General features: G+C 70.1%; 101 protein-coding genes, 3 tRNA genes and 1 riboswitch (1 of these 105 running past the window's edge). Of the genes, 48 read left to right on the forward strand and 56 right to left on the reverse strand.

The window, feature by feature from the left end:
• Positions 1-45: 45 nt before the first annotated feature.
• Positions 46-132: transfer RNA gene (locus AB0C66_RS21270), tRNA-Leu, on the reverse strand.
• Positions 133-456: 324 nt separating this feature from the next.
• On the opposite strand from AB0C66_RS21270, the gene AB0C66_RS21275 reads away from it, so the two are divergent.
• The 6 genes from AB0C66_RS21275 to pknB all read left to right on the forward strand — a co-directional run bounded on the left by AB0C66_RS21275 (position 457) and on the right by pknB (position 8613).
• Entirely contained in the window at positions 457-1320 is an 864-nt protein-coding gene (locus AB0C66_RS21275) for a DUF3662 and FHA domain-containing protein (protein WP_362440612.1), read from the forward strand.
• Positions 1321-1330: 10 nt separating this feature from the next.
• Positions 1331-1849: an FHA domain-containing protein gene (locus AB0C66_RS21280; RefSeq protein ID WP_362440615.1), complete on the forward strand. Its 519-nt coding sequence runs from the start codon at positions 1331-1333 to the stop codon at positions 1847-1849.
• Positions 1850-1924: 75 nt separating this feature from the next.
• Positions 1925-3517 (forward strand): PP2C family serine/threonine-protein phosphatase, encoded by a 1593-nt coding sequence (locus AB0C66_RS21285; protein ID WP_362440618.1) that lies wholly within the window; start codon positions 1925-1927, stop codon positions 3515-3517.
• A gap of 22 nt (positions 3518-3539) precedes the next feature.
• Positions 3540-4949: an FtsW/RodA/SpoVE family cell cycle protein gene (locus AB0C66_RS21290; protein ID WP_362440620.1), complete on the forward strand. Its 1410-nt coding sequence runs from the start codon at positions 3540-3542 to the stop codon at positions 4947-4949.
• Positions 4946-6412, forward strand: a complete 1467-nt coding sequence (locus AB0C66_RS21295; protein WP_362440623.1) for a penicillin-binding protein 2 — start codon at positions 4946-4948, stop codon at positions 6410-6412. Before AB0C66_RS21290 ends, AB0C66_RS21295 begins: the two co-directional genes overlap by 4 nt.
• Positions 6413-6579: 167 nt before the next feature.
• The gene (gene pknB / locus AB0C66_RS21300; protein ID WP_362440625.1) at positions 6580-8613 is read left to right on the forward strand and encodes a Stk1 family PASTA domain-containing Ser/Thr kinase; all 2034 of its coding nucleotides are present in this window, start codon (positions 6580-6582) and stop codon (positions 8611-8613) included.
• Positions 8614-8722: 109 nt separating this feature from the next.
• On the opposite strand, the gene AB0C66_RS21305 is transcribed toward pknB, so the two are convergent.
• From AB0C66_RS21305 to AB0C66_RS21330, 6 genes are all read right to left on the reverse strand, one after another.
• Entirely contained in the window at positions 8723-9463 is a 741-nt protein-coding gene (locus AB0C66_RS21305) for a class E sortase (RefSeq protein WP_362440627.1), read from the reverse strand.
• Between the two features lie 40 nt (positions 9464-9503).
• Complete coding sequence (locus AB0C66_RS21310; RefSeq protein WP_362440630.1) at positions 9504-10961, reverse strand: class E sortase; 1458 nt, start codon at positions 10959-10961, stop codon at positions 9504-9506.
• Positions 10958-11608, reverse strand: a complete 651-nt coding sequence (locus tag AB0C66_RS21315) for an aminodeoxychorismate/anthranilate synthase component II (RefSeq protein WP_362440632.1) — start codon at positions 11606-11608, stop codon at positions 10958-10960. Before AB0C66_RS21315 ends, AB0C66_RS21310 begins: the two co-directional genes overlap by 4 nt.
• The gene (locus AB0C66_RS21320; protein WP_362441119.1) at positions 11605-11796 is read right to left on the reverse strand and encodes a hypothetical protein; all 192 of its coding nucleotides are present in this window, start codon (positions 11794-11796) and stop codon (positions 11605-11607) included. The genes AB0C66_RS21315 and AB0C66_RS21320 overlap by 4 nt, the downstream gene beginning before the upstream one ends.
• 68 nt (positions 11797-11864) lie before the next feature.
• Complete coding sequence (locus AB0C66_RS21325) at positions 11865-12545, reverse strand: class E sortase (RefSeq protein WP_362440635.1); 681 nt, start codon at positions 12543-12545, stop codon at positions 11865-11867.
• Positions 12546-12559: 14 nt separating this feature from the next.
• Entirely contained in the window at positions 12560-13330 is a 771-nt protein-coding gene (locus tag AB0C66_RS21330; protein ID WP_362440637.1) for a DUF881 domain-containing protein, read from the reverse strand.
• 145 nt (positions 13331-13475) lie between these two features.
• Here AB0C66_RS21330 and crgA point away from each other — a divergent pair, with 145 nt between their 5' ends.
• Positions 13476-13733 (forward strand): cell division protein CrgA, encoded by a 258-nt coding sequence (crgA, locus tag AB0C66_RS21335; RefSeq protein WP_362440640.1) that lies wholly within the window; start codon positions 13476-13478, stop codon positions 13731-13733.
• Between the two features lie 362 nt (positions 13734-14095).
• On the opposite strand, the gene AB0C66_RS21340 is transcribed toward crgA, so the two are convergent.
• Together AB0C66_RS21340 and AB0C66_RS21345 are read right to left on the reverse strand one after the other, a co-directional pair.
• A complete protein-coding gene (locus tag AB0C66_RS21340; protein WP_362440643.1) occupies positions 14096-14980 on the reverse strand; it encodes a rhomboid family intramembrane serine protease in 885 nt (294 codons plus the stop codon).
• 95 nt (positions 14981-15075) lie between these two features.
• Complete coding sequence (locus tag AB0C66_RS21345; RefSeq protein ID WP_362440646.1) at positions 15076-15609, reverse strand: peptidylprolyl isomerase; 534 nt, start codon at positions 15607-15609, stop codon at positions 15076-15078.
• 285 nt (positions 15610-15894) lie between these two features.
• Between AB0C66_RS21345 and AB0C66_RS21350 the strand changes: the two genes are divergently transcribed.
• Positions 15895-16620 (forward strand): DUF5324 family protein, encoded by a 726-nt coding sequence (locus AB0C66_RS21350; RefSeq protein WP_362440649.1) that lies wholly within the window; start codon positions 15895-15897, stop codon positions 16618-16620.
• Between the two features lie 169 nt (positions 16621-16789).
• Here AB0C66_RS21350 and AB0C66_RS21355 read toward each other — a convergent pair whose 3' ends face one another.
• Entirely contained in the window at positions 16790-17938 is a 1149-nt protein-coding gene (locus AB0C66_RS21355; protein ID WP_362440652.1) for a response regulator, read from the reverse strand.
• A 195-nt stretch (positions 17939-18133) separates the two neighbouring features.
• Positions 18134-18206 (reverse strand) — tRNA-Ala (locus AB0C66_RS21360).
• 118 nt (positions 18207-18324) lie between these two features.
• Here AB0C66_RS21360 and AB0C66_RS21365 point away from each other — a divergent pair.
• Entirely contained in the window at positions 18325-18870 is a 546-nt protein-coding gene (locus AB0C66_RS21365; RefSeq protein WP_176181801.1) for a DNA-binding protein, read from the forward strand.
• 48 nt (positions 18871-18918) lie between these two features.
• On the forward strand, positions 18919-20508 hold the full coding sequence (locus AB0C66_RS21370) for a serine/threonine-protein kinase (RefSeq protein WP_362440655.1): 1590 nt from the start codon (positions 18919-18921) through the stop codon (positions 20506-20508).
• Between the two features lie 131 nt (positions 20509-20639).
• On the opposite strand, the gene AB0C66_RS21375 is transcribed toward AB0C66_RS21370, so the two are convergent.
• The 11 genes from AB0C66_RS21375 to dnaA form a co-directional block, all read right to left on the reverse strand.
• A complete protein-coding gene (locus AB0C66_RS21375; RefSeq protein WP_362440657.1) occupies positions 20640-22097 on the reverse strand; it encodes a hypothetical protein in 1458 nt (485 codons plus the stop codon).
• A 211-nt stretch (positions 22098-22308) separates the two neighbouring features.
• Positions 22309-22443 (reverse strand): DLW-39 family protein, encoded by a 135-nt coding sequence (locus AB0C66_RS21380; RefSeq protein WP_003958712.1) that lies wholly within the window; start codon positions 22441-22443, stop codon positions 22309-22311.
• Between the two features lie 181 nt (positions 22444-22624).
• Positions 22625-22698 (reverse strand) — tRNA-Ile (locus tag AB0C66_RS21385).
• 61 nt (positions 22699-22759) lie between these two features.
• The gene (locus AB0C66_RS21390; protein ID WP_362440660.1) at positions 22760-23518 is read right to left on the reverse strand and encodes a DUF3566 domain-containing protein; all 759 of its coding nucleotides are present in this window, start codon (positions 23516-23518) and stop codon (positions 22760-22762) included.
• 3 nt (positions 23519-23521) lie between these two features.
• Entirely contained in the window at positions 23522-26134 is a 2613-nt protein-coding gene (gene gyrA / locus AB0C66_RS21395) for a DNA gyrase subunit A (protein ID WP_362440663.1), read from the reverse strand.
• Between the two features lie 41 nt (positions 26135-26175).
• Positions 26176-28203, reverse strand: a complete 2028-nt coding sequence (gene gyrB, locus AB0C66_RS21400; protein WP_362440666.1) for a DNA topoisomerase (ATP-hydrolyzing) subunit B — start codon at positions 28201-28203, stop codon at positions 26176-26178.
• Between the two features lie 299 nt (positions 28204-28502).
• The gene (locus tag AB0C66_RS21405) at positions 28503-29033 is read right to left on the reverse strand and encodes a DciA family protein (RefSeq protein ID WP_201872175.1); all 531 of its coding nucleotides are present in this window, start codon (positions 29031-29033) and stop codon (positions 28503-28505) included.
• Positions 29030-30172: a DNA replication/repair protein RecF gene (recF, locus tag AB0C66_RS21410; protein ID WP_362440669.1), complete on the reverse strand. Its 1143-nt coding sequence runs from the start codon at positions 30170-30172 to the stop codon at positions 29030-29032. Before recF ends, AB0C66_RS21405 begins: the two co-directional genes overlap by 4 nt.
• A gap of 51 nt (positions 30173-30223) precedes the next feature.
• Positions 30224-31102 carry a phosphogluconate dehydrogenase (NAD(+)-dependent, decarboxylating) gene (gene gnd / locus AB0C66_RS21415; RefSeq protein WP_362440672.1) on the reverse strand — a complete coding sequence of 293 codons (879 nt, stop codon included), beginning with the start codon at positions 31100-31102 and terminating at the stop codon, positions 30224-30226.
• Positions 31103-31207: 105 nt separating this feature from the next.
• The gene (dnaN, locus tag AB0C66_RS21420; RefSeq protein WP_362440675.1) at positions 31208-32338 is read right to left on the reverse strand and encodes a DNA polymerase III subunit beta; all 1131 of its coding nucleotides are present in this window, start codon (positions 32336-32338) and stop codon (positions 31208-31210) included.
• 829 nt (positions 32339-33167) lie between these two features.
• Positions 33168-35063: a chromosomal replication initiator protein DnaA gene (gene dnaA / locus AB0C66_RS21425; RefSeq protein ID WP_362440678.1), complete on the reverse strand. Its 1896-nt coding sequence runs from the start codon at positions 35061-35063 to the stop codon at positions 33168-33170.
• Between the two features lie 438 nt (positions 35064-35501).
• On the opposite strand from dnaA, the gene rpmH reads away from it, so the two are divergent.
• The 9 genes from rpmH (at position 35502) to AB0C66_RS21470 (ending at position 42303) form a co-directional block, all read left to right on the forward strand.
• Positions 35502-35639, forward strand: a complete 138-nt coding sequence (gene rpmH, locus AB0C66_RS21430) for a 50S ribosomal protein L34 (RefSeq protein ID WP_009716483.1) — start codon at positions 35502-35504, stop codon at positions 35637-35639.
• Between the two features lie 25 nt (positions 35640-35664).
• Complete coding sequence (gene rnpA / locus AB0C66_RS21435; RefSeq protein WP_362440682.1) at positions 35665-36048, forward strand: ribonuclease P protein component; 384 nt, start codon at positions 35665-35667, stop codon at positions 36046-36048.
• On the forward strand, positions 36045-36362 hold the full coding sequence (yidD, locus tag AB0C66_RS21440; protein ID WP_030827780.1) for a membrane protein insertion efficiency factor YidD: 318 nt from the start codon (positions 36045-36047) through the stop codon (positions 36360-36362). Before rnpA ends, yidD begins: the two co-directional genes overlap by 4 nt.
• Before the next feature lie 3 nt (positions 36363-36365).
• Entirely contained in the window at positions 36366-37499 is a 1134-nt protein-coding gene (gene yidC, locus AB0C66_RS21445; protein ID WP_362440685.1) for a membrane protein insertase YidC, read from the forward strand.
• A 15-nt stretch (positions 37500-37514) separates the two neighbouring features.
• Positions 37515-38024, forward strand: coding sequence for a R3H domain-containing nucleic acid-binding protein (locus AB0C66_RS21450; RefSeq protein WP_362440688.1), 510 nt, complete (start codon positions 37515-37517; stop codon positions 38022-38024).
• 127 nt (positions 38025-38151) lie between these two features.
• The gene (gene rsmG / locus AB0C66_RS21455) at positions 38152-38865 is read left to right on the forward strand and encodes a 16S rRNA (guanine(527)-N(7))-methyltransferase RsmG (RefSeq protein ID WP_362440690.1); all 714 of its coding nucleotides are present in this window, start codon (positions 38152-38154) and stop codon (positions 38863-38865) included.
• A gap of 279 nt (positions 38866-39144) precedes the next feature.
• Positions 39145-40230, forward strand: coding sequence for a ParA family protein (locus tag AB0C66_RS21460; protein ID WP_362440693.1), 1086 nt, complete (start codon positions 39145-39147; stop codon positions 40228-40230).
• Positions 40227-41360: a ParB/RepB/Spo0J family partition protein gene (locus AB0C66_RS21465; RefSeq protein ID WP_362440695.1), complete on the forward strand. Its 1134-nt coding sequence runs from the start codon at positions 40227-40229 to the stop codon at positions 41358-41360. Before AB0C66_RS21460 ends, AB0C66_RS21465 begins: the two co-directional genes overlap by 4 nt.
• A 325-nt stretch (positions 41361-41685) precedes the next feature.
• Positions 41686-42303, forward strand: a complete 618-nt coding sequence (locus tag AB0C66_RS21470) for a GNAT family N-acetyltransferase (protein WP_362440697.1) — start codon at positions 41686-41688, stop codon at positions 42301-42303.
• Between the two features lie 67 nt (positions 42304-42370).
• Here AB0C66_RS21470 and trxA (AB0C66_RS21475) read toward each other — a convergent pair whose 3' ends face one another.
• The 7 genes from trxA (AB0C66_RS21475) to AB0C66_RS21505 all read right to left on the reverse strand — a co-directional run bounded on the left by trxA (AB0C66_RS21475) (position 42371) and on the right by AB0C66_RS21505 (position 52181).
• Positions 42371-42700 carry a thioredoxin gene (trxA, locus tag AB0C66_RS21475; RefSeq protein WP_009716492.1) on the reverse strand — a complete coding sequence of 110 codons (330 nt, stop codon included), beginning with the start codon at positions 42698-42700 and terminating at the stop codon, positions 42371-42373.
• 42 nt (positions 42701-42742) lie between these two features.
• Complete coding sequence (trxB, locus tag AB0C66_RS21480; RefSeq protein ID WP_362440700.1) at positions 42743-43693, reverse strand: thioredoxin-disulfide reductase; 951 nt, start codon at positions 43691-43693, stop codon at positions 42743-42745.
• 152 nt (positions 43694-43845) lie between these two features.
• Positions 43846-44799 carry a hypothetical protein gene (locus tag AB0C66_RS21485; RefSeq protein ID WP_362440702.1) on the reverse strand — a complete coding sequence of 318 codons (954 nt, stop codon included), beginning with the start codon at positions 44797-44799 and terminating at the stop codon, positions 43846-43848.
• Positions 44796-45482, reverse strand: a complete 687-nt coding sequence (gene sigM / locus AB0C66_RS21490; RefSeq protein WP_362440704.1) for an RNA polymerase sigma factor SigM — start codon at positions 45480-45482, stop codon at positions 44796-44798. The genes AB0C66_RS21485 and sigM overlap by 4 nt, the downstream gene beginning before the upstream one ends.
• A gap of 37 nt (positions 45483-45519) precedes the next feature.
• Positions 45520-47223, reverse strand: a complete 1704-nt coding sequence (locus AB0C66_RS21495) for a protein kinase family protein (RefSeq protein ID WP_362440706.1) — start codon at positions 47221-47223, stop codon at positions 45520-45522.
• Positions 47224-47333: 110 nt separating this feature from the next.
• The gene (murJ, locus tag AB0C66_RS21500) at positions 47334-49709 is read right to left on the reverse strand and encodes a murein biosynthesis integral membrane protein MurJ (protein ID WP_362440708.1); all 2376 of its coding nucleotides are present in this window, start codon (positions 49707-49709) and stop codon (positions 47334-47336) included.
• Positions 49710-49757: 48 nt separating this feature from the next.
• Positions 49758-52181, reverse strand: coding sequence for a DUF6049 family protein (locus AB0C66_RS21505; protein ID WP_362440710.1), 2424 nt, complete (start codon positions 52179-52181; stop codon positions 49758-49760).
• 180 nt (positions 52182-52361) lie between these two features.
• On the opposite strand from AB0C66_RS21505, the gene AB0C66_RS21510 reads away from it, so the two are divergent.
• Positions 52362-53852 carry a CCA tRNA nucleotidyltransferase gene (locus AB0C66_RS21510; protein ID WP_362440713.1) on the forward strand — a complete coding sequence of 497 codons (1491 nt, stop codon included), beginning with the start codon at positions 52362-52364 and terminating at the stop codon, positions 53850-53852.
• 14 nt (positions 53853-53866) lie between these two features.
• Here AB0C66_RS21510 and AB0C66_RS21515 read toward each other — a convergent pair whose 3' ends face one another.
• The 3 genes from AB0C66_RS21515 to AB0C66_RS21525 form a co-directional block, all read right to left on the reverse strand.
• Entirely contained in the window at positions 53867-55210 is a 1344-nt protein-coding gene (locus tag AB0C66_RS21515) for an MFS transporter (protein ID WP_362440715.1), read from the reverse strand.
• A gap of 75 nt (positions 55211-55285) precedes the next feature.
• Positions 55286-56368 (reverse strand): inositol-3-phosphate synthase, encoded by a 1083-nt coding sequence (locus AB0C66_RS21520; protein WP_362440718.1) that lies wholly within the window; start codon positions 56366-56368, stop codon positions 55286-55288.
• Between the two features lie 52 nt (positions 56369-56420).
• On the reverse strand, positions 56421-57131 hold the full coding sequence (locus AB0C66_RS21525) for a PadR family transcriptional regulator (RefSeq protein ID WP_362440721.1): 711 nt from the start codon (positions 57129-57131) through the stop codon (positions 56421-56423).
• Positions 57132-57487: 356 nt separating this feature from the next.
• Here AB0C66_RS21525 and AB0C66_RS21530 point away from each other — a divergent pair, with 356 nt between their 5' ends.
• On the forward strand, positions 57488-60139 hold the full coding sequence (locus tag AB0C66_RS21530) for a transglycosylase domain-containing protein (protein WP_362440724.1): 2652 nt from the start codon (positions 57488-57490) through the stop codon (positions 60137-60139).
• A gap of 244 nt (positions 60140-60383) precedes the next feature.
• Positions 60384-61883 carry a glycosyltransferase 87 family protein gene (locus AB0C66_RS21535; protein ID WP_362440727.1) on the forward strand — a complete coding sequence of 500 codons (1500 nt, stop codon included), beginning with the start codon at positions 60384-60386 and terminating at the stop codon, positions 61881-61883.
• Positions 61884-61964: 81 nt separating this feature from the next.
• Here AB0C66_RS21535 and AB0C66_RS21540 read toward each other — a convergent pair whose 3' ends face one another.
• The 3 genes from AB0C66_RS21540 to AB0C66_RS21550 form a co-directional block, all read right to left on the reverse strand.
• Complete coding sequence (locus AB0C66_RS21540; protein WP_362440730.1) at positions 61965-62996, reverse strand: alanine racemase; 1032 nt, start codon at positions 62994-62996, stop codon at positions 61965-61967.
• A 78-nt stretch (positions 62997-63074) separates the two neighbouring features.
• Complete coding sequence (locus AB0C66_RS21545) at positions 63075-64193, reverse strand: peptidoglycan bridge formation glycyltransferase FemA/FemB family protein (RefSeq protein WP_362440733.1); 1119 nt, start codon at positions 64191-64193, stop codon at positions 63075-63077.
• 118 nt (positions 64194-64311) lie between these two features.
• The gene (locus AB0C66_RS21550; RefSeq protein ID WP_362440736.1) at positions 64312-64629 is read right to left on the reverse strand and encodes a hypothetical protein; all 318 of its coding nucleotides are present in this window, start codon (positions 64627-64629) and stop codon (positions 64312-64314) included.
• A gap of 229 nt (positions 64630-64858) precedes the next feature.
• Between AB0C66_RS21550 and rpsF the strand changes: the two genes are divergently transcribed.
• The 4 genes from rpsF (at position 64859) to rplI (ending at position 66617) form a co-directional block, all read left to right on the forward strand.
• Positions 64859-65149: a 30S ribosomal protein S6 gene (rpsF, locus tag AB0C66_RS21555; RefSeq protein ID WP_362440739.1), complete on the forward strand. Its 291-nt coding sequence runs from the start codon at positions 64859-64861 to the stop codon at positions 65147-65149.
• A 79-nt stretch (positions 65150-65228) separates the two neighbouring features.
• Entirely contained in the window at positions 65229-65819 is a 591-nt protein-coding gene (locus AB0C66_RS21560; RefSeq protein ID WP_362440742.1) for a single-stranded DNA-binding protein, read from the forward strand.
• Positions 65820-65915: 96 nt separating this feature from the next.
• Positions 65916-66152 carry a 30S ribosomal protein S18 gene (rpsR, locus tag AB0C66_RS21565; protein WP_003978893.1) on the forward strand — a complete coding sequence of 79 codons (237 nt, stop codon included), beginning with the start codon at positions 65916-65918 and terminating at the stop codon, positions 66150-66152.
• Between the two features lie 18 nt (positions 66153-66170).
• The gene (gene rplI, locus AB0C66_RS21570; protein ID WP_362440746.1) at positions 66171-66617 is read left to right on the forward strand and encodes a 50S ribosomal protein L9; all 447 of its coding nucleotides are present in this window, start codon (positions 66171-66173) and stop codon (positions 66615-66617) included.
• 266 nt (positions 66618-66883) lie between these two features.
• Here the strand turns inward: rplI and AB0C66_RS21575 are convergent, their stop codons facing one another.
• Positions 66884-68236 carry an MATE family efflux transporter gene (locus AB0C66_RS21575; RefSeq protein ID WP_362440749.1) on the reverse strand — a complete coding sequence of 451 codons (1353 nt, stop codon included), beginning with the start codon at positions 68234-68236 and terminating at the stop codon, positions 66884-66886.
• A gap of 458 nt (positions 68237-68694) precedes the next feature.
• Between AB0C66_RS21575 and dnaB the strand changes: the two genes are divergently transcribed.
• On the forward strand, positions 68695-70182 hold the full coding sequence (gene dnaB / locus AB0C66_RS21580) for a replicative DNA helicase (protein ID WP_362440752.1): 1488 nt from the start codon (positions 68695-68697) through the stop codon (positions 70180-70182).
• 47 nt (positions 70183-70229) lie between these two features.
• Here the strand turns inward: dnaB and AB0C66_RS21585 are convergent, their stop codons facing one another.
• From AB0C66_RS21585 to AB0C66_RS21600, 4 genes are all read right to left on the reverse strand, one after another.
• Complete coding sequence (locus AB0C66_RS21585; RefSeq protein WP_362440755.1) at positions 70230-71597, reverse strand: phosphatase PAP2 family protein; 1368 nt, start codon at positions 71595-71597, stop codon at positions 70230-70232.
• 343 nt (positions 71598-71940) lie between these two features.
• A complete protein-coding gene (def, locus tag AB0C66_RS21590; protein ID WP_362440758.1) occupies positions 71941-72603 on the reverse strand; it encodes a peptide deformylase in 663 nt (220 codons plus the stop codon).
• 159 nt (positions 72604-72762) lie between these two features.
• Complete coding sequence (gene trxA / locus AB0C66_RS21595) at positions 72763-73122, reverse strand: thioredoxin (protein ID WP_362440761.1); 360 nt, start codon at positions 73120-73122, stop codon at positions 72763-72765.
• A gap of 1 nt (position 73123) precedes the next feature.
• A complete protein-coding gene (locus tag AB0C66_RS21600; RefSeq protein ID WP_362440764.1) occupies positions 73124-73606 on the reverse strand; it encodes a MerR family transcriptional regulator in 483 nt (160 codons plus the stop codon).
• 79 nt (positions 73607-73685) lie between these two features.
• Between AB0C66_RS21600 and AB0C66_RS21605 the strand changes: the two genes are divergently transcribed.
• Complete coding sequence (locus tag AB0C66_RS21605; RefSeq protein ID WP_362440766.1) at positions 73686-75083, forward strand: serine hydrolase domain-containing protein; 1398 nt, start codon at positions 73686-73688, stop codon at positions 75081-75083.
• A 129-nt stretch (positions 75084-75212) separates the two neighbouring features.
• Here the strand turns inward: AB0C66_RS21605 and AB0C66_RS21610 are convergent, their stop codons facing one another.
• The 3 genes from AB0C66_RS21610 to AB0C66_RS21620 form a co-directional block, all read right to left on the reverse strand.
• A complete protein-coding gene (locus AB0C66_RS21610; RefSeq protein ID WP_362440769.1) occupies positions 75213-75668 on the reverse strand; it encodes a GNAT family N-acetyltransferase in 456 nt (151 codons plus the stop codon).
• Between the two features lie 53 nt (positions 75669-75721).
• The gene (locus tag AB0C66_RS21615) at positions 75722-76222 is read right to left on the reverse strand and encodes a MarR family transcriptional regulator (RefSeq protein ID WP_362440772.1); all 501 of its coding nucleotides are present in this window, start codon (positions 76220-76222) and stop codon (positions 75722-75724) included.
• Between the two features lie 185 nt (positions 76223-76407).
• Positions 76408-76911 (reverse strand): DUF2269 domain-containing protein, encoded by a 504-nt coding sequence (locus tag AB0C66_RS21620; RefSeq protein ID WP_362440775.1) that lies wholly within the window; start codon positions 76909-76911, stop codon positions 76408-76410.
• Between the two features lie 106 nt (positions 76912-77017).
• Between AB0C66_RS21620 and AB0C66_RS21625 the strand changes: the two genes are divergently transcribed.
• The 3 genes from AB0C66_RS21625 to AB0C66_RS21635 all read left to right on the forward strand — a co-directional run bounded on the left by AB0C66_RS21625 (position 77018) and on the right by AB0C66_RS21635 (position 80751).
• Positions 77018-77650: an HAD-IB family phosphatase gene (locus tag AB0C66_RS21625; RefSeq protein ID WP_362440778.1), complete on the forward strand. Its 633-nt coding sequence runs from the start codon at positions 77018-77020 to the stop codon at positions 77648-77650.
• 355 nt (positions 77651-78005) lie between these two features.
• Complete coding sequence (locus AB0C66_RS21630) at positions 78006-79730, forward strand: globin domain-containing protein (RefSeq protein ID WP_362440781.1); 1725 nt, start codon at positions 78006-78008, stop codon at positions 79728-79730.
• 115 nt (positions 79731-79845) lie between these two features.
• Positions 79846-80751, forward strand: coding sequence for a pyridoxamine 5'-phosphate oxidase family protein (locus AB0C66_RS21635; protein WP_362440784.1), 906 nt, complete (start codon positions 79846-79848; stop codon positions 80749-80751).
• Between the two features lie 82 nt (positions 80752-80833).
• Here the strand turns inward: AB0C66_RS21635 and AB0C66_RS21640 are convergent, their stop codons facing one another.
• From AB0C66_RS21640 to AB0C66_RS21660, 5 genes are all read right to left on the reverse strand, one after another.
• Entirely contained in the window at positions 80834-81328 is a 495-nt protein-coding gene (locus tag AB0C66_RS21640; protein WP_362440787.1) for an NUDIX hydrolase, read from the reverse strand.
• Positions 81329-81370: 42 nt separating this feature from the next.
• Positions 81371-82267, reverse strand: coding sequence for a LysR family transcriptional regulator (locus tag AB0C66_RS21645; protein ID WP_362440790.1), 897 nt, complete (start codon positions 82265-82267; stop codon positions 81371-81373).
• Positions 82268-82463: 196 nt separating this feature from the next.
• Entirely contained in the window at positions 82464-83603 is a 1140-nt protein-coding gene (locus AB0C66_RS21650; protein WP_362440793.1) for a cystathionine gamma-lyase, read from the reverse strand.
• Positions 83600-84184, reverse strand: a complete 585-nt coding sequence (locus AB0C66_RS21655; protein ID WP_362440796.1) for a low molecular weight protein-tyrosine-phosphatase — start codon at positions 84182-84184, stop codon at positions 83600-83602. Before AB0C66_RS21655 ends, AB0C66_RS21650 begins: the two co-directional genes overlap by 4 nt.
• A gap of 24 nt (positions 84185-84208) precedes the next feature.
• Positions 84209-84586, reverse strand: coding sequence for a phage holin family protein (locus AB0C66_RS21660; protein WP_362440798.1), 378 nt, complete (start codon positions 84584-84586; stop codon positions 84209-84211).
• Between the two features lie 66 nt (positions 84587-84652).
• Here AB0C66_RS21660 and AB0C66_RS21665 point away from each other — a divergent pair, with 66 nt between their 5' ends.
• The 3 genes from AB0C66_RS21665 (at position 84653) to AB0C66_RS21675 (ending at position 86267) form a co-directional block, all read left to right on the forward strand.
• On the forward strand, positions 84653-84970 hold the full coding sequence (locus AB0C66_RS21665; RefSeq protein ID WP_362440801.1) for a cupin domain-containing protein: 318 nt from the start codon (positions 84653-84655) through the stop codon (positions 84968-84970).
• 139 nt (positions 84971-85109) lie between these two features.
• A complete protein-coding gene (locus AB0C66_RS21670) occupies positions 85110-85349 on the forward strand; it encodes a DUF5326 family protein (RefSeq protein ID WP_362440804.1) in 240 nt (79 codons plus the stop codon).
• Positions 85350-85829: 480 nt separating this feature from the next.
• Positions 85830-86267 carry an SsgA family sporulation/cell division regulator gene (locus AB0C66_RS21675; RefSeq protein WP_362440807.1) on the forward strand — a complete coding sequence of 146 codons (438 nt, stop codon included), beginning with the start codon at positions 85830-85832 and terminating at the stop codon, positions 86265-86267.
• A gap of 79 nt (positions 86268-86346) precedes the next feature.
• Here AB0C66_RS21675 and AB0C66_RS21680 read toward each other — a convergent pair whose 3' ends face one another.
• Positions 86347-87798 carry a YibE/F family protein gene (locus AB0C66_RS21680; RefSeq protein ID WP_362440810.1) on the reverse strand — a complete coding sequence of 484 codons (1452 nt, stop codon included), beginning with the start codon at positions 87796-87798 and terminating at the stop codon, positions 86347-86349.
• Between the two features lie 79 nt (positions 87799-87877).
• A riboswitch (TPP riboswitch) is annotated at positions 87878-87994 on the forward strand.
• Here AB0C66_RS21680 and thiC point away from each other — a divergent pair.
• Positions 87987-89753, forward strand: coding sequence for a phosphomethylpyrimidine synthase ThiC (gene thiC / locus AB0C66_RS21685; RefSeq protein ID WP_362440813.1), 1767 nt, complete (start codon positions 87987-87989; stop codon positions 89751-89753). It overlaps the preceding riboswitch by 8 nt.
• Positions 89754-89840: 87 nt before the next feature.
• Here thiC and AB0C66_RS21690 read toward each other — a convergent pair whose 3' ends face one another.
• Both AB0C66_RS21690 and AB0C66_RS21695 read right to left on the reverse strand, forming a co-directional pair.
• On the reverse strand, positions 89841-90656 hold the full coding sequence (locus AB0C66_RS21690) for a glycosyltransferase family 2 protein (RefSeq protein ID WP_362440816.1): 816 nt from the start codon (positions 90654-90656) through the stop codon (positions 89841-89843).
• A gap of 102 nt (positions 90657-90758) precedes the next feature.
• Positions 90759-90929 carry a hypothetical protein gene (locus tag AB0C66_RS21695; protein WP_362440818.1) on the reverse strand — a complete coding sequence of 57 codons (171 nt, stop codon included), beginning with the start codon at positions 90927-90929 and terminating at the stop codon, positions 90759-90761.
• Positions 90930-91082: 153 nt separating this feature from the next.
• Between AB0C66_RS21695 and AB0C66_RS21700 the strand changes: the two genes are divergently transcribed.
• Positions 91083-91802 carry an SDR family oxidoreductase gene (locus AB0C66_RS21700; protein ID WP_362440820.1) on the forward strand — a complete coding sequence of 240 codons (720 nt, stop codon included), beginning with the start codon at positions 91083-91085 and terminating at the stop codon, positions 91800-91802.
• A 39-nt stretch (positions 91803-91841) separates the two neighbouring features.
• Here the strand turns inward: AB0C66_RS21700 and AB0C66_RS21705 are convergent, their stop codons facing one another.
• The 3 genes from AB0C66_RS21705 to AB0C66_RS21715 form a co-directional block, all read right to left on the reverse strand.
• Positions 91842-92723: a hypothetical protein gene (locus AB0C66_RS21705; protein WP_362440823.1), complete on the reverse strand. Its 882-nt coding sequence runs from the start codon at positions 92721-92723 to the stop codon at positions 91842-91844.
• A 194-nt stretch (positions 92724-92917) separates the two neighbouring features.
• Entirely contained in the window at positions 92918-94222 is a 1305-nt protein-coding gene (locus tag AB0C66_RS21710; RefSeq protein ID WP_362440826.1) for a metallophosphoesterase, read from the reverse strand.
• A 231-nt stretch (positions 94223-94453) separates the two neighbouring features.
• Positions 94454-95554, reverse strand: a complete 1101-nt coding sequence (locus AB0C66_RS21715) for a LacI family DNA-binding transcriptional regulator (RefSeq protein ID WP_362440829.1) — start codon at positions 95552-95554, stop codon at positions 94454-94456.
• 404 nt (positions 95555-95958) lie between these two features.
• Here AB0C66_RS21715 and hisC point away from each other — a divergent pair, with 404 nt between their 5' ends.
• The 6 genes from hisC (at position 95959) to AB0C66_RS21745 (ending at position 106667) form a co-directional block, all read left to right on the forward strand.
• Positions 95959-97038 carry a histidinol-phosphate transaminase gene (hisC, locus tag AB0C66_RS21720; RefSeq protein WP_362440832.1) on the forward strand — a complete coding sequence of 360 codons (1080 nt, stop codon included), beginning with the start codon at positions 95959-95961 and terminating at the stop codon, positions 97036-97038.
• A gap of 205 nt (positions 97039-97243) precedes the next feature.
• Entirely contained in the window at positions 97244-98845 is a 1602-nt protein-coding gene (locus AB0C66_RS21725) for a cytochrome ubiquinol oxidase subunit I (protein ID WP_362440835.1), read from the forward strand.
• 25 nt (positions 98846-98870) lie between these two features.
• Positions 98871-99878, forward strand: coding sequence for a cytochrome d ubiquinol oxidase subunit II (cydB, locus tag AB0C66_RS21730; protein ID WP_362440838.1), 1008 nt, complete (start codon positions 98871-98873; stop codon positions 99876-99878).
• 24 nt (positions 99879-99902) lie between these two features.
• Positions 99903-103721 carry a thiol reductant ABC exporter subunit CydD gene (cydD, locus tag AB0C66_RS21735; protein WP_362440841.1) on the forward strand — a complete coding sequence of 1273 codons (3819 nt, stop codon included), beginning with the start codon at positions 99903-99905 and terminating at the stop codon, positions 103719-103721.
• A gap of 207 nt (positions 103722-103928) precedes the next feature.
• The gene (locus AB0C66_RS21740; RefSeq protein ID WP_362440844.1) at positions 103929-105578 is read left to right on the forward strand and encodes a GAF domain-containing protein; all 1650 of its coding nucleotides are present in this window, start codon (positions 103929-103931) and stop codon (positions 105576-105578) included.
• Positions 105579-105827: 249 nt separating this feature from the next.
• On the forward strand, positions 105828-106667 hold the full coding sequence (locus AB0C66_RS21745) for a hypothetical protein (RefSeq protein WP_362440847.1): 840 nt from the start codon (positions 105828-105830) through the stop codon (positions 106665-106667).
• Between the two features lie 77 nt (positions 106668-106744).
• Here AB0C66_RS21745 and AB0C66_RS21750 read toward each other — a convergent pair whose 3' ends face one another.
• Positions 106745-107617, reverse strand: a complete 873-nt coding sequence (locus tag AB0C66_RS21750; protein WP_362440850.1) for a Cof-type HAD-IIB family hydrolase — start codon at positions 107615-107617, stop codon at positions 106745-106747.
• A gap of 170 nt (positions 107618-107787) precedes the next feature.
• Here AB0C66_RS21750 and AB0C66_RS21755 point away from each other — a divergent pair, with 170 nt between their 5' ends.
• The 3 genes from AB0C66_RS21755 to AB0C66_RS21765 all read left to right on the forward strand — a co-directional run bounded on the left by AB0C66_RS21755 (position 107788) and on the right by AB0C66_RS21765 (position 110329).
• Positions 107788-108702 carry an LLM class flavin-dependent oxidoreductase gene (locus AB0C66_RS21755; protein ID WP_362440853.1) on the forward strand — a complete coding sequence of 305 codons (915 nt, stop codon included), beginning with the start codon at positions 107788-107790 and terminating at the stop codon, positions 108700-108702.
• Positions 108703-108810: 108 nt separating this feature from the next.
• Complete coding sequence (gene htpX / locus AB0C66_RS21760) at positions 108811-109722, forward strand: zinc metalloprotease HtpX (RefSeq protein WP_362440856.1); 912 nt, start codon at positions 108811-108813, stop codon at positions 109720-109722.
• A 4-nt stretch (positions 109723-109726) separates the two neighbouring features.
• Positions 109727-110329 (forward strand): hypothetical protein, encoded by a 603-nt coding sequence (locus AB0C66_RS21765; protein ID WP_362440859.1) that lies wholly within the window; start codon positions 109727-109729, stop codon positions 110327-110329.
• A gap of 39 nt (positions 110330-110368) precedes the next feature.
• Here AB0C66_RS21765 and AB0C66_RS21770 read toward each other — a convergent pair whose 3' ends face one another.
• The gene (locus AB0C66_RS21770; protein ID WP_362440862.1) at positions 110369-112102 is read right to left on the reverse strand and encodes an SDR family oxidoreductase; all 1734 of its coding nucleotides are present in this window, start codon (positions 112100-112102) and stop codon (positions 110369-110371) included.
• A gap of 274 nt (positions 112103-112376) precedes the next feature.
• On the opposite strand from AB0C66_RS21770, the gene AB0C66_RS21775 reads away from it, so the two are divergent.
• The 3 genes in view from AB0C66_RS21775 to AB0C66_RS21785 are tightly spaced (each overlapping or abutting the next) and all read left to right on the forward strand, a layout consistent with a single transcriptional unit that may run on beyond the window.
• On the forward strand, positions 112377-113447 hold the full coding sequence (locus tag AB0C66_RS21775) for an ABC transporter ATP-binding protein (RefSeq protein WP_362440865.1): 1071 nt from the start codon (positions 112377-112379) through the stop codon (positions 113445-113447).
• Complete coding sequence (locus AB0C66_RS21780) at positions 113437-114336, forward strand: ABC transporter permease (RefSeq protein WP_362440868.1); 900 nt, start codon at positions 113437-113439, stop codon at positions 114334-114336. Before AB0C66_RS21775 ends, AB0C66_RS21780 begins: the two co-directional genes overlap by 11 nt.
• Positions 114333-114989, forward strand: partial view of an ABC transporter ATP-binding protein gene (locus tag AB0C66_RS21785; RefSeq protein ID WP_362440871.1) — the 5' portion only. 270 nt of this gene lie beyond the right edge of the window; the window shows 657 of its 927 coding nt (coding positions 1-657); its start codon is at positions 114333-114335; the stop codon falls past the right edge of the window. Before AB0C66_RS21780 ends, AB0C66_RS21785 begins: the two co-directional genes overlap by 4 nt.

Here is a 114989-nt window from a genome sequence, read left to right on the forward strand (position 1 = left end):
CCCCTCCCGAGCGACTTTTGTCACTCTGGAGAGACCCGCTCCGACTGGTGCGCGAGGGGGGAGTTGAACCCCCACGCCCTTTCGGGCACTGGAACCTGAATCCAGCGCGTCTGCCTATTCCGCCACCCGCGCATGGGTGCTGCCGTACGATGCTCCTCCGCTCCCCGGTGGACCCTTTGGAGTCCGTCCGGTTCGGGGCGGCGCGCCTTCCGACATCCAGAACACTAGCACGCTGCACAGGGTGGAATCACACCCGTTTCCGATGGTCCCGCACCCGCCCGCTCTGAGAGCGTCACGGTTGCGGGACACTGTCGTAAGGGCACCTCTACGATCCTGTGAGGGGTGACACTGCTCCACAGGGCCAGGAAGGGGAACCACCCGATTTCCCGACGCGTGGATACGATCAGTAAGCAGTACCAGGACGACACTGAGCACGACTGAGGAAGGAGGTGCCCCGTGGGAGTACTGAAGCGTTTCGAGCAGCGGCTCGAGGGACTCGTGAACGGCACCTTCGCCAAGGTGTTCAAGTCCGAGGTCCAGCCGGTCGAGATCGCGGGCGCGCTCCAGCGCGAATGCGACAACAACGCCACCATCTGGAACCGCGACCGGACCGTCGTCCCCAACGACTTCATCGTCGAGCTGAGCGCGCCCGACTACGACCGCCTCAGCCCGTACTCCGGACAGCTCGGCGACGAGCTGTCCGGGATGGTGCGCGACTACGCCAAGCAGCAGCGCTACACCTTCATGGGCGCCATCAAGGTCCATCTGCAAAAAGCCGAGGACCTCGACACCGGCCTGTACCGGGTGCGCAGCCGGACGCTGGCCTCCAGCGAGTCCCAGAACCCGCAGGCGGCCGCCGCTCCGGCCCGCGGCGGTGCCGGTGCCCCGCACCAGCGCCCCGGTGGTCACGGCTACCCCGCCCAGCCCGCGGGTCCGCCGCCGATGCCTGCCGCGCCCCCCGGTGCCCGCCCGGTGCCCCGCACCGGCGGCACCGGAGCGGGTGCGGCCGGAGCGGGCGTCGGTTCGCAGCCCCAGGGCCAGACCCGGCGCTGGATCGAGATCAACGGCACCCGCCACCAGATCTCCCGGCCCACCCTGGTGATGGGCCGCAGCACCGACGCCGACGTGCGGATCGACGACCCAGGTGTCTCCCGTCGACACTGCGAGATCCGGGTCGGTACCCCGCCGACCGTGCAGGACCTCGGGTCGACGAACGGCATCGTGGTGGACGGACAGCACACCACGCGCGCTACGCTCCGCGACGGCTCGCGGATCGTCGTGGGCAGCACCACCATCGTTTACCGGCAAGCCGAAGGGTGAAGCGGGGGCAATGTCAGAGCTGACCCTCACGGTCATGCGGTTGGGTTTCCTCGCCGTACTGTGGCTGTTCGTCATCGTGGCCGTTCAGGTCATCCGTAGCGACCTGTTCGGGACCCGCGTGACCCAGCGCGGTTCCGCGCGGCGCGGAGCCCCGGACCGGCCCCAAGCGCAGCAGCGCCAGCAGTCGGCACCACCGCCGCAGCGCCAGCAGTCGGGGGGCCGCGGCCGCCGCGGTGCCCCCACCAAGCTGGTGGTCTCCGAGGGGACGCTGACCGGCACCACGGTCGCCCTCCAGGGGCAGACCATCACCCTCGGCCGTGCGCACGATTCAACAATCGTGCTGGACGACGACTACGCCTCCAGCAGGCATGCCAGGATCTACCCCGACCGTGACGGCCAGTGGATCGTCGAGGACCTCGGGTCCACCAATGGCACCTATCTCGACCGGACCCGACTCACCACACCGACACCGATCGCGCTCGGCGCGCCGATCCGCATCGGCAAGACCGTCATCGAGCTGCGGAAGTAGTAGGACCATGACGACCGGAGGGTGGGCAGCGTGGTTGGCAAGGGGCTGTACCCGGAGCCGACAGGCGAGGTGCGCATGAGTCTGTCACTGCGTTTCGCGGCCGGATCGCACAAGGGCATGATCCGGGAGGGCAACGAGGACTCCGGTTACGCCGGGCCCCGGCTGCTCGCCATCGCGGACGGCATGGGCGGCCAGGCCGCCGGTGAGGTCGCCAGCTCCGAGGTGATCTCCACGCTGGTCCAGCTCGACGACGACATCCCGGGCTCGGACATCCTGACCTCCCTGGGCAGCGCCGTGCAGCGGGCCAACGACCAGCTGCGCGTGATGGTCGAGGAGGACGCCCAGCTGGAGGGCATGGGCACCACGCTCACCGCCCTGCTCTGGACCGGCCAGCGGCTGGGCCTGGTGCACGTCGGCGACTCGCGCGCCTATCTGCTGCGCGACGGTGTGCTGACCCAGATCACCCAGGACCACACCTGGGTGCAGCGCCTGGTGGACGAGGGCCGGATCACCGAGGAGGAGGCCGGCACCCATCCGCAGCGCTCCCTGCTGATGCGCGCCCTGGGCAGCGGCGAACACGTCGAGCCGGATCTCTCCATCCGTGAGGTCCGCGCCGGGGACCGCTATCTGATCTGCTCCGACGGGCTGTCCGGAGTGGTCAGCCACCAGACGCTCGAGGACACGCTCGCCAGCTATCAGGGCCCCCACGAGACCGTGCAGGAGCTGATCCAGCTCGCCCTGCGCGGCGGCGGCCCCGACAACATCACCTGCATCGTGGCCGACGTCCTGGATGTGGACGGCGGCGACACCATGACCGGGCAGCTCAACGACACCCCGGTCATCGTGGGCGCGGTCGCCGAGAACCAGATCCCCCTGGGTGACGGCGGCGCCGCGCACACCCCCGCGGGCCGCGCGGCCGAGCTCGGGCGCTCCAGCCGGTCCGTTCCGCAACAGGGCGACGCGCAGGGCGGGTTCGGCCCGCCCGGCAGCGGTCCCGAGGTCGGCGTCGCGCCGGAAGGCAGCTACGGCGACTACGCCAGCGGCGATCTGACCAAGAAGAGCGGCCGCAAGACCTGGCTCAAGCGCTCGCTGTACATCGCGCTCGGCCTGGCCGTGGTCGGCGGCGGGCTCTACGGCGGCTACCGCTGGACCCAGACCCAGTACTACGTGGGCTCCAATGGCGACCATGTCGCCATCTACCAGGGCATCAGCCAGGACCTCGCCTGGATCAAGCTCAACAAGGTCCATGAGGACCACCGCGAGATCGAACTCAAGTACCTCCCGACCGACCAGCGCGGCCGGGTGGAGGACACCATCGCGGTGAGCAACCTCGGCCAGGCCAGGGACAAGACCAAGGATCTCGCCACTCTCGCCGGGGCCTGCCGTAAGGCGGACGCCCAGAAGAAGGCCGAGGACCGGCAGAAGGATCTCACCGGCGGTGAGGACCGGGACCGCGGCGACTCCGGGAACGACAAGGAGTCGCCCAGCGCCAACAAACCCGGGGGCGGGGCCTCGCAGAACGACCGCAACGAGAACGAGGTGGAGACGCGGGCCGCCGAGGCCGCCTCCAAGCCGAAACCGACGACTTCTCCCACCCCGAAGCCCGGCCCCACGCTGTCGGAGGAGGAGAAGAGGTTGGTCCCGCAATGCAGCAGCGCCCAGCAGTGAAGCCGTAAGGGGCCGTCCACGTATGAGCAGCACGTCCAACACCACCACGATCAGCACGGTGGGCCCGCCGAGCCGACGTAACACCGAGCTCGCCATGCTGGTCTTCGCGGTGATCATTCCGGTCTTCGCCTACGCCAACGCGGGCTTGGCCCTCAGCGACGAGATGCCCTCGGGCATGCTCAGCTACGGCATCGGGCTCGGTCTGCTGGCCGGGGTCGGCCACCTCGTGGTGCGGAAGTTCGCGCCGTACGCCGACCCGCTGCTGCTGCCGATCGCCACCCTGCTCAACGGGCTGGGGCTGGTGCTCATCTGGCGGCTGGACCAGTCCAAGCGGCTGGCCGCGCGGGCGGAGAGCATCGGCCAGGTCTACGCGGCCGCGGCCCCCAAGCAGCTGATGTACTCGGCGATGGGTGTCGCCCTCTTCGTGGCCGTGCTGATCCTGCTCAAGGACCACCGGATCCTCCAGCGCTACACCTACATCTCCATGGCCGCGGCGCTGGTGCTGCTGGTCATGCCGGTGTTCTTCCCGGCCAAGTTCGGTGCCCGCATCTGGGTCACCGTGGGCAGCTTCTCCATCCAGCCCGCCGAGTTCGCGAAGATCGTCATCGCGGTCTTCTTCGCCGGCTATCTGATGGTGAAACGGGACGCGCTGGCGCTGGCCAGCCGCCGCTTCATGGGGCTGTACCTGCCGCGCGGCCGTGACCTCGGTCCGATCCTCGTCGTCTGGGGGATGAGCATCCTCATCCTCGTCTTCGAGACCGACCTCGGTACCTCACTGCTGTTCTTCGGCATGTTCGTCGTCATGCTGTACGTGGCGACCGAGCGCACCAGCTGGATCGTCTTCGGTCTGCTGATGTCCGCGGTCGGAGCGGTCAGCGTCGCCACCTTCGAACCGCACGTCCAGCAGCGGGTGGACGCCTGGCTCGACCCCTTCGCGGCCTTCAAGAACGGCACCAGTGACCAGATCGCCCAGGCGCTGATGTCCTTCGGCTCCGGCGGAGTCTTCGGCACCGGTCTGGGCCAGGGCAATTCCGACCTGATCGGCTTCGCCGCCAACTCGGACTTCATCCTCGCCACCGTCGGCGAGGAGCTGGGCCTGGCCGGCACCATGGCGTTCCTGCTGCTGTACGGCCTGATCGTGGAGCGGGGCGTACGGACCGCCCTCGCCGCCCGCGACCCGTTCGGCAAGCTGCTCGCGATCGGTCTCTCCGCGGCCTTCGCCATCCAGATCTTCGTGGTGGCGGGCGGTGTGATGGGGCTCATCCCGCTGACCGGCATGACCATGCCGTTCCTCGCGTACGGCGGTTCCTCGGTCCTCGCGAACTGGGCCCTGGTCGCGATCCTCATCAAGATCAGCGACACCGCGCGCCGCCCCGCCCCGGCCCCCGCTCCGTCCACAGACGCCGAGATGACTCAGGTGGTCCGCCCGTGAACAAGCCCCTGCGCCGCATCGCCATCTTCTGTGGACTGCTGGTCCTCGCCCTGCTGATCCGGGACAACTGGATCCAGTACGTCCAGGCCGATGACCTCAAGGAGAACAAGCACAACCGCCGGGTGCTGATCGCCCGCTACGGCCAGCCGCGCGGCAACATCATCGTGGACGGCCGGCCGATCACCGGTTCCGTCGAGACCAACGGCACCGACTTCAAGTACAAGCGCACGTACAAGAACGGCAAGATGTGGGCCCCGGTCACCGGCTACGCCTCCCAGGTCTTCGACGCCAACCAGATCGAGAAGCTCGAGGACAACATCCTCACCGGCAACGACGACCGCCTGTTCTTCAACCGGACGATCGACATGATCACCGGCAAGGAGCAGCGGGGCGGTGACGTGATCACCACGCTGAACGGCAAGGCCCAGAAGGCCGCGTACGAGGGTCTGGGCAGCAAGAAGGGCGCCGTCGCCGCGCTCGACCCGCGCACCGGCAAGATCCTCGCCCTGGCCAGCACCCCGAGCTATGACCCCTCGAAGATCGCGGGTGGCAACAAGAAGGACGAGAAGGCCTGGAACGCGCTCCAGCCGAAGAACAACACCGACGACCCGATGCTCAACCGGGCGCTGCGGCAGACCTACCCGCCCGGCTCCACCTTCAAGGTCGTCACCGCCGCCGCCGCGCTGGAGAACGAGAAGTACACGGACATCGACGCGCCGACCGACTCGCCGCTGCCCTGGCGGCTCCCGCTGTCCACCAAGAACCTGGACAACGAGGGCAACATCCCCTGCAAGGACGCCACTCTCCGGAAGGCCCTCCAGTACTCCTGCAACACGGTCTTCGGCAAGCTGGGTGACGACCTGCGCAAGGAGAAGATGCTGGAGCAGGCCGAGAAGTTCGGCTTCGGCGAGGAGGTCCTGACGCCGGTCCGCACCAACGCCAGCGTCTACCCCGAGGACATGGACCGGCCGTCCAACGCGCTGTCCGCCATCGGTCAGTACGACACCCGTGCCACCCCGCTCCAGATGGCCATGGTCGCCTCCGCGATCGCCAATGACGGCAAGCTGATGAAGCCGTACATGGTCGACTCGCTGCGGGCCCCCAACCTGAGCACCATCGAGCGGACCGACCCGGAGGAGATGAGCCAGGCGGTCTCCCCGGAGAACGCCCGCAAGCTCCAGGACATGATGAAGACCGTGGTCGACGAGGGCACCGGCCAGAGTGCCCAGATCCCGAACGTCGAGGTCGGCGGCAAGACCGGTACCGCCCAGCACGGTGTCGCGAACAGCAAGAACCCCTACGCGTGGTTCATCTCCTACGCCAAGACCGATGACGGCTCCCCGGTCGCGGTCGCGGTGGTCATCGAGGGTTCCGACACCGTCCGCGACGACATCGCGGGCGGCAAGCTGGCCGCGCCGATCGCCAAGGACGTGATGAAGGCGGTACTGGACAGCGAGAAGTGACGCCGGTCACGCCCGGATACCAATCCCGCACGTCGCCGTACCGGTCCGGTATCAAGTAGCGGCTGTGGCCCGGTCGCGTCGGACGTGCCGGGTACGGTATGCGCGAGCAGCACGTGACCGGCCCCCACAGGTGCGGTCGGGAATGACGGAAGAGGGCTGGAGTAGCTATGGAAGAGCCGCGTCGCCTCGGCGGCCGGTACGAGCTGGGCTCAGTGCTCGGCCGCGGCGGCATGGCGGAGGTCTACCTCGCCCATGACACCCGCCTCGGCCGCACTGTCGCTGTGAAGACGCTCCGGGTGGACCTCGCCCGTGACCCGTCCTTCCAGGCCCGGTTCCGCCGAGAGGCCCAGTCGGCCGCCTCGCTCAACCATCCCGCGATCGTCGCGGTCTACGACACCGGCGAGGACTACGTCGACGGTGTCTCGATCCCGTACATCGTGATGGAGTACGTGGACGGCTCCACCCTGCGTGAGCTGCTGCACTCGGGCAGAAAGCTGCTTCCCGAGCGCTCCATGGAGATGACCGTCGGCATCCTCCAGGCCCTGGAGTACTCGCACCGCAACAACATCGTCCACCGCGACATCAAGCCCGCGAACGTCATGCTGACGCGCACCGGCCAGGTCAAGGTGATGGACTTCGGCATCGCCCGCGCCATGGGCGACGCCGGGATGACCATGACGCAGACGGCCGCCGTGATCGGCACCGCCCAGTACCTCTCCCCCGAGCAGGCCAAGGGCGAGACCGTCGACGCCCGCAGCGACCTCTACTCCACCGGCTGTCTGCTCTACGAGCTGCTGACCGTGCGCCCGCCCTTCGTCGGCGACTCCCCGGTGGCCGTGGCCTACCAGCACGTACGGGAAGAGCCGCAGCCGCCGAGCGCGTACGACGCCGAGATCACCCCGGAGATGGACGCCATCGTCCTGCGGGCGCTGGTCAAGGACCCGGACTACCGCTACCAGTCGGCCGACGAGATGCGCGCCGACATCGAGGCCGCGCTGGAGGGCCAGCCGGTCGCCGCCACCGCGGCGCTCGGCGCGGTCGGCTACGGCGCCGGCGACCAGCCCACGACCATGCTGCGCCCGCAGGACTCGGGGGCGCAGACCTCGATGCTGCCCCCGATGCGCGACGACGACGGCGGCATGGGCTACGACGAGCGGCCCGACCGGGGCCGCGGCCGTGGTGGACCGCCGGAGAAGAAGAGCAATCTCTCGACGATCCTGCTGGTGCTCGCCGGGATACTGGTCCTGGTCGGGGCGATCTTCATCGGGAAGGCGACGTTCAGCGGCGGCAAGAACGACGACATGGCCGAGGTCCCGCGGCTGAAGGGCCTGTCGTACGCGGCCGCCGAGAAGCAGGCAGGCAACGTCGACTTCGACGTCAAGAAGATCGGCTCGAAATTCTGCGACCAGCCCAAGAACACGGTCTGTGAGCAGAGCCTGGAGGGCGGCAGCCAGGCCAAGCAGGGCAGCTTGATCGAGCTCACCATGTCCAAGGGCGCCAAGCCCGCGGCCAAGGTCGAGGTCCCCAGCGTCGTCAACTCCCAGATCGCCGACGCGACCCAGCAGCTGAAGGACAAGGGCCTCAAGGTCAGCCAGCAGCAGAAGGAGTCCCCGCAGCCCGCCGGTACGGTGCTCGCGCAGGATCCGACAGGCGGCACGAAGGCCGCCAAGGGCAGCACGGTCACGCTGACCGTGGCCGCGGCCGAGTCCAAGATCGTCGTCCCGGACGTGACCACCAAGAACGTCGAGGACGCCAAGAAGGCGCTCCAGAAGAAGGGCCTCGCGGCGTCGGTCACCGAGGAGGAGAACGGCGATGTCGAGGCGGGCACGGTGACCAAGCAGGATCCCGCCGGGGGTCAGGAGGTCGATCCCAATTCGGTCATCACCCTGACCGTCGCCAAGGCTCCCGCGCAGCAGGAGAACGTCCAAGTGCCCAACCTGGCCGGCCAGAAGCTCAAGGACGCCAAGGCGGCGCTCCAGCAGCTCGGGCTGAACGTGGGCAACATCGCCGGACCCAAGGACGACAACGCCACCGTGGTCACCAGCCAGCCGGTCGCGGGGACCCAGGTGCCCAAGGGCCAGTCCGTGAACCTCCTGACGACCGGCGGCCAGGGCAACAACGGCGGCGCCGACGGAGGCCAGGACGGCGGCGCCGACGGAGGGATCTTCGGTGGCACGGACGGTGCCACCGCCACCGGATAGCCCGCCGGACAGCCCACCGGGCTCGACCGGGCTCAACGACGGGGAAGCCCCCGGCGCCCTTCCACGAGGGCGCCGGGGGCTTCCCCGTGTCCATGACCTGCCGCGCCGGTCAGCGCAGCTCCACAGGGGGCGTACGGCGCACATCGACCTTCTCGGTGCGCTCCAGCTCGGCCCACACGATGTAGCGGTGGCGCGAGGTGTAGACCGGGGTGCAGGTCGAGAGCGTGATGTAGCGGCCCGGCTTCTTCTTGCCCGACTCCTTGGGGACCGCGTCGAGTACGTCCACGTTGTACTTCGAGGTCTCGGGGAGCGTCGCGTAGACCCGGTAGACGTACCAGCGGTCGCGGGTCTCGAAGACGACCGGATCGCCCTCGTCGACCTTGTCGATGTTGTGGAACTTGGCGCCGTGGCCGTCGCGGTGGGCGGCGAGAGTGAAATTCCCCTTTTTGTTCCAGGGCATCGCGGACTTGACCGGGTCCGTGTAATAGCCCGCGACACCGTCGTTCAGGGTCGCGGTACGGGTGCCCTTCTTGACCAGCACCTCGCCGTTGTGCATGGACGGTACGTGCAGGAAGCCGATGCCGTCCTTGGTGTCGAGACTCCCCGGGCCCTGCTGCGCCCAGTGCCGCCGCACCCGGTCACCCTGCTTCTTCGCCTCGCGGTCGGCGAGCACATTGGTCCACCACAGCGAGTAGACGACGAAGAGGGCGAGGATCAGACCCGCGGTGATCAGCAGTTCGCCCAGGACGCCGATGGCCGCGGCTATCCGGCCGCGTGCGGTACGGGGAGCGGGCTGGGCGGGCGGATCGGGGGCCCGGCCCCGCCGCTGCTCGTGGTCGGTCCGTGCCACCGCGTCGTACCCCTTTTCTGCTCTTCCCGCTCAGACGCGCTCATTCGACCAGCGCGTCCGGCTTCCCTTCGCTGCGCGGGCGCTCGTCGACCATCTTGCCCCACACGATCATCCGGTAAGTGCTGGTGAACTCCGGGGTGCAGGTGGTCAGCGTGATGTAACGGCCCGGCTTGGTGAAGCCCGAACCGGCCGGCACCGGCCCGATGACGCCCGTGTTGGCCGGGGACGTCTGCGGGAGGATGTCGTCCATCTCGTAGGTGTAGTACCGGCGTTGGGTCTCGATGATGATCTCGTCGCCGGGCTTGAGGTGGTTGATGTAGCGGAACGGCTCGCCATGGGTGTTGCGGTGCCCGGCGAGCGCGAAGTTCCCCTTCTTGTCCCAGGGCATCGCGGACTTCAGCTTGCCCTTGGCGTAGTGGCCGACCATGCCGCGGTCCAGGACCGCGTGCTTGTCGATCCCCTCGGCGATCGGGGCCTTCACATCCAGCTTGGGGATGTAGATGATCGCGAACCCCTCACCGGGGGAGAAGGTCCCCGGGTCGCGGTCGCCGCCGCCGTTCTCGTCCCACTGCTTGCGGAGGGTGTTGGCGGCGCCGTTGGCCTGCTGATGGGCCCGGATATTGGTCCACCACAGCTGATAGGTGACGAAGAGCAGCATCACCACGCCGAGCGTGATGAACAGCTCCCCGGCGACCCGGCTCATGACCACCCCGGGGCTGTCCTTACGGGCGCGGGCGGCACGCTTGGCCTCCATACGGGTGCGGGGCGCGGCGCCGGTGGCCGTCCGTGGGCCGCCCGCGCCGCCGTGGGCCGCGCCGCGCCGGCCGCCGCGCCGGGACGCCTCCTGGGCGGCCCTGCGGCGGGCGGCACGGCCGCCGGTCGGCGTCGGCTCGCCATAGCGGCCCGGGGTGCCGGGCGGGGCCGTGGCGCCGTGGCCGACCTTCCGCAGCGGCATGGTCTCGTCGCTGCCGGGGAGCCCGGTCCGGGGCGGCACCGCGCGCAGGGCCACCGTCTCGTCGTCGCCCCGGGGCCGCGCGGCGGGTGCGGGGCGCGCCATGGGAGGCAGGACGGCGGTCTCATCGGCCCTGCGGGGCTCTGGGGGGGCCGCTCGCGCCCTGCGGCGCCCCGTGGGGGGTGCTGGGACGTTCTCCGCCTCGCCGGGCCCTGTGGCGGCCGGATGGCGGCGCCGCCGTCCGGCCGGGGGCGGTACGGCGCCCGGGGCGGTCTCCTCGGGCGGGCGGCGGTGGCGGCTGTGGGGCCCGGGATCCGGTGGCCGCCCGGGGAGCGAGGCGGTGCCCAGGGTGTGGCCCGTGGCTCCGTCCGGGGCCGCTCCCGGCAGCGGACCGCTCAGGGGGTCGTCCGGCCGCTCCCCCGGCGCCGCGAACGCGTCGGAGCCCCCGTGGGCGCCGTACCGCCCCGGTGACCCGTACGGCGTGTACGGGGCTGTTTCCTCGGCGCCGTAGGCCGCGCCCTCGCGCTCGGGGCGCAGTGCGGTCACTCGCCTGCCTTGCCGCCGACCGCCCCGACGACCGGGGCAAGCCCCGCGGACCGCTCCACCGCTCCGCTGTCGCCGCACTCCACCAGCCAGTTGGCGAGCATGCGGTGGCCCCATTCGGTGAGCACCGACTCGGGGTGGAACTGCACGCCCTCGACGCGCAGTGCGCGGTGGCGCAGCCCCATGGCGATGCCGGTCTCGGTCCAGGCCGTGATCTCCAGCTCGTCCGGGACGGTGTCCCGCTCGACGGCCAGCGAGTGGTAGCGGGTGGCGGTGAACGGGGACGGCAGCCCCCGGAAGACGCCCGCTTCCTCGTGGGTGACCAGCGAGGTCTTACCGTGGAGCAACTCCGGGGCGCGGCCCACGACTCCGCCGTAGGCGACGGCCATGGACTGCATCCCCAGGCAGACGCCGAACACCGGGACGCCGGTCGCGGCGCAGTGCCGCACCATGTCGACGCAGACCCCGGCCTCCTCGGGGGTGCCCGGCCCGGGGGAGAGCAGTACGCCGTCGAAGCCGTCCTGGGCGTGCGCGAGGGCTACCTCGTCGTTGCGCACCACCTCGCACTCGGCGCCGAGCTGGTACAGGTACTGGACCAGGTTGAAGACGAAGCTGTCGTAGTTGTCGACGACCAGGACGCGCGCGCTCATCGGGGACCCGCCATTCCCTCGTCGACCGTCACGTCGTTGAACGGCAGCAGCGGCTCCGCCCAGGGGAAGACGTACTGGAAGAGCACGAAGACGATCGTCAGCACCATCACGAGCGAAATGAGCGCCCGCACCCACGCGTTCCCCGGCAGATGCCGCCAGATCCAGCCGTACATGCCGTCCCTACTCACCGATGACGAAGTCGATTGCAGCACCGGAGTGCAGCACCAGAGTAAAGGCCGAGGGCGGCCCGGGAGGGTCAGCCGGACAAAGCGGCGGGCTTGCCTTCGGTGACCGGGCGGGTCGCGTCGAGGTGCGCCCAGGCGATCAGCCGGTGACTGTGCCCCCACTCCGGGTCGCAGGTCGTCAGCGTCAGATAGCGGCCGGGGCGCCGGAAACCGGACGCCCGCGGCACCGGATCGATCACCCCGGTGTCGCTGGGGCGGGTGCGGTAGGGGCGCCGGTCGACGCGGTAGGTGAACCAGGTGGTGCCGTCGGTCAGCACCACCGCGTCGCCGGCGCGCAGGTCGGGGAAGTCCTTGAAGGGGTCGCCGTAGGTGCGGCGGTGCCCGGCGACGGCGAAGTTCCCGGTGGCGCCGAGGCGGGCGGTGCGCGAGTAGTGGCCGAGCCCCTTCTTGAGGGTGTCGGCCTCGGTGCCCTGGAGGACGGGTTTGGCCCAGTCGCCGCCGAAGCGGGGGATGTACATGACCGCGAAGGAGGCGCCCGGCTCGTACCGGGGTGGTGCGGCCGGGGCTCGGGCGCCCCCCACGGTGAGGGAGCCGGTGGACCAGCGGTCCTGGAGGCGGTCGATCTCGCCGTCCATGGCTCGGTCGGCGCGGACGGAGGTCCAGTAGAGGAGGTAGACCACCAGAAGAATGATCAAGGTGCCGATGGTGACGCACAGTTCACTGAGCGTTCTGATGATCACCCGCGTGGTCACCGGACCCCCAAGCGCTACCCGATGGGCTGTGCCTGATGCAGGTCCACTGTGCCGGAGTAGCCGGGAAGAGTCACCGTGTCGTGCTGGTCGACTTTCCAGCCGAGACCGTAGGCGTCGACGTAGCTGCGGTAATTCTGGATGGCGGGGGACGCGGCGAGCGCGGTGCGCAGCTTGCCCCGGTCACCGACGGCGGTGATCTTGTAGGGCGGGGAGTAGACCCGGCCCTGGAGGATCAGGGTGTTGCCGACGCAGCGCACCGCGCTGGTGGCGATCAGTCGCTGGTCCATCACCATGATCCCCTTCGCTCCGCCCTGCCACAGGGCGTTCACCACGGCCTGGAGGTCCTGCTGGTGGATCACGAGGTCGTTGGGCTGCGGCTCGGGCACGCCGGGGATCAGGGCGGTGGCGTTCGGCGGGGCGTCGGTGAGGGTGACGGTGACCCCGGTTCCGGTGAGCTTCTTGGTGCCCGCGGTCTTCTCCAGCCGGGCCAGCTTCCGGCGCTCGGCGCTGGTGCTGCCGTCGTCACGGCGGGCGAGGGCGTCGACCTCGGAGCGCATCCGGGCCGCGCTGTCGTCGAGGGTGTGGTTCTTCCGGCTGCGCTCCTGGATCAGGTCGGACAGCCGCAGCATCGATTCATCACTGCGGATGTTGGTCCCCTGTGCCGTGTTGAAGCTGGTCCAGAAGATGAGCCCGGCCAGCGCGAAACCCGAGGCGGTCAGCAGCCGGGCGGGGCGGAGGGCGGGTCGGCGGGAGCCCGGGGTGGGGGAGTCAGCGGAATTGCTCAACGTACCCTTACTCCTTACGACGCCGCGGAAGGACTACGCTAACTGACGTGTGGGGGAGCGAAGTGGTCCCCATCGCTGTCCCGCCCCGGCGCCGTCCGTTCATATCCCCGCGCGGTCACGCAGCGCATCGACAGGAGAGTTCCTCGTGCCGAAGTCACGGATCCGCAAGAAGGACGATTTCACCCCGCCCCCGGCGAAGCAGGCGGCGAACATCAGCCTGAGCAGCGGCCGCCGCTGGGTGGCACCGCTGATGCTGGCGATGTTCCTGATCGGCCTGGTGTGGATCGTCGTCTTCTACGTGACCACGGGGGACATGCCGATCGAGTCGCTGGGCAACTGGAACATCGTCGTCGGCTTCGGCTTCATCGCCGCGGGGTTCGTCGTCTCCACACAGTGGAAGTAGGACCCTCCGCGGTCCTTTCGGCGTCGCTCGCCGATCTCTGTCCACAGGGTTATCCACAGGCGGGGAAAACTCAGAAGATCTGTGGATAACCTCTGCCGCGTTGACGCCGGTGTGACCGGTTGGGCATCTCCGTTCGATCGTTCACACCTGCACTTTCCTGCGAAAATGCAGGTCAGCAGGGGAACGCACAGATGTTCTCCACAGGTTGCGCGGAATCCGCCGCATGCTGTGGACAACTGACCGAGCCAGACCCGTTCGAAGCTCTCGGTGACGGTGGGGCCGGATGGCCCCGCCGGGCTCGGCCGGTGGGTGCGCCGCGACCTCAGGTGCGCCGCGACCTCAGCCGTGGGACCGCCGTGGCCTCAGCCGGTCAGCTCGGCCGTGCGGATCCAGACCACCGCGATCATCGCGAGCAGAGCCACCGCACAGGTCCCCCACTGCACCAGCGTCCGGCGCTCACGCGGGGCGTGCACCATGCCGTACGCGACCGCCGTGCCGACGACCAGTCCGCCGACATGGGCCTGCCAGGCGATCCCGGACCAGGTGAATGTGAAGAGCAGGTTCAGCGCGAGCAGCGCGATGACCGGCCGCATGTCGTACTGGAGGCGGCGCATCAGCACGGCGGTGGCGCCCAGCAGACCGAAGATCGCTCCGGAGGCTCCCAGCGAGGGCTGGTTCTGCGCGGCGAGCAGATAGGACAGCGCGCTGCCGCCGAGGCCGGAGAGTAGATAGAGGGTGAGATAGCGGGCCCGGCCGAGCGCGGCTTCCAGCGGACCGCCGATCCACCACAGCGAGAGCATGTTGAAGGCGATGTGCATCACCTGCTGGTGGAGGAAGACCGAGGTCACCAGCCGGTACCACTGGCCCTCGGCGACGCCGACGATATGGCCGGCGCCCGGGTCGTAGGCCCGGCCGACCAGGTCGAGGTCGTCCACGAAGCGGTCGCCCGCCCCGAGCACCACCAGCCATATGACGAGGTTGAGGGCGACGAGGATCTTGGTGATCAGCCGCGGGTCGGAGGTGATCACACCGCCCGCGATGGTGCGCGGCTGGGACGCGCGCGGCGAGGGGCCCGGCGCCGCCGAGCCCGACGCGGCGGAGGCACGGCCACCCACACAATCCGGGCACTGGAAGCCCACGGAGGCACTGATCATGCACTCCGGGCAGATCGGGCGCTCACAGCGGGTGCAGGTGATGCCCGTCTCCCGCTGCGGATGCCGGTAACAGCAGACCGCCTGGTCCTCCATGGTGTCCCCTCGCCCCCTGTCCACACGCTCGGTCACGTCCTTCGCCCCGCTTGTTCACACGGACAAGCGGGGCGCGGAGTTCCCGTGCGCGGGGATCAGCCCTCGCGGGTCTCCACGACGACGGACTCGATCACGACGTCCTGGAGCGGACGGTCGGTGCGCGGGTTGGTCGCGGCGGCCGCGATCGTGTCCACGACCTTCTTGCTGCCCTCGTCGACGACCTCGCCGAAGATGCTGTGCTTACCGGTCAGCCACGTGGTGGGGGAGACGGTGATGAAGAACTGCGAGCCGTTGGTGCCCGGCCCGGCGTTGGCCATCGCCAGCAGGTACGGCTTGTTGAACGCCAGGTCCGGGTGGAACTCGTCACCGAACTCGTAGCCCGGACCACCGGTGCCGTTCCCCAGCGGGTCACCGCCCTGGATCATGAAGCCGCTGATGACCCGGTGGAAGACCGTGCCGTCGTAGAGCTTCTCCTTGGCCTTCTTGCCCGTGGCCGGGTGGGTCCACTCGCGGCTGCCCTCAGCGAGCTCCACGAAGTTCTTGACCGTCTTGGGCGCGTGGTTCGGCAGCAGCCGCACCACGATGTCGCCGTTGTTCGTCTTCAGAGTGGCGTAAAGCTGCTCGGCCACGATCTACCTTCCATCGTTTTCACTTCCGTCTCCTGATCCTCGCACGGACCCGAGGGCGAGGGGTATCCGTGAAGGGCACTGACGGCGCGCCGATCCCTGGTCTTTCCGGAAGAATCTCCGCTATGACCCGGATGCCCGGCCTCACATGCTCCAGATGCTGCGAACGGGCATGATCTCCACAAACAGGCATGATCTTTCTTGGGATGGAAACACGAAACTGCGCAAGCTGAGCAGAGAACTCTGAACCCCGGAGCAACGACCAACGCCACCGAGGAGGAGGATCCCGTGACCCGCATTGACAGCGTGCGAGCCGCGACCGGCACCGCCAAGAGCGGCGTCCTGCACGCCGCGGAGGCGGTGGCGCCCTACGCCGGTACGGCCAAGGACACCGCCACCCGCTACGCGCACGAGGCGCGTGTGCGGCTGGCGCCGAAGGTCTCGCACGCCGCACATCAGGCGCGGTGCAGCGCCGGTACGCAGTACCACGCGCACGTCGCGCCCAGGCTCACCCAGGCCAGGGGGAGCCTGCCACCCAAGGTGGACGCGGCCGCCACCCGTGCCGCCAAGCGCACCCGCAAGGCCGCCCAGCAGGCCGCCGAGTACACCGGGCCCCGCGTGGAGAACGCGGTGGCCGGGGTCCGCGCGGCGGCCGGACCCGCCCGTGAGGAGGCGGTGATCCGCACGGCCGCGGCCGTGGCCGCGCTGCGTACCCATGTGACCGCCGCCGACATCGAGAAGCTGGCCAGGAAGCGCGCCCGCCGGGCCCGCGCCGGACGGGTGGCCAAGCGGGCCACCTTCATCGGGCTGATCGGGGCGGGGGTCTTCGCCGCGTGGAAGTGGTGGGACCGGCAGGCCAACCCCGACTGGCTGGTGGAACCCCCGGCCGCGACCGAGGTGGGCGACCGCGATCGGCTGGCCACTGTGGACGGCACCGACCAGAGCACCCTGGACCCGGAGGTGCAGGCCAAGCAGGCCGAGGCCGAGGAGCGCAAGGGCGACGACCAGCGCTGACCGCCACCACCGGCGCCCGGAAGTCCTTGGCGGGGTCCGGTCGACCGGTGGGACGCGGAAGGCCGGCGGGCAGCGCGAGGCTCGCCGAGGGGCGGAAGACCGAGGGTCTTCCGCCCCTCCGTCGTCCCCGGACCCCGTCGTCCCCGGACCCCGTCGGACCCCGTCGCCTTCAGTCCCCGGGCGCGCCCACACCGGCGCGGCGCTGCCGCCGCTCCAGGAAGATCTCGGTGAAGACCGAGACCTTGGCCCGCAGCGCCCAGGGGTCGAACGGCTTGGCCATATAGTCCACCGCCCCCGCCGCGTATCCGCGCGAGGAGTGCTCCGGATCGGCACCCATCGCGGTCAGGAAGATGATCGGGATGTCCCGGTTCCGCGAGCGCCGCTTGATGTGGGCGGCCGTCTCATAGCCGTCCATCTCCGGCATCTGCACATCGAGCAGGATCACGGCGAAGTCATCGTGGTCCAGCAGCGCCTTGAGGGCCTCCTGACCGGAGGCCGCGGTCACCAGCTCCTGGTCGAGGGTGGCCAGCACGGCCTCCATGGCCAGCAGATTGTTGGGCTGGTCGTCCACCACAAGGATCTTGGGGCGGGGCCCGCCGCAGGGCCGGGCCATCGGCCCCACCGGGGCGTCCGGCTCCTCGTCCCGCCGCGGGACCGCGGCCGGGCCCTGGGCCTCCACCATGGCGAGCTGGCGCTCCAGCACCAGACAGCGGTCCTCCGCCAGCCGTCCGCGTCTGCGTACCTCCGCCAGGTCCTCGCTGAGCCGCCGCACCTCCCGCTCCAGCTTGTCCCGCTCCTTCATCAGCTCCTCACGGTCCGGTGCCCCCCGCTCCAGCGCGTCCGCGCGGGCACGCTCCATGGCCCAGGCCGCCTCGGCCTGGTTCAGCCGCACCTCCAGGTCGGCGATGCGGTGCTTGCGGTCGAGCAGTACCTCGCCCAGCGCGTCCTGATGGGCGAGCGAGCAGCGCGCCTCCCGGTCCGCATCGGCCAGCTGCACCTGGAGGATCTCCATGGCATGGGCGGGGGACCGGCTGGTGCGCACCGCGGCCCGGTGCAGCTCACGCATCAGCTCGATGGCGGCCGGGGTGACGGCGGCGCCCCGCCGCGCCGCCAGATCGGTGAACAGATCGAAGACGAACTCCCAGGGCGGGATGCGCGTCCCGCTCAGGAAGCGCGAGACCGTACTGGGATCCCGGTGGCGTCGCACCGCGTATCTGCGCATCGAGACCTCCAGCCCGGCGAAGAGCCGCCTCAGCTCCACGGCGAACGCCCGGCACTCCTCGGGCAGATTGTCCCCGAGCGGATGCAGCTCACCCATCTCGTCCCCCTCTACGGCGACTCACGCCGAACAGACGATTCCCGGGCGGCTTGCCCGAGTTGTGAGCGACAGCCTGGAGGATCACGCGAGTGTTGCGCCGGACAACGCCCGGAGTGGCAACACCGGGGCCGCCGAACACGGCCGCACAACGAACCAGCCGGAACACCGCTGTGGTGTCCCGGCTGGTGACAGAGGTGGAGCCTAGGAGAGTCGAACTCCTGACATCCGCCATGCAAAGACGGCGCTCTACCAACTGAGCTAAGGCCCCGTCGCCCATCAGGATACCCGGTGTCGGCAGCCTTTCCCGACCGGGTATCGCTCGCACGTACCGCTCTCCGTAGGATGCCACGCAAGATTCGCGGCAGCGAAGCGAAGGGGAGACCGAGATGGACGCAACACAGCAGGACGCCACAGCGCGTGCACGGGAGCTGCAGCGCAGCTGGTACGGAGAACCGCTGGGGGCGCTGTTTCGCCGTCTCATCGACGATCTCGGTCTCAACCAGGCCCGTCTCGCGGCTGTACTCGGTCTCTCCGCCCCCATGCTGTCGCAGCTCATGAGCGGCCAGCGAGCGAAGATCGGCAACCCGGCTGTGGTCCAGCGCGTACAGGCCCTCCAGGAGCTCTCCAGCCAGGCCGCGGACGGCAGGGTCAGCGCCGCGGAGGCGGCGGAGCGCATGGAGGAGATCAAGAAGAGCGCGGGCGGCTCCGTCCTCAACTCCACGCAGACCGCGGCCAGCACGGGCGCCCCGACCGTGCGGCGCGTGGTCCGCGAGATCCAGTCGCTGCTGCGCTCCGTGGCAGCCGCGGGGGACATCATCGACGCGGCGGACTCCCTCGCCCCCACCCACCCCGAGCTGGCAGAGTTTCTCCGTGTGTACGGCGCCGGGCGGACCGCCGAGGCGGTCGCGCACTATGAGGCGCACCAGAGCTGACGGGCTGATGGGCTGCTGACGAGTCGATGACGGGGCGGGCACGACGCGATGGGTGAGATCTTCGCGGGCCGGTACGAGCTGGTGGACCCGATCGGGCGCGGGGGTGTGGGCGCCGTCTGGCGGGCCTGGGACCACCGCCGCCGGCGCTATGTGGCGGCGAAGGTGCTTCAGCAACGGGACGCGCATACGCTGCTGCGGTTCGTCCGGGAACAGGCACTGCGGATCGACCACCCCCATGTGCTGGCGCCTGCGAGCTGGGCGGCGGACGACGACAAAGTGCTGTTCACCATGGATCTGGTGGGCGGCGGCTCGTTCGCCCATCTCATCGGTGACTACGGCCCGCTGCCGCCGCGCTATGTCTGCACCCTGCTCGACCAGTTGCTCTCCGGGCTGGCCGCGGTGCACGCCGAGGGCGTGGTGCACCGGGACATCAAACCGGCGAACATCCTGCTCGAGGCCACCGGGACACGACGGCCCCATGTCCGGCTGTCCGACTTCGGCATCGCGCTGACCAAGGGCGAGCCCCGGCTCACCGAGGCCAACTATGTGATGGGCACGCCCGGTTACTTCGCGCCCGAGCAGATGATGGGAGAAGACCCGGACTTCCCGGCGGACCTCTTCGCCGTCGGACTGGTGGCGCTCTATCTGCTCAGCGGGCATAAGCCTGACGCGGAGGCGCTGGTGAAGCGCTTCAGCGAGCACGGGGTGCCGAACCCGCCCGCGGAAGTGCCGGAGCCGCTGTGGCAGGTGGTGGCGGGGCTGCTGCAACCGGACCCGGAGGACCGCTTCCGCACCGCCATCGGGGCGCGCAAGGCACTCGCGACCGCCGTGGAGTCGCTGCCCGAGGTCGACTTCGACGACGAGACGATCGAGATCTTCGATCAGCTCGGCCCGCTGCCCACCGGGTTCGGCTCCTGCGGTCCGACCCACCCGAGGCCCCGCCATGCCAAGGCGGACTCCCCCGCCGAGGCCGCGGAAGCGGCCCGGACCGCGACGACCGCCGAGGCGGCGCACGTCTCCCGGCCCGCCGCCGAACCGGAGGAACCGGCCGAACCCGCCCCACCGCAGCCCTCCATGTCGGACACCGGGAGCTTCACCCTCCCGCCGCCCCGTCCACAGCCGCACACCCCCTCGCAGCCACGGGAGCAGCACGCGGCGCCGGCTCATCCACCGGTGCAGGGGCCGCTGCCCCCGCAGCACCCGCCGACACCGCACCCCCTGACGCCCCATCCCCCGGTCCAGCGGCCCTCGCTCCCTCAGCCACCGGTGTCCCATCCGCCGGTGCCCCATCCGCACATCCCACAGACGCCCTCGACCGTCGCCCCGCGACCGCAGGCCCCCCACACCCCGCAGACCCCGCAGACCCCGCAGCCGCCCGTACAGCCGCCGCTGGCCGGGCACCACCCCGAGCCGCCGGGCTCTCCTCATCCCCATACGCCCACCCCCGTACCGATCGCGACGCCCTCCGCGGCGCCGCTCGCTCACCCTCCTACTCGTCCATACACCGCTCAGCAGCCGCGGGTTCCGCACCGGGCCGCACGGCGTCCCGGACCGTCGCGGAAGGCGACGGTCTCGATCCTGGTCGCCGCGGCCGTGTGCTTCGCCGTCGGCGCGTGGGCACTGCTCCTCGCGGGCTGAGCCCGCCGCGGCCGGTGTGACGCGGCGCCCCACACGTCGGTACGCGCTGCCGCCCGTACGTCAGAACGCCCCGCGGCCCGTACGTCAGAACGCCGCGCCGCCCGACCGCCAGTACGCCCCGCCGCAGCCCGCTACCAGCCCGACGGCGGCCCGTACCGCCGCTGCTGCCCCGTCGACGGCTCCCCCGCCCCGGAAGCCCCCAGACTCGCGTCTGGCGCCGCCTCGCCCGTACCACCGCGCGGGCCTTCGTCCGGCTCCCCCGCCGCCGTACGCCGCCGGGCGGTCAGGGTCCAGGTGCCGAGCCCGGCCAGCAGGACCGTGCCCGCGCCGAGCCCCGTCCAGCCCACCAGCCGGAGCGTGGACGTGGACCCGTCGTCCGCCGGGACGGACATCGTGTCGTCCCCCGCGGACAACGCACTCTGCCGCGCGGCCTCCTTGTCGGCGTCGGTGAGGCCGAAGCCCTGCTTCAGCGCGTCCCCCTGGTAGTCCGGTCCACCGCTCGCGGCTCCGGCGACCCGCACCCGCAGGGTGACCGGCACCGTGCCCTTCACCTGAGGGGCCACCTCGGTGGGGCTGAGCGTGACGGCCAGGAAGTACCCACCCGCCACACTCATCGCACGGACCGAGTAGTCGGCCTTGGCACGGCGGTTGCCGTAGGCGACGGGCGCGGTACTCACCTGCGTCCCCGTCGCGGTCCCCTTCCCGACGCCGACGGTGCCGCGCTTGGCGAGTCCGAGCGCCGGAGTGTACGCACGCAGGGACACCGCCTTGTCGAGGGGCTGGGAGCTCTTGTCCTTGCCGTCCGCGGGCAGTTCGGCGACGGCGGAGAGCTGCTGGCCCCAGTCGACCGGGACCCGGTAGAAGTGCGTCTCACCGGGGCGGAATTCATCTCCCCACACCCCTGTGGACACCGTGGGCGCGTCTCCGAACCGGCGGCCCCCCTCGTGGTGCCGCGGGCTGCCGCTCGGCGGCCGCGGCGGATCCGTCCGCCAACTCCCCTCCGGCGTCGCGCCCGTGGATCCGCCCTTCGCCGGGGGCTCCACCATCAGCCGCAGTTCCAGGGGCCAGCGGGTGGGGTCCTGCGCCCCCGCCTGACGCTCCACCGTGACCAGATAGCGCCCCGCGGTACGGCAGGACGCCAGCGACCCGGCATCGGTCTGCCGGGCGACGTGGTCGGCCAGGGGATAGGCGACACCGTTGCTCTCGAACCGGGGCGAGGCGGTGTCGCAGGTGCCGCCGCCCGGATTCTGGAGGGTGATCCGGAGCCCGTCGCGGAACGACGTCACGTCCGAGCCCGGCCGGGGGGCGGCGACCGCCGAGACATAGGCGGCCGACTTCGCGTCGAGACTGACCGCGTAATACCGCTTCTCACCCGGGCCGACGCTGTCGGTGTAGGTGCGTCCGGAGGCCAGTGCCGGGGCGCCGGTGGCGTCCCCGGCGCCGCGTATCCGGGTGCCCCGGGTCTCGTACCCCCGGGGTCCTCCGCTGCCGTCGGCGGGCTCCGCCAGGGCCTGTCCCTGCGTCGTCACCACCGCACACAGCGCCGCCACCGCGGCGAGGCCCGACCTGACCCTGCTGCGGTCCCTCATCTCGCGTCACTCCTCGTCGTACCGGCCGCGGCCGCGGACTCCGCCCGGTTTTGCGTATGCAAGCAACTCGTTTGCGAGAGTGAACACGACGCCCCCCGTCAGCAGATTCTCGGAGCCCCCGCGACCATCCCTCCCCGCCATGGTCGCCAGTAAAGCGGACAGGGCCCCGACCGCTCCAGCGGTCGGGGCCCTGTACCGGGACTCGTGGGGGTCACACGCCCGAACCCGCGGGCACGGAGTCGGTCGCCTCCGTCCACAGATCCTGCTCAGCGCGATCCGCCTGGATCTGGCGGTACACGAGGAGCCCGCCGATGGCGGCCAGTGCGACCAGGAGGAGCTTCTTCACCGCGCTACCTCGTCTCTTTCTTGACGTAGGGGACCTCTGGCGCCCGATGATACACACCGACCGATACCGTTCGGTGACCTATGCCCGCCATCGACGCGGCAACTATCGGCCATCAACTCCTCGGACGCCCATACGAAATCGGCCCGGCGGAGAAATTCTCCGGCCGGGCCGTTCGCATCGGTGGGGCTAACAGGACTTGAACCTGTGGCCTCTTCCTTATCAGGGAAGCGCTCTAACCGTCTGAGCTATAGCCCCGCGCTGCACCGAAAGATTAGCGCACCACCAGCCCTGTCCCAAAATCGGTATCGCAGGGCCGCTACTCGTCCTCGGCGAGCGTGAGCTCCACGCCACCGACGAAGCCCGCGGACAGGTTGTAGATGAACGCGCCCAGGGTGGCCAGGGCCGTCGCCAACACCACATTGATCACGGCGATGATCGAGGTGAACCCCAGAACACGCGGCAGCGACAGGAAGGACTGGAGGTCGAATCCGGTGCCCTTCTGGGACTCCGTCGCCTCGCTGATCGTCCCGCCCACGGCGCTGAAGACGCCCATGGCGTCCATGACCATCCACAGCACCGCCGTGGCGATCACCGTGCAGATGCCCAGGGCGATCGCGAGCAGGAAGCTGACCTTCATCACCGACCACGGGTCCACCTTGGAGACCCGCAGCCGCGCCTTACGGGTGCGCGGCACCGGACGGGCCCCCGCACCGGTGCGGGGGCGCCGGATGCCCGTGGTGGCCTGACCCCCGGTCTGCGACGAGGCCCCGGGGACCCCGCGGCCCGCCGTACCGCCACCGGACGGCGGCGCGTAGGCCTGCGGCGGGTGGTACGGCTGTGCGGTCGCCCCGCTGGAGCTCCGCTCGCCGGGCAGCGGACTGGCCGAGCGCTGCTCACGCGGCGGCCGCTGGGGCCGGAGCTCACGGGTGTCGGTCACCGTACCCCGCTGGGAGTCGGCGGCCGGGCCACGGGCGCCGTCAGGAGCGGACGCCTTGCCCGCTGAGGGCGCGGCTCCCGGCCCGGGCCGCCTTCCGGCGTCCGCACCGCCGTCCGCGGCACCCGTGGCTCCACTCACGACTTACTCCTCGGTCTCGTCAGCCGGGGGCTCGATGCCCTCGGCCGCCTCAGGCGCGGCCCCCTCGGCTGCCTCGATCCCGGCCGCGGAGATTTCCTCCTCGACCTCTTCAGCCTCACGACCGGCCTCGGCGTTTCGAGCGATGCCCACAACGGCATCGCGCTTGCCCAGGTTGATCAGTTGGACGCCCATGGTGTCACGGCCCGTCTCCCTGACCTCGCTGACCCGCGTACGGATCACACCGCCGCTGAGCGTGATGGCCAGGATCTCGTCGGACTCCTCGACCACCAGCGCACCCACGAGGGAACCACGGTCTTCCACGATCTTGGCGGCCTTGATTCCGAGGCCGCCGCGACCCTGGACGCGGTATTCGTCGACGTTCGACCGCTTCGCGTACCCACCGTCGGTGGCGGTGAATACGAACGTACCGGGCCGAACGACATTCATCGAGAGGAGTTCATCACCCTCGCGGAAGCTCATGCCCTTCACACCGGAGGTCGCCCGGCCCATCGGCCGCAGCGATTCGTCCGTGGCCGTGAACCGGATCGACTGCGCCTTCTTGCTGATGAGCAGCAGGTCGTCGTCGGAGGAGACCAGTTCGGCGCCGATCAGCTCGTCCTCGCGGCCGTCGTCCATCTCCCGGAGGTTGATGGCGATCACACCGCCGGAGCGGGGCGAGTCGTAATCCTTCAGCGGAGTTTTCTTCACCAAACCCGACTTCGTGGCGAGCACCAGATACGGCACCGCCTCGTAGTCCCGGATCGCCAAAATCCGTGCGATCTCCTCGTCCGGCTGGAACGCCAGCAGGTTGGCGACGTGCTGGCCGCGCGCCTCCCGGCCCGCGTCCGGCAGCTCGTACGCCTTGGCCCGGTAGACCCGGCCCTTGTTGGTGAAGAACAGCAGCCAGTGGTGGGTGGTCGAGACGAAGAAGTGGTCGACGATGTCGTCCTGCTTCAGCTTCGTACCGCGCACCCCCTTGCCGCCGCGCTTCTGGGAGCGGTAGTCCTCGGTCTTGGTGCGCTTCACATAGCCGCCACGCGTGATGGTGACGACGATGTCCTCCTCGGCGATCAGGTCCTCGATGGACATGTCGCCGTCGAAGGGGACCAGCTTGGAGCGCCGGTCGTCGCCGAACTTCTCGACGATCGCGGTGAGTTCCTCGCTGATGATCTGCCGCTGCCGCTCGGGCGAGGCCAGGATCGCGTTGTACTCGTTGATCTTCGCCTGGAGCTCGTCGTGCTCCTGGACGATCTTCTGGCGCTCCAGGGCTGCCAGCCGCCGCAGCTGCATCTCCAGGATCGCGTTCGCCTGGATCTCGTCGATCTCCAGCAGCTCCATCAGGCCGCCGCGCGCGATCTCGACCGTGTCACTGCGCCGGATCAGCGCGATGACCTCGTCGATGGCGTCCAGCGCCTTGAGCAGACCACGCAGGATATGCGCCCGCTCCTCGGCCTTGCGCAGCCGGAAGCGGGTCCGGCGGACGATGACCTCGACCTGGTGGATGACCCAGTTGCGGATGAACGCGTCCAGCGAGAGCGTGCGCGGCACCCCGTCGACCAGCGCCAGCATGTTGGCGCCGAAGTTGGTCTGGAGATCGGTGTGCTTGTAGAGGTTGTTGAGGACGACCTTGGCGACCGCGTCCCGCTTGAGCACGATGACCAGCCGCTGGCCGGTGCGCGAGGAGGTCTCGTCGCGGACGTCGGCGATGCCGCCGATCTTGGCGTCCTTCACCAGGTCGGCGATCTTCTGCGCGAGGTTGTCCGGATTGACCTGGTACGGCAGTTCGGTGACGACCAGGCACTGGCGGCCCTGGATCTCCTCGACCTCGACGACCGCGCGCATGGTGATCGAGCCGCGGCCGGTGCGGTACGCCTCCTCGATGCCCTTACGGCCGACGACCAGCGCCCCGGTGGGGAAGTCCGGTCCCTTGATCCGGTCGATCAGGGCCTCGAGCAGCTCCTCCGAGGTCGCCTCCGGGTTCGCCAGGAACCACTGGGCCCCCTCGGCCACCTCGCGCAGATTGTGCGGCGGGATATTGGTGGCCATACCGACCGCGATCCCCGCCGAGCCATTGACCAGCAGGTTGGGGATGCGGGCCGGCAGAACCGTGGGTTCCTGGTTACGGCCGTCGTAGTTGTCCTGGAAGTCGACGGTCTCCTCGTCGATGTCCCGGAGCATCTCCATGGCCAGCGGGGCCATCTTGCACTCGGTGTACCGCATGGCCGCCGCCGGGTCGTTGCCCGGGGAGCCGAAGTTGCCGTTGGAGTCGACCAGCGGCATGCGCATCGACCACGGCTGGGCGAGTCGTACCAGGGCGTCGTAGATGGACGAGTCGCCGTGCGGGTGGTACGTACCCATGACGTCGCCGACGACGCGGGCGCACTTGTAGAAGCCCTTCTCGGGGCGGTACCCGCCGTCGTACATCGCGTAGAGCACGCGCCGGTGCACCGGCTTGAGGCCGTCCCGGACGTCGGGCAGCGCACGGCTCACGATCACGCTCATCGCGTAGTCGAGGTAGGAGCGCTGCATCTCCGTCTCGAGACCCACCGGCTCCACGCGGAGTCCGGCGCCCTCGGCGGGGTCTTCAGGCGTGTTCGGGGTGTTCTCGTCGGCCATTGCTGGTCAAGTCCTTCTGTCGTCTGCGGCTGGGGGCCGACTCAGATGTCGAGGAAGCGGACATCCTTGGCGTTGCGCTGGATGAACGAGCGCCGTGCCTCGACGTCCTCGCCCATCAGGACCGAGAACAGGTCGTCGGCCTGCGCCGCGTCGTCCAGGGTGACCTGGCCGAGTACGCGGTGGTCGATGTCCATGGTGGTCACGCGCAGCTCTTCGGCGTTCATCTCGCCGAGACCCTTGAAGCGCTGGACCGAGTCGTCCCTGATGCGCTTGCCCTGCTCGCGGCCGGCCTGGATGAGCACGTCCCGCTCCCGGTCCGAGTAGGCGTACTCGAAGTCGTCCCGGCCCCACTTGATCTTGTAGAGCGGCGGACGGGACAGGAAGACGTGCCCGGCCTCGACCAGCGGCCGCATGAAGCGGAAGAGGAAGGTCAGCAGCAAGGTGTTGATGTGCTGGCCGTCGACGTCGGCGTCCGCCATCAAGATGATCTTGTGGTAACGGAGCTTGCCGATGTCGAAGTCCTCGTGCACACCGGTGCCGAACGCCGAGATCAGCGCCTGGACCTCGTTGTTGTGCAGGATCTTGTCGACCCGCGCCTTCTCGACGTTGAGGATCTTGCCTCGGATCGGGAGGATCGCCTGGTACTGCGGATCACGGCCGGACTTGGCCGAGCCGCCGGCGGAGTCACCCTCGACGATGAAGATCTCGCACTTCTCGGGGTCGCTGGACTGGCAGTCGCTGAGCTTGCCCGGCAGCGACGCCGTCTCCAGCAGCCCCTTGCGGCGGGTCAGATCGCGGGCCTTGCGGGCCGCGACCCGGGCGGTAGCCGCCTGGATCCCCTTGCGGACGATGTCGGCCGCCTCGTTGGGGTTGCGGTCGAGCCAGTCGGCGAGGTGCTCGTTGACGATCTTCTGGACGAAGGTCTTGGCCTCCGTGTTGCCCAGCTTGGTCTTGGTCTGGCCCTCGAACTGCGGCTCGCCCAGCTTGACCGAGATGATCGCGGTCAGACCCTCGCGGATGTCCTCACCGGTGAGGTTGTCGTCCTTCTCGCGGAGCAGCTTCTTGTCGCGCGCGTACTTGTTGATCAGGTACGTCAGCGCGGCGCGGAAGCCCTCCTCGTGGGTACCGCCCTCATGGGTGTGGATGGTGTTCGCGAAGCTGTAGACACCCTCGGAGTACTGGGTGTTCCACTGCATGGCGATCTCGAGGGAGAGCAACCGCTCCTTGTCCTCCGCCTCGAAGCCGATCACCGTGGGGTGAACCAGCTCGCCCTTGCGGGAGTTGAGGTACGTGACGAAGTCGACGATGCCGCCCTCGTAGTGGTACCGCACGGAGAGCGGGTTGCCCTCCTCGTCCACATGGGCCTCGCGCTCGTCCCTCAGCGAGATCGACAGCCCCTTGTTCAGGAACGCCATCTCCTGGAAGCGCCGGGACAGTGTCTCGAACGAGTACTCGGTGGTCTCGAAGATGTCCCCGTCGGCCCAGAAGGTGACCGTCGTGCCGGTCTCCTCCGTGGCCTCGTTCTTGGCCAGGGGCGCGGTCGGCACACCGGTCTTGTAGTCCTGGGTCCAGCGGTATCCGTCCGTCTTGACCTCGACCGAGACCTTCGACGACAGGGCGTTGACGACGGAGACGCCGACGCCGTGCAGACCACCGGAGACGGCGTAGCCGCCGCCGCCGAACTTGCCGCCCGCGTGCAGGACGGTCAGCACGACCTCCACGGCCGGTTTCCCCTCCGAGGGGACGATGCCCACCGGGATCCCGCGGCCGTTGTCGACGACGCGGACGCCGCCATCGGGGAGGATCGTGACGTCGATGGTGTCCGCGTGACCGGCCATGGCCTCGTCGACGGAGTTGTCGACGACTTCCTGGACCAGGTGGTGCAGGCCGCGCTCACCGGTGGAACCGATGTACATACCGGGTCGCTTGCGGACCGCGTCCAGACCTTCCAGGACGGTGATCGCACTGGCGTCGTACGACGGCGGGGCCAGGCCCTCGCCGTCAGCGGACGGAATGTTTTCGATGGGGTTGCCGGAATCGGCCACGAAGCGCCCTTTCTGGCACAGCACAAGCCGTCTCCGGGGCATGCGGGAGCGGCTGCGTCGTTCAACATGTGTCCGCGAGCGCTTCGGCGCGCAAGCGGCGACGGTGTACTCGCTCAGTCTACCGGTAGCGCCGACAAGAATGGGGGCTTGCTGGCGCCTGAGTCCGCATGTGCCGCCCTGAACCGGTCGCCGCCGACTCCCCATATCTGGGGAAGGGCTCCAAGAGGCTCACACCGCCACTCAGCGCTTCTGGCTGTCAACCACCGGCTACGGTGACCGGGGTCTCATACGTCACCCCGTGCTCATCCGTTCACCAAGCGTGATCAACCGTAGGTATCGCCCGGTCCGGTGGACCCCGGAGAGCGCAGCGGGCCGTAGCGACGGGGTGGACCGCCGGGGCCCAGGACCTTGATCAACTTCACGGTGCCCTGGCCGAGATCCGCGTTGAGCCGGGCGACGAGCTGCGGGGCGAGCAGCCGCAGCTGGGTCGCCCACGCGGTGGAGTCGCAGCGCACGGTCAGCACCCGGGCGTCCTCGTCGTACCGCTGCGGCTCGCAGTGCTGGGCCACCTCCGGGCCGACCATCTGGGGCCAGCGGCCCATCACCCCGCCGACGGCGGCCGGGGCCTCCCAACCGCGCTCGGTGATCAGCCGGTTGATCGCGGCGCCGAGCGGCAGCGGATCGCGGCCGTCAGCGCGCGCGCCGGAGCGCAGGCCCCCGCGGCGCGCCTGCTTCTTCTGCTGGGCCGCGGCACCACGGGCCCTCGCCTGCTCCTTGGCGGCGCGCAGCGCGACCCGGGCCAGATCGACACCCGAGGGCTCGGGCGGTGTCGGTGGCTGCGGGGCGTCCGTCATACGCGCCGTACCTCGCCCTCGGACACCATGAACCGGGCGCCGGTCAGCAGCCGTGGGACGTCGTCCTCCACCGCCGCCGTGACCAGCACCTGCTCACCGGGGGCGACCAGCTCGGCCAGCCGCTCCCGGCGCCGCTCGTCCAGCTCGGCGAAGACGTCGTCGAGCACCAGGACGGGCTCTCCGGCCTCGGTGCGCAGCAGATCGTAGGAGGCCAGGCGCAGCGCGAGCGCGTACGACCAGGACTCACCATGGCTGGCGTAGCCCTTCGCGGGGAGCCGCCCCAGCTTGAGGACCAGGTCGTCGCGGTGCGGGCCGACCAGGGTGACACCGCGCTCGATCTCCTGTTTGCGGGCCTCGGTGAGCGCGGTGATCAGCCGCTGGTAGAGCTCCTCGCGGCCGGTGGCCGCGGCCAGGTCCTCACCCGCCGAGCAGTGGTACTCCAGCAGCACCGGTCCGCCGCCCGGGGCGAGCTGCTCGTACGCCTTGTCGGCGAGCGGCTGGAGTACGGAGATCAGCTCCAGCCGCTGGGCGAGCAGATCGGCACCGGCCCGGGCCAGATGCTGGTCCCAGACGTCCAGGGTCGAGAGCGCCACGTCACCGCCGCCGCCGCGCGAGCCGTGCCGCCGGGCCAGGGCGGCGGTCTTCAGCAGGGTGTTGCGCTGTTTGAGCACCCGGTCGTAGTCGGAGCGGACCCCGGCCATCCGCGGGGCACGGGCCGTGATCAGCTCGTCCAGGAACCGGCGGCGCTCACCCGGGTCGCCCTTGACCAGGGCCAGGTCCTCGGGCGCGAACAGGACCGTGCGCAGGATCCCCAGCACATCACGCGGTCTGACCTGCGAGGAGCGGTTGATCCTGGCGCGGTTGGCCTTGCCGGGGTTGAGCTCGAGCTCGACGAGCTGCTGCCGGTCGCCCTGGACCACAGCGGCCCGGACGACGGCGCGCTCGGCGCCCATCCGCACCAGCGGGGCGTCGGAGGAGACGCGGTGGCTGCCGAGGGTGGCGAGATAGCCGACGGCCTCGACGAGATTGGTCTTGCCCTGGCCATTGGGCCCGACGAAGGCGGTGACACCCGGGCCGAGTTCGACCTCGGCCCGGGTGTACGAGCGGAAGTCGGCGAGCGACAGATGCGTGACGTGCATGGTGAGCTGCGCCGACCTCCCCCGGCAGTGCTGTGCCCCCGTGGGGGCGGGTTACTTGGAGTTCTCGACCGCGTGGCCGCCGAACTGATTGCGCAGCGCGGCGATCATCTTCATCTGTGGGGAGTCGTCCTGGCGGGAGGCGAAGCGGGCGAACAGCGACGCCGTGATCGCGGGAAGCGGCACCGCGTTGTCGATCGCGGCCTCCACCGTCCAGCGGCCCTCGCCGGAGTCCTCCGCGTAGCCCTTCAGCTTGGCCAGGTGCTCGTCGTCGTCGAGGGCGCGGACGGCCAGGTCCAGCAGCCAGGAACGGATGACGGTGCCCTCCTGCCAGGAGCGGAAGACCTCGCGGACATCGGTGACGGAGTCCACGGCCTCCAGCAGCTCCCAGCCCTCGGCGTAGGCCTGCATCATCGCGTACTCGATGCCGTTGTGGACCATCTTGGCGAAGTGGCCCGCGCCGACCTTGCCCGCGTGGACCGCGCCGTACTCACCTTCGGGCTTGAGCGCGTCGAAGACCGGCTGGACCTTGGCGACATGCTCGGCCGCGCCGCCGTACATCAGCGCATAGCCGTTCTCCAGGCCCCAGACGCCGCCGGAGACGCCGCAGTCGACGAAGCCGATGCCCCGCGCGTTGAGCTGCTCGGCGTGCTTCTCGTCGTCGGTCCAGCGGGAGTTTCCGCCGTCGACGACGATGTCGCCGGGCGAGAGGAGCTCGGCCAGCTCGTCGATGGTGATCTGGGTGGGCACGCCCGACGGGACCATGATCCACACCACCCGCGGCCCCTTGAGCTTGCCCACAAGCTCGTCGAGGCTGTGGACATCGGCGACGTCCGGGTTGCGGTCGTATCCGATCACGGTGTGGCCTGCGCGGCGAATGCGCTCGCGCATATTGCCGCCCATCTTGCCGAGGCCGACGAGACCGAGCTCCATCAGTTGATCCTTATGCCGTAGACGTTGCGTTTTCGCACCTGAGGCCGAGCCTACGCCCGAGGGTCGCCGCACAGTTGTGGGCTACACCCGCTCATTCGCTCGGACTCATCCGCTCAGCCGGACCGGCATGATCAGGTACTTGTACGCCTCGTCCGCCTCGGCGTCCACGGCCGGCTTGCCGCTCAGCAGGGCGGGCTTGGTGGACGTGGTGAAGGAGAGCTGGGCGACCGGGGAGTCGATCGCGCTGAGGCCGTCCAGCAGGAAGGTCGGGTTGAAGGCGATCGAGATGTCGTCGCCGTCGAGCTGGGCGTCGACACGTTCCACAGCCTGTGCGTCGTCGCTGGAACCGGCCTCCAGGATCAGCACGCCCTGCTCGAAGCTGAGCCGCACCGGTGTGTTGCGCTCGGCGACCAGGGCCACGCGCTTGACGGCCTCGACGAACGGGGCGGTCTCGATCACCGCGACGGAGTTGAACTCGGTCGGGAACAGGGTGCGGTACTTGGGCAGATCGCCTTCGAGCAGCCGGGTGGTGGTACGGCGCCCGGCGCCCTCGAAGCCGATCAGACCCTCACCGGCGCCGGAGCCGGACAACGCGAGCGCGACGGTGTCACCGCTGGTCAGCGACTTGGCGGTGTCCAGCAGCGTCTTGGCGGGGACCAGGGCGACCGCGGAGATGTCGGGGGTCTCGGGCTTCCACAGGAACTCGCGGACCGCGAAGCGGTAGCGGTCGGTGGAGGCCAGCGTGACGGTGTCGCCCTCGATCTCGATCCGCACGCCGGTGAGCACCGGGAGGGTGTCGTCACGGCCTGCCGCGATGGCGACCTGGGCGGCGGCGGAGGCGAAGACATCACCGGGGACGGTGCCGGTCGCGGTGGGCATCTGCGGCAGCGCCGGGTACTCCTCCACAGGCAGGGTGTGGAGTGTGAATCGCGACGAGCCGCAGACGACGGTGACGCGCACACCGTCGCTGGAGATCTCCACAGGGCGGTTGGGGAGGGCGCGGCAGATGTCGGCGAGCAGGCGGCCGGAGACCAGGACCGTGCCGTCGTCCTCGACGTCGGCCTCCACCGAGACACGGGCCGAGACCTCGTAGTCGAAGCCGGAGAGGCTGAGGGCGCCTTCCTCCGCCTTCAGCAGGATGCCCGCGAGAACGGGCACCGGCGGACGGGCCGGAAGGCTGCGGGCCGTCCAGGCCACTGCCTCCGCGAGTACATCGCGCTCCACCCGGATCTTCACCGGAACCGCCTCCTGCTGTTGCTGGCTCGCCCTGCTGGCCTTCGTCGTCGGCTGAGTCGCCGGAGACCAGTCTGACGTACGCCGCCGACAGTCGGTGCGGCTCGGGGTCAAGTCGGCGCCCGGGGTGTCGGGCGGCTCGGCCCGAGGTTGTGCACAGGCCCCACTTCGAAGCGATTTCCCGGCTACAACTCTGTGGTCGTAGTAGTAGGCCCTGTGGAAACCGTGGATAACTGCGTTGTCCCAGGCCAAGGGCGGTTTTTTATCCACTGCGCCTGTGGGCGGCGCCGGTGGAAAACCGAGGGGATCTGTGGATGCCGAAGAGTTCTGCACATGTGATGCACAGCCAACGCCCGGTTCTCCCCAACGCTGTCCCCAGGTTTACCCAGCTTGCCCACAGCCCAACCCGCCTCCTTGGTGTGACGCCTTTCACTCGACCCGGTGACGGTGGCCGTTTCGTTGCCGAACAGTGGACGACGATGGGGAAAAGCTGTGGGCAACTGCCCTCAGCCTGTGGGCGGGCGGTGGACAACGCGATCCACGCCCTGTGGGCAACTCGTTCGTCCACAGTCTGTGGATTGCGGATAGCCACAATTCCACAGCCACATGACCTCGGACGATGTCATGCTGAAGCCCCAGCCTGTGGATGCGATCGGGACAACTCACATGTCCCCAGGGTGTGGACGGGGATTTTGCCGCACATCTGTGGAGAATCGCTTCGCCCCGACGCGGAATCGAACAGCCCGGAGCACCGAACGACGAAGGGCGCTGCGGGAGTTGTCCTCCCGGAGCGCCCTCGGAGTGGGTCGTGGCAGCCGTGTGGGCCCCGCTGTCAGCCGTTCTTGATGCGGTTGGTCAGCTCGGTCACCTGGTTGTAGATGGAGCGTCGCTCGGCCATCAGTGCCCTGATCTTGCGGTCGGCGTGCATCACGGTCGTGTGGTCGCGGCCGCCGAACTGCGCGCCGATCTTGGGCAGCGACAGATCGGTCAGCTCCCGGCACAGGTACATCGCGATCTGCCGCGCGGTGACCAGCACCCGGCTGCGCGAGGCGCCGCACAGGTCGTCCACCGTGTGTCCGAAGTAGTCGGCGGTCGCGGCCATGATCGCGGTGGCGGTGATCTCCGGGGCCGCGTCCTCGCCGCCGGGGATCAGGTCCTTCAGGACGATCTCGGTGAGCCCGAGGTCCACCGGCTGCCGGTTCAGGCTCGCGAAGGCCGTCACCCGGATCAGCGCGCCCTCCAGCTCACGGATGTTGCGGGAGATCCGCGAGGCGATGAACTCCAGCACCTCCGGCGGCGCGTTGAGCTGCTCCTGCACCGCCTTCTTCCGGAGGATCGCGATACGCGTCTCCAGCTCCGGCGGCTGCACATCCGTGATCAGACCCCACTCGAAGCGGTTGCGGAGCCGGTCCTCCAGGGTCACCAGCTGCTTGGGCGGCCGGTCCGAGGACAGCACGATCTGCTTGTTGGCGTTGTGGAGCGTATTGAAGGTGTGGAAGAACTCCTCCTGCGTCGACTCCTTGCTCGCCAGGAACTGGATGTCGTCGACCAGCAGGATGTCCATGTCGCGGTAGCGCTTGCGGAACGCGTCCGCCTTGCCGTCGCGGATGGAGTTGATGAACTCGTTGGTGAACTCCTCCGAGCTCACGTAGCGCACCCGGGTACCCGGATAGAGGCTGCGCGCGTAGTGCCCGATCGCATGCAGCAGGTGGGTCTTGCCGAGGCCCGACTCCCCGTAGATGAACAGCGGGTTGTACGCCTTGGCCGGTGCCTCGGCGACCGCGACCGCCGCGGCGTGCGCGAAGCGGTTGGAGGCGCCGATGACGAAGGTGTCGAAGAGGTACTTGGGGTTCAGCCGCGCGGTCGGCTCACCGGGGCCGGACGCGGGCGCCGGCTGCGCGGCCAGCGGGCCGGGCGCGCCGGTCTGAGAGGGCAGTACGGGTGGTCCGCCGCGGCCGCGCTCCAGCGGATCGGGAAGATCGTGGCGCTGCTGCTCGTACGGCGGGCGGTCGGGGGCCGACCCGGGGCGGCCGCCAGAACCGCCGGTGCCGCCCGGACCCTCGTCGCCCGGACGGGAACGCTCCGCCGCCGGGCCCCGGTAATCACGGCGCGGCGGCTGCTGGTCGTACGACTGCTGGTCATAGCCGGAGGAAGGCTGTGAGGCGTAGGGGTCGGACTCGGTGAAGCCGCCGAGCCGGGGCTGCTGCCAGCCGTAGTCGTCCCGCTGGCGCGGCCAGGCGCTGGGCTCGGAACGGGGCTGCTGATAACCGGGGTAGGCGGGACGGGCGGTCGGCAGCTCATCGGTGGCCGGCGGGCGGCCGTAGTTCTCCCGGCCGTCGTAGCCGTCGTACGTCTCCCGCTGCTCCCGGGTCTCGTACTGTTCCCGGTTCTCATACGTCTCGCGCTGCTCCCGCTGGATCTGCTGCGGGACGACCGGCTCACCGGCGGAGTCGTCGACGGTGATCGCGATGCGGATGGGGCGGCCGCACTCCCGGCTCAGCGTCTCGCTGACCACCGGGGCGAGCCTGCCTTCGAGTACGCCCTTGGCGAATTCATTGGGGACGGCCAGCAGCGCGGTGTCGGCGACCAGCGCGAGCGGCTGACACCGCTTGATCCAGTGCTCGTCCTTGGCCTCGACGCCCTGTCCGCCCTGTCCCGCTCCCTCTCCCAGAAGCCGCTCGAGTACGCGTGGCCACACTGCGGCAAGATCGGCGGGTACATCAGCCACAGGGCACGCTCTCTCACTCACTGGGTGGGGGACGCCGACAGGTCCCACGAATGTGTGGTTCTCGGGACGGGCGTGAAGGAATCGGAGCCTGGCCACGGTAGTCAGGCCGGGGTGCGCGGTTCAAGTCGTTGTCCACAGGGTGTGTACAAATGTGCCATGTGATGTCGCCGGGCGTTCCCTTGCCCCCAGGTGACGCCGCGGAGAGGGTGGCGTGGGTGCGTCGTCCACCGGTTTGACCGGATGGCGTAACCGCGCGTACCGTAACCAGGTCGAGTTGTCGATGGCTGCTGCCGCCTGCCTCCGATGGGCAATGATCGCGGACACCATGATCCACGATCGTGAAGCGGTGCACTCGGGCGTATTGCGAGCTTCTCGTGGGCGCACGGTGACAGCCAGGCGATCTCCCGCCACCACCCGATTCATTTCTGGAGCCCCCGAGTGAGCAAGCGCACCTTCCAGCCGAACAACCGCCGCCGCGCGAAGACCCACGGCTTCCGGCTGCGTATGCGCACCCGTGCCGGCCGCGCGATTCTCGCGTCCCGCCGCAGCAAGGGTCGCGGACGCCTGTCGGCCTGAGCAGCCTGACCTCAAGGTCCATGACGTGCTGCCTACCGAGAATCGGCTGAGGCGGCGCGAGGACTTTGCGGCCGCGGTACGCCGAGGGCGCAGGGCCGGTCGCCCGCTCCTTGTCGTGCACTTTCGTAGCGGCCTCACCAGCGGTGACAGGGACCCGCACGCATCCGGGGGGAGTGCTCCCCCGGCGCGTGCGGGTTTCGTCGTGAGCAAGGCGGTCGGCGGTGCCGTCGTCCGCAATCTGGTGAAGCGGAGACTGCGCCATCTCATGCGGGATCATCTCGATCGTTTTCCCGCAGGTAGCCTTGTGGTCGTACGGGCGCTGCCCGCTGCGGGTGAGGCGGGTCACGACCAGCTGGCCCGCGATCTCGACACGGCAGTGCAGCGGCTACTGGGAGGGGTGCCGCGATGAAGTACCCGCTGCTGTGGTTGATCAAGCTGTACCAGTGGACCATCAGTCCCATGCTGGGACCGGTCTGCAAGTACTACCCGTCGTGCTCGCACTATGGCTACACGGCCATTGACCGGCACGGCGCGGTGAAAGGAACGGCGCTGACGGCCTGGCGCATCTTGCGCTGCAACCCCTGGTCGCTCGGTGGCGTCGACCACGTACCGCCCCGGAAGCGTCCGGTGTGGCACCAGCGGCTGCGGAACCGCCTCGGCGGCCATCCGGCTGTGGAGCCAGCCGCACAGCCCGAGACCCAGCCCAACGCCCAAGGAGCCTGATTCGTGGACACGATCCTCAGTCCTCTTTATGACGTAGTTTCCTGGATCATCGTCCAGTTCCACTCGTTCTACAGCCTCATCTTTGACGAGGACAGCGGCTGGGCGTGGGGTCTGTCGATCGTTTCCCTGGTGGTCCTGATCCGGATCTGCCTGATCCCGCTCTTCGTGAAGCAGATCAAGGCGACCCGGAACATGCAGGCGCTCCAGCCGAAGATGAAGGCGATCCAGGAGCGCTACAAGAGCGACCGCCAGCGTCAGTCCGAAGAGATGATGAAGCTCTACAAGGAGACGGGTACCAACCCGCTCTCGAGCTGTCTCCCGATCCTGGCGCAGTCACCGTTCTTCATCGCGCTGTACCAGGTGCTCAACCACATCGCGAACAACAAGACGGTCGGCTTCATCGACCAGTCGCTGCTGGACAGCGCCCGTAACGCCCATATCTTCGGCGCTCCGCTCTCCGTGAAGTTCATGTCGTCCGCCTCCCAGGTCGAGCAGCTCGGGGCCTCGCTGACGGACGTCCGGGTCGTGACGATCACCATGATCGTCCTGATGTCGGCCTCGCAGTTCTTCACCCAGCGCCAGCTGATGACCAAGAACGTCGACCTCACGGTGAAGACGCCGTTCATGCAGCAGCAGAAGATGCTGATGTACGTCTTCCCCGTCATGTTCGCCGTCTTCGGCATCAACTTCCCGGTCGGTGTCCTCGTCTACTGGCTCACCACCAACGTCTGGACCATGGGTCAGCAGATGTTCGTCATCCGCCGGAACCCCACCCCGGGCAGCGTCGCCTTCCAGGCCCGCCAGGAGCGGCTGCGTGCCCAGGGCAAGCTGAAGGAGGAGCCGGCCGAGGTCGCCGCCAAGGAGGCCGCCGAGACCGCGCGCGCCAACCGTCAGCAGCCCAAGCGTCAGTCCAAGTCGCAGCGCACCTCGGGCAGCACCCAGGGCCAGGGTCGCGCCAGGGCACAGTCCGGTGACGCCGCCAAGACCTCGCTCGCCAAGGAGTCCGGCAAGGACGAGGCACCGAAGCCGGAGAAGAAGGCGGCACAGGGCGGCAAGCCGGCCGGCGGCTCCTCCCGCACCACGAAGCCCGGGCAGCGCAAGGGCCAGCAGCGCCCCAAGCACCCCTCCAAGAAGTAACGAAGGAGTCCATCCGTGACGGAAGGCACCACCCCGGCCGCCGAGGGTGTCGACACCCTGTCCCGCCTCGAGCAGGAAGGGGAGATCGCGGCCGACTACCTCGAGGGGCTGCTGGACATCGCGGACCTCGACGGCGACATCGACATGGACGTCGAGGCCGATCGTGCAGCGGTGTCGATCATCAGCGACTCGACCAGCCGTGATCTCCAGAAGCTGGTCGGCCGTGAGGGCGAGGTGCTGGAGGCCCTTCAGGAGCTGACCCGGCTCGCTGTCCACCGGGAAACCGGCGACCGCAGTCGGCTGATGCTCGACATCGCCGGATTCCGGGCTCGTAAGCGCACCGAGCTCACCGAGCTCGGCACCAAGGCCGCGGAAGAGGCGAAGGGCACCGGCCAGCCGGTGAAGCTCAAGGCGATGACGCCCTTCGAGCGGAAGGTCGTCCACGACGCGGTGGCCGCGGCGGGGCTGCGCAGTGAGTCCGAGGGCGAGGAGCCCCAGCGCTGCGTGGTCGTGCTCCCGGCCTGATCCGGTCCGGCTTCATCTTGCACACGGCCCCGTCTGCGCGCAGACGGGGCCGAACCTTGTCAGCCTTGCACCAGTGTTCAGCCACAGTGTTCGGTACGGAAGTGTTCGGTACGGAAGGACGGTCCCCGTGACGGAAGCAGCGGAGCTCCCCCCGGCGCCCGACGAGGCGAGGGAGGTATTCGGTGAGCGCTTCCCGGAGGCTGTCCGCTACGGAGAGCTGCTCGCCGATATCGGGGTGACCCGCGGGCTGATCGGCCCACGCGAGGTGCCGCGGCTGTGGGAGCGGCATCTGCTGAACTGCGCCGTCCTCTCCGAGGTGGTCCCCGAGGGAGTCACCGTGTGCGATGTGGGCTCGGGCGCCGGGCTGCCCGGGATTCCGCTCGCCCTGACCCGGCCGGATCTGCGGATCACGCTGCTGGAGCCCCTGCTGCGGCGCACGAACTTCCTCCAGGAAGTGGTGGAACTGCTGGGACTCGACCATGTGACGGTGGTCCGCGGCCGCGCCGAGGAGGTCCTGGGCAAGCTGCCTCCGGTCCATGTGGTGACGGCGCGGGCGGTGGCCCCACTGGATCGGCTGGCCGGCTGGGGGGTTCCGCTGCTGCGGCCCTACGGAGAGATGCTCCTGCTGAAAGGCGATACCGCCGAGGAGGAGCTCAAGCACGCCCGCGCGGCACTGGGCAAGCTGGGTGTGGTGGACACCTCGGTGCTGCATGTCGGGGAGGGCATTGTCGATCCCCTGTCCACCGTGGTGCGGGTCGAGGTCGGGGAGAGCCCCGGAGGGGTGCGGTTCGCCGCCAAGCGGGCCAAGGCGGCGCGACGGACCCCGCGGCGCAGGCCCTGAGCCACCCAGGGCGCGGGCCCTGATCTGTTCGTATGGGAAGTGCCCTCCGTATGGAGGGCGCCAATGCTCCATACAAGCTGGCTAAACTACGCAATCCGGAGTGTCGCGGCGGATCGCCAGGTCGCTCCATGCATCGTGTTTCACGTGAAACGTCGCTCCCTGCTGCATGGAATCATCAGTCGCGGTCGTGCGGCGGCCTTGCCCCGCGACCGCCGACCCCGTAAGGACGTGGATTCATCCACAGGAGAACGGGCCTCGCTGGTTCACGACCCCAAAAGCATGGCAGGCTCTGTTCATCGCGAGCCTGATGTCGAGGAGAGTGAATCCTTGCGGTCCGACGCCAACATCGCGGGGCCGATGACCGACCCGGTCCCCGGCCCCCGTACTGAATCGGCGGGGGAGGATGTTTCACGTGAAACACCGCCTCCGATGGACGACACCCCCATTGGTCGTGCCGCTCAACTGGCGGTAGAAGCCCTGGGCCGGGCCGGCGAGGGGCTGCCGCGACCGGAGCAGACCCGGGTGATCGTGGTGGCCAACCAGAAGGGCGGGGTCGGGAAGACCACGACCACGGTCAATCTGGCTGCCTCGCTCGCTCTGCACGGCGGCCGTGTGCTGGTGGTCGACCTCGATCCGCAGGGCAATGCCTCGACGGCCCTGGGGATCGACCACCATGCCGAGGTTCCGTCGATCTACGACGTCCTGGTCGAGAGTAAGCCCCTGTCCGATGTGGTGCAGCCGGTCCCCGATGTGGAGGGACTGTTCTGCGCTCCGGCCACCATCGATCTCGCGGGTGCCGAGATCGAGTTGGTCTCGCTGGTCGCGCGGGAGAGCCGACTGGAGCGGGCCATCCAGGCCTATGAGCAACCACTGGACTACATCCTCATCGACTGCCCGCCCTCGCTCGGACTGCTGACGGTCAACGCGCTGGTCGCGGGCGCTGAGGTGCTGATCCCGATTCAGTGCGAGTACTACGCACTGGAAGGGCTCGGCCAGCTGCTGCGGAACGTGGATCTGGTCCGCGGCCATCTGAACCCCAAGCTCCATGTCTCGACCATCCTGCTCACGATGTACGACGGCCGCACCCGGCTGGCCTCGCAGGTGGCGGACGAGGTCCGCAGCCACTTCGGCGGTGAGGTCCTCAGAACCAGCATCCCGAGGTCGGTGCGGATTTCCGAGGCCCCCAGTTATGGGCAGACGGTCCTCACCTATGACCCGGGATCCAGCGGGGCGCTCTCCTACCTCGAGGCGGCGAGGGAGATCGCCCTCAGGGGAGTGAACGTGCAGTACGACGCGCAGCACGCTCATGCCCTGCCCGAGCTCAGCCAGCACGACCAGCACAGCATGCAGGAGGGGATTCAGTGAGTGAGCGACGCAGAGGACTGGGCCGTGGGCTCGGTGCTTTGATCCCTCCCGCGCCGAAGGGGGCGGACGACTCCGGGCCCCGGGCGGGGGCGGGAACGGTCACCAGGTCCGGAGGCACCACCTCACCGACCGCGGTCCCGGTGCTCACCCAGGAGCGCGGGGTGGCGGCGGCCAAGGTGGCCGCCCTGACCACCAACGGTGTTTCACAGGAAACCGAACCGACACCACGTGAACCGGAGCCCGAAGCGGCCCCGGTGGCGATGGCGGAGGAGGTGGCCGGAGCCCATTTCGCCGAACTGCCGCTGGACTTCATCACCCCCAACCCTCGCCAGCCGCGTGAGGTCTTCGATGAGGACGCCCTCGCCGAACTGGTCACCTCGATCCAGGAAGTCGGTCTCCTCCAGCCCGTTGTGGTGCGGCAGTTGGCGCCCGAGCGCTATGAGCTCATCATGGGCGAGCGCCGGTGGCGGGCCTGCCGTGAAGCGGGGCTGGAGAAGATTCCGGCGATCGTCCGGGCCACCGAGGACGACAAGCTCCTTCTCGACGCGCTGCTGGAGAACCTGCACCGGGCTCAGCTGAACCCGCTGGAAGAGGCGGCTGCCTACGACCAGTTGCTGAAGGACTTCAGCTGCACCCATGACGAGCTGGCCGACCGCATCGGCCGTTCGCGTCCTCAGGTCTCCAATACGCTGCGGCTGCTGAAGCTCTCCCCCGCCGTCCAGCGCAGGGTGGCGGCCGGGGTGCTCTCCGCCGGACACGCGCGAGCCCTGCTCTCCGTGGATGACGGCGAGGAGCAGGACCGGCTGGCCCATCGGATCGTCGCCGAGGGGCTGTCCGTGCGTGCGGTCGAGGAGATCGTCACCCTGATGGGATCCCGCTCGGGCGGTACGGCGAAGGCCAAGGGCCCGCGGGCCGGTACCCGGGTGTCCCCCGCGCTCACGGATCTGGCAGCGCGGCTCTCCGACCGGTTCGAGACCCGGGTGAAGGTCGACCTGGGTCAGAAGAAGGGCAAGATCGTCGTCGAGTTCGCCTCGATAGAGGATCTGGAGCGCATTCTCGGCAGCCTCGCCCCAGGTGAGGGACCGGTGATGGAGCAGTCGCTCGCAGCGGCGGACGACGAGGACGAGTAAGGCACTGGCCGTACGGCTCCGTCGTACGGACTGGCAGCGCGGGGCGGGTCGTGTTCCGATCATGTCGGAACACGACCCGCTCTTTGCCCGAGGGCGGTATCGGTGCATTCGCCGCGCGGTTACGATGCGACCAGGTTTGGCGGATCCATGTGGAGGCGCCAGATATGGAGGGCAGGGCCATGCGATCGGTGAGTCGCACCGGACTGTTGGCCACAGGATTGGGCCTGGGAGCTGTCGGCGGTTTTGTCGGCAGTCTGCTCAGGGAGCGAAGTGCTCTGTCAGCCGCCCGTGCCGCGGCTGGCCATGGAAGTGAGGGACTGGCTTCATGGGGCGTCGGCTCGTACCGCTCACGCTGGACAACCTCCCGGACATCCCCAAGCGCTGTCGCGCCTGTGTCTTCTGGGAGCTCGACCCCGTCAGCGGCGAAGCCGCGGTAAGGGCCGGACGGCCGGAGCTGGAGAAGGAAGCGTGGATCTCGGCCGTTCTGCTGGAGTGGGGGTCCTGCGGTCGGGTGGTCTATGTCGATGAGGTGCCGGTGGGCTTTGTGCTCTACGCGCCTCCCGCGTATGTCCCGCGGTCCACGGCCTTTCCGACGAGCCCGGTCGCGGCCGATGCGGTGCAGCTGATCACGGCCTGGCTGATGCCCGGCTATCAGGGGCAGGGACTGGGCCGGGTGATGGTGCAGACGGTCGCGAAGGATCTGATCCGCCGGGGGTTCAAGGCGATCGAGGCGTTCGGTGACGCCACCTGGAAGGAACCGGCGTGTGTACTCCCCGCCGACCATCTGCTGGCCGTCGGTTTCAAGACCGTCCGCCCCCATCATCGGTATCCACGGCTGAGACTCGAGCTGAGAACGACGATCTCTTGGAAGGAAGACGTCGAGCTCGCTTTGGACCGGTTGCTCGGTGCGGTCCAGAAGGAGCCGGCACTCCGTCCGCTGTGAGCGTTCCACGTGAAACACGAAGGGGCCGCCCTCTTGGGCGGCCCCTTCGTATGGGTGGCTGTTGGGCTCAGCCGATGAAGTCGGCCAGATCGCGCTCGATCGCGGCCTTCGGCTTGGCGCCGACGATGGTCTTGGCGACCTCGCCGCCCTGGTAGACATTGAGCGTCGGGATGGACATCACGCCGTACTTGGCGGCGGTGGCCGGGTTCTCGTCAATGTTGAGCTTGGCGATGACGATCTTGTCGGCGTGCTCGGCCGCGATCGCCTCGAGGGAGGGGGCGATCTGGCGGCACGGACCGCACCAGGCGGCCCAGAAGTCGACGAGTACCGGCTTGTCGCTCTTGAGGACGGTCTCCTCGAAGTCGGCGTCCGTCACGGTGACCGTGGCACCGGCCATGGCTATCTCCTTAGTGGGTTGGTGCAGGGGTGGGAAGCGGAGTCAGACGGTGGCGTCGCCATCGCCCCGGGCTGCGAGGTACCGCTCGGCGTCGAGAGCGGCGGCACAGCCGGTGCCCGCCGCGGTGATCGCCTGGCGGTAGGTGTGGTCCACGACATCGCCCGCGGCGAAGACACCGGTGAGATTCGTCCGGGTCGAAGGCGCGTCCACCTTGAGGTAGCCCTCGTCGTCCAGGTTCAGCTGGCCCTTGAACAGCTCGGTGCGCGGGTCATGGCCGATCGCGATGAACAGACCGGTCACCGGCAGCTCGGAGCTCTCGCCCGTCTTGACGTCCCGGAGGGTCAGCCCCGAGAGCTTGCCGTCACCGTGGATCTCGGTGATCTCGCTGTCCCAGATGAACGAGATCTTCGGGTCGGCGAAGGCGCGCTCCTGCATCGCCTTGCTGGCGCGGAGGGTGTCCCGGCGGTGGACGACGGTGACCGACTTGGCGAAGCGCGACAGGAAGGTCGCCTCCTCCATCGCGGTGTCGCCGCCGCCGATGACCACGATGTCCTGGTCCTTGAAGAAGAACCCGTCACAGGTGGCGCACCAGGACACACCGCGGCCGGAGAGCTCGTCCTCCCGCGGCAGACCCAGCTTGCGGTGCTGGGAGCCGGTGGTGACGATGATCGTCTTGGCGCGGTGGATCGTGCCCGCCGAATCGGTGACGGTCTTGATGTCCTCGCTGAGGTCGACCGCGACCACGTCGTCCGGGACGAGTTCGGCACCGAAGCGCTCAGCCTGGGCCCGCATGTTGTCCATGAGGTCCGGGCCCATGATCCCGTCCCGGAATCCGGGGAAGTTCTCCACGTCGGTGGTGTTCATCAGAGCACCACCGGCCGTCACGGAGCCTTCGAAGACCAGCGGCTTCAAGGAAGCGCGGGCGGTGTAGAGCGCGGCCGTATAGCCGGCGGGCCCGGATCCGATGATGATCACGTTGCGGACGTCGCTCACGGATGTCTTCCTTGTCTCTACCGACTGCCACTGCTGACTGGGTGGCGGCCCCGGGTTTCCCCCGAAAGACGCTGCCACCCCACCCAACGGATCCTACGGGTCCGGCATTCCCGGGTGACGTCAGGCGGGGCCCGTGTGCGCCGTGCCTCAGCTCAGCCCCGCGGGTAGGTGCGCGTCTCCAGGAGCTTCCCGGCGGAGGACGGGGAGGACGAGACACAGGACGCGTCGATCACAAAGGCGTCCACGCGCTTGCTGTCCGAGGGGTGCGGCAGCACGACGATGTAGGCCGCCTTGCCGTCGTAGGTGTCCTGCTGTGCGGCGAGCGCCGGCTCCGGACGGTCGATGCCCTTCTGGACGCAGGGCGGGACCTTGGGATCCTCCGCACGGAGCGGCACATCGGGAGTGCCCTTGGAGGTGACACCGGGCGATGTGGCGGTCTTACGGTCGGTGAGCATCGCGTGGACCCGGTCCTTGAGGGTCCCGGCCGACACGGTGTCCTGGTGCTCCGTCGCGTTCCGCTTGGCGCTGGGAGCGTCGGCGTCGCCGCCCGAGGTGGCTTCCTGGACGAAGAAGGTGCCCAGACCGATGACGGCCGCGGCGCACGCGGAGCCGAGAAGGACCCTGGGCCAGCGTCGGGCACGGCCGGACCGGATGCCGGGGCGGGAGGAGTCTCGTCCCGGCCCGGTGGCACCCCGCGGCCGTCCGGCGGGCCGGTCCGCGGGCACGGACGGCTTGGGCGCGTCCGCCGCGCGCTCGGTGTCGTCGGTCGTTTCACGTGAAACGCGCTGGGGCGAGGTCTCCGGAGTTTCACGTGAAACGTCCGTGCGGCTCTCGGAGGTCTCGGGTGCGGTCGCGTCCAGGAGCGCTTCGGCGGCGAGAGCGGCGTCGATGCGACCCGCGACATCGGCGGGCATCTGCACCGGCCCCGGGAGGGTGCCGAGCAGTGAGCGGATCTCGTCGAGCGAGGACCGGACGTCGGCACACAGCGCACAGCCCGCGAGGTGAGTGCGCACATCGACGGTCCTGGACGGCGAGAGCAGTCCCTCGGTGAGTGCGGAGATCTCCGCGACGTCCGGGTGCTCGTCCGTGTCCGTCGAGGATGTCACGCTCGCCCACCTCCGCCCTTCACGGCATCTGTGTCATTCGGTCCTGCCGTCGGTGGGACGGACGTCCCCTGCGTCCGGTTCCTTCCCCCGCCCGAAGAGGTACTACCCCTCCCATTGGGGTGGAGATGCGACAGCAGTGGGAGGAGCCGTGCCCGTCCCCGTGCGCAGCGGCTTTTCACCGTACCGGTGGGGACGTCCAGGACCTTCGCCGCCTCCGCGACGGGATATCCCTGCATGTCGACGAGGACGAGTGCGGCGCGCTGCTCGGCGGGAAGGGTGCGCAGTGCCTGGAGGAGCTCACGATGGAGATCGCCCCGTTCGGCGGGGGCGGCGGCCGACTCGTGCGGTTCGAGGAGCTGCTCCAGCCGGTCGGTGTCGGCTACCGGGGAGGTACGGCGGGAGGCGGTCTTACGGGCCCGGTCCAGACAGGCGTTGACCGTGATCCGGTGGAGCCAGGTGGTGACGGCGGACTGCCCGCGGAAGGTGTGGGCGGCACGGTAGGCGGAGACGAGCGCGTCCTGGACCGCGTCGGCGGCTTCCTCACGGTCGCCGAGGGTGCGCAGCGCCACCGCCCAGAGTCTGTCGCGGTGGCGCCGGACTATCTCGCCGAAGGCGTCCGGATCGCCCTTCACATGCCGGGCAAGGAGCTCGGCGTCGCTTGCCTCGCCGATGGTGGCGTCCAACGTCGAGCCTCCTCCCCTCGTGGCCGGCTGACGGGAGTCAGCCCTTGACCTTGATCTCCGAGATGCCGCCACGGTAGCGATCCGGGCTGCTGACCGGTAGCTCGGTGATGTGGACCAGTACGTATCGCGTCCGTACCGGCTTGTCGAGTGAGACGGAGAGCCGACTCCCCTGGTTCTTCAGAGGCGCGATCTTCTGGGAGAAGGCGCTGAGGGCGCTCGGGTCCGCAGTGTCCGCGCCGGCGGCCAGGATCTCGGCCTTGTGGCCGGGACGGTGGAAGTCGACATCGACGTCGGTGACTTTCTTGACGCTGCCGAGGTCGACGATGATGCCGCTTCCGTCCTCGTATTTGGGCAGGTTGCCGAAGTTGGCGTAGCCGTAGAACTCCTTGGTCACCCAGGCGGTGTTGGTATCGCCGTCCGCGGCCTGCGGTGCGTCTTGCGGAGCCATCCGGCCGCCGAGTTCCAAAGCGTTCTGAATCTTGATCGGCTTACCGGCAACCTTCCGCGGCTTGTCGTCGTCCTTCTCACTGGTGGACTTGCCCGGATCCGGCTTGTTCTCGTCCTTCAGGAGGGTGTCGGCGAGCTGCCAGCTGCCCAGGCCGAGGGCCGCGATCAGAAGCGCGGAGACGGCCCACTTGAGCGCCTTGCCGGTGCGGGTCTGCAACGGGGGCGGCGGAGGCACGGGAGCGGGCGAGGGGGTGCGCGAGGAGCCGCCACGCGTCGGCGGCTGGCCGTAGGCGCCCTGCTGGTACGTGGTGCGCTGGTAGGCCGGAGTGGGCCTGAAGGCGGGCTCGGGCGGCCGGATGCGCGGCATCGCCGAGACGGCCTTGGCCAACTCCTCGGGAGTGGTGCACGGCTGGTCCTGGCGGGAGGCGGTGGCACCGTCGTTGACCAGAGCGCGCATCGCGAGCTCGGACAGACCGCGGTGGACTCCGGCGCGGACCTGGTCGGGGGCGATCAGTCCGACGCCCTTGGGCAGCCCGGAGAGCCCGTAGGCGTCCTTCTCGTAGGGCCAGCGCTGGGTGAGCCCGGCATACAGCAGGGCGCCGATCGCCACGGTGTCGGTGCGCTGGGGGTGGTCGGCGCTGATGCCGCGCAGGGCGGCCATCACGGCCAGCCCGCGGATCCGGTACTGACCGGACTCCGTGCGCAGCACCGAACCGGGGTTGAGGCGCAGATGGGCCAGCCCCTCGCGGTGCGCGGCGGCCATCGCCTGGGAGACCTGGCTGACCAACTGGTAGGCGTCGTGCGGCTCCAGTGGCCCGGCGGCCAGCACGGCCGTGAGCTCCGTGGCGTCGGGAAGCCACTCGTGGACGACGTAGACGAGGTCGTTCTCCTCGACCGCGTCGAGGACCTGGACGAAGCGGGGGTCGCCCAGGAGAGCCGCCGAACGGGCGGCGGCGAGGACCGGACGGGCCCTCGGATGGTCGGCCGGGAGGACGTGCACACCGACGGCGCGGCGCAGTTTCTCGTCCACGGCACGCCAACTGCTGAATCCGTCCAGACGGGTGACGCACTCCTCCAGACGGTAGCGTCTGGCGAGTTTATGACCGCTGTGCAATTCGGGCGGGTTCGCGTCGGCCGCGGCTCCCGTCTCCCGGGTGCCCGCGGCCTCCGTGTCCTTGCCGGCCTTCTCTTCCGTCCCCGCCCCGTCGGCCGTGGCCTTGCCCGCCTCGGCGGTCAGCGGCTCCTCATCACCGCTGTCGGCCACGTCGACGGCAGCCGTGCTCCGTTCCGCCACCGTCGTTCCTGCCTCCCCATCCATTGCGCCTGGTCCGAGCCAAGACAATTGTGCCCACAGTCCGCCGCTATGCACGACACGCGATGGCGGCCGATGGTTGTGCTCAATGATCAGCGACCGAGTCGTCCGCGCACCATACCGACCATGGCCGTCAGCTCTTCGATCCGCATCCGTTTCGCAGCAATGTAGAAGACCGCGATAAGAACGAGACCGCCGCCCGCCAAGGACGCTACGGAACCCGTCAGGCCGGAGCCGAGCGACTGGGCGATGGTGTAGGCCGCACCGCCGCCGAGCAGGGCGGCGGGGACGCTGGCGCCCACGAGACGGGTGTAGGTGCGTACGACATGGCGCCCGTCCAGATCGCCGCCCAGACGGACGCGTAGACGCTTCCACGCCACGCCTACGCCGATCGTGTAGGCCAGCCCATAGGAGGCGGCCATTCCGACGACGGCCCAGCGGGCGGGCAGTACCACGAAGCACAGGGCGGAGGCGGCGGCGTTCACCGCGGCGATGATCACCGTGTTGTAGAAGGGGGTGCGGGTGTCCTCGTAGGCGTAGAAGCCGCGGAGGACCACGTACTGCACCGAGAAGGGGATCAGACCGAGGCCGAAGGCCATCAGCATGTACCCCATGGACTGGGCCGCCTCGGTGCCGGAGGCGCCGAACAGCAGCGTGCACATGGGGATGCCGAGCGCGACGAACGCGAACGAGATGGGCACGATGGCGACTGCGGAGGTGCGCAGGCCCTGCGAGATGTCATCGCGGACCGCGCCCGCGTCCCCGTCGGCGGCCGCGCGGGAGATCCGGGGCAGCAGCGCGGCCATCACCGAGACGGTGATGATCGCCTGGGGCATGCCCCAGATGAGCTGTGCGCTGGAGTAGCCGAGGTAGCCGGTGCCGGGGAAGCCCTGGTTGTCGGCCTTGGAACCGGCCCAGGTGGCCAGCTGGGTCACCACCACGACGCCCACCTGGTTGGCGAGGACGAACATGACGGTCCACTTGGCCAGCCGGGCGGCCTTGCCGAGGCCGTGGCCGCGCCAGTCGAACCGCGGCCGGAACCGGAAGCCCGAGGCGCGCAGATAGGGGAACATCGCGAGCGCCTGGACGACCAGCCCGAGGAGGGTGCCCATGCCGAGTAGCTGGATGCCCTCCGGCGTGATGGTCCTGACCTCCATCTTCGAGCTGCTGGCGGTGCCGAACACGTAGATGAACAGGCCGAAGGTGAAGATTATGACGATGTTGTTCAGGACCGGGGTCCACATCATGGCGCCGAAGCGGCCGCGGGCGTTGAGGATCTGCCCGACGACCACATGGACGCCCATGAAGAAGATCGTGGGCAGGCAGTAGCGGGCGAAGGTGACCGCGACCTCGTTGGCCGGGGGATTGTCGGCGATGTCGGCCGACATCATCCGCACCAGCAGCGGGGCCGCGAACACGGCGATGGTGACCAGGACGCCGAGGACCACCATCACCAGGGTGAGCAGGCGGTTGGCGTAGGCGACGCCGCCGTCGTCGTCCTCCTTCATGGCGCGGACGAGCTGCGGGACGAAGACCGAGTTCAGACCGCCGCCAATGGTGAGGATGTAGATCATCGTCGGCAGGGTGTAGGCGACGGCGTAGGTGTCGCCGAGCGTCGCCGCGCCGAGCGCCGCGATGATCACCATCTGCCGGACGAAGCCGGTCAGCCGGGAGACCAGCGTGCCGGCGGCCATCAGCGCGCTGGACTGGAGCAGGCTCGCCGCACGGCCGCCGGAGCGCTTGGGGGCGGGCTCCTCGGCAGGGGGCGCGGTGATCACCGGCGCGGCCATGGTGGGCGCCGCGCCGAAGCCGGGCTCGGCCGGGGCCTCGGGTCGCGCCGGCCCGGGCACCGGAGCCTGGCCCTGGGAGGGCTCGGGCGGATAGCCCTGAGGGCTCTGCGGATGGCCCTGGGAGCGCCGGGGCTCGTACGGCTGCTGATCGCGGTAGAGATGCGCGAAGGCGTCCCGCTGCGGCTGTTCCCCCGCCCCGTAGCCGCCGCCCGCGTCCGTGCCGGGGTATCCGGGGGACGCGGGGTCGGCGTACTGCTGCTGCGGGGAGCCACCGGGCGCCTGTCCCCCCGCGGCCGGCCAGGCTCGCGGGTCGTGACCCGGGGGCGCGGCGGCCTGCTGGGGGTAGGACTGCTGCGGATAGCCGCCCTGGGGTGGCGCGGCGGGCGCGGTCCGGTCGTACAGCGGATCGGTCAGCGGATCATGGCCGTAGGTGTCCTGCGGAGCGGACGCGTAGGGGTAGGGCGTGTAGGTGCCGGTGACGTAGGGATCCTGGAGATACGGGTCCTGCGTGTAGTGCGTCTGGCCGTACGCCTGGCGGGGGTCGGCCCCGGGCGCCTGGGCGTCGCCCAGATACGGATCCCGCTGGTGTGGCTCCGGGCCGTAAGGGTCCTGCGGAGTATGAGGGGACGGCTGTGGCGGTGGCGGCCCTTGGCCATCACCGTCATATGGCGCGTTCATCGCTACCCCACCTCATCGTCCGCTGCGGCCGGCCGGCCCGGGCATTGCTCAATGCTCCACTTTCTCACCCGAGCCGGACGGGCCAGCGCTTTGCGATCCGGTGTCCGGTGCCGGGTCACTCGGCTGCTCGGGCACAAGAGCGTGAGCCGGGTCACAGGGGTCGGTCTCCGCGGATTCGGCTTCGGGGCCTTCGCCACCCTCGCCGTTTTCGGCGTCCGGCTCCGAGTCGCCCTCGTCGTCGCCCTCGTCGTCGCCTTCGGCGGCGGACCGCTTGCGCTGGACGTAGATCCGGATACCGGCGAGGACCAGCAGGAGGACGCCGCCCGCGATCACGAGAATGACGGTTGAGGTGATTTCGGTGACATTCACCTTGAATTCCACCTCTTTGCCATAGCGCTGGCCGTCCGGGGTGTACAGCTGTGCCACGACCCGCACCGGACCGTTCGCGTTTGCCGTGGTGCCGAACTTCACGGACTGGCTGTGGCCGCCCTCGACGGTGACGACCTGAGAGTCGCTGATCTCCAGCCGGTTGCCCTGCTGCGAGCGGAGGACCAGCCGCAGCTCGACCCCCTGCACCAGGTTGTTCTGCACGGTCACCGGGATGGTGGCGCTCCGTCCGGACAGCGTCATGTCCGACTTCGGGACCAGGCGCACCTTTTTGGTGAGCCCGGACAGATAGCTCGCCACGTCATGACGGAATCCGGCCGCGCGCCGGGCCTCACCGCGCCATGAGTTGGACATGTCGCGCGTGATCGCGTTTCCGAACGGGGTGACCACCCGGTACTTCGCGCTGAGGATGCGCTCGAACCTGTCGAGCGTCGCCTGTGTGTCCTGGATCTCCTTGAACGCCGGGGCGGGCAGTTCCTGCTTCCGCAGCGCCCGGGGGTACGCACGGGCGCCGGGCAGCCGCTGGGTGGCGCTCGGGTCGGGCTTGGCCTTCGCGGCCTGCCCCAGGCCGAGGGGTTCGCTCCACCGCCCGGAGAGGCCCTTCAGGGCCGCCGCCATCGCCTGTGCCTGGCTGGTGGTGGGCATCCGCTGCGGCGCGACCACGACACTGCGCTGCTTGTCCGGCGCCTGGAGGTTGATCATCTGGCTCTGGGCCAGGAACCGCTGGATGGCCAGTGTGGAGTTCTGCGCCGTGGACATATCGCCGGTGAAGGCGGTGGACAGCCGTGCGTCGGCGACCACCGCGGTGTTGCCGCCGCCGATCTGCCGGGCCGCGGTCGGGGTGTAGGAGAGGCCGCCGGTCTCCCGGAGGCTGTCGCTGCGGGTGATGACGTTATGGGCGCCCGCGGAGGTGGCGACATCGACGACGGAGGAGTCGATCGCTCCCTCCGCCGGCCAGGCGAAGTCCGTGCGCGGCTTCACCCCGAGAACCGTCTGCACGGTAAGGGAGGCGAGCTCGGTGGCGTCCTGGAGGTGGCCGAGGGCGCCGTAGTTCTTGCCTCGGTGGGCGACGGAGGCGAGATCGGGGTCGGCGAAGGGCAGCGCGACCACCTGCTGGTCCTGTACGGCCTTCTGGAGGTCGTTGAGCCATTGCTTGGCGACGGCCTGCCCGCGACCCGGTGTGGTGTCGCCCTCCCCGCCCTTGGGGTTCTCGACCTCGTAAGCCTTGGTCATCGCGTCGACCGTGGCGAGCAAGTCGGGGTCGATCACCCAGGTGATGGGGAGGCTCTTCCCCAGCGTCACCATCTGCTGCAACCGGCCGCCGGGCGAGAGCTCCTTCACCAGACTGTCGTCACGGAAGATGCGGGTGCGGTCCTCGTCGTTGTCCGTACGAGGGGTCATATGGGTGGTGGAGATGAGCGGCCACAGATAGGTGAGCCGGGACTTCTTCTCGGCCGGGCTGGTCTGCCAAGGGAGGAAGGTGCGCTGGATCCCCAGCACCTGCGGCCAGGGCCGGTCCCGCGTCTGTCCGCTGAGGGAGACACCGATCTGGTAGACGCCGTCCTGGCCGAGGTTCAGCTTGTCGACCGGTATGGAGAGGGAGAAGTCACGGCTGGCGCCGGGCGCCAGCGCGCCGATCTTCTTGGTGTACTTGTCGCCGATCTCGCTGCCGTCCAGAGCCTGGCTGAAGCCGGTGCGCCGGGCGGCGCTGTCGATCGCGTTGCGGCCGCTGAGGGCGGGACCCACATGGATGCCGGTATGGGCGGCGGCGATCGCCGTCTTGGTGCCGTTGGTGACGGTCGCGTTGATCGTGAGGGTGTCGCCCCTCCCCGGCGCGGTGGGCGTCATCGAGGTGATGGCGATGTCCACGGAGCGTGAGCGGGTGACCTTGCTCTCGGGGAGCGCCGCGGAGGCCGTGAGTGCCGTCCGGGCCGCGTGCTCCGCCGGGGCCGCGTGGGCGGTGGGCGCCGCGGGGAGTGTTCCGCCCGCGAGCACCGGTACGGCGGCCAGGAATGCCGCCGTGCGCCGCAGCCATCGACGGGCACGAGCGGAAGTGTTCCCCCGGAGGTCTGCCGCATCGGCCACGCGCTCGCCCGTCCCTCATCGTCAGTGGTCGTCAGTGGTCGTCGCAATGTGCGTCCACGGAATGGTAACGATGCCCGCTGTGGCGAAGTGCTGTGGAGAGCTCCACAAGATCGTTACGGGATCGGTTGCGCCGATCAACGTGGAGGCCCCGGGGCGCGGGGCCACGTACCCTGTGCTGTTGTGCCGAACGCCAACAATGACAGCCGATCCCCGCAGTCGACCAATGAGCTCAGCCAGGTGCAGCGCCGTGCCGTGGCCGAACTGCTGAGGGTTTCTCCCGTCGCCGACGACCTCGCCCGCCGTTTCGAGCAGGCCGGATTCCGGTTGGCTCTCGTCGGCGGCTCGGTCCGGGACGCGCTGCTCGGCCGCCTCGGCAATGACCTGGACTTCACCACGGACGCCCGCCCCGACGACGTACTGAAGATCGTCCGTCCTTGGGCGGACGCGCTCTGGGAGGTCGGCATCGCCTTCGGCACGGTGGGCTGCCGGAAGGACGCTCCCAGCGGAAACGGGGCGCAGCAGAGCTTTCAGATTGAAATCACGACGTATCGGTCAGAAGCCTATGACCGGACATCTCGGAAGCCCGAGGTGTCCTACGGCGACTCGATCGAGGAGGACCTGGTCCGCCGGGACTTCACCGTGAACGCGATGGCGGTGGCACTCCCGCAGAAGGAGTTCATCGACCCGCACAACGGTCTGGAAGACTTGGCCGCACAGGTGCTGCGTACGCCCGGGACGCCCGAGGAGTCCTTCTCGGACGATCCCCTGCGGATGATGCGTGCCGCGCGGTTCGCCGCCCAGCTGGGCTTCGAGGTCGCCCCCGACGTTGTCGCCGCGATGACGTCCATGGCGGGCCGTATCGAGATCGTCTCGGCGGAGCGGGTGCGTGAGGAGCTCAACAAGCTGATCCTCGGTGCCCACCCCCGTCAGGGGCTGCGGCTGCTCGTCGACACCGGGCTTGCCGACTGTGTTCTGCCGGAGATCCCGGCGCTACGGCTGGAGCGTGATGAGCATCACCGGCACAAGGATGTCTACGAGCACTCGCTGACCGTGCTGGAGCAGGCCATCGATCTGGAGGAGAACGGGCCGGATCTGGTGCTGCGGCTGGCGGCCCTGCTGCATGACATCGGCAAGCCGAGGACACGCCGGTTCGAGAAGGACGGCCGGGTCTCCTTCCACCACCACGAGGTGGTGGGCGCCAAGATGACCAAGTCGCGGATGATCAAGCTGAAGTACTCCAACGAGATGGTGAAGGACGTCTCCCATCTGGTGGAACTCCATCTGCGCTTCCACGGCTACGGCACGGGAGAGTGGACCGACTCCGCGGTGCGCCGGTATGTGCGCGACGCGGGGCCGCTGCTGGACCGGCTGCACAAGCTGACCCGTTCGGACTGCACCACACGCAACAAGCGCAAGGCGGCGGCGCTCTCCCGTGCGTATGACGGGCTCGAGGAGCGCATCGCACGGCTCCAGGAGCAGGAGGAGCTGGATTCCATCCGCCCGGACCTGGACGGCAACGAGATCATGAAGGTCCTCGGTATCGCCCCGGGTCCGCAGGTCGGCAAGGCGTACAAGCACCTGCTGGAGCTTCGGCTGGAGAACGGTCCCATGGAGCGGGACCAGGCCGTCGAGGCGCTCAAGGAGTGGTGGGCGGCCCAGCCGCAGGACTGACGCCGACGGCGGGGCTACGTTTCACGTGAAACATCGCGCTGTTTCGCCGCCTCCCCCTGGTCTTGTTTCACGTGAAACAAGACCAGGGCCGCGGTGGCCGCGTAGAGCAGTGCCACACAGACCACCAGAAGAGACGAGACACCGTCAGGCGGCAGCATGACGGCGGCGACTCCCGCGGCGCCCACGAAGGCGACGTTGAACAGGACGTCATAGAGGGAGAAGATCCGGCCGCGGAAGTCATCGTCGATCGATGACTGCACGATGGTGTCGGTGGCGATCTTCGCCCCCTGGGTGGTGAGTCCGAGAACGAACGCGGCGACGAGTATCGGCGCGGGCTCGAAGGGCAGTCCCAGCGCCGGTTCCAGAAGGGCGGCGGCCGCCGCGCACACCATGATCCAGGAGAGCTGACCATCGGCGCGGGAGTGGACGCCGACCACGCTGAGGCGACCCACCGCCCACGGGGTGATCACCGCGGCCATGAAGAACCCCGCGCCGGAGACACCGAGCGCCAGACCGAGCAGGGCGAGCCCGTCGGCCTCGGTGCCGGCCCATTCGTAGCGGCAGAGCATCAGCACCATCACCGTGAGCGCGCCGTAGCAGAAGCGCATCAGTGTCATCGCGGCCAGCGCCAGCGTGGGATCCGCGCGCTTCAGCAGATGCCGCACCCCCGCGGCCAGACCCTGTGCGGTGCTCAACAGCGCGGCGCGCAGCCGGGGCTGGAGCACGGAGGGATCGGGGCCCAGCAGATTGAGCGGCATCACGAGTGCCGAGAGTCCCGCGGCGAGGTAGAGCACGGCGCCCAGCAGGACGACCAGCGCGTCCGAAGAGGAGCCTCCCGGGCCCGACAGACGGACGATAAAGGCCACCATGCCGCCCAATGTGGCCGCCAGCGTTCCGGCGGTCGGCGAAAGGGAGTTGGCCATCACCAGCCGCTCCGGAGTGTCCACCACCCGCGGCAGCGCGGCCGAGAGCCCCGCCAGCACAAAGCGGTTCACGGCCGTGACGGAGAGGGCGGAGACATAGAAGACCGGGTCGGGTACCTGGGCGAGCACCAGCACGGCGGTTCCGGCGGCCAGCCCGGAGCGCAGCAGATTGCCGTAGAGCAGTACCTGCCGACGGCGCCAGCGATCCAGCAGCACACCGGCGAACGGGCCGAGGAGGGAGTAGGGGAGCAGCAGTACCGCCATGGCGGAGGCGATGGCCGCGGCGGAGGTCTCCTTCTCGGGGGAGAAGACCACATAGGTGGCCAGCGAGACCTGGTAGACCCCGTCGGCCGCCTGGGACAGCAGACGGACCGCCAGGAGGCGGCGGAAGTCGCGGAATCGCAGCAGTACGCGGAGATCACGCACAACGGGCATGACGCCACCTTCACACATGACACGGGCCTCCGGGTGTATTACCCGAAGGCCCGTGATCATGCGGCGAGCAGGTGCTTAGCGCTCGACCTCACCCTTGATGAACTTCTCCACGCTCTCCCGGGCCTGGTCGTCGAAGTACTGCACGGGAGGCGACTTCATGAAGTACGAGGAGGCGGAGAGGATCGGACCGCCGATGCCCCGGTCCTTGGCGATCTTCGCAGCGCGCAGCGCGTCGATGATGACACCCGCGGAGTTCGGGGAGTCCCAGACCTCGAGCTTGTACTCCAGGTTCAGCGGGACATCGCCGAACGCGCGGCCCTCGAGGCGGACATAGGCCCACTTGCGGTCGTCCAGCCAGGCCACGTAGTCGGACGGGCCGATGTGGACGTTGTTCTCGCCGAGCTCCCGGTCGGGGATCTGCGAGGTGACGGCCTGCGTCTTGGAGATCTTCTTGGACTCCAGGCGCTCGCGCTCGAGCATGTTCTTGAAGTCCATGTTGCCGCCGACGTTCAGCTGCATGGTGCGGTCCAGGATGACGCCCCGGTCCTCGAACAGCTTGGCCATCACGCGGTGCGTGATGGTCGCGCCGACCTGCGACTTGATGTCGTCACCGACGATCGGCACACCGGCCTCGGTGAACTTGTCCGCCCACTCCTTGGTGCCGGCGATGAACACCGGGAGCGCGTTGACGAAGGCGACCTTGGCGTCGATGGCGCACTGCGCGTAGAACTTCGCGGCGTCCTCGGAGCCCACGGGCAGGTAGCAGACCAGAACGTCGACCTGCTTGTCCTTGAGGACCTGCACCACGTCGACGGGGGTCTCCCCGGACTCGTCGATGGTCTGGCGGTAGTACTTGCCCAGACCGTCGAGCGTGTGGCCGCGCTGGACGGTGACGCCGGTGGACGGCACGTCGCAGATCTTGATGGTGTTGTTCTCACTGGCGCCGATGGCGTCGGCGAGGTCCAGGCCGACCTTCTTCACGTCCACGTCGAACGCGGCCACGAACTCCACGTCACGGACGTGGTAGTCGCCGAACTGCACGTGCATCAGACCCGGCACGCGGGCGGCCGGGTCGGCGTCCTTGTAGTACTCGACGCCCTGCACCAGCGAGGCGGCGCAGTTGCCCACGCCGACGATGGCTACACGAACCGAACCCATTCCGGTTGCTCCCTGTGTGTACTGGACAAAGCCCTGCTCGGATCGCGGGGCTTCATATGGCGGTGTCATCGGACGGATCCGGCCGGGAACCACCCCGGTGCCGGGGCAGGCCGCCCGTATCTCGTGACTCGTTCAGATGTGGCGACCGGTCCGGCTCTTGCTCCGGCATCCGGTCCTGCCCGGCGGTACCGTCGCGCTGCTCGCGCCCGGCCCGCTCGCTCTCGATCAGCTCATTCAGCCAGCGGACCTCGCGCTCCACCGACTCCATCCCATGCCGTTGCAGCTCGAGGGTGTAGTCGTCCAGGCGCTCACGGGTGCGGGAGAGGGAGGCGCGCATCTTCTCGAGACGCTCCTCCAGACGGCTGCGCCGTCCTTCCAGCACCCGCATCCGCACATCACGTGATGTCTGTCCGAAGAAGGCGAAGCGGACGCCGAAGTGCTCGTCCTCCCAGGCGTCCGGCCCGGTGTGGGCGAGCAGCTCCTCGAAGCGCTCCTTGCCGTCCGCCGTCAATCTGTAGACGATCTTCGCCCTGCGTCCCGCGAGGGTCGCCGCGAGAGCTTCCTCGGGGGCGCTGCCGGGCTCCTCGATCAACCAGCCATTGGCGACCAACGTCTTGAGGCAGGGGTAGAGGCTGCCGTAGCTGAACGCACGGAACACCCCGAGCGAGGTGTTGAGGCGTTTCCGCAGCTCATATCCGTGCATCGGGGACTCGCGGAGCAGGCCGAGGACAGCGAACTCAAGTACGCCGGAGCGTCTGCTCATGTCCCGCCTCCCCTGTCTCCTGAGTCGCTATGCCGAGCTGATGTATCGGCTCGATACATCCAGACGATAGAACCACGAGGCTGGTGCGACAAGGGGGACCACGGTGAACGGCGTCACATCATCAATTCGTGGCACTCAATCTGACGGTTATGGAGTGAAGATGGCGGGTGGGTGGGTTTTGACCGTGCGTACTCTGTTCGCCATGCAGACCTACGGGAACCATGCGACGCCGCGATGCGTCCTCGTCCCGGATGCAGTGCGTCCGGTTGCTTGGCGTGGCCGGATCGCACGTCGGGGGGACCGGAAGCCACCTGCCGCTTTCAGGCGATAGAGCCTGCCCGAGGAGTAGTCGTTCCATGAGCGAGCACCGTCGCAAACCGCCGCAGTCCCAGGGCGGCGGACGAGCCGCGGCCCGGCGGGCCGGACAGCAGCCGTCCGGCCGCCGCGCAGCACCCGCGCACAACACCGCGAGCGGGTCGGAGTCCGGCCCGCACGGTGACAAGCGGTCTACCGGTGGCCGGGCCGAGGCCCGGCGAGCCGCCCAGCGCGGCGGTGGCCGCAGACGAGCACCCGATCCGGGCGCGGGGGGCCGCGCGGGCCGTGGCCGCGACAACGGTCAGCCCCCCAAGAAGCGCTTTATCGACTACCCCCGGGCGGGCAAGTCGGGTGCCGGGCGCTGGGTCCCGTCCTGGAAGCTGGTGACGGGCACCTTCATCTTCTTCTTCGCCGTGCTCATCGGCGCGGTGGGCATAGGGCTGTGGCTGGTGGAAGTGCCCACCGCGCAGGCCGCGTCCAAGACCCAGAAGAACGTCTACTACTGGGCGGACGGCAAGCAGATGGTGGTCTCGGGCGGCGGTGACCTCAACCGCCAGATCGTGCCCCTGGACCAGATCCCCAAGGAAATGCAGGACGCGGTGATCTCCGCGGAGAACGCCAGCTTCTACCAGGACTCCGGTGTCGACCCGATGGGCATCGCGCGCGCCGTCGTCAACATGGCACGCGGCGGAGAGACCCAGAGCGGTTCGACCATCACCCAGCAGTTCGTCAAGAACACCTACCTGGACCAGTCGCAGACGCTGACGCGCAAGGTCAAGGAGCTGTTCATCTCCATAAAGGTGGGCACCACCGAGGACAAGGACACCATCCTCGCGGGGTACCTCAACACCGCGTACTACGGACGCGGTGCCTATGGCTGCCAGGCCGCGGCCCGCGCGTACTACGACAAGGACTGCGTAGAACTCACGCCCAGTGAGTCGGCCTTCCTCGCCGCGACGCTGAACGGCCCCAACCTCTACGACCCGAACGGCGGCTACGGTCCCAACGCGGGCAAGGACGCCAACCGCAAGCGGGCCGAAGCGCGCTGGAAGTGGATCCTCAGGCGTGAGGCCCAGGTCGGCAGGATGACCAAGGCCAAGGCCGAGGGCTGGATCGCCAAGAAATTCCCGACCCCGCGGGAACCGCAGATCGCGACGAACAAGCAGGGCCAGATCGGCTATCTGACCGAACTCGCCGACAACTACATCGTCGCCAACACCGATATCAGCAGCGCCAAGTTGCACCAGGGCGGCTACCAGATCCACACCACCTTCGACCGCAAGAAGATGGGCCAGCTCAACAAGGCCGTCCAGAAGGTCTCCAAGGAGAACATCAAGCCGAAGCAGCGCGATGTCGACAAGCATGTGCAGTTCGGCGGTGCTTCGGTGGAGCCCAAGTCGGGCAAGATCAAGGCCATCTACGGCGGCAAGGACGCGCTTCAGCACTATCGCAACAACGCCGACTACACCGGCGTCCAGGTCGGATCGACCTTCAAGCCCTTCGTCCTGGCCGCCGCGATGACCGACGGAAAGCGTGATCCGGAGGGCGGGAGAGAGCAGCCCGCCACCGAGCGCACCCAGGTCTCACCGAGCAGTATCTACAACGGTGACAACAAACTGACCCTGCGTGACTACAACGGGGAGATCTGGCGCGACAAGCACAACAAGGAGTGGCACCAGAGAAACGACGGTGACGAGGACAAGGGGCCCATCTCCCTGCGCACCGCGATGCAGTACTCGGTGAACACCCCCTACATCCAGCTGGGCATGGACGTCGGCACCGACAAGGTGCGGGACGCGGCGCTGAAGGCGGGGCTCAGCAAGGAGCAGCTGGCCGAGATCACGCCGAGCTTCTCGCTGGGTACCTCGGCACCCAGCGCCATCCGGCTCGCCGGGTCGTACGCGACCTTCGCCGCCAGTGGCAAGCAGGCCGATCCGTACTCGGTCGAGACGATCAACGACAAGCACGGCGAGGTCTACAACCACAAGGAGCACGTCAAGGTCACACAGGCCTTCGACGCGGACGTGGCGAACAACGTCACGGACGTCCTGGAGAACGTCGTTCAGAAGGGCACCGGCACCTCGGCGCAGATCGATCGTCCTGTCGCGGGCAAGACCGGTACCACCGACGAGAACAAGTCGGCGTGGTTCTCCGGCTACACCCCGCAGCTGTCCACGTCGATCGGCATGTGGCGGGTGGACGACAAGGCCAAGAAGCAGAAGTTCCTCTCCATGCGCGGTGTGGGCGGCCAGAAGACGATCCACGGAGCGTCCTACCCGGCCGAGATCTGGGCCGACTACATGCGCGAGGCGATGAGGGGCAAGACGCCCGAGAAATTCCCGGTGGCCGGGCCGATCGGCCAGAAGGTCTACGGCAATGACGCGAGCCCGAGCGCGACGCCCTCGCAGACCCCGTCGGAGACGCCCTCGGAGTCCCCGTCCGAGTCGCCCTCGGAGTCCCCGTCGGAGTCGCCTTCCGAAAGCCCGTCGGCCACGGAGAGCTGTGATCCGCTGGACGTCAGGTGCAACGAGAACGGCGGGGGCAACGGCAACGGTGGCAACAACGGCGGTCCGGGCGGAGGCCCGGGCGGCGGTCCCGGGGGCGATCCCACGTCCTCGCCGAGTACGGAGCCACCGGGTGGTGACAACGGAGGCATCTTCGGTGGCCCGACCGGCTACCGACGGGAGGAATAGCTCCTCCCGGGCCCTCACCCGAAACCGGCGGCCGCGCCGGAGCGCACTCCGCTCCGGCGCGGCCGCCGCCGTTTCGCGGGCCCTCAGCGGCCCGCTCCGGCGCCTTCCGGCCCCCTTGGTCGTGGATGGGTGCCGACGCGGCTCCTGAGCCCTCCGTGGGGGCTTCCGTGGCTTCCTGGAGCCGCTCAGCGTCGCCCTTGCGGTCCTGACACCACCCCCGAGGCCCGTACGGCAGGATGGCCCCATGAGCGTGCGCGAGGACCCACAGGCCCAGCCCGTACGGCCGACCGCCGAGGACTCGGTCGCCGCGGCGGCCAGCGAGGTGATCGGCGGTCCGGCAGGGCGGCGGGCGCTGCTCGGCACCAGCTGGTGGACCCCGGTGCGGATCATCGCGCTCGTCGCCATCGGGATGTTCGCCCTGGGCATGGCGCAGAAGATCCCGTGTTACGACGGCGGCTGGTTCATCGGCAACACCTCCCAGTACACCCACGCCTGCTACTCCGACATCCCGCACCTCTACAGCGGACGCGGCTTCGCGGACGGCCTCGTCCCGTACTTCCGCAGCCTGCCGCGCGAGGTCTCGGGTGGCATGGAGTACCTGGAGTACCCGGTGCTCACCGGGCTCTTCATGGAGGTCGCCTCCTGGCTCACACCGCGCCACGGCACAAGCCCGGGCGCCATGCAGCACCGCGAGCAGATCTACTGGATGGTCAACGCGGGCATGCTGATGGTCTGCGCCGCGGTCATGGCGGTGTGTGTGACCCGTACGCACCGGCGTCGCCCCTGGGACGGCCTGTTCGTCGCCCTGGCCCCCGCCTTCGCGTTGACCGCCACCATCAACTGGGACCTGTTCGCGGTCGCCCTTACGGCCGCGGCCCTGCTCATGTGGTCGCGTGGCCGCCCGGTGGCGGCCGGGGTCCTGCTCGGCCTGGCGACCGCCGCGAAGTTCTATCCGCTGCTGTTGCTCGGGCCGCTGTTCGTGCTGTGCCTGCGAGCGGGGCGATGGCGGGCCTTCTGGTCGGCGACCGGCGGTGCCGTGGCGGCCTGGCTCGTGGTGAACGTGCCCGTGATGATCAGTTGGCGGGACGGTGGGCCGCGTCTGCGCGACGGCTGGACGATGTTCTACACCTTCAGCCAGCAGCGGCCCGTGGACTTCGGTTCGCTGTGGCTGATCATCTCGCAGCGCACCGGCAACCCCATGGACGACGTCAACACCTATGCCACCGCGCTGATGGTGCTGGCCTGCGCCGGCGTGGCGGCTCTCGCGCTGTGTGCCCCGCGACGCCCGCGGCTGGCCCAGCTCGCCTTTCTGATCGTCGCGGCGTTCGTGGTCACCAACAAGGTCTACTCACCGCAGTACGTACTGTGGCTGATCCCGCTGGCGGCCCTGGCGCGGCCGCGCTGGCGGGACTTCCTGGTGTGGCAGGCGTGCGAGGTGATGTATTTCGTCGGGATCTGGATGTACCTCGCGTACACCGGCAGCGGTGATAAGCACCGCGGGCTGCCGCCCGAGGGGTACCAGCTGGCGATCGTCGTGCATCTGCTGGGCACGCTGTACCTGTGCGCGCTGGTGGTGCGGGACGCGCTGGTGCCCGAGCGCGATCCGGTGCGCCGCGACGGGTCGGACGATCCGTCGGGAGGCGTGCTGGACGGGGCGCCGGATGTGTTCGTGCTGGGGGAGGCGCGGCGCAGGGCGCGGTACGAGGGCGCGGCGATGAGCGAGTGGGGCGCCGAACGGGGCTGAGGTCTCGTACGGGCGAGCCACGGGGCCGCCGGCACGCGCCGGGTCCGGGATCCCTGGGGAACCCGGACCCGGCGACGGGGTTCAGCGGTCGAGCAGCCGGTCGAACTGGGTGGTGGTGTGCCGCAGATGGGCCACCAGGTCATCCCCGACCTGGGGCGCGGGGACATCGGCCGGTACGAACAGGATCGACACCTGCATATGCGGCGGCTCGGCGAACCAGCGCTGCTTGCCCGCCCAGACGAACGGTGACAGGTTGCGGTTGACGGTCGCCAGACCGGCGCGCGCGACACCCTTGGCGCGGGGCATCACCCCGTGCAGCGCCTTGGGCGCCTCCAGGCCGACACCGTGCGAGGTGCCGCCCGCGACGACCACCAGATAGCCGTCCGAGGCGGCCTTCTGCTGGCGGTAGCCGAAGCGGTCGCCCTTGGCCACGCGGGTGACGTCGAGGACGGAGCCGCGGTACTCGGTCGACTCGTGGTCGCCCAGCCACAGCCGCGTGCCGATGCGCGCCCTGAACCGGGTCTGCGGGAACTGCTGCTGGAGCCGGGCCAGTTCATCGGCCTTGAGGTGGCTGACGAACATGGTGTGCAGCGGCAGTCGCGCGGCACGCAGCCGGTCCATCCAGCCGATGACCTCCTCGACCGCGTCGATACCGTCGGTGCGGTCGAGCGGGAGGTGTATCGCGAACCCCTCCAGCCGGACGTTCTCTATCGCGGCGTGCAGCTGGGGCAGGTCCTGCTCGGTGATGCCGTGCCGCTTCATGCTGCTCATGACCTCGATGACCACGCGCGCGTTCACCAGGCCGTAGACACCGTCGACCGACGAGACCGAGCGGATCACCCGGTCCGGCAGCGGTACCGGCTCCTCCCCGCGCCGGAACGGGGTGAGCACCAGGAGGTCACCACTGAAGAAGTCCTTCATCCGGGCGGCCTCGTAGGTGGTGCCGACCGCGAGGATGTCGGCACCGATACGGGCCGCTTCCTCGGCCAGCCGCTCATGGCCGAAGCCGTAGCCGTTGCCCTTGCAGACCGGGACGATCCCCGGGAACTGCTGGAGCACAGTGTGCTGATGCGCCCGCCAGCGCGCGGTGTCGACGTAGAGGGTGAGCGCCATTGGCCGGTCCCGGAACCTTTCTCGTTGCCGCGGTGTATTGGAGATGTGCAGCGTTTGTGGGGAAGCAGCGAATCGAAGTCAGCGGCGGGACATGTAGATGTCAAGCGCCTTGTGGAGCAGCTTGTTGAGGGGGAAGTCCCATTCGCCGAGGTATTCGGCAGCCTGCCCGCCGGTGCCGACCTTGAACTGGATCAGTCCGAAAAGGTGGTCGGACTCGTCGAGCGAGTCGCTGATGCCGCGGAGGTCGTAGACGGTGGCGCCGAGGGCGTAGGCGTCGCGGAGCATCCGCCACTGCATCGCGTTCGAGGGCCGGACCTCGCGCTTGTGGTTGGCGGAGGCGCCGTAGGAGTACCAGACATGGCCGCCGACGATCAGCATGGTGGCCGCGGCCACGGCCTCGCCCTCGTGCATCGCGAAGTACAGCCGCATGCGGTTGGGGTCCTCGGAGTTGAGGGTGGTCCACATGCGCTGGAAGTAGCTCAGCGGGCGGGGCCGGAAGTGGTCGCGCTCAGCGGTGATCTCGTAGAGCCGCTGCCACTCGCCCAGGTGCTCGTAGCCGCCCTGGACGACCTCGACACCGGCCTTCTCGGCCTTCTTGATGTTGCGCCGCCAGAGCTGGTTGAAGCTCTTGTGGACGTCCTCCAGCGAGCGGTTCTCCAGCGGCACCTGGAAGACATAGCGCGGCTGGACGTCACCGAAGCCGGCCCCGCCGTCCTCGCCCTGCTGCCAGCCCATCCGCCGCAGCCGGTCGGAGACCTCGAAGGCGCGCGGCTCGATATGGGTGGCTTCGACATCGCGCAGCCGCTTCACATCGGGGTTCTGGATACCGGACTTGATCGCGGCGGCGTCCCAGCGGCGGATGATCACCGGCGGGCCCATCTTCACGGAGAACGCGCCCTGCTGCTTGAGGTGGGCGAGCATCGGGCGCAGCCAGTCCTCGAGGTTGGGCGCGTACCAGTTGATGACCGGGCCCTCGGGGAGATAGGCGAGATAGCGCTTGATCTTGGGCAGCTGGCGGTAGAGGACGAGACCCGCGCCGACGAGCTGACCGGACGCGTCGAACCAGCCGAGGTTCTCCGAGCGCCACTCCGCCTTGACGTCTGCCCATGCCGGCACCTGCATGTGGCTGGCCGAGGGCAGGCTCTGGATGTACGCCAGATGCTGCTCGCGGCTGATCGTCCTCAGGGTCAGGCTCATGCGGGGCGCTCCTCAGCAGGTGTGTCCCCATGGTCGGGGCTCCGGCTCTCGCGCCGAAGCCTACTGCGAGCGGAGCGCACCCCGTTTGGGCCCGGGGACCACCCGGGCCCGGTCGGGATCAGCCGAGGAGGCCGCCGAAGAGCCCTCCATGTGCCATGCCGAGGTAGAAGCCGACGGCCGAGGCGCCGAGTCCGATGATCAGCACAAAGCGCTCACCTGTGGTCGCGGAGATCAGCTGGCCCCAGGCGCCAGTGACCATCCCGATCAGCCCGGCCCATGAACTGAGCAGGTGGAGGCTGGTGAAATGCGCCGTCACAAAGGCGATCACACCGATCACCAAAGTGGTCACCGCGAGGGTGTTCTCGAGCGGGTGCGACTTGCCGTCCGAGTCCAGGAAGGAGCGCAAGCCGTGCTGCGAGCGTGCTGCCTGAGCCATGGGGCACCTCCAGGTAGGCCCATATAGGCAGGGCGGCGAACTGTAACGCCGCTCACATCCGATGTGTACAGATTGCGGGGCGAGTCGCCCGGATTTCAAGCGGGAGGTGGTGGGCGGGTACTGTGTACCGTCTGCGGTGGTGTCTGCACAGGCATCGTCACAGAACGCATTACGACCCTCCTGCCACGGAACGACCGTGGCCGCTGAGTCCAGAGGAGGTGGGTTCCACATGCGTCACTACGAGGTGATGGTCATCCTCGACCCCGATCTCGAGGAGCGCGCTGTCTCCCCGCTGATCGAGAACTTCCTTTCCGTGATCCGTGAGGGCAACGGCAAGGTGGAGAAGGTCGACACCTGGGGCCGTCGTCGTCTCTCGTACGAGATCAAGAAGAAGCCCGAGGGCATCTACTCGGTCATCGACCTCCAGGCCGAGCCTGGAGTCGTCAAGGAGCTCGACCGCCAGCTGAACCTGAACGAGTCGGTCCTCCGGACCAAGGTCCTCCGCCCCGAGACCCACTGAGCGCCTAGGCGTTCATCGGTCTCCGGGCCGTATCGCAACGAGTAGCAAGCAGCCCAGCAGTACGCCGAGAGGTACCCCAATGGCAGGCGAGACCGTCATCACGGTCGTCGGCAATCTCGTCGACGATCCCGAGTTGCGTTTCACCCCCTCCGGTGCGGCGGTCGCGAAGTTCCGCGTCGCGTCCACTCCCCGTACGTTCGACCGGCAGACCAACGAGTGGAAGGACGGCGAGAGCCTCTTCCTTACGTGTTCGGTGTGGCGGCAGGCCGCTGAGAATGTGGCCGAGTCGCTTCAGCGCGGTATGCGGGTGATCGTGCAGGGCCGCCTGAAGCAGCGGTCGTACGAGGACCGCGAGGGGATCAAGCGCACGGTCTACGAGCTGGATGTCGATGAGGTCGGCGCCAGCCTGCGCAACGCCACAGCCAAGGTCACCAAGACCACCGGACGCGGTGGACAGGGTGGCTACGGCGGCGGTGGCGGCGGTGGCAGCCAGGGCGGCGGCTGGGGCGGTGGCCCCGGCGGCGGTCAGCAGCAGGGCGGCGGCGCTCCCGCCGACGACCCCTGGGCGACCGGCGCACCCGCCGGTGGCGGCCAGCAGCAGGGCGGCGGCGGTGGCTGGGGCGGCGGCTCCGGCAACTCCGGCGGCTACTCGGAAGAGCCGCCCTTCTAGGCCCATGGGCGTTGTTTCACGCGGTTTCACGTGAAACAACGCGCGGCCTGGTCCGGGCGACCAGCACAAACTTCTTGATCACACTGGAGAGAGACAATGGCGAAGCCGCCTGCTCGCAAGCCTAAGAAGAAGGTTTGCGTGTTCTGCAAGGAGAAGATCTCCTACGTCGACTACAAGGACACGAACCTGCTGCGGAAGTTCATTTCCGACCGCGGCAAGATCCGTGCCCGCCGGGTCACCGGCAACTGCACCCAGCACCAGCGTGACGTCGCCACGGCCGTGAAGAACAGCCGTGAGATGGCGCTGCTGCCCTACACCTCCACCGCGCGATAAGGGAAGGGTGACCGATTCATGAAGATCATCCTCACCAACGAGGTCTCCGGCCTCGGTACCGCCGGTGACGTCGTGGACGTCAAGGACGGGTACGCCCGCAACTACCTGGTTCCGCGCGGTCTCGCGATCCGCTGGACCAAGGGTGGCGAGAAGGACGTCGAGCAGATCCGTCGCGGTCGTCGCATCCGCGAGATCGCCACGATCGAGCAGGCCAACGAGGTCAAGGCTCGGCTCGAGGGCGTCAAGGTGCAGCTGAAGACCCGTGCCGGCGATGCCGGCCGTCTGTTCGGCTCCGTCACGCCGGCCGACATCGCTTCGGCGATCAAGGCCGCGGGTGGCCCGGACGTGGACAAGCGCCGTATCGAGGTGCTGTCGCCGATCAAGACCCTGGGTGCGCACCAGGTGTCCGTGCGTCTGCACGCCGAGGTTGCCGCCAAGGTGGGCGTCGAGGTCGTCGCCGCCTGACCCTGGCGCTCCGCTGAGCGCGAGCGAGGGCCGTACCCCTGTGGGGGTGCGGCCCTCCGCCGTGTGTGGGGCATCAGCTGTGTGTGGGGCCGCAGGGGGCTACGGTCCGCCCGCCCCCGTTCCGGCTGCCGTGCCCACGGTCCGCCCCCCGGCGTTCCGGCGGCCGGGCCCACGGTCCGCCCGCCCGCGTTCCGGCGGCCGGGGCCACGACCCGTCTGCGGGCGCCCGCGCCGCACCTGCGTTCCGGCGGCGGACACGGCGTCAGATCAGGCGCGGACGGCGCCGGTGACGAGCCACCGACCGGAGCGGGCCCGCAGCCACAGCGTGGCCATCCGGGCCACCATCATCAGCGTCATGGTCCACCACAGGGCGGTGAGTCCACCGCCGAGCGTGGGGACCAGCAGCGCCGCCGGGGCGAAGACCCCGAGGGTGAACAGCATCGCCCAGGCCAGGTACGGACCGTCGCCCGCACCCATCAGCACACCGTCGAGCACCATCACCACGCCCGAGATCGGCTGGGTGACGGCCGCGACCAGCAGGGCGGGCAGCAGGGTGTCCCGTACCGCGGGATCGGTGGTGAACAGCGGGATGAACAGCGGCCGGGAGAGGACCACCAGCAGTCCGAGGACCACCCCGCAGATCACGCCCCACTGCACCATGCGACGGCAGGCGGCACGGGCCCCCTCGGCGTCGCCCGCCCCCAGATGGCGTCCGATGATCGCCTGGCCCGCGATGGCGATCGCGTCCAGTGCGAAGGCCAGCAGGGTCCAGAGGCTGAGCACGATCTGATGGGCGGCGATATCGGTGTCGCCGAGGCGCGCGGCCACCGCCGTGGCGATGAGCATGACGGCGCGCAACGAGAGGGTGCGGATCAGCAGCGGCGTTCCGGCGTGGGCGCAGGCCCGGATTCCGGCGGCATCGGGCCGTAGCGAGGTGCCGTGCCGCCGGGCGCCCCGGACGACCACCACGAGATAGACGACGGCCATGGCGTTCTGGGCGATCACGGTGCCCCAGGCGGAGCCCGCGATACCGAGTCCGGCGCCGTAGACCAGGGTGGCGTTCAGGGCGGCGTTGGCCGCGAAGCCTCCCACGGCCACGTAGAGCGGGGTGCGGGTGTTCTGGAGGCCGCGAAGGACCCCGGTGGCCGCGAGCACCACGAGCATCGCGGGTATCCCCAGCGCGCTGACGCGCAGATAGGTGGTGGCGTGCGGCGCGGCGGTGTCGGAGGCGCCGAAGAGATCGGCCAGCGCGGGGGCGGCCGGAAACGCGGCGGCGACGACAAGGCCGCCCAGCAGCAGGGCGAGCCAGATGCCGTCCATGCCCTGACGTATCGCTCCGGCCAGATCGCCCGCGCCGACCCGGCGGGCCACGGCCGCGGTGGTGGCATAGGCGAGGAAGACGAAGACGTTCACAGCGGTGGACAGCAGGGCGGCGGCCACCCCGAACCCGGCGAGCTGCGCGGTGCCCAGATGGCCCACCACGGCGCTGTCGACCATGAGGAAGAGCGGCTCCGCCACGAGTGCGCCGAAGGCGGGCACGGCGAGTGCGAGGATCTCGCGGTCATGGCGCCGGACGCTGCTCCGCGCAGTGCTCCGGGTGCTCGTGGGGGCCTGTGTCATGAGGGCAATCTAATCTTCCACAGGTAAGAGATGCAAGGTGCGAGGAGTCCTTACATGGCGGCGCGCGCCGCGATCTTCTCTGCGCCCTTTGTCGTGATCTTGCCCCGGGTGGGAAAGTTTTTCTTCTGCACAGCCCCTGGATAGAGAAACCGCAGGTCAGGCGGGTGTCCTCAGGGTGATTGTGTGTTTGTCCACAGCACTGTCCCCCGGCCCGTGCACAGGTTCACGGGGGTTCTCCACAGGATGACTCACATCATCCACATGGCCTGTGGATAACCAAGTTGGCTGGCGGTCCCCACGGGCCTACCGTGGTCCGGCGCCCGCCACCGTTTCCGTCCTCGAATCCACCGGACCTCGACGCGTCGTGACCGGAAGCCGGTCGCTCAGTTATGTCGTAGCCGTGCTCTATGAAAGAGCCATGGCGAGGTTCCTTACCGCGGACGGGTGGAGGTGGCGGGGTGAGCGTGCCTGAGCCCATGGACGACCCATGGGCGGACTCCGGTCCGGCCGAGCGGCTCCCCTCCCCCCGGTTCCGCCGCGGTGAGGGCGGCGGCCGGGGCCGTGACGATCAGCATGAGCGCGGGCGCGACGGAGACGGGGGAGGCGCCTGGGAGGGCTCCGGCTTCGAGCGCGTCCCACCGCAGGACCTCGACGCCGAACAGTCCGTGCTCGGCGGCATGCTGCTCTCCAAGGACGCCATCGCCGACGTGGTGGAGGTCCTCAAGGGCCATGACTTCTACCGCCCCGCCCACGAGACCGTCTACCAGGCCATCCTGGACCTGTACGCGAAGGGCGAACCGGCCGACCCGATCACGGTCGCGGCGGAGCTGACCAAGCGCGGTGAGATCGCCCGGGTGGGCGGCGCCTCGTACCTCCACACCCTCGTCCAGTCGGTCCCCACCGCCGCCAACGCCGAGTACTACGCGGAGATCGTCCACGAGCGCGCGGTGCTGCGCCGGCTGGTCGAGGCCGGTACCCGCATCACCCAGATGGGATACGCGGCGGACGGCGATGTCGACGAGATCGTCAACAACGCCCAGGCGGAGATCTACGCCGTCACCGAGCAGCGCACCAGCGAGGACTATCTGCCGCTCGGCGACATCATGGAGGGCGCGCTCGACGAGATCGAGGCGATCGGTTCGCGCAGCGGGCAGATGTCCGGAGTGCCCACCGGGTTCACCGACCTCGACTCGCTCACCAACGGGCTGCACCCGGGCCAGATGATCGTCATCGCCGCCCGTCCCGCGATGGGTAAGTCCACCCTGGCGCTGGACTTCGCGCGCGCCTGCTCCATCAAGAACAACATGCCCAGCGTCATCTTCTCGCTGGAGATGGGGCGCAATGAGATCGCGATGCGTCTGCTGTCCGCCGAGGCCCGGGTGGCGCTGCACCATATGCGGTCCGGCAGCATGACCGACGAGGACTGGACGCGGCTGGCACGCCGGATGCCGGATGTCTCCCAGGCGCCGCTCTTCATCGACGACTCGCCGAACCTGTCGATGATGGAGATCCGCGCCAAATGCCGTCGGCTCAAGCAGCGCAATGACCTCCAACTGGTGGTCATCGACTACCTCCAGCTGATGCAGTCCGGCGGCGCCCGGCGCCCCGAGAGCCGCCAGCAAGAGGTCTCGGACATGTCGCGAAACCTGAAGCTGCTGGCCAAGGAGCTGGAAGTGCCGGTCATCGCGCTCTCCCAGCTGAACCGTGGTCCCGAGCAGCGCACCGACAAGAAGCCGATGGTCTCGGACCTTCGTGAGAGTGGGTCCATCGAGCAGGACGCCGACATGGTCATCCTGCTGCACCGCGAGGACGCCTATGAGAAGGAGTCCCCGCGCGCGGGCGAGGCGGACCTGATCGTGGCCAAGCACCGTAACGGTCCGACGGCCACCATCACCGTCGCCTTCCAGGGCCACTACTCCCGCTTCGTCGACATGGCCCAGACCTGACGGCCGCGACACGCCTCGGCGTCGGCCTGACGCGGCCGGATCAGGCTTCAGACCATCTCGGGCTGCGGTTCCGGGTGTAGCGCGGGGGCCACCTTCGGTTCCCACTGTCTGGTGGTCCGTATATAGCCGTGGATCACCGAGCCCATGGCCAGCAGGAGAAGGGGCCCGAACACCCACGGATGCCTGGCCATCTCCATCGGCAGATAGCGATAGGAGAGCAGGAGCGCGGCGAAGACCGTCGTACCGTAGGCGACCAGCTGGATTCCCGACCGGTCCCAGCCACGTGCGAGCGCGCGCAGCGCTGTCTCGATCGTGAGCGTGAACACCACACCGGCGACGAGATCCACCCCGTAGTGGTAGCCGAATCCCAGCGTCGCGCTGAGCGTGGCGATCAGCCAGAAGGTGCCTCCGATGCGCAGCGCGCGGGGGCCCTTACGGGAATGAATGAAGATCGCGGTAGCCCACGCCGTATGCAGGCTGGGCATGCAGTTCCGAGGGGTGATCCCGTCGTACAGCACCGGGTGCGGGATGTTGATCGGCGGTGGCGTATTCGGCCATACGTTGGCCACCGCCCATTCCACGCCGCCGGTGCCGGAGGCACCCGGGCCGTAGGCGAAGACCGGACCGACCACCGGGAAGAGCATGTAGATGCCCGGCCCGAGGAGGCCGATGACCAGAAAGGTGCGCACCAGATGATGGCTGGGGAAGCGGCGCTCGGTGGCCACGTTCCGCAGCTGGTACATCGAGACGGCGACCGCGGCCACCGCGAGCTGGGCGTAGACGGCCTCGAGAGTATGGGCGCCGATCGAGCCGGTGGCCTCGACGATCCGGCCTGCCAGCCACGACGGGTTGCCCAGCGCGTGATCGGCCGTCGCCACGTACGGGTCGAGCACCATCGGACGGGACTTCGACGTGATGAGCAGCCAGGTATCGCCGGTCTTACGGCCGGCCACCAGCATCAGACCCAGCGTGACGCCCTTCAGCAGCAGGGCGCGCTCCTGGCCGGTCCGGCGCGTGACAGCGATGACCGCACAGCCCAGCATCACCCACATCGCGCCGTTGCCGAAGGGGTGGCCCTCGGTCAGCTTGATGTCGAACACCCACCGCACCAGCAGGAAGACGACGTCGATGCCGACGGCGGCCCCGGCCGCGATGAACCGCTCCCGCCAGGTGAGCACCACCATCATCAGGGCCATGCCGCCGTACAGCAAGAATCCCGACTTGGGGGCGACGATCACCTCTTGCGCCTGTGTGGTGATCGGCCCCGGCAGGTTGTAGTGACGCGCGGTGATCTCCAGCGCGATGAGGAACCCGAGGGTCACCACCCCGGCCACGGTCCACAGTATTGCCCGTGGTCGACGCCACTCGGCGAAGTCAATTCTGCCGTTTATTCGCGAAAGCACCCGCGATGCCATAGATATCAATTGTTTGGCCGATTTGGTCGATGTTGGTCGAATAAGTTACTCATCGTGCTGGACAGCATGGTTTTCCGGTGAGGAGCGGGCGATGAGGCCGGTCGTCGTGAGTCCGAACATGCTATCTGAGCGGTGTTGGGTGGGTTTAGCTGATCACGGGTGGTGCGAAGGTCGTTCGATGCCGCGCTCGAAACAGGCTACCCAGTGGGCTCTACAGCGTGTTGCACAAGGCCCTGAACTGGCGGTCTTTCCGCTGTCGGAGCCAGAGCCCCAGCCTGAGTCCGAGCCGGAGCCCGAACTCACCTCATGGTGGTAGACGCTGTGGGCGACGCGTCAGTTGCTTTCACCGGCCCAGGCCGGCCGCCTTGGCCGCACGCCGCGCGAAGACGTCCTCGCGGCGGTCCGCCATCTGCCGCAGCGCGTCCTTGCGGTCCCGTGTGGCGAGCCGGTCGAGATACGTATGGCCGACGAGGTGATCGCTCTCGTGCTGGAGACACCGGGCGAAGTATCCCGTCCCCTCGATGACAAGAGGGCTGCCGTCCTTGTCGAACCCATGGGCGACGGCACGGTCGGTGCGCGGAACCGCCATCGTGGCACCGGGCACGGACAGACAGCCCTCGGATTCGTCCACGAGCCGGCGATCACCCGGGTCGGGCAGGTGCAGGACGGGGTTGATGAGGTGGCCGACGTGCCGGATCCCCTCGTCGTCCGGGCAGTCGTAGACGAAGAGCCGTAGATCGACTCCCACCTGGTTGGCCGCCAGGCCCGCACCGTCGGCCACGTGCATCGTCAGGAACATGTCGTCGATCAAGGCCGACAGCTCCGGAGTGCCGAACTCGGTCACCTCACGGCACGGTCGGCTCAGGATCTCCTCGCCCACCACCGTGATCCGGCGCACCGAACCCCGTTCCGCCTCCGGTGGCAGAGCGGGATAGGTGTCCACGGGTTGGCCCCCCAGACGGACTCGCCGGTCCATGGGACGGGACCCGTCGTGCCGAACGGACATTGCTGTCTCCCCTTTTCCGCCACGTGCGCCACGTACGCCGTGGACGACACCGTGGCCCCGACGCCTCCGAACAGGAGCCGCTTGCCAAGGTCTTCGCAAAGTAGCCGACTTTGCAAAGTGACTGAAGACAGCCTCAACCCCCGGACACCACCCCGCCCGCTACAGCACGTCCGCGATCTCCGCCATCAGACGGCGCTTGGGCCGGGCGCCGATCATCGAACGCACCGGTTCACCCGCCCGGAACACCATCAGCGTGGGCATCGACAGCACCCCGTACGCCGCCGTGGTGCGCGGGTTCTCGTCCACGTCCAGCTCCACCACCTTCAGCCGGTGTGCCTCCTCCCGGGCGATCTCCGCCAGCACCGGCGCGATCATCCGGCACGGCGGGCACCACGAGGCGGTGAACTCCACCAGCACCGGTACCCCGGCCGCCAGTACCTCCGCCGCGAACGTCTCGTCCGTGACCGTGGCCACTCCCCCGGTCCGCGGCAGTCCCGCGGTCGGCGTCTGTGCCGTCATCTCAGTCTCCTTCTCCTCGGGGTTCTCCGCCGGGTTCTTCTCCGGGGGTGTTGAGGGCTGCGGCCGGTGTCAGCGCGCAGCGCGGCTCCGGCGCTCCCCCCGGCGCCGTCGCGTCCGCCTCCAGCGCCGCCCGCGCCCGCTCCGCCTCGGCCAACTGCTCCTCCACCCGCTGGCGCACCCGGGTCAGCCGCGCGACGCAGTCGTCCAGTTCGGCCAGTTTGCGCCGGTACACCTCGAGCGAGGCGGGGCAGGAGTCACCGGCCGGATGGCCGGAGCGCAGGCACTCCAGGAACGGCCGGGTCTCCTCCAGGCCGATACCGAAGTCGCGCAGCATGCGGATCTCCTGGAGCAGCCGCAGGTCGTCCTCGTCGTACGCCCGGTAGCCATTGCCCGTGCGCCGCGCGGGCAGCAGTCCGAGCGACTCGTAGTAGCGCAGGGTGCGGGTGGTGGTACCCGCCCGTTCGGCCAGCTCTCCGATCCGCATATGGGGACGGTAGACCTTGACCCCGGCGTCAAGGCCAGAGTGATTCCCACCCGGTGACCCTCGGCCATAGGGTGCGGGCATGACCGCGACCGCACCGGATGACGCCGCCGCATGGGCGGACCTGCTGCCCGCCACCCGCCGTGCCCTGCTGCGCCGTGTCGCGATCGGCCAGCGCGAGGGCCGGGCGCCGTCGCTCGTGGGCGCCGTGATGCGGGAGGGACGGCTGGTGTGGACGGGGGCGCGCAGCGGGGTGGACGGCCTCGCTCCGGACGCCGACACCCAGTACCGCATCGGCTCGCTCACCAAGGTCTTCGTGGCCGTGCTGGTGCTGCGGCTGCGTGACGAGGGGCTGCTCGACCTGGCTGATCCGCTGGTCAAGCACCTGGAGGTGCCGGAGGCCGAGGGCGCGACCGTCGCCCAACTGCTCGCCCACACCTCGGGCCTGGCCGCCGAGCCACGCGGCCCCTGGTGGGAGCGGACGCCCGGCGCCCTGCGGCCCGAGACGGCGGATCTCTTCGGCGACCGTCCGATGGTTCACCCCGCCGGTCGCCGCCACCACTACTCCAACCCCGGTTTCGCGTTGCTCGGCGCGCTCGTCGAGCGGCTGCGCGGTGCCCCGTGGGACGAGGTGCTGCGGGACGAGGTGCTGGAGCCGCTGGGGATGGCGCGTACGTCCACGCGGCCGCGTTCCCCGTACGCCGGGGGATGGGCCGTGCACCCCTGGGCGGATGTGCTGCTGCCCGAACCGGCCGAGGACACCGGGCGGATGGGCCCCGCGGGGCAGCTGTGGTCCACCGCCGCCGACCTGGCCCGGTTCGCCGCCTTCCTCCTCGACGGGGACGACCGGGTGCTCGGCGCCGGGACGCTGGCCGAGATGCGGACGCCCGCCGCCGCCCCCGACGGCCAGGACTGGGACGGCGGTTACGGCCTCGGGACGCAACTCGCGCGGCGCGACGGCCGGTTCCTCTACGGCCACACCGGCTCCATGCCGGGGTTCCTTGCCGCGCTGTGGGTGAGCGAGGAGGACCGGCTCGCGGGGATCGCGCTGGCCAACGTCACCGCCGGGCCCGCCGTCGGCGCCGTCGGCGCCGACCTGGTGCGGATCGTGGCCGAGCACGAGCCGCTGATCCCCGCCCGCTGGCGGCCGCTGCCGGAGGCCGATCCGGCGCTGCTGGCGCTCACCGGGCCCTGGTACTGGGGCGCCACTCCGTATCTGCTGCGGCTGCGCGCGGACCGGGCGGTGGAGCTGTCCCCGGTCGGCGGGAAGGGCCGCGGATCCCGCTTCCGTGCCGAGCCGGACGGCACCTGGACCGGACTCGACGGCTACTACGCGGGGGAGACCCTGCGTGTGGTGGCGGGCGAGGACGGCGCCCCCGCCCATCTCGACCTCGGGACTTTCGTGTTCACGCGGGAGCCGTACGCGCCGGACGGCGCGGTGCCCGGCGGTGTCGACCCGGGCGGCTGGCGCACCCTCTGACCACCTCCGGCGGGGCCGCCCCCGACCAGCGCCCCGGCGCCCAACCGGGCCGAGACCGGTTGCGTCGACCGGACGACCTGCCCTGAGACAGCCGTCGTCAAGACAGTTGTCCGCCCCGACAGTCGTCCGCTATGACAGCGGGAGCTTGAAGCCGATGTGGCTGGCCTCGAAGCCCAGCCGCTCGTAGAAGCGGTGGGCGTCGATGCGGGTGGTGTCCGAGGTGAGCTGCACCAGGACACAGCCCTCGCGGCGGGACTCCGCCACGGCCCATTCGATCAGCCGGGTGCCGAGCCCGCTGCCGCGTTCGTCGCCGTGGATCCGGACCGCCTCGATGATCGAGCGGGTGGCGCCGCGCCGCGACAGTCCGGGGATCACGGTCAGCTGGAGGGTGCCGACGGTCCGGCCGTCCCGAACGGCGACGACCAGCCGCTGGTTCGGGTCCTCGTCCAGCCGCTCGAAGGCGGCGCGGTAGGGCGAGGGGTCGTCGGGGGACTCGCGCTGGGCGCCGAGCGGATCGTCGGCCAGCATCGCCACGATGTCGGGTATGTCCTCGGCGGTCGCGCGCCGGATCTCGAAGTCGCTCACGACCGTGAGCCTACGGCCAGCCCGTGCGGCGCCGTCCGGCGCCGGGCCCGCCGCTACGCCGGGGCGGGGGTCCAGAGCCCTTCGACGGCGGCGACCAGCGGTGCGAGCTCGGGGCGCCGGGCGGCCTCCTCGAGCGCCTCGCGCAGCGCGGTGTCGTTCGTCGGCCGCGCCTCCTCCAGCAGCTTCAGCCCCTCGGGGCTGACGTTGGTGTAGATCCCGCGGCGGTCGGTCGGGCAGATGTAGCGGGCGAGCAGACCGCGGTCCTCGAGCCGGGTCACCAGCCGGGTGGTGGCGCTCTGGCTGAGTACGACGGAGTCGGCGACCTGCTTCATCTGGAGATGGCCGCCCTCGCCGTCGTGCTGGCCGCTGAGCACGTTGAGCACCGAGAACTCGCGGACGCTCAGCCCGTGCCCGGCCTGGAGGGCGCGCTCGATATGCGTCTCGATGCGGCTGTGCAGGGAGGACAGGGCGCACCAGCCCTGGGCGAGGGTCTGCCCGGTGGCCGGGGTGGCGGTGCACGCCGGGGCGGTGGTGCCATGCGGCTCGTCCGGCATGGAACCTCTCCTTCGCTGGCTCGATGGCCCGGGTGGGCCGGTGGCTCGGCGGTGAGCCGCGTTCCAGGATAGTCCAACGCCGAAATTGACCGCGTTTGCAAATATTTCCGGACTACCGGACCCCGCCGCCCCTCCGCCAAGCCTCCGACGGCCCCGCGCCAGCCCCCGACGGCCTAGCCCCGCGCTCAGCGGCGGGCCATGCGGAGGCGGCGGCCTCGGGCGGTGAGTCCCCAAGGCTTGATCACCGAGATCGCGGTGAGGAAGACATAGACGCTCAGGCTGACGGTCGGGGCCGCCACCAGACTTCCGGCGGCTTCGACCTCCCGGCCGGCGGCGGCGTCGGCCACGGCGTCGTTGATGCTCGGGCGCAGCGCGAAGGCCGTGGCGCCGGTGGTCACCAGCGTCAGCCAGAACTTCACGTAGACCCAGCGGTGGCGGGCCAGCCCCCAGGGCGTGCCCAGGGACAGGACGACCCCGCTGACCAGGGCCAGCAGACTGACGGGGATGAGGAGCCAGTCGCCGATGACGTTCATCGACCGGTACGCGGCCCCGGCGGCCTCGGTCGAACCGGCGGTGGCGCCGGTGATGCCGAGGGCCAGCAGCCCCAAGGAGAGTCCCAGCCAGGCGGCTGAGACGACGACGTGGACGACGAGGAGGGCCCGGCGGACGGGACGCTTGAGTTGCCGCATGTCCCTCACGGTCGCGCGGCGCGGCGGTTCCGGCGTCTGACGGCGGGAGTATCCCCGGGTACTCCCGGAGGCGGCTCGGCCGCATATGCCTCTACGCTCGGCTGGCATGACCAGACTGCATCTGTTCGATCTGGACGGGACCCTGATCCACGGTTCGGCCGCGGCCATCGAGATCTCCCGCCAGCTCGGCCTGGAGCGGGAGATCGGCGAGCTGGAACGGGCCTTCGCGGAGGGACGGCTGAGCACCGCGCGGTTCGCGGAGCGGGCCTGCGCGCTGTGGGCGGAGCTGACGGAGGCGCAGGTGACGGCGGCCTTCGAGGGGGCGCCGTGGCTGTCCGGCATACGTGAGGTATGGGCGGATATCCGGGGGCGCGGCGAGCGTTGCGCGGTGATCTCGCTGTCACCGGGCTTCTTCGTGGAACGGCTGCTGGAGTGGGGCGCGGACGCCACACACGGTTCGGCCTGGCCGTCGGTGCCGTTCCGGGAGCCGCTGGATCCCGCGGGCATCCTCACCCCGGCCGCGAAGGTGCGTATCGCGGATGAACTCTGCGCGAAGTTCGGGCTTGCCAGGGCCGACTGTGTGGCCTACGGCGATTCGATGTCGGACGCCGCGCTGTTCGCCGTAGTTCCGCACTCGGTCGCGGTGAACGGCGACCACCATGTGAGCGATATCGCATCGTGTGCGTATACCGGACGTGATCTTTGGGGTGCCTACGAATTGACAGGGAACCAGCGGTAACTACGGGTATTACCAGAGTTGGCGGGTGTAATGGAGGGCCGCGCACGGGGCTTGTGGATTTAATGGCGCCCGGTAGGGTCGAGTCCGGTTCCGCCCAGGACGCTGCGGCGGGACCTGCCCGCAACCGGGCAACCCCGGCCAACCAGCCTAACGGGAACACAGTCCCCGTTTCCTGGACTTCGGGCATGTTGCCGTTGCCGAGAACACGCGTGGCAAGCTGCTTGGACAGAGAGTTATGGAGCGGGACGACAGGATCAATCTCACGTGAACCAGCGCGCCAGAGCGGTGAATTGCGGGCACTTTCCGGCTGCGGAAGTGCGAAGACCGACAGGAAGATGTTCGAGGCGAGGCAACCATGGACGCTCCGACCACCACGTCGTCGGCCGGTAACGACGGTTCCGGCGGAAACAGTGGCGAATGGGGCTGGTTCACCCCGAGCAGGAAACCGGCCGAGGACCAGTCCCCTGCCCCGGGCCGGGACGCTCCGGACCGGGAGACCGAGGAGCGGCCGCCACGGCGGCCGGTGAACCCGATACGCCCGGTCGGCACGGGAGCCGAACGTCGCACCCAGCCCCCGGCGCCACCCGCGGCGCCCACGCCGCATTCGCCCGCGCGGCACGAGGACTCCGCCCCGCAAGCCGAGGCAGCCCCGCCCGCCGCGCCCGCGGCCCCGGCCGCCGAGACCCCCTGGCGGCGCGAGGAGCACCAGCGCCCCGACGAGGCGCCCGCCCCCGAGAACGCCCGCCCGGCACCCGGAAACCGCGGCCCCGGCCCCGGCCCCTTCGCGCCCGGAACCCCGGCGTCCAACTTCCCGGCGTCCGGCTTCCCGAGGCCCGATTCCCCGGCGACCGACTCCGCCTCGCCCGACGACGCGCCGACCGGCGCCACGCCGCCCGACTCCGTGCCGCCCGAATCCCCGGACACCGGCGCCACCTTCACCGCGTCCGAGCACGCCTCTCCCGACGCGATCCTGCTGCGCCGCACCATGGCCGAGATCGAGCCGGTGAGCGACAAGGTCACCGCCTACTTCTACGCGCTGCTCTTCGTCCAGCACCCCGAGCTGCGGCCGCTGTTCCCGGCCGCCATGGACGCCCAGCGCGACCGGCTCTTCAAGGCGCTGCTGACCTCCGCCAAGCTGGTCGACGACCCCGAGGTGCTCACCACGTACCTCGGCGGGCTCGGCCGCGGGCACCGCAAGTACGGCACCCAGCCCGAGCACTACCCGGCGGTCGGCGAGTGCCTGATCGGCGCGCTCACCCACTACGCGGTCAACTCCTGGAGCGCGGAGACCGAGGCGGCCTGGGTCCGCGCCTACACCGCGATCTCCCAGATCATGATCGACGCGGCCGCCGAGGACGAGCGGCAGGCTCCGCCGTGGTGGCACGCCGAGGTGGTCGAGCATGAGCGGCGGACCTCCGACATCGCCGTGGTGACCGTCCGGCCGGACCAGCCGTACCCCTTCCTCGCCGGTCAGTACACCTCCCTCGAGACGCCGTGGTGGCCGCGGGTGTGGCGGCACTACTCCTTCGCCGCCGCGCCGCGCTCCGACGGGCTGCTCTCCTTCCACGTCAAGGCGGTTCCGGCCGGGTGGGTGTCGTCCGCGCTGGTGAACCGGGCCCGCCCCGGCGATGTGATCCGGCTCGGGCCGCCCACCGGTTCGATGACGGTGGACCACTCCAGCGACAACGGACTGCTCTGCCTCGGCGGCGGCACCGGGATCGCGCCGATCAAGGCGATGGTCGAGGACGTCGCCGAGCACGGCCGCCGTCGGACCGTCGAGGTCTTCTACGGCGCCCGCAACGATTACGACCTCTATGACATCGACACCATGCTGCGGCTGGCCCAGGCGCACCCCTGGCTCGCGGTCCGCCCGGTCGTCTCCGACGGACCGACCAACGGACTCAGCGGCAGACTCCCGGACGCCGTGCGGGAGTACGGCCCCTGGGGCGCGTTCGACGCGTATCTCTCCGGGCCGCCCGGGATGATCCGCAGCGGTGTCGACACCTTGCGGGGCATCGGCATCCCGTCCCACCGCATACGGCACGACTCGATCGAGGAACTGGTGGCCGCCGGGGGTTAGGGACGGGCCGGAGCCACGGTCCGGAGGCGGACGGCCACGAACCAACAGCCGGCATGCGGTCAGCAAGTGGTCAGCAAGGACGATCAACGGCGATCGGGAACGGGGACGAGAGACGGTGGACAGCGAGGAGCGCCCGGTCCGCACCGGACGTCCGGGCAGCGATGGCGAACACGCGCTACAGGCGCGTCTGGGCACCGCCGACCGGGCCGACCGCTTCTACGACGAGCAGGTGCTGGACCACCTCAATGTCCGGATGCGGGAGTTCATCGGCCGCCAGGAGATGTTCTTCCTGGCCACCGCCGACCGGCACGGGGAGTGCGACAGCACCTTCCGGGCCGGGCCGCCCGGGTTCCTGCGAGTGATCGACGAGCGCACCGTGGCCTACCCCGAGTACCGGGGGAACGGGGTACTCGCCAGCCTCGGCAATATCGAGGAGAACCCGCACCTCGGCATTCTCATGATCGACTTCCTGCGGGACCGGATCGGCCTCCATGTCAACGGCCGGGCCCGGGTGGTGGAGGACGCCGAGATGCGCGCGGCCCACTCCGGCCTTCCGGTCGACCCGGTGCCGGGGCGGCGGGCCGTGGTGTGGGTCGAGGTGACGGTGGAGGAGGCGTACATCCACTGCGCCAAGCACATCCCGCACCTTCAGAAGGTGCCCGCGCAGCGGCGCGGCGGCGGCCATGAGCGCAACCGCGACGAGGCCCGAAACGAGGACGACGACGAGGGCCGGGGCCGCGACGAGGGCCGGGACCGGGGCGTCGACGAACCCGAGCGGGCCTGGGGCACGGACGACGTCAAGCGCAAGGGCGGCGACTTCTTCGGCGCCGCGGCCGAGGCCCGCGAGGGACGCCGCGCTACGCCGGGCCGGACGTCGCGGGAGCGCGCGGCGGCGGGCGGAGCGGCGGAGCCGAAGCGCCCCGAGGCATGGCGCGAGGAGGCCGAGCGGGTGCTCGCGGAGGCGCGGCAGCGGGCCGCGCACGCGGGCGGCCAGCAGCCGTTCGGCGGCTGGTTCCGCTGAGGGCTGCTCGGAAGCGCTCGTTCCGCTGAGCCCCGCGCGCGGCGCCGTACGCGCCTCGGGCCCCGCGCGTACGCGTACGGGCTCAGCCGAGGTCGTCGGCCAGCAGCGCCAGCACCCCTTCGATATTGGCGTCGAGATAGGCGCGCAGCGACGGCGGCACCACCTCGACCGAGGCGATGCCCTCGCGGGTGAAGGGGACGCGCACCACCTCGTACTCCCCGCGGGGCTCGTCCACCTCCGGGCCGTGCCGCCGTGAGAGGTCCATCGAGGCCAGCCGGCAGACGAAGAAGTGCTGCACCTTCACGCCTTCCGGACCCTCCTCGCCCTCCCCGGGGTACGGGACGGTGTCGACGAAGGCGGGCACCACGTCGGTCACCTTCGCGCCCAGCTCCTCGTCCACCTCGCGGTGCAGGGCGTCGACGACGGTCGAGTCCTCGGGCTCCACACCGCCGCCGGGAGTGATCCAGTACGGCGCCCGGCCGGGCTTGGTCCGCTTGATCAGAACCAGCCGGGGATCGGGCTCGCCATCGAGCAGGATGGCACGGGCGGTGCGCTTGACCACGGGTCGTTCGGTCATGCAGGACATCTGCCGCAGCCGTCCGCCGATGAAACCAGCTACTCACCAGTCCACAGCGGAGCGCAGCAGCCACTCGTACGCCTTGGCGATATGCGGCAGCGCGAGCGCTCCGGTCCGCACCGCCAGGAAGTAGGTGCGCAGCGGCGGCACCGGCGGATTGAGCAGCGCCACGACCTCCCCGGCGTCCAGCGCGTCCATACACAGGTAGCGGGGCAGCACACCGACCCCGGCGCCGCGCGCGACACAGGTGAGCACGGCCCGCAGATCGGGGGCGATGATCGTGCCGGAGGTGACCGGCCGGGTGTCGAAGACGGCCGACCAGTAGCGATTGACCAGGGGCAGGCTCTCGTGCACCTCGACGACCGGCAGCGCCTCCAGCACAGCGGCGCCCTTGACCTGGATCACGGCGGGGCCGCCGAGCCGGGCGGCCCAGCGCGGGGAGGAGATCAGTACGTGCTCCTCGTCGCACAGCGGCGCGGCCTCCAGCAGCCGCCCGCGCGGCCGGCAGGTGGCGATGGCCAGATCGTGGTGGCCCGCGCTCAGCCCCTCGAACACCTCCTCGGCGCTGCCGAAGGCGCACCGCACGGCGAGCCCCTGGGCGACCAGCGCGGTGAGCGCGGGCAGGGCGCGCAGCGCGGTGAACTCCGGTGGTCCCGCGAGGTGCAGGGTGCGCAGGGGAGCGTTGTCGTCGAGACCCGCCTCGGCGACCTCCAGCAGCGCGTCGAGGTGCGGGGCGACCTTATGGGCGAGCTCCTCGCCGACGGTGGTGGGGACGACGCCGCGCGCGGTGCGCAGGAAGAGCGGACGGCCGAGCTGTCTCTCCAGGGTGCGGATCTGACCGGTGACGGCGGGCTGGGAGAGCCCGAGCAGTCCGGCGGCGCGGGTGAATGACCCGGCCCGGTGCACCATCACAAATGTGCGCAAGAGGGCCAGATCCATGCGTTCCCCTCGTCTCGACGCACCTCCGCCGCATGGCAACTATAAATATGCCGATAGGTCCATGTCCCTACTGTGATTGGACACTGACGCTGAGTCAACTAGCCTTAATCAAGCGGTTCTCCATGCGGAGCACCGGGGCGTCTCAAGCCACGAGGGGGGAGGCTTGAGACGCCCGCACCCATGTACCCAGCTGCTTTCAGCCATCCGCCGGGGTGTGGGCCCCGTCGAGCGCCCGCAGTACGTCGGCGATCAGATCGTCCGGGTCCTCCGCGCCGACCGAGAGGCGGATGAACCCCTCCGGGACCGCGTCACCGCCCCACCGTCCGCGCCGCTCCGCCGTGGAGCGCACCCCGCCGAAGCTGGTGGCGTCGTCCACCAGCCGCAGCCCGGTGAGGAACCGCTCCGCGTGCTCCTTGTCCGGGAGGGTGCAGGAGACCACGCAGCCGAAGCGCCCGCCGCGCATCTGCGCCGCCGCCACCGGATGCGCGGGATCGTCCGGCAGTCCGGGATGGCGCACCCCGGTGACCTCGGACCGGCCGCCGAGCGCCTCGGCCAGGGCGAGGGCGGTCGCGGACTGCCGGTCCACCCGCAGCTGGAGGGTGGCCAGTGAACGGTGCGCGAGCCAGGCCTCCATGGGACCCGGGATCGCGCCGACGGTCTTGCGCCAGGCGCGGACCGAGGCGGCAAGTTCCGGATCGCGGCAGGTGACATAGCCGAGCAGCACATCGCCGTGGCCGGTGAGCGCCTTGGTGCCGCTGGCGACGGAGAAGTCCGCACCGAGCTCCAGGGGGCGCTGACCGAGCGGGGTGGCGAGGGTGTTGTCGACGGCCACCAGCGCACCGTGCGCATGGGCGGCCTCGGCGAGACGGCGGATGTCACAGACGTCCAGGCCCGGATTGGCCGGGGTCTCCAGCCACAGCAGCTTCACGCTGTCGTCCAGGGCGGCCAGCTGGGCGTCGTTCGCGGTGGGCGCGGTGCGCACGGTGATGCCGTAGCCCTCCAGACGCTCGATGAGGGCGGGCAGCAGCTGGTAGCCGTCGGACGGCAGGACGGCCGTATCGCCCTGGCGCAGCCGGGACAGCAGGACCGCCGAGATCGCGCCCATACCGGAGGCGAAGGCGACCGTCGCGGCCTCGGAGCCCGGGGCCTCCAGCTCGGTGATCGCCCGCTCCAGCAGGGTCCAGGTGGGATTGGCGTCCCGGCCGTAGGTGTACGGGCCGGTGGCGTCACCGGGCAGGTGGTAGTGGGCGGCGAAGACCGGGCCGGGCAGCGTCGGTGCGTATGCCTCGGCCTCGGGCAGTCCGGCGCGCACGGCGCGGGTGCCGTCGCCGGTCATACGGCCTCCTTCCCGGCGGCGGGGTCGGCGCCCGGCCCGTCGCCGTTGCCGTCGTCCGTGTCCGTGTCCGGATCCCTGGCGGCGAGGGCCTCGCCGACCGCCTCCAGCAGTCCGCCGCTCGCCGCCTCGACCATCTCCAGGCACGTCTCGAAGCCGTCCGTCCCGCCGAAATAGGGGTCCGGCACATCGAGGCCGCCCAGAGCGTCCGGATCGGCGTCCGGGTCGTAGCCGCGCAGCAGCCGAACCTTGGCGGCGTCACGCGGGGTCGGGGCCAGCGCGCGCAGCTCGTGCAGATGGCCGCTGTCCAGGGCGATCACCAGGTCGAGCCGGTCGAACCACTCGGCGCGGAACTGCCGCGCGATGTGATTCTGCTCATAGCCGTGGGCCGTGAGCACCGCCACGGCGCGGTGATCCGCCCCGTCGCCCTCGTGCCAGGGGCCGGTCCCCGCGCTGTCCACCTCGACCCGGCCGTCGAGACCGGCCTCCCGGGCATGGGCGCGGAACACGGCTTCGGCCATCGGTGAGCGGCAGATGTTGCCGGTGCACACGAAGCAGACACGGTAGGGCGGCGGAACTCTCATGCTTCCCATCATCCCCGGCTGTGATCAGTCGTCGTCGGGCAGCACCATGTGGAGCGCCCAGGCGACTATGGAAATGATCAGGCCACCGAGCAAGGCCGTGCCGAACCCGTCGACATGGAAGGTGAGATCCAGCTTTCCGGCCGTCCAGGAGGTCAGCAGCAGCATCAGGGCGTTGATCACCAGGGTGATCAGCCCGAGGGTCAGGATGAACAGCGGGAACGCCAGCACCTTGACGATCGGCTTCACCACCACGTTCACCACGCCGAAGACCAGGGCGACCAGAATGAGGGTGAGCGTCTTGCGGCCGGTGTTCTCACCGGTGAGCGTGATGTCCTTGAGCAGCCAGATGGCGACGCCGAGGGCGCCGGCGTTCGCGAGCGTCTTGACGAGAAAATTCTTCATGGTTGAGATCGTCGCAGACAGGCCCCGCAACAGTCAGGGGCCCGGCAGGCAGGGGTGGAGAGACAGATGAAGGCGTTCCGGCTGGATGAGCTGGAGGCGGAGCGGGCCGCCAACGATGGCGCGTATTTGCAGTTCCTGCGCGAGCGGAACATGTCCGTGGGGTTGTACGCGCTGGACGCGGGCCAGAGCGATCCGCAGTCGCCGCACGCCCAGGACGAGGTCTACCTGGTGCAGAGCGGCCGGGCGTCGATCACGGTCGGGATGGAGACGACCCAGGTGGCACGCGGCAGCGTGGTCTACGTACCGGCCGGGGTGGCGCATAAGTTCCACCACATCACCGAGGATCTGCGGGTCATGGTCGTGTTCTCTCCACCTGAGAGCTGAGGCGCGTATTCCGGTCCCGTAGGGGTCCGGTCAGGGGAGGACAGGGGTCGTGGAAGCGCCGCGGGCTTCCGTCCCGCCCTAGCATCGATGGCAGGGGAAACCCGGCCGACGGCGACCGGACCGAAGACCGGCCGGGCTCATGAGGAAAGCAGGGATCAGCGTGGCCACGAAGGGCATATTCCAGGGCTTGCCGTGGTGGGTGACCTGGGTCGTGATACCGGTTCTCGTCCTGGCCATATTCGGCGGACTGATCATGGCCGTGGTCGGGTTCGTCGTCGAGCTGGTCTTCAAGGCGCTGCTGCTGGTGGCGCTGATCGCCGGGCTGATCTACCTGGTGCGGAAGTTCAGCTCCTCCTCGTCCTCCCGCGGCGACTGGTGAGCCGGGGCCGCTGAGCCTCCGGCCGGTGTGGCCCGGCCCCCGCGCGGATACGCCGCGCGAGGGACACCGCGGGGCGGACACCGGCCCCGTGGCACCCCTCCCGTTAGAGTGCGAGTCCTCGGCGTTCTCCTACGCGGCGTCTGCCTCGCAACACACCCCGGGGGTGCCTGTTGACGACAGCGAACATCGATACGGCCGGTGAGCCGGCCCCGAACTCCCGCGCTCCGGCCGGGTGCCGCCCGGATCAGCGTGACAAGCGCGATCGCCCGCCCGCGGCGCTCCGGCCGACCGCCTCCGCGGGCTCGCACACCGCCTCCGCCACGGCAACACTGGCGATTTCCGTTCCCTCACATGAGGCAAACCGACTCCGCCCCGCAATCGAGTCGCTACGCTCCAGAGTCGGCCAAGCCTTCAACTCCCTGCCGATCGGCTCACACCTGGCCACTCGCAAACAACTCGGGGCGGCGAACGATGCGTGACATGCGTGACACAGTCCAGGCGGAAGTGACGATGACCTTCCTGGTCTCGCAGGACCTCTCCTTCCGGATCCCGGTGGAGCTGTCCTATGACAGCGGCGATCCGTACGCGGTGGAGATCACCTTCCATCTGCCCGGTGACGCCCCGGTGAGCTGGGCGTTCGCCCGTGAACTGCTGCTGGACGGGCTGAGCAGACCCACCGGCGAGGGCGATGTGCGGATCGCGCCCGCCGCGCCCGAGGGCCTCTCCGATGTCTTCATCAGGCTCCAAGTGGGCAGCGAGCGGGCCCTGTTCCGGGCCGGAGCCGCCCCGCTGGTGGCCTTCCTGGACCGTACGGACCGGCTGGTCCCGTTCGGCGAGGAGCCCAAGGCCTGCGATCCGGTCGGTGACCTCGACGCGGAACTGGACCGCATCCTCGCCGAGGACCGGTACGCGGGTTAGGCCCTGTCCGGCAGGGGGCACGGGATGCGCCGCGCCCCCTGGCCGTGCGCCATGGCGCCCCCTGGCCGGATGCCGTGGCTCAACGCGCCCGCGCCCGGCGGCGCTTACCGCGTCCGCCCCGGCCGACGCGCGGTCCCGGCTGGCCCGGGACCTCCGCTCCCTCGACGGGCTTCCCGGGCGCCGCCGCGCCCAGCGGTGCGCGGTCCGCGGAGACCACGAGCACGGCCAGTGCCGTGGTCACCGGCACCGAGGCGACGAGCCCGATGCTGCCCACGAGCGTCCGTACGATCTCCTCCGCGACGATCTCGCTCGTCGCCACCGTGCCCACACCGCTGTCCGCGATCGAGAACAGCAGCAGCAGCGGAAGCGACGCGCCCGCGTACGCCAGCACCAGTGTGTTGACGACGGACGCGATGTGGTCCCGCCCGATCCGCATCGCCGACGCGTAGAGCTTCCGCCGACTCGCCGCCGGGTCGGCGTCCCGCAGCTCCCACACCGCCGAGGTCTGGGTGACCGTGACATCGTCCAGCACCCCGAGCGAGCCGATGATCACGCCCGCGAGCAGCAGACCCCTTATCTCGATGTCCGGGTAGAGACCGTGCACCAGACCGGTCTGGTCGTCGGTGTTCCCGGTCAGGCTGGCCCAGCCGATGAACACCGAGCCCAGCACGCCGATCAGCAGCAGCGAGACCAGGGTGCCGAGGACCGCCACGGAGGTTCTCGCCGTCAGCCCGTGGCACATATAGAGCGCGATCAGCATGATCGCGCTGCCCCCGATGACCGCGACCACCAGCGGATTGGAGCCCTGGAGGATCGCCGGGAGGATGAACAGGGTCAGCACCCCGAAGCTGATGGCCAGTGCCACCAGCGCGAAGACCCCGCGCAGCCGTCCGACCGCCACGACGGCGAGCGCGAAGAGCCCGGCGAGCAGCGCCATCGGCATCGACCGGTCCACGTCCGAGACGGAGTACTGGAGGTTTTCGGGCGCCTTGGGCGCGTACGCCAGCTTCAGCTCCTGTCCGGCGCTGAGCTTCCGTGAGGAACTGGGCTGGATGATCTCGGGAAACCGGCGGCCCTTGTCCTTGCCCGAAGTGACCTCGACGGTGGCCTTCTCACAGCGGCCCTTCCCGCCGCCCGCTCCACCGCCGCCGTTCTGTGCCGCGCTGTCCTGACCCGGTTCGGCGGGCTGCCGCGGCTGGGCGCCCACGGCCGCGCAGTTGACCTCCTCGACCTTCACCACCCTTCCGGAGACGGTCTGTTGGTCGAAGCCGAGTCCGCTGCGCTGCCCCGCCGAGTGATCGGGGGTGCCGCCCGGCCAGAGCACGATCAGCCCGGCGGCCACGGCCGCGGCGAAGGGGATGAGCACCGCCGCGATGACCTTGCGGAGGCGGGAGGAGACGGGAGTGGCCGGGCCGTGGGCATGTGAGTGGCCGTGGCCGGCGCCGTGCGCATGGCCCTGGCCGTCGTCGTGGTGATCCGGGGCGGGCGGGCCGTCCCGTCCTGCCTGGGGGTGCTGGGGTGTCGAGGTCACGCCCGCATCATCGCAACTCGCCGTGAGCGGGGTGGGCCCCCTGTTCAGTTCCGCCGGAGACCCGTTAGCGTGGGGGCACCTTTGCAAACGCGGGAGCTCGGAGCACCGGGCTGAGAGGGCGCTGACGCGACAGCTGCGCCGACCGCTGAACCTGTTACCGGGTAATGCCGGCGTAGGGAGTGGGTCTCATGACTCAGCAGGACGCACGCATGCGCGAGAACGCTACCGACATCGGGTGGCATAAGGGATATATCACTGGTTCCCGCCCGGACCTCCAGATCCCGGTCCGCCGAGTGCACCTCACCAATGGCCGCGATGTGACGCTCTACGACACCTCCGGTCCGTACACCGACCCCCAGATCGACACCGATGTCCGCCGCGGACTCGCCCCGCTGCGGCAGAACTGGATCATCGCCCGCGGCGATACCGAGGAGTACGCGGGCCGTCCGGTCCGGCCCGAGGACGACGGGCTCAAACACACCTCGCCCCGGGGCGGGTTGCGCAATCTCGACGCGGTCTTCCCCGGCCGTCCGCGTCAGCCGCGGCGCGGCCGGGACGGCGCCCGGGTGACCCAACTCGGCTATGCCCGGCGGGGCGAGATCACGGCCGAGATGGAGTACGTGGCCGTACGCGAGAACGTCTCCCCGGAGGTCGTCCGGGAGGAGATCGCGGCGGGCCGGGCCGTCCTGCCCGCCAACGTCAATCACCCGGAGATCGAGCCGATGATCATCGGCAAGCGGTTCCTGGTGAAGGTCAACGCCAACATCGGCAACTCCGCGGTGACCTCCTCCATCGAGGAGGAGGTCGAGAAGATGACCTGGGCGACCCGCTGGGGCGCCGACACGGTCATGGACCTGTCCACCGGCCGCAATATCCACACCACCCGTGAGTGGGTGCTGCGCAACTCCCCCGTGCCCATCGGCACCGTGCCGCTCTACCAGGCCCTGGAGAAGGTCGACGGCAAGGCCGAGGAGCTGACCTGGGAGATCTACAAGGACACGGTCGTCGAACAGGCCGAGCAGGGCGTCGACTACATGACGGTGCACGCGGGCGTCCGGCTGCCGTTCGTCCCGCTGACCGCCCGCCGCAAGACCGGCATCGTCTCGCGCGGCGGCTCGATCATGGCGGCCTGGTGTCTGGCCCACCACCAGGAGAGCTTCCTCTACACCCACTTCGAGGAACTCTGCGAGATCCTCGCGGCCTACGACGTCACCTACTCGCTGGGCGACGGACTGCGTCCGGGGTCGATCGCGGACGCCAACGACGAGGCGCAGTTCGCCGAGTTGCGCACGCTCGGTGAGCTCAACCGGATCGCCAAGGAACACGGCGTCCAGACCATGATCGAGGGCCCGGGCCATGTCCCGATGCACAAGATCAAGGAGAATGTCGACCTCCAGCAGGAGATCTGCGACGAGGCGCCCTTCTACACCCTGGGCCCGCTCACCACGGATATCGCCCCCGCCTACGACCACATCACCTCGGGTATCGGCGCGGCGATGATCGCCTGGTGGGGCACGGCGATGCTCTGCTACGTCACCCCCAAGGAGCACCTCGGCCTGCCGGACCGGGACGACGTCAAGACCGGCGTGATCACGTACAAGATCGCCGCGCACGCCGCCGACCTGGCCAAGGGCCATCCGGGCGCCCAGGAGTGGGACGACGCCCTGTCCGACGCCCGCTTCGAGTTCCGCTGGGAGGACCAGTTCAACCTGGCCCTCGACCCGGACACGGCACGCTCCTTCCACGATGAGACCCTCCCGGCCGAACCCGCCAAGACGGCGCACTTCTGCTCGATGTGCGGGCCGAAGTTCTGCTCGATGAAGATCAGCCGCGATATCAGCGAGCGCTTCGGCACCGACGGCGCCTCGAGCGAGGAGATCGAGGAGGGCATGCTCCAGAAGTCCCGCGAGTTCGCCGAAGCGGGCAATCGCGTCTACCTGCCGATCGCGGACTGACCTCCCGGTGACCGGCCGAGCGGTGGAGGCCGTGGCGCCTCCACCGCTCCGTGCGTTGCCGAACCCCGCCGGAGTGGATACCTGGTGTCAGGCGGGCCGGACCTGGTTCCGGAACGGCATCGGCCTGCGGACCGCGGCGAACAACCGGGCCAGGGTGGCCGATCGGCCGCTGTCCGCTGTGTGGGGTGCGAGGGCGTCGACGCCCTCCGTGATCCATCGCTCCCAGTGCGGGCGGTCGCCGGGCGACAGACGACCGTGCGCGACAGCCATGTCGAGGAGGGTCCTGCCGATCTCATGAGCCATGGTGCCGCCGTTGTACCGGAACCGGCTCTCGATGATGTCCAGATGGCAGACGTCCACCGTGCCGCCGGCGAGAGCGATCGAGATGTTGAGAAACGCCTCGACGCCGAAGTCGGCCGGTAGCGGGTGCTGGATGCGCGAAGTCCGGATCGCGCGGAATCCGGTCAGGGAGTTGGCGCCGTGGAAGCCGACTTCGGGAAAGAGCTCAGCGGTGAGGGGCTCATAGATCGTGAACGTCGCGCTCAGTATCGTGCCCGGATGGTCGTACTCGTAGTCGCCGACCACGTGGTCGCCGGTGCCGGACGCCGCCGCTTCGCGGAGCGTGGCCGGTACGTTGATCTTCGACGAGACGAGGTCGGAGTCGAGAAAGCAGACCCACTCGGTCCGTATGTCGGCGAGAGCGGCGTTCATGGCCGCGCCCTTGCCGCGCGGCCCGCGCAGAACCTCCGCCCCGGCCCTGGCCGCCTCCTCCGCGGTGCCGTCGGTCGAAGCGCTGTCGACCACCAGTACGCGGTCCCCGGGCCGTGCGGCGGCGCGTGCCTGCTCCACGATCGTTGCCACGGTGGGCTCTTCGTTGTAGGCGGGTATGACGAAGGTGAACATCGCTTTCCTATCCCCCGAACGGCCTTGCGAAGAGTGAGTGTAGGGGAAAACGATCTTTGCGACGACGCGGAATCTCTCCGGGTGAAGCGGTATCCGCAGCCCTCAAGGACCGTCGTCCATCGAGGACTTCCCGCCTGAGGGCGCGGTGCCGAAGGGCACGTCGACGGCGTAGCGCCAGAAGCCGTCGGGGCCACGGCGGGCCACATCGGTCGCGGTGCCCTCGACGCGGACCTCGGTGCCGTCGGCGGCGATGCCCGCCACGACCCAGTCCACGATCAGGAGGGCCAGGGCGCCGACGGTGTACGTATGGCGGGGGGTGCGGGTACGGGGTCATGCTGGAACCGTGTCCACATCCGCACGCACCGCCGGGCACCCGTGACCGGGCCGGGGGCGACGGCCGGTCGCCCCGAGGAGCGGGTCGCGATCGTGACCGGGGCGGGATCAGGGATCGGACGGGCCACGGCGACCGCGTTCGCGGAGGAGGGTGTGCGGGTGCTGGGGGTCGGACGCCGGGCGGACGCCCTCGCCGAGACCGCGGCGCTGCACCCGGGTATCGCCTCGCATCCCGCCGATGTCACCGCGGACGGCGCCGCCGAGGAGGCCGTCCGCGCCGCGCTGGAGCGCTGGGGCCGACTCGACGTCCTGGTCAACAATGCGGGGGTGGTCGCCGCGATGCCCCTGGGCGAGGTCACCGCGGCCCGGGTGAGCCGGCTGCTGGCCGTCAACGTGGTCGCGCCCAGTGTGCTGGCGGGCGCGGCGCTGCCGTCGCTCCTCGTGGCGCACGGCGCGATCGTCAATGTGTGCAGCACCTTCGGACACCGTCCGCTCGCCGGTGCCGCGCACTACGGCGCCTCCAAGGCCGCGCTCGAACAACTCACCCGGAGCTGGGCCCTGGAGCTGGCGCCCGAGGGCGTCCGGGTCAACGCGGTGGCCGCCGGGCCGACCGAGAGCGAGGCGCTGGCCGCGTCCGGTCTGCCGTTCGCGGTGATCGACCAGATCAAGGCGGACGAGGAGGCCCGTATCCCGCTGGGGCGGCGCGGGGACCCCGCCGAGGTGGCGGGGTGGATCCTGCGGCTCGCCGACCCCGGGGCGGCCTGGCTCACCGGCCAGGTGCTCACGGTCGACGGCGGGCTGGAGCTCACCTGAGGCGAAACCCGGGGCAGCGCCGCCCTGTCACTCGCCCCGTCAGTCGGGCTGGTGCTCCGGGCCGCCGTAATCCGGGCTGGAGTAGTCCGGGCTGCTGTACCGCGGACGAGCCTTGGGACCCTCGTCGTCCGTGCTGAAACCGGGGCGGCTGTAGCCCAGGTGCGGGGTCCGGCCGACCGCTTCCGACCTGCTCGGGACATAGGCTTCGGGCGCCTTGGCCGGGGCCGACGGATTCGCCAGCGCCTCCCGCAGGAACGGCAGCACACCGCGCTCCATCAGGGCCCGCCGCCACACCTCCTTCGCCCGGTCCATCTCCTCCAGCTGCTCACTGCGCGCCCCGCCCCTTATCGCACTGGAGCCGTTGCGCACCGCGGTGAGCAGCAGACCGACCGCGGCGATCAGCATGGCCGCGGCGGTGAGCGCGGCGAAGAACCAGCCCGCGGTGACCATGGGGCGGGCGATGGACGGCGCGGGGTCCAGAACGCTCAGCGCGTAGCCGACGAGCAGGAAGATGACCGCGGCAGCCCCGGCGAGCACCGGGGCCAGCACGGCGAGCATGGCCACCAGCCCCGCCCCCGCGGCGTCCTGCACCGCTCCGGCGAGGCCCGCGGCGGCCTCGTCCCCGCCGTCCGCTTCCCCGGCTTCCTCCGCTCCCTTCGCCGAGCCCGCGACTCCCGCGAGGGGGCGGGCCGGGACGGGTTCGCGCAGCCGGGCACGCGCCTCCACGAAGTCCTGGTACTCCGGCGCCGCGCACGCCGCTATGGCGGTCGAGGCGCCGAGCGCCATCGTGCGCAACTGGTCGGCGGTGAGCCGCCCCGTGCCGGTGAGGTCCGGATGGAGGTCCGCGGTACGCAGCGCCTCGTCGAGAACGCGCTCGAACTCCGGGCGGTCCTCGGTCAGCAGGTGCGGAGCGCTTTTCATGGTGCATCCCCCGATACTCCGTAGGGCCTTGATGCCTGGCTTGCACACCGGGCAGTCGGGCGGAAACGGAGGAGAGCCTGCGACGGATAAGCCCGATGGTAGAGCCGATCCGGCGCGTGGTGACAGCAAGTTTCGCGAATTGCTTCCGCGTCGGTGAAACTCTCTACCTTCCCGCGCAAGCGCTCACTGAACCGTCAGTCCGCCAGCGGAAGTTGCACGACCAGCAGCTTTCCGGCCATGGTGACGCCGCCGTCCATGGCCACGGCGAGCTGGTCGGCGTAGACATGCGGACCCTCGACAACCGGCGCGCCGTTGTCCTCGTCGTCCTCCGAGCCGACCTCGCCGAGCAGATACGGAATCGGGCTGTGGCCGTGGACGATGCGCACTCCGCCGTAGGCGTCGAGCAGTTCACGGACGGCCGGCGGACCGGCGTCCTCGTCCCGGAAGGCGAACCGCTTGGTGAGCTTGCGGAACAGATCCCAGCACTCGTCGGCGTCACCGCGCTGGAGCGTCTCGGTCACGGTGTCGTTGACCGCCTCGATCGAGTCGCCGTAGTCCAGGTACGCGGTCGTGTCGGAGTGGACCAGCAGGTGGCCGTCCTCCTCGGCCATCGCGTCCAGCCGGGAGATCCACTGGAGGTGGTGGTCCTCCAGCCGCTCCATATCGCTGCGCTGGCCGCCGTTGAGCAGCCAGGCGGCCTGGAAGGAGGCAGTGCCCGCACCGGAGTTGACGGGGGTGTCCCCGAACCGTTTGGCGCCGAGCAGCAGCAGCTCGTGATTGCCCATCAGCGCCTTGCAGTAGCCCCCGGCGGCGGCGGCCTCTGCGGAGAGCTGCATGACGAGGTCGATGACCCCGATGCCGTCCGGGCCGCGGTCGGTGAAGTCGCCGAGGAACCACAGCCGGGTGTTGCCCGCGGACCAGTTGCCCTTGGCGTCGATCAGGCCCTCGGCGGCGAGCGCCTCGCGCAGCTCGTCGTAGTAGCCGTGGACATCGCCCACGACATACAGCGGGCCGGGCCCCTCGTCCTCGGCGAGCGGCCCCTCCTCGGGCTCGGGCACCGGGGTGAACGCCACGGTGGGGCGGTCCTGCGGGGGGACCAGCGGGGTGTCCGGGACGGTGTGCCCCGGGCCCATGACGGGCAGCCGCTCGGTCGGGGTGTACTCGCGCGGGGGCGGCGCCTGGGCGGGCGCGGCCGGGGCGGGCGCCGGTGCGGACGGCGCGGGCGCCGGTGCGGACGGCGCGGGCGCCGGGGAGGCGGGCGCGGAAGGTGCCGTGGGCGCCGGTGACTGACCGCGCGGCACACGCGCTTGCGCGACGGGCGCGGACGCCACGGGGGACGGACCTCCCGGTGCCGACGGCACGGGGAACCGGTTCCCCGGCGCGGACGGAACGGGTGCGGGAGGAACCGTGCCGGGCGGCGTGGACGCCCCGTACGCGGGCACGGGCGGATTCGCCGCCGTGTTCCCTGCCGTGGCTTCCAGACCGGCCCCCTGAGTCATCGACCCCTCCACCATCGCGCCGCCGTGCCACCTTGTGGACCTTGCCTGGTCGACGGCGGTCCGCGGTGTCGTCCGCCCATCATAGGAATGACCGTGAGGGCTTGTGACGCACCAGGGGGCTGTCAATTGGCGCTCGATCCTGCTTGGACGGACTTTTATCCCGGATTGGCCCGGTAGGGGAAGTCCATCGGCCCCAGGTGCTGCTCGGGTCATCCTTGAGTCGCTCTCAGATCAGCCTCCAGCGCGGCTGCGCGGCGCGCTGACCGTCGTACGCGGCGGACGGCGCTGTGACGACGCCCGCACCATCAGTTCCGTGGGTATGACCTGCTCCATCGGGTGCTCGGTGTCGACCCCCTCGATGGCGTCGATGAGCAACTGTACGGCGGCGGTGCCGATCCGGCGCGGTTTGAGCGAGAGGGTGGTGACGGGCGGCTCGGTGGTCCGGTAGACCGCCGACTCACTACAGCACACCAGCAGCAGGTCCTCGGGGACGCGCAACCCGTAGCGGCGGGCGGCGGCGAGCAGATCGGTGCCGTTCGGATCGAAGAGGCCGTAGACCGCGTCGGGGCGGTCGGGGCGGGCGAGCAGCCGGTCGGCGGCCACGGCCCCGGCGCAGGGGTCGTGCGCGGGGTACTCCTCGTAGACCGGGTCCTGGCCCACGCGGTCGCACCAGTCCAGGTAGGCGGTGGTGGAGAGCCGGGTGTAGGTGTCGGTGGAGGTCCCGGTGAGCAGTCCGATCCGTCGGGCCCCGGCCTCCGAGAGGTGGTCCAGCAGCCCGAGCACGGCGGCCTCGTGGTCGTTGTCCACCCAGGCGGTGACGGGGAGGGTGCCGGCCGGACGGCCGTCGCTGACCACGGGGATCCCCTGGCGGAGCAGTTCGGTGACGACCGGATCGTGGTCGGAGGGGTCGATCACCACCGTGCCGTCGAGCGCGACGTTGGACCACACATCGTGGCGGGAGGTGGCGGGGAGGATGACGAGGGCGTAGCCGCGGGCGAGCGCGGCGGAGGTGGCGGCCCGCGCCATCTCGGCGAAGTAGGCGAACTCGGTGAAGGTGAAAGGTTCATCCCCGTACGTGGTCACGGTCAGGCCGATGAGGCCGGACTTTCCGGTACGGAGCGTGCGGGCCGCGGCGGACGGGCGGTAGCCCAGCCGCTCGGCGACCTCGCGGACATGGCGGCGGGTGGCATCCGGGAGCCGGCCCTTGCCGTTGAGCGCGTCGGAGACGGTCGTAATCGAGACCCCGGCGGCGGCGGCCACATCCCGGATGCCCGCCCGCCCTAACCGGCGGCCGGTCGACCGGCTCACCTGGTGCTTCCCTGCTGCTGTCATGGCCAGCCGATAGTAGGGCGCGCGTGGGGAGTCTGCGCGAATTCGCCATCGGTATTCAGAAGGCACGTTTCTGCATGAGCGCATTCCTCAATCCCCTTGGAAGTGAAGCCAGTTGAGGGATTCGGGGGATTTCTCATCGCCTCTGGCATATCCACGCCTGCTGATTGGTCCATGTCTCGAAGAGGTCTCAACTCACCTTCACGGGTGACGCGCGCCACGGCGCTCGCCACCGGCGCACATCAGAAAACGGGGCGCTCCCCCCGTTAGCCACGCGGGCTCGGACGGCGGGTACGCGGGCCGCTCCGGCGGCTACGCCTGGCGGGGGAATCCTCATAAGGTGTGCAGTATTGCCGTGCGCGCCGCTGTGCACGGAACGCGACGGGATGGGTCGAGGAGGACTGTCGGTGACCGAGAAGAGCCCCAAGCTGCGCGCCGCGCTGGATGACGTTCCGACGTACAAGCCCGGCAAGCCGGCTGCCGCGGGCGGTCCGCGCGCGTTCAAGCTGTCCTCCAACGAGAACCCCTATCCACCGCTGGCCGGGGTGCTGGAGTCCGCGGCCGACGCCGCCGCCTCGTTCAACCGCTACCCCGACCTGGCGTGCACCGCCTTGATGGCCGAGCTGGCGAGCCGCTTCGACGTACCGCTGGAGCATCTGGCCACCGGGACCGGCTCGGTCGGGGTTGCCCAGCAGCTGGTCCAGTCCACGGCCGGACCGGGCGACGAGGTCATCTACGCCTGGCGGTCCTTCGAGGCATATCCGATCATCACGCAGATCGCGGGGGCGACCTCGGTACGGGTTCCGCTGACCGAGGCCGAGGAGCACGATCTGGACGCGATGGCGGAGGCGATCACCGACCGCACCCGGCTGATTTTCGTCTGTAACCCCAACAACCCGACCAGCACCGTGATCCGCCGGGCCGAGCTGGAGCGCTTCCTGGACCGGGTGCCGTCCGATGTGCTCGTGGTGCTGGACGAGGCGTACATCGAGTTCATCCGGGACGACCGGGTGCCGAACGGTATCGAGCTCTACCGGGACCGGCCCAATGTGTGCGTGCTGCGCACCTTCTCCAAGGCGTACGGCCTGGCCGGGCTGCGGGTGGGCTTCGCGATCGCGCATGAGCCGGTCGCGGCGGCGCTGCGCAAGACGGCGGTCCCCTTCGGCGTCAGCCAGCTCGCCCAGGACGCGGCGGTGGCCTCGCTGCGCAGCGAGGACGCACTGCGCGAGCGGGTGGAGGCGCTGGTTGCCGAGCGCGCGCGGGTGCGGGAGGCGCTGATCGGCCAGGGCTGGACAGTCCCGGACTCGCAGGCGAACTTCGTCTGGCTGCGGCTGGGGGAGCGGACGGCCGACTTCGCGGCGGCGTGCGAGTCGGCGGGTGTGGTGGTGCGGCCGTTCCCGGGTGAGGGGATGCGCGCGACCATCGGCGAGCAGGAAGCCAACGACATCTTCCTGAAGGTCGCCGAGCGGTTCCGCAAGGAGCTCTGAACCCGGCGGTCCGGACCCCCGGACCCGCGCTGTCAAGGGACCCACCGGCCCTTCGCCGAAGCGCGGAGGATACCCATACGTACCCCCTTCGCCCCCTACCACCCCCAGGTGGGAGGGGGCGAAGTCATGTGCGTATGATGCTTGTGAATGTGAATACGTTCACAAGCTCCCCAGGGGAGCGGCAAGACCGTAAGGAGAGATCCACGTGAATCTGGCTCTGGCGCCGGAGACGCTCGCGCGATGGCAGTTCGGAATCACCACCGTCTACCACTTCCTCTTCGTCCCACTGACGATCTCTCTCGCCGCGATCACCGCCGGTCTGGAAACCGCCTGGGTCCGTACGGGCAAGGAGAAGTACTTCCACGCCACCAAGTTCTGGGGCAAGCTCTTCTTGATCAACATCGCGATGGGGGTCGTCACCGGCATCGTGCAGGAGTTCCAGTTCGGTATGAACTGGTCCGACTACTCGCGCTTCGTCGGCGATGTCTTCGGTGCCCCGCTGGCGATGGAGGCGCTGCTCGCCTTCTTCTTCGAGTCCACCTTCATCGGGCTGTGGATCTTCGGCTGGGACAAGCTGCCGAAGAAGATCCACTGCGCCTGTATCTGGATCGTCTCGCTCGGCACGGTGCTGTCCTCGTACTTCATCCTGGCCGCCAACTCCTGGATGCAGCATCCGACCGGCTACACGATCGACAAGGCCACCGGAAAGGCGCAGCTCACCGACATCTGGGCGGTGCTCACCCAGAACACCACCCTGGTCGTGGTCTTCCACACCCTCACCGCGGCCTTCCTCACCGGTGGCGCCTTCGTGGTCGGAATCGCCTCCTTCCACCTGTGGCGGGCCAAGCGCGCCGCACTGCGCGGGGAGGAGCTGGGCGCGAAGCGCACCCAGCAGATCGGCGCCATGCGGAGCTCGCTGCGGGTGGGTCTGGTGGTCGCCGTCATCGCCGGGCTCGGTACGGCGATCAGCGGTGACCAGCTCGGCAAGGTGATGTTCGAGCAGCAGCCGATGAAGATGGCCGCGGCCGAGGCGCTATGGGAGACCCAGGCGCCCGCCCCCTTCTCGGTCTTCGCCGTCGGCGACGTCGGCAAGGGGCACAACAGCGTGGAGCTGGAGGTGCCCGGGCTGCTCTCCTTCCTCTCGCACAGCAACTTCACCGACGCCGTGCCCGGGATCAACGACATCGCCCGCCAGGAGGCCGCCGCCTACGGCGGTGCGCCCGAGGACTACATCCCCAGCATCTTCATGACCTTCTGGGGCTTCCGGCTGATGATCGGCTTCGGGATGACCTCGTTCGCCGCCGGGCTGATCGGACTGTGGACCACCCGCCGCAAGCGATGGCTGGACCCCGCCTTCCGCACCGGCGAGTACGAGGTGCCGCGGCTGATGCTCACCAGGAAGCGCGAGATGAGCCCGCTGTTCACCACCTGGTCCTGGCGGATCGGCATCCTCACCATGGGCTTCCCGCTGATCGCCAACTCCTTCGGCTGGATCTTCACCGAGATGGGCCGCCAGCCCTGGGCGGTCTACGGACTGATGAAGACCTCCGACGCGGTCTCCCCCGGCGTCAGCCAGACCGAGGTGCTGATCTCGCTGGGCGTCTTCACCCTGCTCTACGGGGTGCTCGCGGTGGTCGAGATACGGCTGCTCGCCAAGTACGCCAAGGCCGGGCCGGACACCGACGAGAAGCCGCCCGCGAAGGACCCCAGGCTCCGGTGGCCCTCCGGCGGGCCGGGCGGCGGAGCCGGGGCCGCTGACGCCGAGGCGGCCGCCGAGGCCGACAAGCCGCTGACCTTCGCGTACTGACGCGCACTGACGGCCGGAGAGACTCATGCACCTTCACGACTTCTGGTTCCTGCTGATCGCCTTCCTGTGGACCGGCTACTTCTTCCTCGAGGGCTTCGACTTCGGTATCGGTGTGCTGACCAAGCTGCTGGCGCGCGACCGTACCGAGCGCCGGGTGCTGATCAACACCATCGGCCCGGTCTGGGACGGCAACGAGGTGTGGCTGATCACCGCGGGCGCGGCGACCTTCGCCGCCTTCCCCGACTGGTACGCCACGCTGTTCAGCGGCTTCTATCTGCCGCTGCTGGCCGTTCTGGTCTGTCTGATCCTGCGCGGTGTCGCCTTCGAGTACCGACACAAGCGGCCCGAGGAGCGCTGGCAGCGCAACTGGGAAAACGCGATCTTCTGGTGTTCGCTGCTGCCCGCGTTCCTCTGGGGCGCCATCTTCGCCAATCTGGTGCGCGGGGTGCCGATCGGCGCGGACAAGAACTTCACCGGCGGTCTTTCGGATCTGGTCTCCCCGTACGCCCTGCTCGGCGGGGTGGTGACACTGGTGCTCTTCACCTTCCACGGCGCCGTCTTCGCCGCGCTCAAGACGACCGGTGATATCCGGGGGAGGGCGCGGCGCGCGGCGGGCCGGCTCGGACTGGCCACCGCCGCGGCCGCCCTGCCGTTCCTGATCTGGACCCAGCACCACAGTGGCAGCGGGCGCAGCCTGGTGGCGGTGGTGATCGCGGTCCTGGCGCTGGCCGTGGCGCTGGTCATGAACCAACTGGGGCGTGAGGGCTGGGCGTTCGCCCTGTCCGGGGTGGTTGTCGCGGCGGCGGTGGCCGCGCTCTTCCTCGCGCTCTTCCCGGATGTCATGCCGTCCTCGCTCGATCCGCGGTGGAGTCTGACGGCGGCCAACGCGGCCTCCAGCCCCTACACGCTGAAGATCATGACGTGGGTCGCGGTCATCATGACGCCGCTGATCATGGCGTACCAGGCGTGGACGTACTGGGTGTTCCGTCAGCGCATCGGTACCCAGCACATCCCCGAGCCGAGTGCTCACTGAGTCTCGCGGGAGGCGGTGTTTCACGTGAAACCAATCGATCCCCGGCTGCTGCGGTACGCGCGGGCCACCCGGTTCTTCCTCGCCGCGTCGGTGGCGCTGGGGCTGGTGGGCGCGGGTCTGGTGATCGCCCAGGCGATGCTGATCGCCGAGGTGGTGGTCGGCGGCTTCCAGCACGGCGAGGGCGTGGACGCGCTCATGCGCCCGCTGATTCTGCTGGCCCTGGTCGCCGTCGGCCGGGCGGTCGTCTCCTGGCTCACCGAGCTGACCGCCCACCGCGCGAGCGCGGCGGTCAAGTCGGAGCTGCGGCTGCGGCTGCTGGACCGGGCGGTCCGGCTGGGGCCGGGCTGGCTGGACTCCCGGCGGACCGGTGAGCTGACCACCCTGGCCACCCGTGGGATCGACGCGCTCGACGACTACTTCGCACGCTATCTGCCGCAGTTGGGGCTCGCGGTGGTGGTGCCGGTGGCGGTGCTCGCCCGTATCGTCACCGCCGACTGGATCTCCGCTCTGGTCATCGTGGTGACCCTGCCGCTGATCCCGCTCTTCATGGTGCTCATCGGCTGGGCCACCCAAGGGCGGATGGACCGTCAGTGGCGGCTGCTGTCCCAGCTCTCCGGGCATTTCCTCGATGTGGTCGCCGGACTGCCGACGCTCAAGGTGTTCGGGCGGGCCAAGGCCCAGGCCGAGTCGATCCGCGCGATCACGGCCGACTACCGGCGGGCCACCCTGAAGACCCTGCGGCTGGCCTTCCTCTCCTCCTTCGCCCTGGAACTGCTCTCCACCGTCTCGGTCGCGCTGGTCGCGGTCGGCATCGGAATGCGGCTCGTCCACGGCGAGATGGACCTCTACACCGGGCTGATGGTGCTGGTGCTGGCGCCCGAGGCGTATCTGCCGCTGCGTCAGGTGGGTGCCCAGTACCACGCCGCCGCGGAGGGACTCTCCGCGGCGGACGAGGTGTTCGCGGTACTGGAGCGCCAACCGTCGGTCACGGGGACTGCGGTGGCTCCCGACGCCTGGGAGGCCGCGCTCACCGTCGACGGGCTGGTGGTCCGTCACCCCGGGCGCGGTGAACCGTCCCTGGCCGCGACGTCGTTCGAGCTCCGGCCCGGTGAGACGGTGGCTGTCGTCGGCCCCAGCGGCGTCGGGAAGACCACACTGCTGAACGCCGTGCTCGGCTTCGCGGAGCCTGCCTCGGGCCGGATCCTGCTCGGTGGGCGGGATCTGGTGTCGCTCGACCCGGAGAGCTGGCGGCGGCAGATCGCCTGGGTGCCCCAGCGGCCGTACCTCTTCGCCGGGACGATCGCCGAGAACGTCCGGCTGGCCCGGCCGGACGCCGATGACGAGGCCGTACGGGCCGCCCTGCGGGACGCGGGCGCGCTCGGGTTCGTCTCCGCGCTGCCGGAGGGGACCGCGACCCGCCTCGGTGAACTGGGCGCGGGACTGTCCGCCGGGCAGCGGCAACGGATCGCGCTGGCGCGGGCGTTCCTGGCCGACCGGCCGGTGCTGCTGCTGGACGAGCCGACCGCGAACCTGGACGGCGGGACGGAGGCGGCGGTCGTCGACGCGGTCCGGCGGCTGGCCGTCGGCCGCACCGTACTGATGGTGGTGCACCGCCCGGCGCTGCTGCCGCTGGCCGACCGGGTGCTGAGGCTTCCGGGCGCGGAGCGGATGTCCGACGACCGGGGTGGGGGTGCGCGCGGCGGCCCGCTCGCCCTGCCGCGGCGCGCCCCCGGCGACGGGACGGGCGATGCGCTCGGGGCCGGTGGGAGCGATGTCGAGGGTGCCGTATCCGCTGTGCGGAAGGGCGGGCATCCGCGTCCCGAGGCGCACTTGGCGGCGGTCGCCGGGGCCTCCACCGCCTCCGGCGACGGGACGGGCGATGCGCTCGGGGCCGGTGGGAGCGATGTCGATGGCGTCGGAGGAGCCGTATCCGCCGCACGGGCGGCCGCCGAGGCGCGCTTGGTGGCGGACGGCGCGCGACCGGCACGGGGGACTGCGAACGGGGCCGGGGCCACAGTGGCGTACCCGTCGGCGGCGGGAGTCGTCGGGTCTGGTGCGCTCGCCCGTGTGCGGGGGACCGCGCGCGGCGGGCGCGGGCGGTTCGCGCTCGCGCTGCTGCTCGGCAGCCTGGCCCTGGCCAGCGCCGTGGGGCTGATGGCCGTCTCCGGCTGGCTCATCTCGCGCGCCGCCCAGCAGCCGCCCGTGCTCTATCTGATGGTGGCGGTGACCGCGACCCGGACCTTCGGGATCGCCCGCGCCGTCTTCCGCTACGCCGAGCGCCTGGTCTCGCACGACGCCGTACTGCGGGTGCTGGCCGATCTGCGGGTCGCCGTCTATCGGAGGTTGGAGCGGCTGGCGCCCGCCGGGCTCGGCCGGGTCCGGCGCGGCGATCTGCTCTCCCGGCTGGTGGCCGATGTGGACGCCGTTCAGGACTACTTCCTGCGCTGGCTGCTCCCCGTCGCCACCGCCGTGACGGTGGCTGCGGCCTCGGTCGGGTTCACCGCGTGGGTGCTGCCCGAAGCGGGGGCCGCCCTGGCGGCCGGGCTGCTGGTGGCCGGGGCCGGAGTGCCCCTGCTGTCCGGGGCCGTCGCCCGGCGGTCGGAACGGCGGCTGGCACCGGCCCGCGGCGCGCTGTCCGCCGAGACCGTGGATCTGCTCGCGGGAACCGCGGAGTTGACGGTCGCGGGCGCACTGCCGCGCCGTCTGGACGAGGTGCGGCGGACCGACGGGGCGCTGACCCGGATCGCCCGGCGCGGTGCGGCCGCCACCGGTGTGGGCGCCGGGCTCTCGGCGCTGGCCTGCGGGCTGACCGTCGCCGGCGCGGCATGGGCCGGGGTGGCGGCCGTGGCGGACGGACGGATCCACGGGGTGTGGCTGGCCGCCGTCGTCCTCACCCCGCTCGCCGCCTTCGAGGCGGTCGCGGGACTGCCGCTCGCGGTGCGGCACCGGCAGCGGACGCGGCGGGCCGCGGAGCGGATCTACGAGGTGATGGACGCGCCGCCGCCGGTGCGGGAGCCGGACGAGGGGGCCCGGGAGGAGGCGCCGGACGCGCCGTTCCCCCTGGTGCTGCGCGGGGTCACCGCCCGCCACCCGGGGCGGCCGACGCCCGCTCTGGACGGCTTCGACCTGGAGCTGGCCCCGGGCCGCCGGATCGCCGTCGTCGGCCCGTCCGGCGCGGGCAAGACCACCCTGGCCCAGGTGCTGCTGCGCTTCCTGGACACCGAAGGCGGTACGTACACCCTGGCGGGCCGGGATGCCAGGGCCCTGGACGGGGACGCGGTACGGCGGCTGGTCGGGCTCTGTGCCCAGGACGCGCACGTCTTCGACAGCTCGCTGCGGGAGAACCTGCGGCTGGCCCGTCCCGGCGCGGACGATGACGAGCTGCGCGCCGCGCTGGCCGTGGCCCGGCTGCTGGAGTGGGTCGATGGGCTGCCGGACGGTCTGGACACGATGGCCGGTGAGCTGGGCGCCCGGCTCTCCGGCGGCCAGCGGCAGCGGCTGGCCCTGGCCCGTGCGCTGCTGGCGGACTTCCCGGTGCTGGTGCTGGATGAGCCCGCGGAGCACCTGGACCTGCCGACGGCCGACGCCCTGACCGCCGATCTGCTCTCCGCGACCCGCGGCCGGACCACGGTGCTGATCACCCACCGGCTGACGGGGCTGGAGGCGGTCGACGAGGTGATCGTGCTGGACGGCGGCCGGGCCGTGCAGCGCGGTGCCCCCCAGGAGCTGGCCGCCGCCGATGGCCCCTTCCGCCGTCTGCTGGACCGCGAGACCGTGGAGGCCCGGCTGAGCGCGCGTACCGGGGCCGGGACGCCGCGGGAGCCGGTGGTCAGCGGCGTCTGACCGCGCCGGGCAGCGGAGCGCCCGCTGCCGCCCCGGCGCCCTAGCCGCCGGGCCGGGCACCCGGCGCCCCCCCACGTCGAGCAGACGGTTTCCGCGCGGCGGAGCGGCATCGTCCGGCACGGCGGAGGAACCACCGGTCGGTGTGCCGGGCCGCAAGGCTCCGCCCGCCCGGCGGCAGGGCCCGGCGGCATTCATTACGCTCGATGCATGGTGGCCGCTGCCCCTACTCCGGACCCCCTGGCAGTCGCCGCGGAGGCGACCCGCGGGTTGCGGGGGCTGTCCACCGAGCTGACCGCGCGGCTGCCGCGGCTGCTGGAGGCGATGCGCTCCATCGGCACCGGGCTGGAGCTGCGCACCGTGCTGGACCGGATCGCGGAGACCGCCGCCGAGCTGGCGGGGGCGCGCTGTGCCGTGATCGGGGTGACCGACGCCGCGGGCCAGGGGCTGGCCGGAGTGGTGAGCTACGGCGCCACCGAGGCGGACCGGGAGCGGTGCGGGGCGCTGTTCGCGGGGCTGCCGCCGGGGGCGCATCCGGCCGGGTTCCTGCTGGACCATCCGCTGCCGCACGCGTTCATCGGGGTGCCGATCCGGGTCGGCGAGGAGACCTTCGGCCATCTCTGCCTCGCCGAGAAGCGGGACGGCGGCGAGTTCACGGTCTCCGACCTGAACATGGTCAAGGTGCTGGCGACCGAGGCCGGGATCGCGATCGGCAACACCCGATTCCACGAGGCCACCCGACAGCGCGAGCGGTGGATCGAGGGCTCGGTGGCGGTCACCCACTCCTTGCTCTCCGGCGATGCCGAGAACGCCTTGGCCGTCGTCGCCGAGAAGGCCCGGCAACTCGCCCGGTCGGCGGCGGGGGTGGTGCTGCTCCCCGAGGCGTCCGGAGGGCTGCGGATCGTCGCGGCGGACGCGGATGATCCGTCGGCGCTGCTCGGCACCGTCCTGGCGGCCCGCTCCCCGGCCGTACCGCGGCTGCTGGCCGGGAAGCCGGTGTTCCTCGACGACCCGGGCGCCCGGCCGCGGCTGATCACGGGGGTCCTCGGCCGCTACGGACCGAGCATGATGCTGCCGCTGAGCAGCGGGGACCGGGTGCTGGGGGTGCTGGCCACCCCACGGGCGCCCGGCGCCCGTCCGTTCGGCGCCGCCGAGCGCACCCTCGCCGTGCAGTTCGCGGCGCAGGCCGCGGTGGCGCTGGTGCTCGCAGAGGCGCAGCGGGACCGCGAGCGGGTCGCGGTGCTGGAGGAGCGCGACCGGATCGCGAGGGACCTCCATGACCTCGTCATCCAGCGGCTGTTCGCGACCGGGATGACGCTGGAGAGCGCCCAGCGCCGGTCCGATGTGCCGGAGGTGCGGGAGCAGATCGAGCGGGCCGTGGTGGAGTTGGGCACGGCCATCCAGGAGGTACGCACGGCGATCTTCACGCTGCGGCAGGGCCCGGCGCAGACCCCGGCCGGGCTGCGCGCCCGGGTGCTGCGGGAGGTGGGGGCGGCCGCGGTGCCGCTGGGCTTCCAGCCGTCGCTGAGTTTTGTGGGCGCGGTCGACGTACGGGTCGGCGAACCGGCCGGGGCGAATCTGATCGCGGCGCTGCGCGAGGCGCTGTCCAACGCCGTTCGGCACGCTCGGGCGGGGCGCGTCGAGGTGGTCGTGGACGCGACCGCGCGGCTTCCGAGGGGGCGGGCCGGCGTACGGCTGACGGTCGCGGACGACGGGGTGGGCGTTCCGGCGGGCGGACGGCGGAGCGGTCTGGCCAACTTGGCCCGCCGGGCCGAGTCGTTGGGCGGGGCCAGCAGATGGGGACCGGGGCTCGGCGAGGGCGGCCGGGGCACGGCGGTGGTGTGGGAGGTCCCCCTCTGACCGCCACAGCCGCCGTGGTCTTTCGTGACCGCCGGGGCGCCGTAGCGGCATCGGCGGTGCGGATCGGTAGCCCGGACAGCGGAACTCCTCACCTGCCAGGCGCAACTACCGCTCCGTCAGAATGCGGCGCTCCGGGACCGGCGATGGGATGGGCTCGCGGGCCGTCCGGTCCTCACCTCACCCACGCACTCCGTGACAGCCGACGGCCGCCTGTGCTGTCGGCTGGGCGCGGGGAAGGAAGTCATAGACGTGAAGAGTCAGAGCTCAACTCCCCTGCGTTCCCGTACCTGTCGTCGGGTCCTCTTCGCCACCGCCTCCGTGGCGCTCGCCGTCTCCGGCCTGGCCCTGGCGCCCGCCGCACAGGCCGAAGACGGTACGAGCACCGGTCATCCCAAGCCGCCGAGGCCGCCCGCCGATGTCAGCGGCGTGCAGGAGTTCACCGAGGACGGGACGTTCACCGCGCCCCGCGGCGTCACCTCGATCCACGTTCAGGCATGGGGCGCGGGGGGCGGTGGCGGCGGCGGTGGCGGCGGTGCCAGCGCCACGCTGACCGGGACCGGCGGCACCGGCGGTGGCGGCGGCTCCGGCGGCTTCACCTGGTGCGTCGTGGATGTCCAGCCCGGCCACACCTACGACGTGGACCTCGGTGACGGTGGGGCCGCGGGTACCGCCGGCCCCGGTGGTCCCGCGGGTGGCAATCCCGGAGGGGCCGGCGGCACGGGCGGCACCGGTGGAGCGACCTCCCTGACCGACAGCGGCGGGGACCTCCTGCTCGCCTCCACGGGCGGCACGGGCGGCGGTGGCGGTGGCGGCGGCACGGCCGCCCCGGGAATCCCGGGCGTCAGCGGTGCGGGCGGCGCCGGTGCCTGCGACAGCCTCTCCGCGGTGAACCGCGAGGGCGAGGACGGCGCGAGCGGCGCCGATGGCGGCGAGGGCGGCGACGCGGTCGACGGCATCGTGGAGCTGCCCCCGACGAACACCAGCGCCGGTGGCGACGGCGGCACGGGCGGCCCCGGCGGCAACACCCCCGGCTCCAGCGGTACCGCGGGTGACGCGGGCGGCAACGGCTACATGGTCATGTTCTGGTAGTCGGGACCGCCGACCCCGCTCATGGCACCGCCCCCGGCCCGACGGCCGGGGGCGGTGCCACACAGACGCGACAGGTCCTAGCCCGCCAGGATCCGCTCGATGACGGCGGCGACGCCGTCCTCGGTGTTGGCGGCGGTGTGGTGGGTGGTCGCGGCCAGCACATCCGGGTGGGCGTTGGCCATCGCGTACGAGGTGCCCGCCCAGGTCAGCATCTCGAGGTCGTTGGGCATATCGCCGAAGGCCACGACCTCCTCGGCGGTGATGCCGCGCTCGGCACAGCACTGCTCCAGCGTGCTGGCCTTGCTGACGCCGAGGCCGCTGATCTCCAGCAGGGCCGTCGGGCTGGAGCGGGTGAACGAGCCGTGCTCGCCCGCGGCGGAGCGGCCCAGTGCGAGAAAGGCGTCGGGGGCCAGCTCCGGATGGTGGGCGAGCAGCTTGATGATCGGCTGGTCGGCGTGGGCGAAGCCGTCGTCGAGCAGTTTCTCGGCGGAGGCGTGGATCGCGCCCGGGTCGAGGTGGAAGGGCGGGTAGGCGGGCTCGTAGAAGATGCCCTCGGTCCGCTCGACGGCGAACGAGGTGCCCGGGGCCACCGCGCGCAGGGCCCGGACGGCGGAGAGGGCCTCGGCCGGGTCCAGCGGGCGGACCTTGATCAGCCGCCCGCCCTGGTGGAGATCGACCACGGCGGCGCCGTTGGCGCAGATCGCCAGGCCGTGGCCGTGTACATGGGCGCTGACGACATCCATCCAGCGGGCCGGGCGGCCGGTCACGAAGAAGACCTCGATGCCCGCCCGCTCGGCCGCGGCGAGCGCTTCGACGGTCCGGTCGGAGACCGTCTTGTTGTCGCGCAGCAGGGTGCCGTCGAGGTCGGTGGCGATCAGCCGGGGCCGGGGGGAGCCGGTGCCGGACCGGTCTGTGGCCGGGGTCCCGGGTCGCTCGGTTGCTGGAGTCACGGCAACCATCCTCCCGCATATGCCGCTCATCGGTGTGCGAAGGGGCTCGGGTGCGTACGTATGCCCGGTGGAACGGGCCCTACGCCGCCCTCCCCCGGCCACCGCGCCCGGGCCTGGCGGCTGGCGGCTGGCGGCCGATGCTGTCGTCGGAACCGCTTAGGCTCGGTGCCATGCGATTGAGCACCGTGATCCTTCCCGTGCAGCGCTGGTCCGAGGGCGGCCGGGAGCTGTGGCGGCGCGCCGAGGAGCTGGGCTTCCACGGCGCGTACACCTATGACCACCTGTCCTGGCGGGTGCCGTTCCGCGACGGCCCCTGGTTCGGCGCGGTTCCCACGCTGACGGCTGCCGCGGCGGCCACCTCACGGCTGCGTCTCGGCACGCTGGTGACCTCCCCCAACTTCCGGCATCCGGTCACGCTCGCCAAGGAGCTGATCACGCTGGACGATGTCTCGGAGGGGCGGATCACGCTCGGGATCGGGGCGGGTGGCTCCGGCTTCGACGCGACGGCGCTGCGCCGCGCCGGTGAGGAGGCGTGGACCGCGCGGGAGCGGGCGGACCGCTTCGGTGAGTTCGTCGAGCTGCTGGACCGGGTGCTGACCCAGGACGCGGTGACGTACGAGGGGGAGCACTACAGCGCGCGGGAGGTGCGCAACATCCCGGGCTGTGTACAGCGGCCCCGGCTGCCGTTCGCGGTGGCCGCGACGGGTCCGCGCGGGCTGCGGCTGGCCGCGCGGTACGGCCAGGCGTGGGTGACCACGGGGGATCCGAAGGTGTCCGCCACCGGTACCCCGGCCGATTCGGTGGAGGCCATCACCCGCCAGGTCGAGGGGGTGGGCAAGGCGTGCGCGGAGGCCGGGCGGGATATCCGCGACCTCCGGAAGATCCTGCTCACCGGCTTCACCCCGGACGGCGCGTCCCCGCTGGCCTCGGTGGACGCCTTCGTGGACTTCGCCGGACGCCATGCGGCGCTGGGATTCGACGAGATCGTGGTGCACTGGCCGATTCCGGACTCGATCTTCGCGGCGGACCAGCGGGCCTTCGAGAAGATCGCCACGGAGGGCGCGGCACAGCTTGCCACCGGGTGAGGGACCCGTCTGCGACCGGGTGAGGACCGGCCCAGGCGGTGAAGACCGACATAAGGGGCAGAATCGGTTATAGAGGCTTTCGCTGCCGCAGTCCCTGTGGAGGCACCCATGCCGCGTACCCGATACGCCCCGGACCGGGGGCTGACCGCCCGCATGGTGACCACCATGTTCTTCATCGGTCTGCTCTACGTGGTCTTCGTCGGTGTGCTGCTGGCGCTGGTGCGGGGCGCCTGGCCGCTGATCCTGATCATCGTGGGCGGGCTGTTCGTGGCGCAGTTCTGGTTCAGCGACCGGATCGCGGCCTACAGCATGGGCGCGCGGGAGGTCACTCCTGAGCAGGCGCCCGAGCTGCACGGTGCGGTGGACCGGCTGTGCGCCCTGGCCGATATGCCCAAACCGCGGGTGGCCATCGCCGACTCGGATGTGCCCAACGCGTTCGCCACCGGCCGTAACCAGCGCAATGCCCTGGTGTGCGCGACGACCGGTCTGCTGCGGCGGCTGGAGCCGGATGAGCTGGAGGGGGTGCTCGCCCATGAGCTGTCGCATGTGGCGCACCGCGATGTGGCGGTCATGACCATCGCCTCCTTCCTCGGGGTGCTGGCGGGGATGATGACCCGGGTCGCGCTCTGGGGCGGGCTGGCCCGCGGCGGCAGCCGCGACAACAACACGGCCATCGCGGTCCTGCTGATCCCGCTGGTCAGCGCCGTGGTCTACGCGATCAGCTTTCTGCTGACCCGGCTGCTGTCCCGCTACCGCGAGCTGAGCGCCGACCGGGCCGCCGCCCTGCTGACCGGACGGCCCTCCGCGCTCGCCGCCGCGCTGACCAAGGTGACGGGGCAGATGGCCCGGATCCCCACCCGCGATCTGCGCAAGGCCGAGCCGTATAACGCGTTCTGGTTCGCCCCGGCGCTGTCGGGGCGGAGCATGAGCCGACTGCTCTCCTCGCATCCGACGCTGGAGCAGCGGCTCGACCAGCTCGGCCGGATCTCGGCACAGCTCGGCCAGGCGGGAAGGGGCTGAGGGCGTGGGGTTCTGGGACGCGGTGCTCGGCCGCAGCAAGCCCGTACGCCCCGACCTCGACCGGCTCTTCGGGCTGCCGGGTGCCGCGGTCACGCTGGAGGCGGGGGCGGGGTTCACCCCCACCGGCCTGGGGTCGGTGTGCTTCGCCAGCGTGGAGGGCGGTGCCTTCGCCCAGCTCCGGCACGATGTGGAGGAGCTGCTGAACAGCGATATGGCAACGGACGCCGACGCCGGACGGGGCGGTGCGCCGGTGGAGTTCAGCCGGGACGCGTACGGCTACACCTGGCTGCTGGTCCGGCAGCCCGCGGACGATGCGCCCGCCCTGGTGAACGATCTGCACGCGGTCAACACCCTTCTCCAGGACGGCGGGTTCGGCCCCCAGCTGCTGTGCTCCCTGCTGGGCTTCACCAACGCCGCCGACGGCCGTTCGCTGGCGCTGGTGTACCTCTACAAGCGCGGCACCTTCTATCCCTTCGCACCGCTGCCGGGCGCCGAGAAGCGGGACAACGGGCTTGAACTCCAGGTGCGGGCGATGCTCGGGGACGATCTGCGGATCGAGGAGGACCTGAGCCGCTGGTTCCCGGTGTGGGGCGCGCCGGGCCTGTAGTGCTCCGGCCCGGCACCGTCCCCGAACCGCCTCACGACCTCACTTCGGCCGCCGCCCCAGCCGCCCCAGCCGCGCGGCCGCGCGCAGCGACGCCGGTGCGATCCGGGAGAGCACGGCCGTGGCCTTCGCCTCCGGTGTCACCGGCACCACCGCGGCGTTCCGCAGTACGGCCCGCAGGATCGCGTCCGCGACCTTCTCCGGCGGGTAGGCCCGGGGCGCCAGCAGCCGGGCGGGCCGGTCTTCCCGGGTACGGGCATAGCCGGGGCAGATCACCGAGACCCCGATGTCCCGGCCCGCCAGCTCGGCGCGCAGTGATTCGCTCAGCCGCACCACGGCGGCCTGGGAGGCGCCGTACGCGGCCAGCGTCCGGGACGGCCGGAAGGCCGCGGCCGACGCCGTGGTGACGATGTGGCCGCCCTGGCCGCGGTCGGCCATCTGACCGCCGAACGCGCGGCAACTGTGGACGACGCCCCACAGATTGGTGTCCAGCACCCGCCGCCAGTCGTCCGCCGAGGTCTCCAAGAAGGAGCCGGACAAGCCCACTTCGGCATCGTTGACCAGCACATCGACCACGCCGTACTCGGCGGAGACCTTATGGGCCAGCTTCTCCACGGCCCGCTCGTCCGCGATGTCCACCGCCTCGGCCCACGCGTGCGGCGCCCCGGCCGAGCGCGCCAGCGAGACGGTGTGCGCCGCGGCCTCCGCGTCCTGGTCCACGGCGATCACCCGGGCTCCGGCCGCGGCGAAGGCCAGACACGTGGCCCGGCCGACGGCCCCAGCGGCGCCCGTGACCAGCACCAGCTGTCCGCCGAACCGCTGGGCGTACGGACCGGGCGCGGCCGCCCCGGGGCGCGGCGCGCCCTCCTCCACCGAGGTGATGAACTCGGTGATCCACGCCGTGAGGCGGACGGGCCGGGAGCGCGGCATACCGTGGCGGGCGGCGAGGGTGCGCCGGGTCAGATCCGGAACCCAGCTCTCCAGGTCGTCGTAGAGCCGCTGGGAGAGGAAGGGGTCCTGGGTCGGCACGATCAGCTGGACCGGGGCGTGGGCATGGGGGTCCGGCCGCGGCCGCAGGAGCCGCTCGCGCACATTGTCCCGGTAGAGCCAGGCCCCGTGGGCGGCGTCATCGGGCAGTGAGGCGGTCGGATAGCCGTCGCTCGGCACCCGCTCGGTGCGCTCCAGGATGCCCGGCCAGGACCGGCCGAGCGGTCCGCGCCACAGCGCCTCCGGCAGCCGCGGCGTATGCAGCGCCCCCACATACCAGGAGCGGGCGGACTGGCCCATGAGCTGGGCGACGCGGCGCGGGGTGGGCCGGGACAGCCGCTTCCTGATCCAGTGGCCGAAATGGTCCAGGCAGGGGCCGGACAGCGAGGTGAACGAGGCGATCCGCCCCTGGGCGCGCGGGACCGTGACGAACTCCCAGGACTGCACCGAGCCCCAGTCATGGCCCACCAGATGGACCGGCCGGTCCGGGGAGACCGCGTCGATCACGGCCAGGAAGTCATCGGTGAGCTTCTCCAGGGTGAAGCCGCCGCGCAGCGGCTCCGGTGCGGTGGAGCGGCCGCAGCCGCGCACGTCGTACAGCACGACATGGAAGCCCGATCCACCGGCGGCGAGACGGGTGGCGACCTCCGACCACACCTCCTTGCTGTCCGGATAGCCGTGCAGCAGCACCACCGTGGGCCGCGCCGGATCACCGAGCTCGGCGACGCACAGCTCCACCCCTCCCGTACGGATCGTGCGCTCGGCCGCTCCCGCGATCCCGTCCCTCACGCTGTCCTCCCCTTCCGCGCGGGCATCGGCTGCCGCGCATGAATCCGGCGTCGCCTTCGCAGCAGACGGCGTATTCCACGCGTGAACCCGGCGGATTCCACGCATCAACCCGGCGAACCGTGCCAGGACGACCATGCGCGGCGTTCGAAATCGCCGTCAAGGGGGCCTTCCGCCCCTGTGGATACCCCTGGTAACCCCCCTGGGGTCCCGATCCCCTACGGGCATATCCGACCCGAGGACTACAGAAATCCAGCCATCAGGACTGACGCCGGGTGTGGTTCGGCCCACTACCGTCGAACGCGTGACTGTGATCGCCACCGAAAGCCTGAGCAAGCGGTTCCCCAGGGTCACCGCTCTCGACCGGCTCTCCGTCGACATCACACCGGGCGTCACCGGCCTGGTGGGTGCCAACGGTGCCGGTAAGTCGACCCTGATCAAAATCCTGCTCGGTCTCTCCCCCGCCACCGAGGGCCGCGCCAGTGTGCTCGGCCTCGACGTGGCCAAGGACGGCAGCGCCATCCGCGAGAGCGTCGGCTATATGCCCGAGCACGACTGTCTGCCGCCCGATGTCTCGGCCACCGAGTTCGTCGTCCATATGGCGCGCATGTCCGGGCTGCCACCGTCCGCCGCACGTGAGCGCACGGCCGACACCCTGCGCCATGTGGGCCTGTACGAGGAGCGGTACCGGCCCATCGGCGGCTACTCGACCGGTATGAAGCAGCGGGTCAAGCTGGCCCAGGCGCTGGTGCACGATCCGCGTCTGGTGCTGCTGGACGAGCCGACCAACGGCCTCGACCCGGTCGGCCGGGACGACATGCTCGCCCTCATCCGCCGTGTTCACACCGATTTCGGCATCTCGGTCCTGGTCACCTCGCATCTGCTCGGTGAACTGGAGCGCACCTGCGACCACGTGGTGGTCATCGACGGCGGCAAGCTGCTCCGCTCCAGCTCCACCAGCGACTTCACCCAGGCCACGGCCTCCCTCGCGGTCGAGGTCACCGACACCGCCGACCACCCGGACGGCACCGGTGTGCTGCGTGCCGCGCTCGACCGGGCCGGGCTCACCGTCCAGCCCGCCGGACGCGGCGCCGACGGGGCGCCCGGCTCCGACCACGTACTGCTGGTCGACGTGGCCGGGGAGGAGACCTACGACACGGTCCGGGACGCCATCGCCGAACTCGGCCTCGGCCTGGTCCGCATGGAACAGCGCCGCCACCGCATCGCGGAGATCTTCCGCTCGGACGACGCATCCGACGACGGCTCCGGCGAAAGCTCCGCTGACGGTTCCGGCCAAGGCTCCGCCGACGGCGCCCACGGGAAGGGAGGTGCCGTCGATGCCGCCTGAGACCGTGCCCCAGCAGCGCGCCGACGTCATCCACAACATCGGCTACCGGCACTACGAGGGCGCCCGCCTGGGCCGCGCCTACGCCCGCCGCTCGCTCTTCTCACAGAGCCTGCGCGGTGCCTACGGCCTCGGCCGCTCGGCGAAGTCCAAGGTCGGGCCGATGCTGATGCTCGCCGTGATGTGCCTGCCCGCCGCGATCATCGTCGCGGTGGCCGTCGCCACCAAGGCGAACAAGCTGCCCGTGGAGTACACCGGTTACGCGGTCATGCTCCAGGCCGTCATCGGCCTCTACACCGCCGCCCAGGCACCGCAGTCCGTCTCCCGCGATCTGCGCTTCAAGACGATCCCGCTGTACTTCTCCCGACCCATCAAAACCGTGGACTACGTGGTGGCCAAGTTCGCCGCCCTCGCCTCCGCGCTCTTCATCCTCACCGCGCTGCCCCTGCTGATCCTCTACGTCGGAGCCCTCCTCGCCAAGCTGGACTTCGCCGATCAGACGAAGGGCTTCGCACAAGGACTGGTCTCCGTGGCTCTGCTCTCGCTCCTCTTCGCCGGTATCGGCCTGGTACTCGCCGCCATGACACCGCGTCGCGGCTTCGGCGTCGCCGCCGTCATCGCCGTACTGACCATCTCCTACGGCGCGGTGAGCACCGTCCAGGCCATCGCCTGGGACCAGGGCAACACCGGCGCGGTCAGCTGGCTCGGCCTCTTCTCGCCGATGACCATCGTCGACGGGGTGCAGACCGCGTTCCTCGGCGCGACCTCCGCCTTCCCCGGAGAGTTCGGCCCCTCCACCGGGGCCGGGGCCGTCTACCTCCTCGTCCTCCTCGGCCTGACCGCCGGCTCGTTCGGCCTGCTGATGCGCCGCTACCGAAAGGTCGGGCTGTGACCACGATCGCCATCGACAAAGTCTCCCGCTGGTTCGGGAACGTCGTGGCCGTCAACGACGTGACCATGACGATCGGCCCCGGGGTCACCGGCCTCCTCGGACCCAACGGCGCGGGCAAGTCCACCCTGATCAACATGATGGGCGGCTTCCTGGCTCCCTCCACCGGGACCGTCACCCTCGACGGCGCCCCGATCTGGCGCAATGAGCAGGCGTACCGCCATATCGGGCTGGTCCCCGAGCGGGAGGCGATGTACGACTTCCTCACCGGCCGTGAGTTCGTCATCGCCAACGCCGAACTGCACGGGCTCCCCGATCCGCGCGCCGCCGCCCGTAAGGCGCTCGACACCGTCGAGATGGACTACGCGGGATCGCGGAAGATCTCCACCTACAGCAAGGGCATGCGCCAACGGGTGAAGATGGCCTCCGCCCTGGTCCACGAGCCGTCGGTGCTTCTGCTCGACGAGCCGTTCAACGGGATGGACCCGCGCCAGCGCATGCAGCTGATGGACCTGCTGCGGCGGATGGGCGCGGACGGCCGCACCGTGCTGTTCTCCTCGCACATCCTGGAGGAGGTCGAGCAACTCGCCGCCCATATCGAGGTGATCGTCGCCGGACGGCACGCCGCCTCCGGTGACTTCCGCAAGATCCGCCGA

It is taken from the genome of Streptomyces sp. NPDC048636, assembly GCF_040650655.1.
Lineage (GTDB): Bacteria > Actinomycetota > Actinomycetes > Streptomycetales > Streptomycetaceae > Streptomyces.

Excerpts from the sequence above, each read along its gene's own strand:
- AB0C66_RS21280 (WP_362440615.1), top strand. The coding sequence starts at position 1,331 with ATGTCAGAGCTGACCCTCACGGTCATGCGGTTGGGTTTCCTCGCCGTA.
- AB0C66_RS21285 (WP_362440618.1), top strand. The coding sequence starts at position 1,925 with ATGAGTCTGTCACTGCGTTTCGCGGCCGGATCGCACAAGGGCATGATC.
- AB0C66_RS21290 (WP_362440620.1), top strand. The coding sequence starts at position 3,540 with ATGAGCAGCACGTCCAACACCACCACGATCAGCACGGTGGGCCCGCCG.
- pknB (WP_362440625.1), top strand. The coding sequence starts at position 6,580 with ATGGAAGAGCCGCGTCGCCTCGGCGGCCGGTACGAGCTGGGCTCAGTG.
- AB0C66_RS21315 (WP_362440632.1), bottom strand. The coding sequence starts at position 11,608 with ATGAGCGCGCGCGTCCTGGTCGTCGACAACTACGACAGCTTCGTCTTC.
- AB0C66_RS21340 (WP_362440643.1), bottom strand. The coding sequence starts at position 14,980 with ATGGAGGACCAGGCGGTCTGCTGTTACCGGCATCCGCAGCGGGAGACG.
- AB0C66_RS21355 (WP_362440652.1), bottom strand. The coding sequence starts at position 17,938 with ATGGGTGAGCTGCATCCGCTCGGGGACAATCTGCCCGAGGAGTGCCGG.
- AB0C66_RS21365 (WP_176181801.1), top strand. The coding sequence starts at position 18,325 with ATGGACGCAACACAGCAGGACGCCACAGCGCGTGCACGGGAGCTGCAG.
- AB0C66_RS21370 (WP_362440655.1), top strand. The coding sequence starts at position 18,919 with ATGGGTGAGATCTTCGCGGGCCGGTACGAGCTGGTGGACCCGATCGGG.
- AB0C66_RS21375 (WP_362440657.1), bottom strand. The coding sequence starts at position 22,097 with ATGAGGGACCGCAGCAGGGTCAGGTCGGGCCTCGCCGCGGTGGCGGCG.
- gyrA (WP_362440663.1), bottom strand. The coding sequence starts at position 26,134 with ATGGCCGACGAGAACACCCCGAACACGCCTGAAGACCCCGCCGAGGGC.
- AB0C66_RS21405 (WP_201872175.1), bottom strand. The coding sequence starts at position 29,033 with ATGACGGACGCCCCGCAGCCACCGACACCGCCCGAGCCCTCGGGTGTC.
- recF (WP_362440669.1), bottom strand. The coding sequence starts at position 30,172 with ATGCACGTCACGCATCTGTCGCTCGCCGACTTCCGCTCGTACACCCGG.
- gnd (WP_362440672.1), bottom strand. The coding sequence starts at position 31,102 with ATGGAGCTCGGTCTCGTCGGCCTCGGCAAGATGGGCGGCAATATGCGC.
- yidD (WP_030827780.1), top strand. The coding sequence starts at position 36,045 with ATGAAGTACCCGCTGCTGTGGTTGATCAAGCTGTACCAGTGGACCATC.
- AB0C66_RS21460 (WP_362440693.1), top strand. The coding sequence starts at position 39,145 with ATGGCAGGCTCTGTTCATCGCGAGCCTGATGTCGAGGAGAGTGAATCC.
- AB0C66_RS21470 (WP_362440697.1), top strand. The coding sequence starts at position 41,686 with ATGGGGCGTCGGCTCGTACCGCTCACGCTGGACAACCTCCCGGACATC.
- trxA (WP_009716492.1), bottom strand. The coding sequence starts at position 42,700 with ATGGCCGGTGCCACGGTCACCGTGACGGACGCCGACTTCGAGGAGACC.
- murJ (WP_362440708.1), bottom strand. The coding sequence starts at position 49,709 with ATGAACGCGCCATATGACGGTGATGGCCAAGGGCCGCCACCGCCACAG.
- AB0C66_RS21515 (WP_362440715.1), bottom strand. The coding sequence starts at position 55,210 with ATGCCCGTTGTGCGTGATCTCCGCGTACTGCTGCGATTCCGCGACTTC.
- AB0C66_RS21520 (WP_362440718.1), bottom strand. The coding sequence starts at position 56,368 with ATGGGTTCGGTTCGTGTAGCCATCGTCGGCGTGGGCAACTGCGCCGCC.
- AB0C66_RS21525 (WP_362440721.1), bottom strand. The coding sequence starts at position 57,131 with ATGAGCAGACGCTCCGGCGTACTTGAGTTCGCTGTCCTCGGCCTGCTC.
- AB0C66_RS21530 (WP_362440724.1), top strand. The coding sequence starts at position 57,488 with ATGAGCGAGCACCGTCGCAAACCGCCGCAGTCCCAGGGCGGCGGACGA.
- AB0C66_RS21535 (WP_362440727.1), top strand. The coding sequence starts at position 60,384 with ATGAGCGTGCGCGAGGACCCACAGGCCCAGCCCGTACGGCCGACCGCC.
- AB0C66_RS21540 (WP_362440730.1), bottom strand. The coding sequence starts at position 62,996 with ATGGCGCTCACCCTCTACGTCGACACCGCGCGCTGGCGGGCGCATCAG.
- AB0C66_RS21545 (WP_362440733.1), bottom strand. The coding sequence starts at position 64,193 with ATGAGCCTGACCCTGAGGACGATCAGCCGCGAGCAGCATCTGGCGTAC.
- AB0C66_RS21550 (WP_362440736.1), bottom strand. The coding sequence starts at position 64,629 with ATGGCTCAGGCAGCACGCTCGCAGCACGGCTTGCGCTCCTTCCTGGAC.
- rpsF (WP_362440739.1), top strand. The coding sequence starts at position 64,859 with ATGCGTCACTACGAGGTGATGGTCATCCTCGACCCCGATCTCGAGGAG.
- AB0C66_RS21560 (WP_362440742.1), top strand. The coding sequence starts at position 65,229 with ATGGCAGGCGAGACCGTCATCACGGTCGTCGGCAATCTCGTCGACGAT.
- rpsR (WP_003978893.1), top strand. The coding sequence starts at position 65,916 with ATGGCGAAGCCGCCTGCTCGCAAGCCTAAGAAGAAGGTTTGCGTGTTC.
- rplI (WP_362440746.1), top strand. The coding sequence starts at position 66,171 with ATGAAGATCATCCTCACCAACGAGGTCTCCGGCCTCGGTACCGCCGGT.
- AB0C66_RS21575 (WP_362440749.1), bottom strand. The coding sequence starts at position 68,236 with ATGACACAGGCCCCCACGAGCACCCGGAGCACTGCGCGGAGCAGCGTC.
- AB0C66_RS21585 (WP_362440755.1), bottom strand. The coding sequence starts at position 71,597 with ATGGCATCGCGGGTGCTTTCGCGAATAAACGGCAGAATTGACTTCGCC.
- def (WP_362440758.1), bottom strand. The coding sequence starts at position 72,603 with ATGTCCGTTCGGCACGACGGGTCCCGTCCCATGGACCGGCGAGTCCGT.
- trxA (WP_362440761.1), bottom strand. The coding sequence starts at position 73,122 with ATGACGGCACAGACGCCGACCGCGGGACTGCCGCGGACCGGGGGAGTG.
- AB0C66_RS21600 (WP_362440764.1), bottom strand. The coding sequence starts at position 73,606 with ATGCGGATCGGAGAGCTGGCCGAACGGGCGGGTACCACCACCCGCACC.
- AB0C66_RS21605 (WP_362440766.1), top strand. The coding sequence starts at position 73,686 with ATGACCGCGACCGCACCGGATGACGCCGCCGCATGGGCGGACCTGCTG.
- AB0C66_RS21615 (WP_362440772.1), bottom strand. The coding sequence starts at position 76,222 with ATGCCGGACGAGCCGCATGGCACCACCGCCCCGGCGTGCACCGCCACC.
- AB0C66_RS21620 (WP_362440775.1), bottom strand. The coding sequence starts at position 76,911 with ATGCGGCAACTCAAGCGTCCCGTCCGCCGGGCCCTCCTCGTCGTCCAC.
- AB0C66_RS21625 (WP_362440778.1), top strand. The coding sequence starts at position 77,018 with ATGACCAGACTGCATCTGTTCGATCTGGACGGGACCCTGATCCACGGT.
- AB0C66_RS21630 (WP_362440781.1), top strand. The coding sequence starts at position 78,006 with ATGGACGCTCCGACCACCACGTCGTCGGCCGGTAACGACGGTTCCGGC.
- AB0C66_RS21640 (WP_362440787.1), bottom strand. The coding sequence starts at position 81,328 with ATGACCGAACGACCCGTGGTCAAGCGCACCGCCCGTGCCATCCTGCTC.
- AB0C66_RS21645 (WP_362440790.1), bottom strand. The coding sequence starts at position 82,267 with ATGGATCTGGCCCTCTTGCGCACATTTGTGATGGTGCACCGGGCCGGG.
- AB0C66_RS21650 (WP_362440793.1), bottom strand. The coding sequence starts at position 83,603 with ATGACCGGCGACGGCACCCGCGCCGTGCGCGCCGGACTGCCCGAGGCC.
- AB0C66_RS21655 (WP_362440796.1), bottom strand. The coding sequence starts at position 84,184 with ATGAGAGTTCCGCCGCCCTACCGTGTCTGCTTCGTGTGCACCGGCAAC.
- AB0C66_RS21660 (WP_362440798.1), bottom strand. The coding sequence starts at position 84,586 with ATGAAGAATTTTCTCGTCAAGACGCTCGCGAACGCCGGCGCCCTCGGC.
- AB0C66_RS21665 (WP_362440801.1), top strand. The coding sequence starts at position 84,653 with ATGAAGGCGTTCCGGCTGGATGAGCTGGAGGCGGAGCGGGCCGCCAAC.
- AB0C66_RS21670 (WP_362440804.1), top strand. The coding sequence starts at position 85,110 with ATGAGGAAAGCAGGGATCAGCGTGGCCACGAAGGGCATATTCCAGGGC.
- AB0C66_RS21675 (WP_362440807.1), top strand. The coding sequence starts at position 85,830 with ATGCGTGACACAGTCCAGGCGGAAGTGACGATGACCTTCCTGGTCTCG.
- thiC (WP_362440813.1), top strand. The coding sequence starts at position 87,987 with ATGACTCAGCAGGACGCACGCATGCGCGAGAACGCTACCGACATCGGG.
- AB0C66_RS21690 (WP_362440816.1), bottom strand. The coding sequence starts at position 90,656 with ATGTTCACCTTCGTCATACCCGCCTACAACGAAGAGCCCACCGTGGCA.
- AB0C66_RS21705 (WP_362440823.1), bottom strand. The coding sequence starts at position 92,723 with ATGAAAAGCGCTCCGCACCTGCTGACCGAGGACCGCCCGGAGTTCGAG.
- AB0C66_RS21710 (WP_362440826.1), bottom strand. The coding sequence starts at position 94,222 with ATGACTCAGGGGGCCGGTCTGGAAGCCACGGCAGGGAACACGGCGGCG.
- AB0C66_RS21715 (WP_362440829.1), bottom strand. The coding sequence starts at position 95,554 with ATGACAGCAGCAGGGAAGCACCAGGTGAGCCGGTCGACCGGCCGCCGG.
- cydB (WP_362440838.1), top strand. The coding sequence starts at position 98,871 with ATGCACCTTCACGACTTCTGGTTCCTGCTGATCGCCTTCCTGTGGACC.
- AB0C66_RS21740 (WP_362440844.1), top strand. The coding sequence starts at position 103,929 with ATGGTGGCCGCTGCCCCTACTCCGGACCCCCTGGCAGTCGCCGCGGAG.
- AB0C66_RS21755 (WP_362440853.1), top strand. The coding sequence starts at position 107,788 with ATGCGATTGAGCACCGTGATCCTTCCCGTGCAGCGCTGGTCCGAGGGC.
- htpX (WP_362440856.1), top strand. The coding sequence starts at position 108,811 with ATGCCGCGTACCCGATACGCCCCGGACCGGGGGCTGACCGCCCGCATG.
- AB0C66_RS21780 (WP_362440868.1), top strand. The coding sequence starts at position 113,437 with ATGCCGCCTGAGACCGTGCCCCAGCAGCGCGCCGACGTCATCCACAAC.